This window comes from Vibrio sp. CCUG 15886 (assembly GCF_028570825.1).
GTDB classification, from domain to species: domain Bacteria; phylum Pseudomonadota; class Gammaproteobacteria; order Enterobacterales; family Vibrionaceae; genus Vibrio; species Vibrio vulnificus_B.
On record NZ_JAQQBT010000003.1, the window covers coordinates 230,685 to 346,027 of the forward strand.

Annotated in this window: 99 protein-coding genes and 1 other RNA gene (1 of these 100 only partly in view); 62 read left to right on the forward strand and 38 right to left on the reverse strand. The window is 47.2% G+C overall.

Annotation, left to right across the window (positions count from 1 at the left end; translation table 11 throughout):
• The 10 genes in view from PQQ36_RS09570 to PQQ36_RS09615 are tightly spaced (at most 44 nt apart) and all read left to right on the forward strand, a layout consistent with a single transcriptional unit that may run on beyond the window.
• A protein-coding gene (locus PQQ36_RS09570; RefSeq protein ID WP_045596512.1) for a capsular biosynthesis protein crosses the window boundary here: on the forward strand, positions 1-891 show its 3' portion. 408 nt of this gene lie to the left of the window's left edge; the window shows 891 of its 1,299 coding nt (coding positions 409-1,299); the start codon falls outside the window, past its left edge; the stop codon is at positions 889-891.
• Between the two features lie 14 nt (positions 892-905).
• Positions 906-1,481: a polysaccharide biosynthesis/export family protein gene (locus PQQ36_RS09575; protein ID WP_047109716.1), complete on the forward strand. Its 576-nt coding sequence runs from the start codon at positions 906-908 to the stop codon at positions 1,479-1,481.
• Between the two features lies 1 nt (position 1,482).
• Positions 1,483-3,654, forward strand: coding sequence for a GumC family protein (locus PQQ36_RS09580; protein WP_065090280.1), 2,172 nt, complete (start codon positions 1,483-1,485; stop codon positions 3,652-3,654).
• A gap of 1 nt (position 3,655) precedes the next feature.
• A complete protein-coding gene (locus PQQ36_RS09585) occupies positions 3,656-4,891 on the forward strand; it encodes a lipopolysaccharide biosynthesis protein (protein ID WP_273661009.1) in 1,236 nt (411 codons plus the stop codon).
• The gene (locus PQQ36_RS09590; protein ID WP_273661010.1) at positions 4,878-6,278 is read left to right on the forward strand and encodes a capsular biosynthesis protein; all 1,401 of its coding nucleotides are present in this window, start codon (positions 4,878-4,880) and stop codon (positions 6,276-6,278) included. The genes PQQ36_RS09585 and PQQ36_RS09590 overlap by 14 nt, the downstream gene beginning before the upstream one ends.
• A 44-nt stretch (positions 6,279-6,322) precedes the next feature.
• Positions 6,323-7,321 (forward strand): glycosyltransferase family 2 protein, encoded by a 999-nt coding sequence (locus PQQ36_RS09595; protein ID WP_206625321.1) that lies wholly within the window; start codon positions 6,323-6,325, stop codon positions 7,319-7,321.
• Positions 7,318-8,523 carry a glycosyltransferase family 4 protein gene (locus tag PQQ36_RS09600; protein ID WP_061058707.1) on the forward strand — a complete coding sequence of 402 codons (1,206 nt, stop codon included), beginning with the start codon at positions 7,318-7,320 and terminating at the stop codon, positions 8,521-8,523. Before PQQ36_RS09595 ends, PQQ36_RS09600 begins: the two co-directional genes overlap by 4 nt.
• Positions 8,524-8,528: 5 nt before the next feature.
• Complete coding sequence (locus PQQ36_RS09605) at positions 8,529-9,635, forward strand: glycosyltransferase family 4 protein (protein ID WP_165386823.1); 1,107 nt, start codon at positions 8,529-8,531, stop codon at positions 9,633-9,635.
• A gap of 2 nt (positions 9,636-9,637) precedes the next feature.
• Positions 9,638-10,042, forward strand: a complete 405-nt coding sequence (locus PQQ36_RS09610) for a hypothetical protein (protein ID WP_206625320.1) — start codon at positions 9,638-9,640, stop codon at positions 10,040-10,042.
• Positions 10,043-10,082: 40 nt separating this feature from the next.
• Positions 10,083-11,561, forward strand: coding sequence for a DUF4832 domain-containing protein (locus PQQ36_RS09615; RefSeq protein WP_273661012.1), 1,479 nt, complete (start codon positions 10,083-10,085; stop codon positions 11,559-11,561).
• A gap of 70 nt (positions 11,562-11,631) precedes the next feature.
• Here PQQ36_RS09615 and PQQ36_RS09620 read toward each other — a convergent pair whose 3' ends face one another.
• Positions 11,632-12,123 carry a pilus assembly FimT family protein gene (locus PQQ36_RS09620; protein ID WP_273661013.1) on the reverse strand — a complete coding sequence of 164 codons (492 nt, stop codon included), beginning with the start codon at positions 12,121-12,123 and terminating at the stop codon, positions 11,632-11,634.
• A 294-nt stretch (positions 12,124-12,417) separates the two neighbouring features.
• Here PQQ36_RS09620 and PQQ36_RS09625 point away from each other — a divergent pair, with 294 nt between their 5' ends.
• Genes PQQ36_RS09625 through PQQ36_RS09635 form a run of 3 tightly spaced genes read left to right on the forward strand, consistent with a single transcriptional unit; the run spans position 12,418 to position 15,222 of the window.
• Positions 12,418-13,353: an ABC transporter substrate-binding protein gene (locus PQQ36_RS09625; RefSeq protein WP_072604821.1), complete on the forward strand. Its 936-nt coding sequence runs from the start codon at positions 12,418-12,420 to the stop codon at positions 13,351-13,353.
• A 12-nt stretch (positions 13,354-13,365) separates the two neighbouring features.
• Positions 13,366-14,679: a diguanylate cyclase domain-containing protein gene (locus tag PQQ36_RS09630; RefSeq protein WP_224635066.1), complete on the forward strand. Its 1,314-nt coding sequence runs from the start codon at positions 13,366-13,368 to the stop codon at positions 14,677-14,679.
• 3 nt (positions 14,680-14,682) lie between these two features.
• Positions 14,683-15,222, forward strand: coding sequence for a GNAT family N-acetyltransferase (locus PQQ36_RS09635; RefSeq protein WP_273661015.1), 540 nt, complete (start codon positions 14,683-14,685; stop codon positions 15,220-15,222).
• 1 nt (position 15,223) lies between these two features.
• Here PQQ36_RS09635 and PQQ36_RS09640 read toward each other — a convergent pair whose 3' ends face one another.
• Positions 15,224-15,928 (reverse strand): DNA-3-methyladenine glycosylase I, encoded by a 705-nt coding sequence (locus tag PQQ36_RS09640; protein ID WP_273661017.1) that lies wholly within the window; start codon positions 15,926-15,928, stop codon positions 15,224-15,226.
• A gap of 128 nt (positions 15,929-16,056) precedes the next feature.
• On the opposite strand from PQQ36_RS09640, the gene PQQ36_RS09645 reads away from it, so the two are divergent.
• On the forward strand, positions 16,057-16,230 hold the full coding sequence (locus PQQ36_RS09645; protein ID WP_013571524.1) for a hypothetical protein: 174 nt from the start codon (positions 16,057-16,059) through the stop codon (positions 16,228-16,230).
• Positions 16,231-16,301: 71 nt separating this feature from the next.
• Here the strand turns inward: PQQ36_RS09645 and PQQ36_RS09650 are convergent, their stop codons facing one another.
• The 3 genes from PQQ36_RS09650 to PQQ36_RS09660 are packed head-to-tail and all read right to left on the reverse strand — an operon-like array spanning position 16,302 to position 21,713.
• Complete coding sequence (locus tag PQQ36_RS09650) at positions 16,302-19,109, reverse strand: Hsp70 family protein (RefSeq protein ID WP_206625317.1); 2,808 nt, start codon at positions 19,107-19,109, stop codon at positions 16,302-16,304.
• Positions 19,110-19,167: 58 nt separating this feature from the next.
• A complete protein-coding gene (locus tag PQQ36_RS09655) occupies positions 19,168-21,081 on the reverse strand; it encodes an Hsp70 family protein (protein ID WP_206625316.1) in 1,914 nt (637 codons plus the stop codon).
• Positions 21,081-21,713, reverse strand: coding sequence for a DUF2760 domain-containing protein (locus PQQ36_RS09660; RefSeq protein WP_045621834.1), 633 nt, complete (start codon positions 21,711-21,713; stop codon positions 21,081-21,083). The genes PQQ36_RS09655 and PQQ36_RS09660 overlap by 1 nt, the downstream gene beginning before the upstream one ends.
• Before the next feature lie 292 nt (positions 21,714-22,005).
• Here PQQ36_RS09660 and PQQ36_RS09665 point away from each other — a divergent pair, with 292 nt between their 5' ends.
• Both PQQ36_RS09665 and PQQ36_RS09670 read left to right on the forward strand, forming a co-directional pair.
• Positions 22,006-23,553 carry a sensor domain-containing diguanylate cyclase gene (locus PQQ36_RS09665; RefSeq protein WP_045621832.1) on the forward strand — a complete coding sequence of 516 codons (1,548 nt, stop codon included), beginning with the start codon at positions 22,006-22,008 and terminating at the stop codon, positions 23,551-23,553.
• 89 nt (positions 23,554-23,642) lie between these two features.
• On the forward strand, positions 23,643-24,173 hold the full coding sequence (locus PQQ36_RS09670; RefSeq protein ID WP_011080191.1) for a 3'-5' exonuclease: 531 nt from the start codon (positions 23,643-23,645) through the stop codon (positions 24,171-24,173).
• 278 nt (positions 24,174-24,451) lie between these two features.
• On the opposite strand, the gene PQQ36_RS09675 is transcribed toward PQQ36_RS09670, so the two are convergent.
• Both PQQ36_RS09675 and PQQ36_RS09680 read right to left on the reverse strand, forming a co-directional pair.
• Positions 24,452-24,898: a tellurite resistance TerB family protein gene (locus tag PQQ36_RS09675; RefSeq protein ID WP_206625314.1), complete on the reverse strand. Its 447-nt coding sequence runs from the start codon at positions 24,896-24,898 to the stop codon at positions 24,452-24,454.
• A 71-nt stretch (positions 24,899-24,969) separates the two neighbouring features.
• Positions 24,970-25,329, reverse strand: a complete 360-nt coding sequence (locus tag PQQ36_RS09680) for a hypothetical protein (RefSeq protein WP_011150559.1) — start codon at positions 25,327-25,329, stop codon at positions 24,970-24,972.
• Between the two features lie 117 nt (positions 25,330-25,446).
• Here PQQ36_RS09680 and PQQ36_RS09685 point away from each other — a divergent pair, with 117 nt between their 5' ends.
• Complete coding sequence (locus PQQ36_RS09685; protein ID WP_206625313.1) at positions 25,447-26,751, forward strand: MipA/OmpV family protein; 1,305 nt, start codon at positions 25,447-25,449, stop codon at positions 26,749-26,751.
• A gap of 63 nt (positions 26,752-26,814) precedes the next feature.
• Here PQQ36_RS09685 and PQQ36_RS09690 read toward each other — a convergent pair whose 3' ends face one another.
• Positions 26,815-27,735 (reverse strand): DUF1566 domain-containing protein, encoded by a 921-nt coding sequence (locus tag PQQ36_RS09690; RefSeq protein ID WP_130246939.1) that lies wholly within the window; start codon positions 27,733-27,735, stop codon positions 26,815-26,817.
• Positions 27,736-27,745: 10 nt separating this feature from the next.
• The gene (locus tag PQQ36_RS09695) at positions 27,746-30,649 is read right to left on the reverse strand and encodes a DUF1566 domain-containing protein (RefSeq protein WP_263179864.1); all 2,904 of its coding nucleotides are present in this window, start codon (positions 30,647-30,649) and stop codon (positions 27,746-27,748) included.
• Positions 30,650-30,897: 248 nt separating this feature from the next.
• On the opposite strand from PQQ36_RS09695, the gene PQQ36_RS09700 reads away from it, so the two are divergent.
• Genes PQQ36_RS09700 through PQQ36_RS09760 form a run of 13 tightly spaced genes read left to right on the forward strand, consistent with a single transcriptional unit; the run spans position 30,898 to position 41,625 of the window.
• Positions 30,898-31,074: a Flp family type IVb pilin gene (locus tag PQQ36_RS09700; protein WP_013571533.1), complete on the forward strand. Its 177-nt coding sequence runs from the start codon at positions 30,898-30,900 to the stop codon at positions 31,072-31,074.
• 3 nt (positions 31,075-31,077) lie between these two features.
• Positions 31,078-31,509 carry a prepilin peptidase gene (locus PQQ36_RS09705; protein ID WP_130246937.1) on the forward strand — a complete coding sequence of 144 codons (432 nt, stop codon included), beginning with the start codon at positions 31,078-31,080 and terminating at the stop codon, positions 31,507-31,509.
• 15 nt (positions 31,510-31,524) lie between these two features.
• The gene (gene cpaB, locus PQQ36_RS09710; protein WP_011080199.1) at positions 31,525-32,364 is read left to right on the forward strand and encodes a Flp pilus assembly protein CpaB; all 840 of its coding nucleotides are present in this window, start codon (positions 31,525-31,527) and stop codon (positions 32,362-32,364) included.
• Positions 32,365-32,366: 2 nt separating this feature from the next.
• Positions 32,367-33,755 (forward strand): type II and III secretion system protein family protein, encoded by a 1,389-nt coding sequence (locus PQQ36_RS09715; RefSeq protein ID WP_273661021.1) that lies wholly within the window; start codon positions 32,367-32,369, stop codon positions 33,753-33,755.
• A gap of 16 nt (positions 33,756-33,771) precedes the next feature.
• The gene (locus PQQ36_RS09720) at positions 33,772-34,341 is read left to right on the forward strand and encodes a hypothetical protein (RefSeq protein WP_013571536.1); all 570 of its coding nucleotides are present in this window, start codon (positions 33,772-33,774) and stop codon (positions 34,339-34,341) included.
• Positions 34,331-35,428 (forward strand): AAA family ATPase, encoded by a 1,098-nt coding sequence (locus PQQ36_RS09725; protein ID WP_223370819.1) that lies wholly within the window; start codon positions 34,331-34,333, stop codon positions 35,426-35,428. The genes PQQ36_RS09720 and PQQ36_RS09725 overlap by 11 nt, the downstream gene beginning before the upstream one ends.
• Positions 35,428-36,720: a CpaF family protein gene (locus PQQ36_RS09730; protein ID WP_045618835.1), complete on the forward strand. Its 1,293-nt coding sequence runs from the start codon at positions 35,428-35,430 to the stop codon at positions 36,718-36,720. Before PQQ36_RS09725 ends, PQQ36_RS09730 begins: the two co-directional genes overlap by 1 nt.
• A 9-nt stretch (positions 36,721-36,729) precedes the next feature.
• The gene (locus PQQ36_RS09735) at positions 36,730-37,614 is read left to right on the forward strand and encodes a type II secretion system F family protein (RefSeq protein ID WP_013571538.1); all 885 of its coding nucleotides are present in this window, start codon (positions 36,730-36,732) and stop codon (positions 37,612-37,614) included.
• A 3-nt stretch (positions 37,615-37,617) separates the two neighbouring features.
• A complete protein-coding gene (locus PQQ36_RS09740) occupies positions 37,618-38,499 on the forward strand; it encodes a type II secretion system F family protein (RefSeq protein ID WP_273661022.1) in 882 nt (293 codons plus the stop codon).
• Between the two features lie 47 nt (positions 38,500-38,546).
• Positions 38,547-39,287 carry a tetratricopeptide repeat protein gene (locus PQQ36_RS09745; RefSeq protein WP_013571540.1) on the forward strand — a complete coding sequence of 247 codons (741 nt, stop codon included), beginning with the start codon at positions 38,547-38,549 and terminating at the stop codon, positions 39,285-39,287.
• Positions 39,284-39,751, forward strand: a complete 468-nt coding sequence (locus PQQ36_RS09750) for a TadE/TadG family type IV pilus assembly protein (RefSeq protein ID WP_045596466.1) — start codon at positions 39,284-39,286, stop codon at positions 39,749-39,751. The genes PQQ36_RS09745 and PQQ36_RS09750 overlap by 4 nt, the downstream gene beginning before the upstream one ends.
• On the forward strand, positions 39,738-40,226 hold the full coding sequence (locus tag PQQ36_RS09755) for a TadE/TadG family type IV pilus assembly protein (protein ID WP_045621819.1): 489 nt from the start codon (positions 39,738-39,740) through the stop codon (positions 40,224-40,226). The genes PQQ36_RS09750 and PQQ36_RS09755 overlap by 14 nt, the downstream gene beginning before the upstream one ends.
• Before the next feature lies 1 nt (position 40,227).
• The gene (locus PQQ36_RS09760; RefSeq protein ID WP_017790321.1) at positions 40,228-41,625 is read left to right on the forward strand and encodes a VWA domain-containing protein; all 1,398 of its coding nucleotides are present in this window, start codon (positions 40,228-40,230) and stop codon (positions 41,623-41,625) included.
• 150 nt (positions 41,626-41,775) lie between these two features.
• On the opposite strand, the gene PQQ36_RS09765 is transcribed toward PQQ36_RS09760, so the two are convergent.
• Positions 41,776-42,363, reverse strand: a complete 588-nt coding sequence (locus PQQ36_RS09765; RefSeq protein ID WP_011150540.1) for an FMN-dependent NADH-azoreductase — start codon at positions 42,361-42,363, stop codon at positions 41,776-41,778.
• A gap of 188 nt (positions 42,364-42,551) precedes the next feature.
• Positions 42,552-45,404, reverse strand: coding sequence for an Ig-like domain-containing protein (locus PQQ36_RS09770; RefSeq protein WP_273661025.1), 2,853 nt, complete (start codon positions 45,402-45,404; stop codon positions 42,552-42,554).
• A 338-nt stretch (positions 45,405-45,742) separates the two neighbouring features.
• Here PQQ36_RS09770 and hrpA point away from each other — a divergent pair, with 338 nt between their 5' ends.
• Both hrpA and PQQ36_RS09780 read left to right on the forward strand, forming a co-directional pair.
• A complete protein-coding gene (gene hrpA / locus PQQ36_RS09775) occupies positions 45,743-49,675 on the forward strand; it encodes an ATP-dependent RNA helicase HrpA (RefSeq protein WP_013571545.1) in 3,933 nt (1,310 codons plus the stop codon).
• Positions 49,676-49,795: 120 nt separating this feature from the next.
• Complete coding sequence (locus PQQ36_RS09780) at positions 49,796-50,293, forward strand: outer membrane beta-barrel protein (RefSeq protein ID WP_011080213.1); 498 nt, start codon at positions 49,796-49,798, stop codon at positions 50,291-50,293.
• A 36-nt stretch (positions 50,294-50,329) separates the two neighbouring features.
• Here PQQ36_RS09780 and PQQ36_RS09785 read toward each other — a convergent pair whose 3' ends face one another.
• On the reverse strand, positions 50,330-50,782 hold the full coding sequence (locus PQQ36_RS09785; RefSeq protein ID WP_045596452.1) for a hypothetical protein: 453 nt from the start codon (positions 50,780-50,782) through the stop codon (positions 50,330-50,332).
• 213 nt (positions 50,783-50,995) lie between these two features.
• On the opposite strand from PQQ36_RS09785, the gene PQQ36_RS09790 reads away from it, so the two are divergent.
• The 4 genes from PQQ36_RS09790 to PQQ36_RS09805 all read left to right on the forward strand — a co-directional run bounded on the left by PQQ36_RS09790 (position 50,996) and on the right by PQQ36_RS09805 (position 53,886).
• The gene (locus PQQ36_RS09790; RefSeq protein ID WP_045596451.1) at positions 50,996-51,394 is read left to right on the forward strand and encodes a hypothetical protein; all 399 of its coding nucleotides are present in this window, start codon (positions 50,996-50,998) and stop codon (positions 51,392-51,394) included.
• Between the two features lie 43 nt (positions 51,395-51,437).
• Positions 51,438-51,899 carry an OsmC family protein gene (locus tag PQQ36_RS09795; protein WP_225470673.1) on the forward strand — a complete coding sequence of 154 codons (462 nt, stop codon included), beginning with the start codon at positions 51,438-51,440 and terminating at the stop codon, positions 51,897-51,899.
• Positions 51,900-52,118: 219 nt separating this feature from the next.
• Positions 52,119-53,027, forward strand: a complete 909-nt coding sequence (locus PQQ36_RS09800) for an esterase/lipase family protein (protein ID WP_086016922.1) — start codon at positions 52,119-52,121, stop codon at positions 53,025-53,027.
• A 16-nt stretch (positions 53,028-53,043) separates the two neighbouring features.
• Positions 53,044-53,886: a lipase secretion chaperone gene (locus PQQ36_RS09805; RefSeq protein WP_072604745.1), complete on the forward strand. Its 843-nt coding sequence runs from the start codon at positions 53,044-53,046 to the stop codon at positions 53,884-53,886.
• A 52-nt stretch (positions 53,887-53,938) separates the two neighbouring features.
• Here the strand turns inward: PQQ36_RS09805 and emrD are convergent, their stop codons facing one another.
• The 6 genes from emrD to speA form a co-directional block, all read right to left on the reverse strand.
• Entirely contained in the window at positions 53,939-55,144 is a 1,206-nt protein-coding gene (emrD, locus tag PQQ36_RS09810; RefSeq protein ID WP_045596446.1) for a multidrug efflux MFS transporter EmrD, read from the reverse strand.
• Positions 55,145-55,570: 426 nt separating this feature from the next.
• On the reverse strand, positions 55,571-55,981 hold the full coding sequence (locus PQQ36_RS09815; protein ID WP_072604747.1) for a phosphate ABC transporter substrate-binding protein: 411 nt from the start codon (positions 55,979-55,981) through the stop codon (positions 55,571-55,573).
• 10 nt (positions 55,982-55,991) lie between these two features.
• Positions 55,992-57,155 carry a hypothetical protein gene (locus tag PQQ36_RS09820; protein ID WP_072604749.1) on the reverse strand — a complete coding sequence of 388 codons (1,164 nt, stop codon included), beginning with the start codon at positions 57,153-57,155 and terminating at the stop codon, positions 55,992-55,994.
• Between the two features lie 105 nt (positions 57,156-57,260).
• The gene (locus PQQ36_RS09825) at positions 57,261-58,727 is read right to left on the reverse strand and encodes a methyl-accepting chemotaxis protein (protein WP_207216954.1); all 1,467 of its coding nucleotides are present in this window, start codon (positions 58,725-58,727) and stop codon (positions 57,261-57,263) included.
• A gap of 489 nt (positions 58,728-59,216) precedes the next feature.
• Positions 59,217-60,152, reverse strand: a complete 936-nt coding sequence (gene speB, locus PQQ36_RS09830) for an agmatinase (RefSeq protein WP_011080223.1) — start codon at positions 60,150-60,152, stop codon at positions 59,217-59,219.
• Entirely contained in the window at positions 60,153-62,063 is a 1,911-nt protein-coding gene (gene speA, locus PQQ36_RS09835; RefSeq protein WP_013571559.1) for an arginine decarboxylase, read from the reverse strand. It lies immediately after the preceding gene.
• A gap of 252 nt (positions 62,064-62,315) precedes the next feature.
• On the opposite strand from speA, the gene PQQ36_RS09840 reads away from it, so the two are divergent.
• Positions 62,316-62,753: an HAD family hydrolase gene (locus PQQ36_RS09840; RefSeq protein WP_224655293.1), complete on the forward strand. Its 438-nt coding sequence runs from the start codon at positions 62,316-62,318 to the stop codon at positions 62,751-62,753.
• Positions 62,754-62,869: 116 nt separating this feature from the next.
• Here the strand turns inward: PQQ36_RS09840 and PQQ36_RS09845 are convergent, their stop codons facing one another.
• Positions 62,870-63,700 (reverse strand): HDOD domain-containing protein, encoded by an 831-nt coding sequence (locus tag PQQ36_RS09845; protein WP_013571561.1) that lies wholly within the window; start codon positions 63,698-63,700, stop codon positions 62,870-62,872.
• A 215-nt stretch (positions 63,701-63,915) separates the two neighbouring features.
• Here PQQ36_RS09845 and PQQ36_RS09850 point away from each other — a divergent pair, with 215 nt between their 5' ends.
• The 3 genes from PQQ36_RS09850 to PQQ36_RS09860 all read left to right on the forward strand — a co-directional run bounded on the left by PQQ36_RS09850 (position 63,916) and on the right by PQQ36_RS09860 (position 66,100).
• Entirely contained in the window at positions 63,916-64,488 is a 573-nt protein-coding gene (locus PQQ36_RS09850; RefSeq protein WP_223370816.1) for a DJ-1/PfpI family protein, read from the forward strand.
• Positions 64,488-65,039: a GNAT family N-acetyltransferase gene (locus PQQ36_RS09855; RefSeq protein ID WP_206760889.1), complete on the forward strand. Its 552-nt coding sequence runs from the start codon at positions 64,488-64,490 to the stop codon at positions 65,037-65,039. Before PQQ36_RS09850 ends, PQQ36_RS09855 begins: the two co-directional genes overlap by 1 nt.
• A 251-nt stretch (positions 65,040-65,290) precedes the next feature.
• Entirely contained in the window at positions 65,291-66,100 is an 810-nt protein-coding gene (locus tag PQQ36_RS09860; protein WP_013571564.1) for a helix-turn-helix domain-containing protein, read from the forward strand.
• A 104-nt stretch (positions 66,101-66,204) separates the two neighbouring features.
• Here the strand turns inward: PQQ36_RS09860 and PQQ36_RS09865 are convergent, their stop codons facing one another.
• Positions 66,205-70,089 (reverse strand): zinc-dependent metalloprotease, encoded by a 3,885-nt coding sequence (locus PQQ36_RS09865; RefSeq protein WP_224638849.1) that lies wholly within the window; start codon positions 70,087-70,089, stop codon positions 66,205-66,207.
• 13 nt (positions 70,090-70,102) lie between these two features.
• On the reverse strand, positions 70,103-70,936 hold the full coding sequence (locus PQQ36_RS09870) for a hypothetical protein (protein ID WP_013571566.1): 834 nt from the start codon (positions 70,934-70,936) through the stop codon (positions 70,103-70,105).
• 400 nt (positions 70,937-71,336) lie between these two features.
• On the opposite strand from PQQ36_RS09870, the gene PQQ36_RS09875 reads away from it, so the two are divergent.
• From PQQ36_RS09875 to pheT, 7 genes are all read left to right on the forward strand, one after another.
• Positions 71,337-72,125, forward strand: coding sequence for a TetR/AcrR family transcriptional regulator (locus tag PQQ36_RS09875; protein ID WP_039555204.1), 789 nt, complete (start codon positions 71,337-71,339; stop codon positions 72,123-72,125).
• 171 nt (positions 72,126-72,296) lie between these two features.
• Positions 72,297-74,678, forward strand: a complete 2,382-nt coding sequence (locus PQQ36_RS09880) for an efflux RND transporter permease subunit (protein ID WP_423252196.1) — start codon at positions 72,297-72,299, stop codon at positions 74,676-74,678.
• 46 nt (positions 74,679-74,724) lie between these two features.
• On the forward strand, positions 74,725-75,510 hold the full coding sequence (locus tag PQQ36_RS09885) for an outer membrane lipoprotein-sorting protein (protein ID WP_101957442.1): 786 nt from the start codon (positions 74,725-74,727) through the stop codon (positions 75,508-75,510).
• Positions 75,511-75,522: 12 nt separating this feature from the next.
• Positions 75,523-76,707 (forward strand): hypothetical protein, encoded by a 1,185-nt coding sequence (locus PQQ36_RS09890; RefSeq protein WP_045618812.1) that lies wholly within the window; start codon positions 75,523-75,525, stop codon positions 76,705-76,707.
• 209 nt (positions 76,708-76,916) lie between these two features.
• The gene (locus PQQ36_RS09895; RefSeq protein ID WP_103201185.1) at positions 76,917-78,032 is read left to right on the forward strand and encodes a GGDEF domain-containing protein; all 1,116 of its coding nucleotides are present in this window, start codon (positions 76,917-76,919) and stop codon (positions 78,030-78,032) included.
• 334 nt (positions 78,033-78,366) lie between these two features.
• Entirely contained in the window at positions 78,367-79,350 is a 984-nt protein-coding gene (pheS, locus tag PQQ36_RS09900; protein WP_011080237.1) for a phenylalanine--tRNA ligase subunit alpha, read from the forward strand.
• Positions 79,351-79,368: 18 nt separating this feature from the next.
• A complete protein-coding gene (pheT, locus tag PQQ36_RS09905) occupies positions 79,369-81,756 on the forward strand; it encodes a phenylalanine--tRNA ligase subunit beta (protein ID WP_225470678.1) in 2,388 nt (795 codons plus the stop codon).
• A 102-nt stretch (positions 81,757-81,858) separates the two neighbouring features.
• Here pheT and pncB read toward each other — a convergent pair whose 3' ends face one another.
• A complete protein-coding gene (gene pncB, locus PQQ36_RS09910; protein WP_273661030.1) occupies positions 81,859-83,172 on the reverse strand; it encodes a nicotinate phosphoribosyltransferase in 1,314 nt (437 codons plus the stop codon).
• 278 nt (positions 83,173-83,450) lie between these two features.
• On the opposite strand from pncB, the gene PQQ36_RS09915 reads away from it, so the two are divergent.
• The 3 genes from PQQ36_RS09915 (at position 83,451) to ihfA (ending at position 85,524) form a co-directional block, all read left to right on the forward strand.
• Positions 83,451-84,164: an NUDIX hydrolase gene (locus PQQ36_RS09915; protein WP_111416251.1), complete on the forward strand. Its 714-nt coding sequence runs from the start codon at positions 83,451-83,453 to the stop codon at positions 84,162-84,164.
• A 12-nt stretch (positions 84,165-84,176) separates the two neighbouring features.
• Entirely contained in the window at positions 84,177-84,821 is a 645-nt protein-coding gene (locus tag PQQ36_RS09920) for an isochorismatase family protein (protein ID WP_225470680.1), read from the forward strand.
• Between the two features lie 415 nt (positions 84,822-85,236).
• Positions 85,237-85,524 carry an integration host factor subunit alpha gene (ihfA, locus tag PQQ36_RS09925; RefSeq protein WP_011080242.1) on the forward strand — a complete coding sequence of 96 codons (288 nt, stop codon included), beginning with the start codon at positions 85,237-85,239 and terminating at the stop codon, positions 85,522-85,524.
• A gap of 81 nt (positions 85,525-85,605) precedes the next feature.
• Here ihfA and PQQ36_RS09930 read toward each other — a convergent pair whose 3' ends face one another.
• Positions 85,606-86,382, reverse strand: a complete 777-nt coding sequence (locus PQQ36_RS09930) for a phosphoribosylglycinamide formyltransferase (protein WP_011080243.1) — start codon at positions 86,380-86,382, stop codon at positions 85,606-85,608.
• A gap of 289 nt (positions 86,383-86,671) precedes the next feature.
• Here PQQ36_RS09930 and PQQ36_RS09935 point away from each other — a divergent pair, with 289 nt between their 5' ends.
• On the forward strand, positions 86,672-87,325 hold the full coding sequence (locus PQQ36_RS09935; RefSeq protein WP_225470681.1) for a thiopurine S-methyltransferase: 654 nt from the start codon (positions 86,672-86,674) through the stop codon (positions 87,323-87,325).
• Between the two features lie 52 nt (positions 87,326-87,377).
• Here the strand turns inward: PQQ36_RS09935 and purT are convergent, their stop codons facing one another.
• The 7 genes from purT to PQQ36_RS09970 form a co-directional block, all read right to left on the reverse strand.
• Positions 87,378-88,553 carry a formate-dependent phosphoribosylglycinamide formyltransferase gene (gene purT / locus PQQ36_RS09940; protein WP_039553923.1) on the reverse strand — a complete coding sequence of 392 codons (1,176 nt, stop codon included), beginning with the start codon at positions 88,551-88,553 and terminating at the stop codon, positions 87,378-87,380.
• Positions 88,554-88,684: 131 nt separating this feature from the next.
• Entirely contained in the window at positions 88,685-89,572 is an 888-nt protein-coding gene (gene cdd / locus PQQ36_RS09945; protein ID WP_045596423.1) for a cytidine deaminase, read from the reverse strand.
• A 361-nt stretch (positions 89,573-89,933) separates the two neighbouring features.
• The gene (locus PQQ36_RS09950; protein ID WP_011080247.1) at positions 89,934-90,116 is read right to left on the reverse strand and encodes a hypothetical protein; all 183 of its coding nucleotides are present in this window, start codon (positions 90,114-90,116) and stop codon (positions 89,934-89,936) included.
• A 171-nt stretch (positions 90,117-90,287) separates the two neighbouring features.
• Positions 90,288-91,292, reverse strand: a complete 1,005-nt coding sequence (locus PQQ36_RS09955; RefSeq protein WP_225454218.1) for a J domain-containing protein — start codon at positions 91,290-91,292, stop codon at positions 90,288-90,290.
• Between the two features lie 92 nt (positions 91,293-91,384).
• Positions 91,385-92,056, reverse strand: coding sequence for an OmpA family protein (locus tag PQQ36_RS09960; RefSeq protein ID WP_375295149.1), 672 nt, complete (start codon positions 92,054-92,056; stop codon positions 91,385-91,387).
• 81 nt (positions 92,057-92,137) lie between these two features.
• On the reverse strand, positions 92,138-92,827 hold the full coding sequence (locus tag PQQ36_RS09965) for a DUF2786 domain-containing protein (RefSeq protein WP_011080250.1): 690 nt from the start codon (positions 92,825-92,827) through the stop codon (positions 92,138-92,140).
• A 147-nt stretch (positions 92,828-92,974) separates the two neighbouring features.
• Entirely contained in the window at positions 92,975-93,664 is a 690-nt protein-coding gene (locus tag PQQ36_RS09970) for a DUF3334 family protein (RefSeq protein ID WP_225470682.1), read from the reverse strand.
• Between the two features lie 213 nt (positions 93,665-93,877).
• On the opposite strand from PQQ36_RS09970, the gene ydiJ reads away from it, so the two are divergent.
• The 3 genes from ydiJ to PQQ36_RS09985 all read left to right on the forward strand — a co-directional run bounded on the left by ydiJ (position 93,878) and on the right by PQQ36_RS09985 (position 99,259).
• Positions 93,878-96,922, forward strand: coding sequence for a D-2-hydroxyglutarate dehydrogenase YdiJ (gene ydiJ / locus PQQ36_RS09975; RefSeq protein ID WP_225470683.1), 3,045 nt, complete (start codon positions 93,878-93,880; stop codon positions 96,920-96,922).
• 72 nt (positions 96,923-96,994) lie between these two features.
• On the forward strand, positions 96,995-97,456 hold the full coding sequence (locus PQQ36_RS09980) for a methyltransferase family protein (RefSeq protein WP_225470684.1): 462 nt from the start codon (positions 96,995-96,997) through the stop codon (positions 97,454-97,456).
• 174 nt (positions 97,457-97,630) lie between these two features.
• Complete coding sequence (locus PQQ36_RS09985; RefSeq protein WP_273661033.1) at positions 97,631-99,259, forward strand: S1 family peptidase; 1,629 nt, start codon at positions 97,631-97,633, stop codon at positions 99,257-99,259.
• 106 nt (positions 99,260-99,365) lie between these two features.
• On the opposite strand, the gene PQQ36_RS09990 is transcribed toward PQQ36_RS09985, so the two are convergent.
• The 6 genes from PQQ36_RS09990 to hutC form a co-directional block, all read right to left on the reverse strand.
• Positions 99,366-100,091 carry a DUF3581 domain-containing protein gene (locus PQQ36_RS09990; protein WP_017421064.1) on the reverse strand — a complete coding sequence of 242 codons (726 nt, stop codon included), beginning with the start codon at positions 100,089-100,091 and terminating at the stop codon, positions 99,366-99,368.
• Positions 100,092-100,277: 186 nt separating this feature from the next.
• Positions 100,278-101,819, reverse strand: a complete 1,542-nt coding sequence (gene hutH / locus PQQ36_RS09995) for a histidine ammonia-lyase (RefSeq protein ID WP_011150507.1) — start codon at positions 101,817-101,819, stop codon at positions 100,278-100,280.
• 5 nt (positions 101,820-101,824) lie between these two features.
• Positions 101,825-103,522, reverse strand: a complete 1,698-nt coding sequence (gene hutU / locus PQQ36_RS10000; RefSeq protein ID WP_263217416.1) for a urocanate hydratase — start codon at positions 103,520-103,522, stop codon at positions 101,825-101,827.
• A 62-nt stretch (positions 103,523-103,584) separates the two neighbouring features.
• Positions 103,585-104,595: a formimidoylglutamase gene (gene hutG, locus PQQ36_RS10005; protein WP_273661034.1), complete on the reverse strand. Its 1,011-nt coding sequence runs from the start codon at positions 104,593-104,595 to the stop codon at positions 103,585-103,587.
• Positions 104,588-105,808, reverse strand: coding sequence for an imidazolonepropionase (gene hutI, locus PQQ36_RS10010; RefSeq protein ID WP_263217414.1), 1,221 nt, complete (start codon positions 105,806-105,808; stop codon positions 104,588-104,590). Before hutI ends, hutG begins: the two co-directional genes overlap by 8 nt.
• A gap of 120 nt (positions 105,809-105,928) precedes the next feature.
• Complete coding sequence (gene hutC / locus PQQ36_RS10015; RefSeq protein ID WP_039553899.1) at positions 105,929-106,636, reverse strand: histidine utilization repressor; 708 nt, start codon at positions 106,634-106,636, stop codon at positions 105,929-105,931.
• A gap of 193 nt (positions 106,637-106,829) precedes the next feature.
• On the opposite strand from hutC, the gene PQQ36_RS10020 reads away from it, so the two are divergent.
• Positions 106,830-107,573 carry a sporulation protein gene (locus tag PQQ36_RS10020; protein WP_273661035.1) on the forward strand — a complete coding sequence of 248 codons (744 nt, stop codon included), beginning with the start codon at positions 106,830-106,832 and terminating at the stop codon, positions 107,571-107,573.
• 17 nt (positions 107,574-107,590) lie between these two features.
• On the opposite strand, the gene PQQ36_RS10025 is transcribed toward PQQ36_RS10020, so the two are convergent.
• Positions 107,591-108,574, reverse strand: coding sequence for a DUF3187 family protein (locus PQQ36_RS10025; RefSeq protein ID WP_263179892.1), 984 nt, complete (start codon positions 108,572-108,574; stop codon positions 107,591-107,593).
• Between the two features lie 337 nt (positions 108,575-108,911).
• Here PQQ36_RS10025 and thrS point away from each other — a divergent pair, with 337 nt between their 5' ends.
• From thrS to rplT, 4 genes are all read left to right on the forward strand, one after another.
• Positions 108,912-110,840, forward strand: a complete 1,929-nt coding sequence (gene thrS, locus PQQ36_RS10030; protein WP_011080263.1) for a threonine--tRNA ligase — start codon at positions 108,912-108,914, stop codon at positions 110,838-110,840.
• Positions 110,841-110,843: 3 nt separating this feature from the next.
• Entirely contained in the window at positions 110,844-111,395 is a 552-nt protein-coding gene (gene infC, locus PQQ36_RS10035) for a translation initiation factor IF-3 (RefSeq protein WP_072604784.1), read from the forward strand.
• A 103-nt stretch (positions 111,396-111,498) separates the two neighbouring features.
• Complete coding sequence (gene rpmI, locus PQQ36_RS10040; RefSeq protein WP_011080265.1) at positions 111,499-111,693, forward strand: 50S ribosomal protein L35; 195 nt, start codon at positions 111,499-111,501, stop codon at positions 111,691-111,693.
• A 41-nt stretch (positions 111,694-111,734) separates the two neighbouring features.
• On the forward strand, positions 111,735-112,088 hold the full coding sequence (gene rplT / locus PQQ36_RS10045) for a 50S ribosomal protein L20 (protein WP_004727974.1): 354 nt from the start codon (positions 111,735-111,737) through the stop codon (positions 112,086-112,088).
• A gap of 57 nt (positions 112,089-112,145) precedes the next feature.
• Here the strand turns inward: rplT and PQQ36_RS10050 are convergent, their stop codons facing one another.
• The gene (locus tag PQQ36_RS10050; protein ID WP_225470688.1) at positions 112,146-113,108 is read right to left on the reverse strand and encodes an integron integrase; all 963 of its coding nucleotides are present in this window, start codon (positions 113,106-113,108) and stop codon (positions 112,146-112,148) included.
• Between the two features lie 251 nt (positions 113,109-113,359).
• Between PQQ36_RS10050 and PQQ36_RS10055 the strand changes: the two genes are divergently transcribed.
• The 3 genes from PQQ36_RS10055 (at position 113,360) to PQQ36_RS10065 (ending at position 115,018) form a co-directional block, all read left to right on the forward strand.
• Positions 113,360-114,082 carry a hypothetical protein gene (locus tag PQQ36_RS10055; RefSeq protein ID WP_273661121.1) on the forward strand — a complete coding sequence of 241 codons (723 nt, stop codon included), beginning with the start codon at positions 113,360-113,362 and terminating at the stop codon, positions 114,080-114,082.
• Between the two features lie 128 nt (positions 114,083-114,210).
• Positions 114,211-114,792, forward strand: coding sequence for a hypothetical protein (locus PQQ36_RS10060; RefSeq protein ID WP_273661122.1), 582 nt, complete (start codon positions 114,211-114,213; stop codon positions 114,790-114,792).
• A gap of 165 nt (positions 114,793-114,957) precedes the next feature.
• An RNA gene (locus PQQ36_RS10065) (hammerhead ribozyme type II) lies at positions 114,958-115,018 on the forward strand.
• Positions 115,019-115,343: the final 325 nt, after the last annotated feature.

A 115,343-nucleotide genomic window follows, 5' to 3' on the forward strand; every position in this document is an offset into this window, starting at 1 on the left:
CTCACGCAAGGGTTTAGCGAAAGTCAGTTTGAACAATACGGATTTTCTCAGCATGGCCTGAGAAATAGTATGTTTGATACCAGTTTGCGCTACAGCTACGGCGCATTACAAGGTCGTGGCAAGTTGGAAGTGATGTTGCAAAGCAAGCAGCTCAGCTTTCGTGATACCGACGATATTGCCAAAGCCAATGCGAATTTTCTCCGTTACGTTGAAGAGCAGCAGTGGCGTGAAGACAGCTTAGTGGTGGATTTGTTTGACCAAGTGAGCAGTCATAGCCGCTTTCGTTATAGCTTCATCACCAATCAACGACATTATGAAGAAAACGAGAGAAAAAACAGCAACGAGTACTACTTGCTGTTTGGCGTAAAAACCGAACTGACCGGCAAAACGGCCTTGGAAGCGGAGACAGCATTGCTGCAAAAAAGCTTCCCGAACAACGGCGAAGCTGAGACGTTTCGAGGGGTTAACTGGGATGTGGAAGCCAATTGGCGACCAGTGAAACATTCAATGTTTACTTTGTATACGTGGCAACGCATCAAAGATCCGAGTGAAGAAGGGGGCTACATCCTCAATAGTCACTACGGCGTTGCTTGGCAGCATCAATGGTGGGTGAAACGCCTATCATCGCGAATCGAGTATGGCTATGAAGCGGAAGATTATCGTATGGCCAACAATGACCGCCGAGATGAAACGCAGATCGTCAAAGTGTCGTTGGGTTACGACTTTAGACCGTCGGTTCGTCTCGAGATGAATTATCAGTGGAATGGAATGGACTCGAACGAAGACGTTGACCGTTTCAACATTGGTAGCAACGGATCAAGTGAGTGGGTTGAGCGCCAATTAGGATACGACCAGTCGTTCATCGAATTGCAATTGAAGTTGCAGATATAAAAAGGTTTGGAAAGATGCAAAGAGTACTTCTTTTAATATTCAGTCTGTTATGGCTTGGGCAAGGGATGGCGGAAACGTTAGACGCCCCCTCATCTCCTCAAGTGACTCAGAAAGAACAGCGCGATGCATCGTTGGATGATTACCTCTTAGGCACTGGCGATAAAATCGAGATCATCGTTTATGGTGAAGACGATTTATCGATGAAACTGAAAATTGGTAAAGCTGGCCTAGTGAACTTCCCTTACATTGGTGAAGTGAAGCTAACTGGTAGAACGCCGAGCGAGATTGAAACTGAGATCGAAAACCGTCTACGCGGAGATTACCTTCTTAACCCGATGGTAACGGTCAATCTTGAGTCATTTCGCTTGTTCTATATCTCTGGCGAGGTTGAGCAGCCAAATGGCTATGAATACCAGCCTCGTTTAACCGTTGAACAGGCCATCGCCATGGCGGGTGGCTTTACCGATCGCGCCGACAAAGGCGATATCAATATCCGTTCAGGCTCGACTTTGGAGCTGATTGAAGATGTTGAACTCACGCACCCTGTGAACCCGGGTGACACTGTAATTGTAGAACAGAGCTTTTTCTAATATGGCAGCAGGAATGGTCGCGCGCGGCAAGAAAGTTGAAAACAGTATCGATTTTACGCCGTTTCTTAAAGCGTTGAAAAAGAATGGATTAAAAATAGTGCTTTTTACTGCGCTGGTTACCGGAGCCTGCGTGCCTTTGATCATGTCGATGGGGTCAAAGTACATCTCGACCGCGGCGGTGTTGCTTAAAGCACAAGCTGACAACGCCACGCCGATTGAGCAGGTCGATGGCTACGATTCAACTCGTGCTCAGTATTACGAAACGCAACTGAACCTGATGCAGTCTCGCGTGGTGCTTGAGCGTGTGGTAAAGCAGCTTAAGCTGGACGAAAACAGTCAATACAATCGCGACAAGATAATCTCAGAGTCGCCCTTGACCTGGCAGTTGCCAGAGCAACAGCGTATGGACAACGCGATCAAAACATTGCGTAAAGGGCTCACATTCACGCCGGTGCGTTTGACGCAATTGGTTTATGTCTCTTACGAATCGTCAGACGCCGCAGAAGCAGCGCGCATTGCCAACGCTGTTGCGCAGGGTTTCATTGACTACAGCGTTGAGCAAAAAATGGCAAAAACGCAAACTGCTCAACAGTGGAATGAAAGCCAAATGGCGGAGCTGCGTGAACAAGTCGCAGCCAAAAAGAAAGAGATGGAGCACTTCCTCGACAAAGAGGGCTTGTTAACTTTTCGTGGCATTGATGGCTTTGAAACGGAAGAGTTGGGCATCACCACCAACAAACTGGCTGATGCGAAAGAGCGTCGTTTGGCGGCTCAAGCTCAGTATGAAATTGTGCTCAACAATATCGATGCGCCGTTGGAAGACATTGCCGCGATTCCTGAGATCTCAAGTCACCCACAGTTGCAAGATCTGCGAATTGCCCTGATTCAAGCCAAGCGTAAGCTCTTCGACTTGCAAAACAAATACGGTCCAAAGCATAACAAGGTGCTGGAAGCCAAGGCGCAAATTCAAGCGATCGAAGGCCAAACTAAGAACCTGCTTAATGAGCTAAAAGACGGCTTGTACAAGCAGTATCAAGCGGCACTCACCAAAGAGAATCGCTACAAAGCTCTGCTCAACGAGCAGAAAAAGCAGTTCCGCACCTTGGTGGCCAAACGTGACCAATACGAGAGCATGAAGCTAGATTTGCAAAAGACGGAAGATCTTTATAAGAGCCTGTTTTTACGCAGCAAAGAGCAATCGCTTACTGCGCAGTATCGCGAACCCGATGCACTGATTTATGACCCTGCGGTTGCGGCGGAGCGTCCACAAAAGCCAAACAAAAAACTGTTGTTGGTGATGGTGTTTGTACTCTCACTGATGATCGCCTTGTTGTTTGTGATTGTGCGTACCGCCATGAACCAAACGGTCAGCACATTGGCTCAGTTGCCTAGCAAACTTGGCCTTGCACCATTAGCGGATTTACCTGAGTTTGCTGAGGGCGTTGAACGCGCGGCTTTGGTTAAACTGATTGCCAGCAATCAGCAAGCGATGGAAACCATTCACGGCATTAACAGCGCGGTGTTGCTGAAAGCACCGACGGCTCGAACCTTGGGCGTGGTTGCCAGTTGTGAGGGCGAAGGGGCAAGCTTGGTAGCTCAGTTGATGGCACAAAGCCTTGCGGCAAACCATCGAACCTTGCTGGTGGATCTCGATTATCGCACTCCAGCGGGGCTATCGTTGTCGTTTGAGTCTCAATCAGAACAGGAATCCGTTGTGGCAACAGGTTTTGCGCAATGGTTGGGCGCCGAGCAACAAGCAACAACGCTGACCTTGTCTGATTATGTACAGCCAATGGAGCAGGGCGGCGATTGGTTACCACGAGGAGTGCTAACGCAATCGCCGTTGCTATTGCTGGGTCAAGAAGGAGCCAAGCACGCTTTTGAGCAGCTCGCACTCCATTACGACCGTGTGGTGGTGAACTTACCCAGCCTGCATGAGAACAAAGATGCACAGTTGATCGCTAAATGGCTAGACCAAGTGTTGGTAGTGATTCAAGCCGATACGCGTCAGGCGACGGCAATTCGTCATGATCTTGCCAAGCTTGAGCAAGAGGGAGTTTGCTTGTTAGGTGGGGTGCTTAATCGCGTGAATGCCGATGAACTGATCAGCGAAGAGTCACTTGCTTTTGTTACGCATGGGGCATTGTCGGCACTCGATAACCTAGGTCGATAGCATGAGTTTATTGAAAAGCATCACCACGGTCGCAGGCTCATCCATTATTTCGCAAGTCATTGGTGCGTTTTCCATTTGGTTGATTTCGCACCGCTACGGCATGGCGGAAGTAGGGCTATACGCACTGACCTATAGTATTGTGCTGATTGGCGCGCAGATTGCGACCTTTGCTTCGCAATTGCTGCTGCCAAAGCAGTCATCCGAGCAATTAGGGCAAAATGTGGTGTTTTGCTTTGTGCAGACCAGCGTGTTGGCATTGCCCTATGCGGTGGTTGTGGTCGCGCTTTTCGAGCAATCTTTGCTTTGGGTCTATGGTTTAACCTTGGCCCATGCGTGGATTTTGATTTCTGAAAACCTGCTGATGCGAGATGAGAAGATCACGCTGCTCGCGACACAAAGACTGATGGTTTCGGTATTAGTCGCCTTGTGTGTTTACTTTTCTCGTGAGCCAGCAGAGATCTACTGGGCGTGGACAGCGGCGTTATTGGTGCTGATCGCGCTGTGGCTTCTCTATTCCATTCCATTTAAACGCATCCAACTTCGCCATTTCTCTTGGGTGTCTAATTGGCGCTTTTTACGTGAGCATCGTCAGCATATTGCTGGCATTGGCAGCGCGGAAGTCATGGCGATGGTCAACGGTAATCTGCCCATCGTATTGATTACTTATTGGTTTTCGCCGTTGATCGCGGGCTACTTTGCGGTCGTGAGCCGCTTCTGTTTGTCTCCGGTGGTGATTGTTGGCAACGCTGTGCGCAACTCGATTTTTTCAAAGTGGTCGGTGGATTTTCGCCACCAACGCTTTAATTACCCAGAGTTCCTCAAGGTAAGACAGTTGTTGCTTATGATGGGGATGGCGGCAACCGCTGGGGTTTACCTGTTTTATCCGTTGGTGATGCAGTTTGCCACCGCGCAGCAATGGGTCAGCCAAGAGTGGTTGGACTCCGTTCCTACCTCACAATACATGTTGCCGTATCTGTTCACTGCTCTGGCGATTTGTCCGCTGACCGTGGTGGAGCTGGTGTTTGGCTCTCCGAGGTATTTTTTCCGAATTCAGTGTGAGCAGTTTGCCGTGGTGATGGTGGCGTTCGTCATCATGCCGTATTGGTCGGCCAGCTATGAAGCGTCGATTATCGCGTTTGCCGCTTTATCAGCCTTGCGTTACGGCTTTATTTATCTCACGGTGAACAAACGAGCGCGCAGTATGAGCGATAGCGAGGTGCTGCGTGACACTCAATAATGGCTTTTACTTACAAGGACTCGCTTGGATAACCCTAGTGGTGTGCGGTTTGGTACAGTATTTCACGGGCATCGGTTCGGTGCTGTGGCTACCATTTATTTTGGCCTGTGTGATGGTCATTTTATTGATGATGCAAACACGTTTCAGCCAGTTTTCGCTTGATACACAAGAGCAGCTTATCTTGTTTGGCCTTGTGGCCCTGTTTATCTTGGCCCTGTTATCGACCGTGTTACAAAACGGCGTGACCGTCACCATTGTGGGCTTTAAAAACGAGTTGGCGATGGCGCTGATAACACTGTGCTTATTGCTTGGCTTTTGCCGCGAATCCCAAATCTATCGTGTGACTCAAACGCTGTACTGGATTTTCTACCTGCAATTTCCGGTGATTGCTTATCAAGTTTTGGTCATGGTGCCAAAACGCGTTGCCGCGATGGGGGAATACGAAAAGTGGGACTCTGTGGTGGGCACGTTTGGCGGTGATCCACTAGGAGGCGGAAACACCGCCGCTCTGGGGCTGTTTTGTCTACTCATCATGTTGCTCAAGTTGTCTGAGTACAAACATGGTGTCGCGACAAAGCGCAGCACGCTGTTACACATCATTGCCGCGTTTGCGGTTTGCGTGTTGGGTGAAATTAAGTTTGTCATTCTTATTTCGCCTCTGCTTTTGGCTTTTACGTGGTTTGTTCCCAGCTATTTGAAAGGCATGCGCCGATACGGACTAAAAATGGTGTTGATCATCCTCTGCGGGATGTTGGCTCTGATCACCATCGCGGTATTGGTGTTGGCAGCCTCTTATGCGTCGGCATTTGGTGGTGACCCAAGCAAAGGAGCGTTGATGGTGTTCATCGACTCTCTCTCCTACGCGTTTGATCCTCATTACATCATGCCTTCTGGTGAGTTGGGGCGAATGACCACCTTGTTCTTTTGGCAAGAAAACAGCGATTTGTATGGCTGGCCAAGCCAATGGTTTGGCTATGGCCTTAATGCCACCAACCACGGCAGCTCAGTTGCGCCGGGCTTTTTGAATCAGATGTTCAATGTTCTGCTGGATTCCACCTCGCTAAGCATGATGCTTTGGGAGCTCGGGCTAGCTGGTTTACTGCTGTTTTTTGCGGTCGTGGGCACCATCGTGTGGGTTGCCTTGCCAACACCGCAACTCGATATCGAGTCAATCAACGATGAAGACCGACGATTACTGGCATCACAACCGGCGTTTATCGCCTTCATTATCGCCGTGCTGCTCAGCCTGCCGTATAGCCAAATCTTAATGTTAGTTCCTATGTTGCAGTTTCTATTTTACTTCGCGTTAGGTGCGGTGGTGGTGATTCGCCAATCGGTAAGGCAGCAAGTAACCCATTGTGATTTTGCGATGCGTGATGAAGCGTAATACGCAGCTAGATAACACAGAATGATCAATAAAAAGAGTGAGATATGACCATTAAGCCATTAATCAGTGTCATCATTAAAACCTACAATGAACAGCAAGGCATCGCGAATACGATCGACAGTATTCGCCAAAACCTTGCTGCTTTTCCTCACGAGATTCTGGTGGCGGACAGCCTTTCTACCGATGAAACACCATCTATCGCGCTAGCCAAGGGTGCAACCGTTGTCAGCCTAGTGAATGAAAGTGAGCGTTGTTGTGGAGTGGGCCATCAATTGGGTTATCTCCATGCCAAAGGTGAATTTCTACTCTTGATGGATGGCGATATGGAACTGGCTCCCGGCTTTATTGAAGCGGGTGTCGACTTTTTGCGCTCTCATCCTACTTATGCCGGTGTGGCTGGTATGGTCGAGATGGATGATGCCATTAGCTACGAATTCAAATCACGCAAGCAGCGCCTACACAAAATTTACCCTCTGGGGGATTGCACGCATCTCGGCGGAGGTGGCCTTTACCGCAAAAGTGCCATTGATGGCATTGGATATCTCACGAACCGCAACTTACACGCGTATGAAGAAGCCGAGTTGGGCATGCGTTTGAAGCACGCAGGCTATAAGTTGCATCGCTTAGCGCAGCCTTATTTTCACCACACTTCTTATGATCTCTCCACTTGGCAATTGCTCAAATATCGCTGGCGCAGCCAGTATTTATTTGCGCCGGGCGAGCTGTTGAGAAGCGCTTGGGGGAAACCGCATTTCCGCGATGCTCTGCATACGGTTAAAAACGAAGCGATATTCACTCTCTATCTCGGCGTACTGCTGGCATCACTATGCACGTTGCAGCCTGTGGTGATTGCGCTGGCACTCATGCCTCTTGGCGCTTTTTTTCTGCTTAAAGCGCTCAAAAATCGTTCTGTGCGCGATGCAGCGCAAAGCGTGATAAACCTAACTGTCTTTTCGGCAGGGTTGGTTCGAGGGCTGTTTTCCGCTCATAACGATCCACATCAAGCACCACAAAATACCTTAACGAAAGGAGAGCAAGCATGAAAATATTGTTGGTTAACAAGTTCTTCTTTTTGAAAGGTGGTGCTGAGACGGTGTTTTTTCAAGAGCGTGAGCTGCTTCAGTCGGCGGGTTTCGAGATCATCGATTTCGCGATGAAGCATGAGAAAAACCTCACTTCCTCATACAGCGACTTTTTTGTCGACAACGTCGACTACCACCAAGGGCATGGGATCAGCAGTAGCTTGAAGACCGCTTGGGCGTTTATTCACAACAGTGATGCGTGTGCCAAGCTAAAAGCACTGATTGAGCAAGAACAGCCACAAGTCGTACATTTTCATAATATTTACCATCAGTTGACACCCTCACTGATTAAAGTGGCAAAATCTGCGGGTTGCAAAACGGTACTTACGGCACACGATACGAAAATTGCTTGCCCGAGTTACACCATGTATCGCCAAGGTAAAACTTGCGAAGCCTGCCTAGATGGCAGTGTTTGGAACGCGACACGTTACCGTTGCCAACAAGGATCTCTATTTAAAAGTGTGTTGCTTTCACTCGAAGCAACCTATCAATCTTTAGCGGGAAATTATCGCGCGCTTGACGTGATTATTTCTCCGAGCGAATTTCTTGCGAGCATCTTGCGCCGCAAGTTACCAGAAAACCACATTGAAGTGATTGTCAATGGCATCGACGAAAACGTCGATTGCAGCGACGTCAGTGATGACGGTTATTTTCTCTATCTAGGACGATTAAGTCAGGAAAAAGGCGTAGCGACGCTGGCGGCTGCTTATCAGCAGTCACAACGCTTGTTGCCGCTCAAAGTAGTGGGGGATGGCCCACTGCATGACACGTTAAAACAGCAATACAGCATGATCGAATTTCTGGGCTTTCAATCTGGCGATGCATTACATCAACTGATTAAAAAAGCCAGTGCGATCGTGGTGCCGTCAGAGTGCTATGAGAACTGTTCAATGTCCGTTCTTGAAGCGATGGCGTATGGAAAACCCGTGATTGGAGCCAATATTGGAGGGATACCAGAGCAGGTAAGAGAGGGAACGGAAGGGCATCTATTTGTTGCAGGGAACTCTACTTCTTTGGCTGAGGTAATGGACACTTTTGCCCAACATCCAGAGAAGGCGGCTCAATTAGGCCACAATGCGCGTCAACGATTAGAACAGCGTTACTCGTTGACCCGTCATCAACAAAGCTTAATGAGTCTTTACCGAAATCTAATCAATAAGTGAGAAGCATGACATTAAAAATTACCGTATTGGGCACGCGTGGTATTCCCAATGTTTTAGGTGGTGTCGAAACACATTGTCAGCATTTATATCCTCAAGTTGTCGAACAATCCGATTCTCAAGTCTGCGTACTGGCACGCTCTCCTTATGTCGATTATCGACATTCCCAGTATCAAGGGGTGGAGACGAAATCGGTGTGGGCGCCAAAGAAAAAATCGTTGGAAGCCGTCATCCACTCGACCTTAGCGGCACTTTCGACCTGGGTGGATCGCTCGCAAGTGGTGCATGTTCACGCCATTGGTCCGGGTTTAGTAGTGCCACTGCTGCGTTTACTGGGTAAGAAAGTCGTTTTTACGCACCATGGACCTGACTATGATCGCCAAAAATGGGGTGGTTTTGCTAAGAAAATTCTGATGCTTGGCGAAAAGCTCGCGGTGCGTTGGTCAAACGAAGTGATCGTGATCTCGGATGTGATTAACGATTTAATCCAACAGAAATACCATCGTTACGATGCCCACCTGATTTACAACGGTGTGGAAGCGTCAGGCCAACTTGATGAGCAGCAAGTACAAGACGTGATGACCAAGCATGGCTTGCTGGTGAAAGAGTATTTTGTGGCGGTAGGGCGCTTTGTTGAAGAAAAAGGGTTCCATGATCTGATTGATGCCTATGCACAGTCTGGTTCCACTCTGCCTTTAGTATTGGTGGGCGATACCGATCATGAAACGAAGTATAGCGCCGAACTAAAAGAAAAAGCACGCAACACACCAAACGTCTATATGACCGGTTTTTTAAATGGTGATGAGCTGAAAGCCGTCTTTTCTCAGGCGCGCGCATTTGTAATGCCGTCTTATCATGAAGGGTTGCCGATTGCCTTGCTTGAAGCCATGTCTTATTCGTTGCCAGCCGTTGTGAGTGATATTCCTGCTAATGCAGAAGTTGCGTTGCCGGAAGAAAACTATTTTCCAGTGGGTGATGTGGTGGCGCTGAGCAAAAAATTAAAACAAGCAGAGCAAGCTGAAACCGTGGATTACCATGATTATTTGGCCAAGTACGACTGGCATAAAATCGCGGATCAAACCATTGCGGTTTATCAGAAGGCGTTGGAGAAATAAACGTGGATGTGAAAAAAGCCAACAAGGCAGTGGCACAATTTTACCATGCGCTGGACAAGCAAACGGCAGAGAGCTTAACTGAGCAACAGAAGCGCGACATTGAACAAGCGGTGCAATCCATCGGCCTAGTGGCTCGGCATTCACTCGATGTTCGTAAGAGCTTGCCCTGGTTTGGCAAGCGCTACTATTTGGTTCTCCTTTGCGGTCGTGACCGCCGTGGACAAGTTCGAGCGGAAGAGTCGGCATTGGCTAACTTTTTTACGGTGACGTTTGTTGTCATCACATTGTTGACCTTGTTTGGCTTATCTGCCTTGGCTTTATACCTGCTTAAGTCAGCGTTAGGGATTGATATCTTCAAAGACTACTCGCTAGGAATATGGGACTGGTTTAAAGGTCTGATTCACTAGTGTTGTCAGCGAGTTCATACTCAATACGAAAAGGTACGGAATGAAACTTCGATTTTACCAGCAACTCTTATTGGCTTCGCTTATTAGCATGCCCGTTACCGCTTGCTATGCCAAAAAAGGCCAAGCGGAAAACGGTGCAAACAAACCGGAGAATTCCGTTGTTGAGGGCGCGGATCCCGTTGAAGAGGGGATCGTCACGGTCTATCCAAGGGAATTATCAGGGCCAATCAGCAATCCCGGAATGGGGGTCGAAACGTTTCATAACAATTGGGGCGCGACTCTAAGCACGGCACAATATCCAGAAGCGGGTATTGATTACTATCGTTTTTATTGGAATGAGTTAGAGCCTGTTGAAGGGCAATATGCTTTTGATAAGCTCGATCGAATTTTGGCGGAAAATCGTCAGGAATCACCAGCGAAGATGATTGCGATACGTTTTATGACCGCCGATGAGCCTTATACTGGCAGCAAAATCCCAAGCTGGTTGATCAATAAAGGGATCGCGGGCGACTGGAGTGAAGATGGTTCCACTTTCGTTCCGAGCCTTGAAGACAGCGTGTACATGAGTTACATGGCGAAGCTGTTGAACGCGTTTGGCAAACGTTACGATGGCAATCCTAACCTCAGCCACGTTGATATTGGTATGGTTGGCTCTTGGGGTGAGTGGCACAACAGTAATTTTTCCAACCTAGCACCACTGCATCAGCGTTACAGTGATGCAACACTCAATCACATTGTGGATTTGCACTTTCAAGCGTTTCCCAAAACCCCCAAAGTCATGCTTATCAGCGGTGAGAACAGCCTAAATTATGCGGTGAGTAAAGGGGCTGGGTGGCGCGCCGATTGTTGGGGAGATTGGCATCATTTCTCGACGACATGGAGTCATATGAAAGATGACTATCCATACCGTCTGCAGCAAGCCGAACAAAAAGACAGCCAGTTTAAAGAGGCGTGGCAACACGGGCCTATAAGCTTAGAAACCTGCGGAACCATGCAGGAATGGCGAAGCGTGCAGGACTACACGTTAGAGGAAATCCAAGCAAGCTTAGATTGGGCCATTGCACAGCATGCTTCTTCGCTTAATCTTAAATCGAAACCGATCCCAGAGGAGTATCGCCCGCTGCTGGACAACGCGTTGAGCAAGTTAGGTTACCGATTGAGAATCAAAAGTTTGTCTCACCAGCAGCAGCTCAGTGCGGGCAGCACTTGGGTTATTGAAACCTTGTTCAGTAATGATGGCGTCGCACCGCCCTATATTCACCGTAACTTAGCGTATCGTCTACGTAACAGTGAAGGAGAAACCGTGTTTTCAGCGATATCTAAGTATGACGTGAATGAATGGTTACCCGGAGAGCACGCGACAAGAACCAGCTTAACGTTGCCAGACGCTCTTACGCGTGGAGATTATGCTGTTGAAGTGGCATTGATTGATAGCCATGGTGAGCTACCGTTGAACTTGGCTAATGATGGTAAACAAGCCTCTGGTTGGTATCGACTTTCTCAGTTGAGCATTCAATAACGCCTTTCAGAAAAAAAACACCTCAAACGGCACCGAGCCTTTTGGGGTGTTTTTTTGATTCGCTTTGCGTTTAACAGTGTGCAGTTTGCAGTTGATAGATGACATCACCTCCCGCACTGGCGGGGTAAAACACTTCAACATAGCACAGATGGGTAGGACCGACAGGCTTGTTTGCAAACCCAATTAAAAAATAGGGTTCGGCCGGGTTATCCACACCATACCATTTATTGATGGTGAGTTTAGGGTCGAGCCCTGCAAGATCTTGTGCCGGAATAACGTATTTGATCAGGCCAAAATAGCCAATGAGATCGGGATGACCATCCCCGTCCAGATCGATATTCGGAGCCAACTGCGCATTGACGGACTCTTGGTTTTGCAAAATGGCTTTGGTGTACACTTGGCTGTTTGCCGTTTCTAGTGCCGTTCTCGCGCCTTGGAGCACCGCAATACGAGCATCCGTCTGAATATCCAGAAATCGCGCTGCTGCGGTAACGGCAATAATACCAATGATAACCAGCGTGACCACCAGTTCGATGAGAGTAAAGCCTTTCGCTTTGGCCATAAGTCGTCCTAAAAAAGTATCGAAATATGAGTGTAAGACCAGATTAATCAACATCACGTTTCATATCTGAGAAAAACCACACTTGAATCAACAACATTTTTAGAACGTGAATCAAAGCTTTTCTTTTGCGGTTTTAATTGATGCTTAAGTGATTAAAAAGTGAATTTGGGCACAAAAATAACCATTTAGTATTATGTGAAATTCAGACTATGCTTATATGAGTCCTGTTTCATTTGGTTGGCGAGTATGTTAGTTCGGTTCCGAGCAAGTTTGTTTGTCACACTACTGTTAGTCATGGTAGGGGCTGTTGTTTGGTTGAGCAGTCAAAAGCCTCTTTATGACTCTGATTCGGTGATCACCATCGCGGTGTCTCAAACGCCACTTTCCGCCCCGTTTATTATTGCCAAAGAGCTTGGTTATCTCGACTCTGAAACCCTACGCGTGGATATATTGCCTTGTTATGGTGGGGTGAAATGTGCTCAGCTGATGTTTAATGGTGAGGTTCAATATGCGACAGCGTCGGAATCGGTAGTCATGTTTTCCAGCTTTGAGCGAAATGATTTTGCTGTGTTGGCGAGCTTTGTGGAGTCAGACAATGATTTAAAGTTACTCACTCTCAAAGAAAATGATATCGAACAAATTAGTCAACTCGATGGTAAGAAGGTCGGCGTTATAAAAGCCAGTTCCAGTGAGTATTATCTTGATGCGTTGATCAAATCGAGCGTTACGCCAGATATTTTCATAGAAAAGCATTACCTTCCCCCCAACGAAATGAGTATTGCGTTACTGGATCATCAAGTGGACGCGATCTCTATTTGGGAGCCCTACGGCTACCAGCTACAAAATGAAAAGTCTCATCAGATTCACGATTTGAGTATTCGTGGTATCTACCATCTTTCTTTTAACCTTATGGCATTAAAGTCTACGTTGGAATCCGCATCTCAAGAGAACAAGCAAGTGCTGGTAGCCTTAGACCGAGCGCTAGAGTGGATGCATGAACATCCCATAGAGACGCAGAAGATCGTCGCACGTTATTTGGATATTCCGATTGGGCAGTTGTCTTGGACTTGGGATGACTACGCATTTCGCTTGGTGTTGAGTAATAGCTTGCTTTCAAACTTGCAGATCCAAGCTCGTTGGGCGCTAGAAAATGGATTGGTGGCGGGTGAGATGCCCGATTACCGAAAACTCATCGATCGAACACAGTTATGGCGTGCGATACAGCACTAAAAGGTGGCAAGGATGGGTTCATTAACGCAAAAACTGACGCTGCTCTTTTTCTCCACCTTGCTGGTGGTTGGGGTTGTCGCGCACTCTTTGCTTAACGTCTATGAAGAACAGAATAGCATCAGGCAAGAGATGGCGGTGATCAATCTTACTCAGTCAAACCTCGAACAATTGAGAAATCAGCTCTCTTTGTTTCTTCAGTACCAAGATGAGGAAAGCTACGATCAATTGTTTGTGGCACAACAGAAGTTATCAGAACACATTCAACAAACATCTGGCTTTCACCGCACCATGAGCAACTTGGAACGAATGTGCAAAACCTTTCAAGACTTGCTGATTCACGAGCGCTCACTCGGCAACGCCAATTATGCGGCAAAAGAGCTTTTGCACTCACGATATAACATGATTGTGCTGTCAATGGACGAAGAACTCTCATTTCTACAAAGAAATGTGTTGGAAAAACGACTTGGGCAGTTAACCAATGTCATCGTTAAAAGCGGCATCTCACTGGTGTGTTTTACTCTGCTGGTCAGTGTTGTGACTTTCCTGATCCTGAAACGTTTTAAAAAAGGTTGTTCAGTATTGCAATCGGGATTCAACCAACTAAGTCACGGTGATTTAGAAAGCCGCATCAGTAGCAAAGGGATAGATGAAGAGTTTGTGGTGGTTGCAGATCGCTTCAATTCGATGAAAACCTCACTCAGACAGATCACCGTGACCAGAGAACAACTCGAGTTGGAAGTGCTGCGCCAAACGACCGAGTTAAGAGCACAAAAAGAACAGTTGGTTTATCTTTCTGAGCGTGACCCCTTAACGGGTTTGAAGAACCGACGGGCATTTATGACCGCTTTAGAAGACGCAGCCATCAAAGCCAACCGAAGTGGGCTGAAAATGGCACTGTTGTTTATTGATCTCAATAAGTTTAAGGAAATTAACGACACTTACGGACATGATGCTGGCGATGAAATACTGTGTCGCGTAGCAGAGCGAATGGTTGATTGTTTTAGGCATTCGGACATCTTGGGCCGGCTAGGGGGAGATGAGTTTGTCGTCTGTCTCGATTTGTTGAAGAGCTATGACGGTGTGATAAGTAAAGCGGAGCAGTTTGCTGAACAAATGAGTGCGCCAATTCTCTTTCATGGCCACCACTTGCAAGTAACGCCGAGTATTGGTATCAGTTGTTATCCTGATCAGAGCAGTTCAATATTGGAGCTGGTGAAGCTGGCAGACGAAGACATGTACCAGGCCAAAAACGCTAATGGTGACTTTGTTGTTAGCCGTTTTCTGGCACAAGCGCCTGATATGGCGTTACTTAAGGAGTTTAAATAAACAGTGGAAGTTGAAAGTGAGCGCCTCAGGATCCGTTGGCCTGAGATAAGCGATGCCTGGCCTTTGTATCAAGGTTATTTTTCCGATGTTGCGGCGTCTAAGTTCTTGGGCAGAGCCGCACACCCGAATCCTGAAGTTACCTTACGAAGCATCGAACTTTGGCGATCATTTAGGTATGACGCGCAGGCCGATACACGAGTGCTGAGTGTGGTGTTGAAAGCCAGCCTGCAACCCATCGGTATCATGGTGCTTAAGCGGGAAGGAACGGCAATAGAGATCCATTTTGGCCTCAACCGTACATACAGCGGTCAGGGGTACGCGACAGAAATGTGTCGAGCCATGGCGAACGCATTACAATCAAGCGGATACCACAAGGTTTGGAGCTATGCTCATATTGAGCACACGGCGAGTCTGTGTGTGTTAGAAAAGGCCGGCTTTCAACCTGCAAGGAGACTAAGGTCGTGGATGGTGTTCCCCAACCTTAGTAACGACAAGCAAGATTGCCTTGAAATGATTTATCAGGTTGACGCACCCGCCCAATGATTTACTCTTCAATCGCACTTTGTACGCGGTTATCTCCCGTGCTATAAGCGATAACCTGGCTAATTTCCGTGAGGCTGCGACCACTTTGCTGTTGCCAATGAGTAAAGGCCTGCGTTGCGGCTTCTAACGAACGCTTGGTTTCTTTTCCGCCTTCAATGATTTTATAGCTGCGCAAGTACGCCTCTACATCCCCAGACAAAATAAAGGTATCGACGCCAAGCTGACGCAGGCTGTAAGGGCCGGTGTTACCACCGAGTCGACTGCCGTGCTTTTTCAAAAACGCCCATAGTCCGGTGATCTCTTCTTTCGGCCAGTTCGCCACCATTTGGCCAAATGAGCCGTGTTGCAACCCCACTTCGTGCATCATTTGCGCATTCGCTTGAATGGATTTGACCTTGGCATGATGGCGAATAATGCGCGTATCCGCCGCTTTCAGATCCCACTGTTCATCAGAAAGCATCAACAAAGGCGCTACTTTAAAACCAAAGAAGACTTCTTCGAAATTTGGCCACTTGTTCCGCACGACTTTCCAAGATATGCCACTTTGGAAAATCTTCATACTGAAGGCAGATAACCAACGATCATCCGGAATAGCGGCAATTTGCGCTTGGGTGAGCGGTTTGGACAAAAGGGCTTCAAGCTTTGCTTCGCCACCTTTGCGCTCGGCGGCTCGTTGATAGATGTCGTCAAATTTTTCTAGATTCACAATCTCAATCTCCCTTTCTATGCGCTTTTACCGAGGACTAACAAAGCCAAACGATATGTTGACTAACGAATGACATTTTAAAAGCAAGAGTCAGTAAAGTCTGCGACAAAACATGAGGTTATAAAACTATGAAAAAAACATGGATTGCGCTAGGTCTATGCGCATTTTTATCTGGCTGCCAATTAACTAGCGTTGAAGGGGAGTACAAAGACGTGGAAGTGAAACTGAAGAACAAGAGTTCCAGCCACGAGGAAAGCCAATCATTTTGTCCTCCGGGACAGGCAAAGAAAGGGCGATGCTAATTGGCTGGTGCATGATGAAAAACAATCAGCCAGCATGAGGCTGGCTGATTAGGAGGTTTACGAACGACGGTTTACTGAGTCACCAGACGCAACCCGCTCGGGAGAGCATCACCAAACACGCGTTTAGACTCGCTTTCAGAAAGCTCTTTGATCTCTTCGACCAAGCTTATCCACGCTTCCGGCACTCGGCTCTGTTTCAGTTTGGTGAGCACTTGTTGGCGGAAATCTTCAGAGATATCAAAGAGACGATCACCCGTTTTACGACAAATCATCACCGCAGCAAAGGCGATCATCGGTTCTTTCTGCCAGTTCTGATCCAACAGTTTCGGTAACCATTGTTCCGCTTGCTCACGTGGAATAACACGATGTTGGCTTGCGTAGAGCGGTGTACGAGAGGCCAAACGCCCAATCGCCCACCAGTGTGCTTGCTCAAATTGGTTTTGATTCAGAGCCTTGCTTAAAAACCAACTGGTTAACAAGACTTTATCTTCCACTTCAAGATGCTCTAGAGACGCGGCAAGTCTAACCATGGCTTCGTAGCCCATATCTTGCGCGGCTTTTGCCGTTTGTGGGTTTTTCATCGCGCCAGGGTGTAAATACTTGGCAATGTCGGCAAGCAGTGTTTCTTGTTGCTCTTGGTTCAAGCCTCCAGCTATACGACGCCAGAATACCCACCAATCGGTCCAACCTTGATGATTTTGGAACTGGATACCTTGTTGGTAGAGCCCCCAAACTTGTTCGATACGCCAAGAATCGGTTGCATCGCCAAAGCCCGGGCGAAGAGAAAAACCTGCTAAACGTAGCCAGTTTTTTTCGTGTTGTTCAGAGCGGCGGCGACGTTTTCGACCTTGTGCAAAGGCATCAAACAAATGGCGTAGGGTGGTGAAGTCCCATTCATCTCGCTTGCCAAGTTTGCGTTCAAGCTCTTTGGCTAACAGTTTGATCTCATTGCCTTCGCCACTTTTCTTGTTGCCACTATAGAGGCGGGTAATCAGTTCTTTACACTCATTCAATCGTGGGTGAAGTGTGGCGTTTTCTTGTTCTTCCGCTTTTTTGTTGCGGACTTCAAACTCCAGTGCCCAACGTTTGTCCTCTTCTTCGACACTGACGCACTCCATTTTCAGGGTGCCGACTTCGGTCAATTGACAGGCGAGTTGAACTTCCACACGTTCTTTCTGGTTTGCTTCTAATTCTGCGCCTTCCCCCTGCAATGTAACGATATACGGAGGAAGTGGGGTGAAGATATCAGGGTCGATATCCGCCATGACGCCGTTTTGAATCGCCACATGATGGGACAAGGCATCGTGCGTTGAAGTAAGCAGGTTAAAGCGTACGGGTTCGCCAAGGGTGAGCGAGAAACGTCGTCCAGTGAGACGAATTTCTTGTCCTTCTTCGGTGCCTTTTGCAAGCAAACAGAGCGCTTTGCCCATTTTGTTTTTTTCTTGCAGATGCAAAAAGTAAGACCGAGCAGAACCGCCACCGATTTTGAGTTGTGCCCCACGGCGGGCTTTGGCAAACGCGACAGCGCCTAATGCCACAGACCAATCTGGATGCGGGTTATCAAGGACGGTGACCGGTGCGCCGCGCCAGCGACCGAGCAACTCTGTCATCCGCGCAGTGACGAGGTCACTGTTAAACACGCCGCCGTTCAACAACAGACCTACCGGAATGGCGGGTTGATCACTTTCTGATTGTCCTAACGCAGCGTGAGAGACTTGTTGGTGCTGAGATAAAAACTCGGCCACGTGTTTACTCACCGCGGGGTCGGCGACATAAGGCAAACCAAATTCGACCACGGCGCTGCGGCGTTTATCCGGCGTTTGAGTAAAATCAGAAAGCGGGAAGAAGCCGTCGAGGGCGATTTGATGAACTTCTTGTTTATTCAACGAGATGCTCTTGGTGCCACCAAGCAGTTTGGAACCGCTGCCCAACATGGTGATCTTCACTTCTTCCGGCGCTGTACTTGAGAGGAGTTGCTCTTTGGCTTTGCGTGTTTGCTGAATCAGTTTGGTGAGGCTGGCCGCATTGAGTTTTTTGCTTTGATTAAAGCGCTGCTCCGCTAAATGCGCGAGGGCCAAATCTAGGTTATCACCACCGAGCATGAGGTGTTCACCAACCCCGATGCGATCCAAGGCGAGGGCGTCTTGGTTAAATTTTGCTTCAATCAAGCTTAAGTCAGTGGTACCGCCGCCGACATCACACACCAAAATCAGCGGGATTTCTTTTAATAACTCTGCGGCACTGTGCTGGTGGCGAGCATACCAGTCGTAACAAACCGCTTGAGGCTCTTCGAGCAGAAGCACTTGGCTTAAGCCTGCCAGTTGAGCGGCTTCGAGGGTCAGCTTACGTGCAGTTTCATCAAACGACGCCGGTACGGTGACCACCACCTCTTGATCTTCGAGCAGATTGCCCGGGTGGCGATGATTCCATGCTTGGCGAATGTGATTAAGGTAACTGGCACTGGCAATTACAGGGGAAACCTTCTCAACATCGCTAACCCCAGCCCACGGCAGTATGTCTGAATGGCGATCAACCGCTTGGTGAGACAGCCAGCTCTTAGCGCTTGAAACCTGACGCCCTTCCACCTTTGCGCCCAGTTCACGCGCCCATTCACCAATGATCACATTAGCAATGTCGCCAGCCACAGTTTGGCTTTCCCACGGCAAGGTGAGATCCGCCGGGGCGATTTGCCCGTTGGCAGGGTGGTAGCGGAAAGAGGGCAGTAGCGGTTTACGAACCACTTCACCGGGGCCAATAAGCTGGTCAATATCGAAAAGGGAGACGTTGGATTGTTGTAAGTTCTCGGTCAGTTCACAAAACGCAACCACCGTGTTGGTGGTGCCTAAGTCAATGCCGACAAGATAGCGAGGAGATGCCATGACAAACCCTTGATTGATTTAAAAACGGCACCCTTCGGATGCCGTTTGCTTTGTTCGATTATTCTGCCAGAGAGGCATCGTCACGCACGTCAAATTCCACGTGCCATTTTTGACCGTTATCCGCCGCAATCGCTTCTAAATACAGCGTGCCAAGTTCAGTCACGCGTGAGGCCAATGTCACCGGCACCACTTCGCCTTCACGGCGACCTTCGGAAACCGGTAACGTCACTTGAATTTCTGGTAACTCTTCAAGCTCATCTTGGCCCCAATGGTCCAAATGTGTTCCTGCAAGATCGTCGCGACGAACCGTTGAGCCAAAGAATTGGAAATTCACTGGCTGTCCGATGATCAAACCAAACTGCTGGCTTGGTACATCAACGCTGGTGCCTTCTTCCATGCCAAACGGTGCCACACACAGTGCTTCCATTGGAGGGGCCATACCCGGAATAGCAGGCATTGCGCTCTCGATACCGACGTAATAGCTTGAAGCAATACCACCGCGGATACGTACACCTTGACCACGACGCACTGCGCCATAGTAAGCCGCGCCGCTCGCCACCGCGAGATCCAAATCGACACCAGTGAGTCGTTTTGCCATCTCTGCATCAGCGTCAAGCAACCATTCGTTGATGGTCTCTTCTAAGCGTTCTGCTAAGAGAGCTGATTTCAGCACACCACCATTGAACAAAATCGCAGTCGGTTTGATGAAATCGACAGAAGCTTGTTGAGCGCCAGGCATACCCGGCATTCCACCAACAAACGGATTGTAATCTTGTGCAGGTGCCGCTTCACTGTTGGCATTCGCTTGCTTTGACAAGAAAGCCGCAATGTGGCGAGTGATGCCTGCATCTTGTGCATAAGGCAGGCCCATCTGGGTCAGTGCACCGCGGTTACGTTGAACTGGGTGTTCTGTGATGGCGACTTTAGGGAAAAAGCCATCGACGAGCATTTGCTGCACTTCTTGCTGCGTCAGCTCGGTTTTCAGCGTAGCGCCGAGCAATTTAGAACCTCGGCTTGGCACGACAATCGGTACCGATTGCAGCTCTGCATCATTGAGCAGCGCTTCTTTCGCGTCGCGGCAAGCGTGCGTCATGGCTTGTACTTGCCAAGGTTGCAGCTCTTTGCCTTCCTGAGCCAGCTTCATCTTCAAGCTGTAGGCGAGGGCAAGATCCATGTTGTCACCGCCCAGCAGAATGTGTTCACCGACAGCGATGCGTTTGAGGGTCAGATTGCCTTCTTCTTCGGTCACTTCCACCAGAGAAAGGTCAGTAGTACCACCGCCGATGTCCACCACCAGCACGATGTCACCCACAGTGACTTCATCGCGCCATTTGTCATTGCTGTTGTCGATCCAGTTGTAAAGCGCGGCTTGAGGCTCTTCCAGCAAGGTAAGATGGACAAAACCGACATTGCGCGCCGCTTCTGCCGTCAGATCGCGCGCTGCTGGATCAAACGATGCCGGCACTGTGATGGTCACGTCTTGCTCTGATAGCGGATGGTTTGGCTGTGCGTGATCCCACGCTTGCTTTAGATGCTCTAAATAAAGCTCGGTTGCGCGCAGTGGTGAGACTTTTTCAATCTCTTCTGGGCTGCCAGCTGGTAGAAACGCATCGCGGCGATTCACGCCACCATGGCAAAGCCAAGATTTCGCACTGGCCACCAAACGTAAAGGCGTTTTGCCACCCAGATTACGTGCGATTGCGCCGACAAGAGCAGTTGGCTCTGTCGTCCATGGCAACACGCGTGACGCAGGGTTCATTTCATGTTCATGCGGTTGGTAAAGAAACGAACCAAGTTGGTTACGAGACTCAACGGTGCCAGGCGCCGTCAATTGTGGAATGGCCATCACTTGTACGCGAGCTTGCTCATCCTGGGTATCCATGAATGACATAACACAGTGCGTGGTACCTAAGTCGATACCAACGCTGAATTTTGCCACTTGCTCGGTTGCGGGTGTCATCATCGTTTCCATTACAGCTCAACCTCAGCGGGTGCGATGATCGAAGCGTCGTAGTTTTCCGCTAGTTTCGGTAGCGTCATTGCAGAAGCTTTCCAACCTTTGTGGATTAAGGTGCCGTTAAATGGCGCATGACCAGTTACGTTTCCGACTAAACGAATCGCTTGAGGGTTAAAGCCTTCTTCGACCACAATGCGGCTCTCTTCGTCTTCGTTACGGATCGCTTCAAGCGTTACGTACTCTTTTAGGACTTTTTGGCCACCGCTATGAATAACACGCGCTGCTGCGCCCACTTCTTCATCAGAGAATGAGGTGAGATCTTCTTGTAGGAAGTCAATCAAGCGAGCTTCTTGTTGCATGATAGAAAGCAGTTGCATCGCAGAATCGGTGGATGCGGTGGCAAGCTTAGATTCCACTTCAACCACTTTTTCAATCACTTTCTCAACTTCAACAACTTTCTCTACTTCGACGATTTTTTCGACCGGTTTTTCGACTTCAACGATTTTTTCTACAGGCTTCTCAACCACTTTCTCGATCACTTTGGATTTACGAGAAACCGCCACGAGTAGTAATAAAACGCTCGATGCCGCTAGACCTGCGTGAAGCATATCGAACGTTTGAGGAATAAGGTTTAAATCAATGTTCATGCTAATTTTTCTCTATTCGATTGATTTAAAGGTGCATAGATTGGCTCGCGATAGACGACATAGACGGGCGAATTTGCGATTTGCACCTAGTTTAGACGTAAAAATGGTGACGAATATTAGCATATTCAAGTTGGTAGGCTGTAATAAAAGCGCTTTTAGGGCAGAATTCTGAGTTTGTTTGCTGAAAAAAACGACATAACAGTTTGTCATTCTGTTAAATGGCTTGATGTTTGTGTGGTTATCGTGTTTATTGGCATTGGATTCGGTTTGTTGGATTTAAATGGATTTGTAAGTGGGTCAACCAGTTTCTCTTTTGTCTTATCGATGGTTTAGAAGGCACTCGGCGTCGATTTTTGCCTTTGTCGCAACGTTATTTGCAACCTGTGTATTTTTGCTCATTGCAAGTCATATCCAGCAGCGCTATACCCATACCATGTTTAATAATTTGGCTGAACGACAAGCCGAAGCCCTCAAAGAGTTCGTTAAAAACGATTTGGATTATATCGGCTCTGGAGCCAACTTCTTCTATTCTGTCGCGCCTGAGGATTGGGACCGCTTTGAAGTGTTTGCCCGCCACACCGTTTCATCTTCACAAAGTTTGATTGGTTTGCAGTGGATGCAAAAGGTGGCGCCTGAGCAACTGGAACAGCACATTGCCAATGTGCGTGAAACTTTCCCCGATTTTTCGGTTTTTACCGTCCCTAAAGATCAACCCAAAACTTACGGCTACGTGTTTTCCGATGGCAGGGCCATTTACATTGCGAGCGATATTTACCCTCGAACGCCGAAAAACATTGAGTTGCTGGGTTTCTATTCTTCTCGCCAGCGTTTTGATTTGATTTTGGACGACATCTTTAGCACAGGCCGAGCCAACATTTCCGATAAAGTACGCCTATTGCAAGACGGCTACGACCAATCACTAGATAAGACTGGCTTGTTGGTTTATCACCCCGTTTTTGACCAGCGTAGAGAGTCACTGCTTGGTGTGGTGGTTGGTGTGATTCGCAGTACCGTTTATTTCGAAGAGCTGGTGATGAAAACAGCGACTGAGCTCAACATGGTGGTCAAAGTGACGGACTTAGGCTTTGATGCGGAGGACGATCCCATTTTGTATCAGAGCCCCAATTGGTCAAGCATTGAGGGCGAGATCGTCGTGAAAGCGGTCACCTTACCAAACCGTTCATGGCGCATCGAATTTAAGCTCGAGAAAGGGCTGTCGAAATGGGACCGACTGGTTTTAATCGGCATTGCGGTAATTGGCGTGGTGATCGCCACCTTGGTTGCGCATATTGTCAACTTGCAGACGCGTGAGAAACAACGCTTGAGTTATATGCTCAATGAAAAAACCAAAGAGCTGCAATTTATGGTGGATCACGATCCACTGACGCACACACTTAACCGCCGTGCGTTTCGTCATGATTTGACTCAGATGCTAGAAAAGCAGGCGGCGTTTAGTCTGATTGGCTTTGATATTGACCACTTTAAGCAAATCAATGACCGCTATGGCCATTTAGGTGGCGACCAAGTGTTGATTGATGTTGCCGATGTGATTGGCACTGTGTTGCAAGAGGGGGATCGTTTCTATCGTTTTGGTGGCGATGAATTTGGTATTCTCTCTTCTGTTACAGAGCGTTCTGAATTGGAGTGTTACTTAGAAGCCATCCGTGATCGTATAGAGAAAACGGCCTGTTATTACCAAGATACCGAGATTCATTGCACCCTGAGTATTGGGGCTGCCGTCCACTGCGACGAAGAGTTGGAGGATTTGGTGCAAAAAATGGATGTGCAGCTCTATCGAAGTAAAGATAAGGGACGAAACTGCGTGACAATTGCAGCCTAATTAGCCAAACGAAGCCGCGTAAGTCGAGTTTCTGTTTTGATTAAGGTACACTTCCGCGCTTTAACTGGTTGGGAAACGAAAGGCGATTTATGAACCATAACCGAATTGTTTGCTTTGATTTAGAAATGTGTTGCTGGAACGAAGATGGCGTTGGGCGCACGGGCGAAATCATTGAAATCGGTTTAGCAGAGATTGATTTGCTCAAAGGTGAAATCGTCAAGCGTGCTCAATACTATGTGAAGCCTGAGCATGATGAAGTGTCGCTATTTTGCGCTGAGTTGACAGGTATTACGCCACGTAAGATCGAAAAGCAGGGCAGGCCGTTGGCCGAAGTGATTAAATCGATGATCAAAAATTTCGGTGGCAGCAATAAAATCTACGCTTCTTGGGGGCGTGATGACCGAATCCTTATGCAAGAATGCCAAGAAAAAGGCATAGATGCGCCATTTAATGAGTTCATTAATATTGCGACGTTGTACCGAATTCAACATCGCTTGAAGGACAAGCGTATTGGCCATCGTGCCGCGCAAGAAGCCAAAGGCATTGAGTGGGAAGGGCGCCAGCATTCTGGTTACGTAGATGCTTATAACCTCGCTAAACTGGCATTAACCATGTTCTAACGGGGCTAAACTTACCTTTTTTACCGTCATGTTTGTTTCATCTCGCTGTCGCAATATCGCCATTTTTGCTCTCTACACTTGTCGTCAATAAAACAACAAAGTTGGCTTGGCAGGGTGATCACAATGACAGCGTGGATAGTGTTGTGGGCGATAGTGATAGTAGGTGGGAGTGGCTTGATTTATCGTTGGCATCAATCTCCGGTGTTATAACCAAATCACCAAACAAAAAACGCGCTACGGCGCGTTTTTTGTTGATGTCTAGTGGCCTATTACGTCGGCTATTGATCGAGGACCTGAAGCTTGGCACGAATGAATTCGCTGTGGTCGACATAAAGCAGTTCGGCGGTTTTACGAATCACGGCGTCTTCCAATGGATCAATCTCGCCATCTGCGTGGGCGACTTCCCACATGCCTTTAATCAAATCAAAGCGGACTTCTTGAGACAACTCTCTAAGCTGAGAGGTGAAATCATACAAAGAGGCTGATTCAGCGACACCACTTTGTGCTTGCGTAAGTAACGCTTCTACTTGGGTATCGTCGAGATTGAGTAGGCGTTTGAGTAACTGCCTTTTAACGGCTTGCTCACGGTCATCGATTTGGTAATCGGCACCGGCGACTTCACAAAGTAGGCTCGCAATGGCCAAATTTGGGTTGGTCGCTTTGTGCTTACTGAGGTCAGAACCCTCAATAAGCTCCTTAAATAATGAAGTTAATACATTAAACATAGTGTTCACCAGCAAACGAGGTTAACTACAACATGAAGTCATTTGCGTCATTTTACAAGGTGTGAGGAAGATTAATATCCATCACTGTCGTCGTTCTCTTCGAGAATTTCGATCACTTCAGAGCTTGAGAGCTCATGGCCCATCAGGAAGAGAGCCAACATGGCGTCGGCTTTGGTTTTTGTGTCACTGGCTTCATCGAGAATGTGTTCAAAGCGCTGTCTTATCATGGCAATTTCATGTTCGACAAAGCCACGACCTTCTTCATCGCCTTGGTTTTCTTCTGGAGCATTATCGAATTCAAGAAACAGCAAATTGTCGTCAAGGCGCGTATTTACCAGCCTTTCTGGCAGCCATTCTTCTCCCATCACAACATCAGGATCGTAACCATCTGGCAAGCTAAGGAGAAAAGTTTTCAGTTCTGAGGCTTTCACATTAAATTCAAATAAATGACAATATCTATTATTGTAACGGCTAATTGATAATGAACATAAGAGCTTTTCTTCTGTTTGATGAATTAATCAGCGTAATTAACTGGAATTTAAACAAAAATGAAAAATAAATGGCTGGCTTTAAGCCTACTTGTTGGCTTAGGTGGGACACAAAGCGCTTTGGCTGCACAAGAGGAAAACTGGGGCATCGCCGCAATGTACCGCACAGCGTCGATTCCTTTTGATACGCAAGGAGGCGATCAAACCGTTAGTACCTTTGTACCGATGATGTTTTTTGACAATGAATATGTGTTCATTCGCGGCATCGAAGGGGGCGCGTACTTGTGGCAGTCAGAAGAGCAACAATTGCAATTTAATGCGCTGACGCGTCTACGTTTTATCGATATTCCCAAGATTGCACAAAACTCTATCGAAGGTGACAAAGCGGACTTCGGTGGACAATTGAAATATCAAATTGACGACCAGTGGCGTTTTGAAGTGGAACTGATGTCTGACGACAGTTTCCGTTTTCACACCAACTACCGCTTGGCCGCCAAATATGACTTTGGCGACTGGGAGCTAGAGCCTTCAGTCACGCTGCGCTATAAAGACGCTGATTTCAACAGCACTTACTATGCGTTTTCTGATATCACCAAGCAGAACATTGGCGCGGGTGTGGACACCAATATCGCGTTGAAAGGCCGTTACCACGTTATCTCCAATCTTTATTTGCTCGGCCAAACCAGCATCACACGTTTAGATAACAATGCTTACAACAGTGATGCGGTGGAAGATCGTTATGAGGGTGAGTTTTACGTTGGCTTTGGTTTCTTTAACGATAAAACCAAAGAACGAAAGTCTAACCTGAAAAACAAGCCGTATCTGCGTGTGGCACACGGTTGGGGAACGCCGTCGAACATTGGTGAAATATTCAAATTTGAACGTGAAAAAGATCCTTACAATAACCAATTAACGTCACTGTTCTATGGCCATCCGTTAACGGATGAATTGTTTGGGCTACCTTTAGATCTTTACTTGCATTCGGGCATTGCGCACCACTGGAGCTCAGAGGTGCAAAGCTCAAGCACAGAGACCGTGGTGTCTATCAAAGCGTATTACACCTTTAACTGGCCGACACAATGGCGCTTTGGTGTTGCAGAAGGGATGTCTTATATCGACAACATCACCTATATCGAACAGAGTGAAATGGATCGCAAGGGTTATACCCCAAGCCATCTGCTCAATTACCTCGACTTTTCGTTTGATGTGAATGTGGGTGATTTGGTGGGTAAGAACGATTGGAAGAACGTTTGGTTTGGCTATTCCTTGCATCATCGTTCTGCGATCTTTGAAAAAGCCTCTCAATTTGGGCGCATCAAAGGCGGCAGCAACTACAATACGGTTTACTTGCAGTTTGATTTTTAATTGATCATTTAACCCGTGTTGCAAACAATAGAAAGCAGGGGCTCGAATGCCCCTGCTTTTTGATTAGCGATTGTCCTGTGGTATCGGCCTAACCAAACGCACGTAATACTGTGTCCAGTCCGATAGGCTTCCTAATGTATATAAAGTGTACATGTATGAAACATGTAAGCGATTGTCACTTGTTGTGCCTAGATTCGGCACGTTTTTGAACGAGACGCTGTAGCCTGCTTGAGTGGCAAAAAGTTGGTTCAGTAGGTAGTAGTTGTCGCTATAGTGATTGCTCAGTCTCTCCAGCCCCAACTCTTTATCTCCCCAGTGAAACGCATTTGAAAACTTGTTGCGACTTGTTGTGGCGGCAACCCACTCTGGCGCATTTGCTTTGAGCCAAGGAACCAGTTCTTTATAAACGTAATCTGAGGTTTCTTGTGACCATTCACCATTTAGAAGCTTATGGCTGTTTTCCAACCACTCAACGACCTTTTCGTCTACCTCCGGGTTGGACTGACGTTTTTTCTCCAGTGCAACCAGGTTGTCTTGGTGTCGTTGGTAGAGAATATCGAACTTCTCTTTGTACGGAGCAACCGCTTGATATAACTGCTCCAGTGCTTCGGTCGTTTGTGACAGCTTAAAGAACTCAGGATAAGTCCCATAGCGGCAGCTCTGATCGGTAATGGTAATCAGCTCTTGGGTATGAGGCAGTCGCCATGTGAGTGCAGCGTTACTCTCAGCTTGATTGAAGGTTTCAATGAGTTCGACAAGATTCCCTCGTTTTTCCAAAATAGCGTCACCTACGCACTGTTCACCTTGCTGACCCATTGGACACATCATCCATTGAAGGTTGGTTCTGTTGTCGTTGATCACCCAATAGTTTGTGCCGTGGTAATCGATCGTGGCTTTTTCAAAACGCCCCTCTTCAGGAAGGCATTGCGCATAGAGCGGAGTTGAGAGTACCGCTGCTAATGAGATGAGAAAAGTCGTTTTCATATGTGCTTCCTTATTCCTGATTCACTTTTAAACCATCGCTCACCAGCATCACCTGGTGAGGTACCTCTTTGCCTTCCAATTGCGTTCGCACGTCCCAACTGGTTGGGAAAAGTAGGTTTGCTAGGCTTTTAACATCAGGGTTTTCTTGCTTCATCCACAGCATGTTGCCGTCAATATTTGGGAAGAAATCGTCATCAAAATTCATTTGCGGTTTGCCTTTCAACGTCAGAATGTTGATGGTTTCTTGATAGGTTGGCAGCCTCCAATCGGTGATCCCGCAGAGTTTGGCTTCGTTAGCACGTTGAACAAGCTGGTTCACCGTACAGTGGCGTGCTTTGTCTTGGCGATAAACCTCACCGTTGATGGCGACACAAAAACCGTTGTATTTGTCGTCAGTCACCAGCAAGTTGTCACCATGCAGATATCGGTTATCGATGCTGTACCAGTGACGAATGCGATCACCTTCCACCATCTCGCTATTTGGCACGGCCCACGTTCGGCCAGTTTTGGTTTCAACGGCGCAGCTGTGAGGGGTTGCAACATACGGTAGGTCTTGTCGACTCAAACGTTCACCTTGCGCATCCACTTTTAGGAAAGAAAGCGATTGGTAACCATCGATGTTGGAGTTGCGTGCATAGCCACTCATTGGGTCACAGCTAAAATCCGAATCAAAGAGATGAGGATTGGTTAGGCCAGCATCGCTAACTCGAACATTGAATTGAGCGCTTGGCGTGCCATCGTGCGCGATCTGGAAGTAGTAGCGAGTAAACGGCGTTAAACCATCTAATGTCACTCTGTGCGTTACGCTCTTAGTCTGATTTGTCGCTTCACTAAGTTGACTAAACGGCTTGGTGTCCCAGTAGACGGTATAGCCACTGGTTCCTTGCGGCAGCCATTCTAATGTGAGCCAATCGTCCCCACGTCCACGAAGTGCAATGCCACGAATTTGGTCTTCAGCAAATTCGGTGCTGCAAATAGACTCCAATCCATTCACTGGCTCGGCGGGTAGCCAACTGTTGCCAGCGTTGATTGCCGTGTTTAAGTCGGCAGCGATCTGGTTGTCCGCAGCAAATTGGCTAAGGTGAGTGAAAGCTTGCGCACTCCACGTCAACAGCGTGTTGATGGTGGCCTCGTTATCTTCCATATGATGGGCGACATCGGCGATGTTTTTCAGCAGTTGGATGACTTGAAACGGCTCAGGCAGAATGTTGCTTTTACTGTACATACGGTACTGAGCGTTGTAGTCGAGATCGAGCAACTGAGCAGCGGTGCGGAAAAAGTCTGAGGCATTGTCGATGGCCGGTAGTGCCTGATTTTCTGCTGATGCCATTTGCATCGCCACAATGCTACTCATCAACTGCACCATTTCCGGCGTATGCTTGGCAAACAGTTCATCGATCGCGGTCTGTTTGACGGGTTTGGCATATTGGCCGCCACCGTGATGCATCAAGCCACTGCGTTCAGCCAAAAGGGCGTGTGCGTTGTTTTCAAATGAGACTTTTAAACGCGGAAACTCTTCGGCAGTGACGATACCATCTTGGTTCTTGTCGATATCAGCTCTCGCCAGTTCACAGAAGGCGCCCAAGTAGGAACGCATCTCGACACCGCTGTCTGGATCAAACGCAATCACGGTCAGCAAATCTTGCATATTGTCGGTCGGATGGGCGCTTGGCTTGGTCAGATCGGCGTTTTTATCGTAGTAAACATACACGCCATTCGCCGTGGGCTGACAAGTTTCAAAGCCTTGCGCGGTATCGCGAAGCGTTACGCGGAACTCAAATTGACGATTTGCCCCTTCAATAGCCGTCGACGATTTTTCTTCACCCACAGGGGTAATGGGTACCAGCAATGGGCGTTTGGGTTTGAGTGGGTTGTCGTAATGGCTGTTTGCTAAAGGATCGTTAGGATAAGAACCCATTTGTAGCGAAATCTGCGGGTTCTTCATTCCTGAAACCGTTTCGCCACGGAGTACCAAGGTGCGGGTTGGGTAAGAGTTATCTAATACTTCGCGCAGTACATTGCTTTGCTTGACCGCGTGCATCTCGATCCATTTGTCTTTAATGCGCTTCTGCCAACCGTCGGGTAGTGCCACTTGATGGGTTTGTGCCATCGCTTGGTAAGTGTCGCTCACTCTATCCAACCAAGGCGTCTCTTCCTCGGCTGTGGCAGCGGCCATGTTTTCATTCTTAAGCAGGGCATCAATTAAGGCAGCGGTCGAGAGATTGAGCGAGGTGAGTTCGATTTGTTCTTCACGATCAAAAGGATCGGCGATCGCGTGCAGCAACGCGGTGATGGCCATGATTCTCTCTCGCCCATGTTCGTTCATCAGTTCAAGTGCATTTTGTTCGCCACTTGGATCGAGTGCAACAAACAACGAGTTGGTTTGTGAGAAAGTCAGTGGCAGCCATTCATCATGGGTAATGAATTTATCGTTGTTTTTATCTGCGGCGAGTAGCGGCAACTTGGTACCAATGGCATTGCGATAAAGCAACACTTCGCGAGTTTCTGATGACGCTTGATCTTCCGTTTGTGCTTTTTCAGCAGTGCGCGCGTTGGCCTCTTGTTCACGTGGGGAGATCACGCTGACTGCCTCAATCGTCATCGGGAGCCCCTCGCCGAGAGTGGCTGGATCCACCTCTAAAAGATAGCGAGGTTGACGCTCTCCCGCGTGTATTTTGATCGCTGAACGCGCCACGACCTCTTCAGCCACCAGCAGTCTCACTTCCGTTTTGACGGTTTGATCGACCGTAACTTTCACTGGCTGAGACTCCGTGACAAAGCCGGTTAACGTTACTTTAGTTGGGGTTGAAGGGGTTGTTGGACTGGTCGCGGAACCGCCACCGTCGCCACCACCACACGCGGTCAATAGACCCGCAATGGTTGATGCAACCAAACTCTTGGCAAATAAGCGCATTTTCACTCCTTATTGAAAAATTTGCTCGATAGATGAGAAGGGAAATGACGCCGTGATTTGAATAAATACTCTACATTTCAGATCAATGATCTGATTAATAATAAAAATACGATCAAAAACACTGGCAAAATGTCATTTTGTAAAATATTCATCGCTTTATTTGTTGCGCATAATAATATAAATGTTATCATTTGCAAATGATATTGATTCTCATGTCTATTTACATATTGTTTCAAAAAGGAGTAATGATGCTGAAACAATTCATAAACGATGAAAGCGGCGCGACAGCGATTGAGTATGGAATCCTAGCGGCAGGCTTAGCGGCGGGCGTATTGGCCATTTTCGGTTCTGATGGGGTGTTTATTTCTGCACTCAAAGAGAAGTTTCTCGGCATTGTAAACAGCCTTAATCCGGCTGGTGAATAAACCGTGAAGCCAGACATTGTCGTCCTCGTCGCTTTGCTGCTACTGCTTGCGATGGTGGTGTTAAGTGACGTGCTAAAGCGAAAGATTTACAACGCTAATCTCACCGTATTGGTCTGCGTATCAACGTATTATCGCCATCAACTACCCGATGCAATGTGGTTGGATGCGACATTGTATGCACTGCTGGCGTTGTTGATTGGCATGCTGCTCTGGCAACGCAGGTTGCTTGGGGCAGGGGATGTGAAGCTAGCCGTGATATGTGTCTGGATGGTTTTCCCAAACTGGGGTGAGCTGATTTTACTGAGTGCGCTTGGCGCTGGGGTATTGGCGATATGGCAGTTAGCGCGTCAGCGTTTGGCCATGTCAAACAACCATCAAGGGACGATTCCGCTTGGTGTCTCCATTTCCGCGTCGACCGTTTACCTTCTTTTCTAATTTGGATTTTTCATCATGAGTCGTTGGTACATGGCTGTTTTTGCAGCTTTGTCTATTGCGTTATTTCTCGCAGGGTTTGTTTGGTTAGATACCTCACAGGCTCAACCACCATCACAACCCCTCTCAACGGTGGAGCACAAAGCAAAAGTGCTGACCACCAACCGTGCATTGGCGAAGGGCTCGTTTATTGAGCGTGAGAGCTTGGTATGGAAAGAGGTGTCGTTGGCTGAACGCGAGAGCTTAGGAGAGGTTTTTCTCCAACCTGTATTTGAACTGGATCAGATCGCCGGCAGTGTGGCGGTGCAGTTTATTCCGGCGGACAGCGTACTGTCACCAGAGATGTTGTTAAGGCCAGAGCAGTCGGATTTTCTCTCGGCTTTAGTTAAACCGGGCATGAGAGCGATTTCGATAGAGTTGGATCCGATGGCTGCGGGGCTTGGCTTACTTCGTCCGGGAAATAAAGTCGATGTCTTGCTAACAAGCCAGTCGGAAATTGACCAAGACGCCAATGGCACGCCGATATACAACAACATGGCCGTCGAAACGGTATTACAAAACATTCATTTGCTTGCGATTGGCAATCAATACTCTCCCCATCAAAAGCCGGAGAAAAGTGCTAAAAGTTACGATCCCACTTCAGTCACGTTCGAAGTGTCTCTGCAAGATGCGGAAAAGCTCGTGCTGGCGAGCAAGTTAGGTGAATTGTCGCTCGTTTTGCGAGGTAACAACGATCAAACGGAAGTCGCGAACAAACCACTGAAGTGGGCAAAAGATATCTCTGGGGCGTATGACCTCGAACAGCAACCAACCCAATCGGTCACAGTGATCCGCGGCAACGTGAAGGAAGGACAATAATAATGAAAGTGGCAAAACAGTGGTGGTCTGTTGTGGTGTGTTGCTTGCTGGTGCCTTTGGCGCACGCAGCCAAACAGATCGATTTGGAGGTGGGGCAAAGCCGCCTGATTCCGTTGTCGCAAGAGATGCGCAGTGTTTACATCGTTGATTCGACGGTCGCGGATGTCAAAACCCCTTCTGCGCGTAGCGCATTGGTGTTTGGTGCCAAAGTGGGAAAAACCGATTTGGTGATCGTTGGTAAAGAGGGTGAAGCGATCGCTCATTACCGACTGAATGTGAAAAACAGTGGTTTGAGCCAACTCGAACGCCATTTAGAAACCCTCTATCCGTCACATCGTATTACATTGCAATCGGTGGGCGATTCGATTGCCGTCGCAGGGACGGTGGCCAGCCCAGAAATGGCGGCGGATATTTTGAGTTTGGTGAACAATTTCGCCGTAGGGCAGGTTGCCGACAAAGAGCGTTTAAAAGAGATCAATGCCGATGCCAGCCGTAAGTCGGCAAACCCACCGGAAGGCCCAGGTGGTCAGTCGGTGCTTCCTTTGGTGATCAACCAGTTGAAAATCAACGCTGCGCCGCAGGTCAACATTTCTATTCGTATGGTGGAAATGGCAAAAAGCACCAGCGAAGAGTTGGGGATCCGCTGGCAATCAGTCAATCCGAATTGGATGCTGGGCGTTTCTCCCGGAAACCAATTTGCCACGGGAATTGATCTCACCGACCCCGATAACCTCATCAAAGAATCAGCGTTTATGGGCATTATCGACGCCTTGGCCTCCAAGAGCTTAGTCAATGTGCTGGCAGAACCGAATCTTACGGCAAAATCCGGCGAAAAAGCGGAGTTCTTGGTGGGGGGAGAATTTCCTTTCCCGAGCATTGATGGCGAATCTGTCGGCGTTGAATTTAAGAGTTTCGGTGTCGGTCTTTCGGTTACGCCAACGGTGTTATCTGAAAACCGCATTTCACTCACGGTCACTCCGGTAGTGAGCGCACTCAGCCGTCAAAATTCTATCAAAATCAATGGTGTTGATGTTCCTGGGTTAGATAAGCGAACCGCAACTACCACTATTGAACTGGCCGATGGACAGAGTTTTGCCTTGGCAGGGCTACTGAGAACGTCAGAAGAAAACTCGGTGGATGCCATTCCCTTTTTAGGCGAGTTGCCAGGCGTTGGTGCCCTGTTTCGAACCAATAAGAATCAGCAGATAGAGCGCGAATTGGTGATCATCGCCACGGCCAGTCTGGTGCAGCCAACGGGTGATATAGAGTCGATCCCGACACCACTTGACCATTTCCGTGCACCAACACGCTTAGAACGTTTGCTGTTTGGTGAACTTGAAGGTCACACAGACACGCCGAAACTCATCGGTGACTACGGCTATCGCTACTAACAGGATCATAAACAAAATGATGAACAAACGATCGCATCTTTGGATGCTTGCGACGGCGGTGCTGTTGGCGGCAGGTTGCACGTCAACCTCCGAGTTTACCGAGCAACGCGAAGTGACGCTGCGCTCAAACAAGGCCATTTTACCAACCCTTGAACAATTGCTTCTCCCAACACAGCACAGATTAGAGCAAGGGGAAGTTTCGGTGCTGATTCGCACACAACAACTCTCTCACAACAGCTTGTCGCAGTGGCAACAACAGCTCAGCGACACCCTTTCTTTGCCTGTCGACATTCGTTGGCAGCAAGTGGACCAAGCACAAGTGGAGATGAAAATCGGCGTTTCGTTGCAGCCAAATACTTGTCGGTTTGAACCTCAACTGGAATTAACCGAAGCACAGTGTCGCCATCAACGTCGCCTACAAATAGCGATGGCTAATCAACATCATTATCGACAAGGGGCGCCATTGCTGATTACCGAAAGTAGCTTAGAAGTTGGTGCGGTTGAACGCTTACGCCAAGGCAGCGTGAGAATCGCCGATGACCCTGCAAAAATTACCGATGGTTCGGGAGGTGAAGGTGGAAACTAAACGCCAATCTATGATGGTTTTTGCCAAAAAGGGCGCGCAACTGACGGTGATTGAATCGGCGGTTGATCGCATTCCTCAGCTTGACTGTCAAATTCACGCGCGAAGCATGAGCGCAGCGATCTCCCATTTGGCTGAGCGTCACTGCGGAGAGATCTTGCTGCTGCAAGTTGAGCGAGAGGATTTGGAACAACTGCCTGCCTTGGCGAAGGTCACGCCTCCGGGTTGTCAGGTCATTCTGTTTGGCGATGAAATATCGCTCTCAGAATACCGTCATCTGATGCAGATGGGCATTGCGGATTACTTGGCTCTGCCACTTGACCCGACCGCGTTGCACAAAAGTTTATTGCATCTTTTGGGGATCCACGCGCAAAAGGGATTCCAGCAAGGACAGGTTTACCTTGTCAGTGGCACTAGTGGCGGGGTGGGTACCTCGACCGTTGCGGCCAATTTAGCGGTGGAGCTGGCTAAGCATCGCTCGGTCGCACTGGTGGACTTCAACCTGAATTTCACCCAACACCCTATTTTACTTGGGGTTGACTATCAACCCTCGCTTGATCGTCTGGTTCATGATGTTGAGCGAGTTGACGCCGTTTTGATTAAGCAATTTGGCCAAAATATCGGACATCAGTTGAGTCTGTTTTATGCAGAGGGGCAGGAGGAGTTATCGGTGCAGCAGCGAATCAATGTCGTCACGAAACTGAAGCAACAGTTCGCCTATGTGATTTTGGATGTGCCTCATTACTTGATTGAAAAAGTAGAGCATTTGTTGGTTTCCGCTGACAACCTTTTGCTGGTGCATGACTTCTCATTGCAGGCGGGTCGCCGAGCCGATGGCATTTTGTCAAAGCTGGATGGGTATTTGCACCATGTTCACCTCGTTGGTAATCAGAGCCGATCGAAATCGCACAAACCGTGGAGTGAGAAACAGTTGTTTGAGGCGTGGTCGATCACTCAATTCAGCGAATTGCCGTTCGACAGCAAAGCGGTGCAGGCGGCAGAGCACCATGGCGAGCCATTGGTGATCCGAGGAGGCAAGCTTGCAAAGGCAATTGGCAAACTCAAAACTCGCTTGGCGGGGATGGCGTAATGTTCGGCAATAAAACCCAAATGGTTAATGTTTCACGAGGCAACCCTCTCGTGATGCCGGAGGCGGCGCAAACGGCGTTTGAAAAGCTGATAGAACCTTCCGAAGCGGTCAAATTAACGCGCAAGCAATTGCAACAAGAGATCAAAAAAGCGGTCGCACAATTGTCGGCACAGCAGTTGCTGCCATACAACCAGAGTGAACTGGCGATTCTGGTGGAGCAGTTGTGTGATGACATGCTCGGGGTTGGCCCAATTCAATGCTTGGTGGAAGACCCCAGCGTGAGTGACATTTTGGTTAACGGACCTGAGCAAATTTACATTGAGCGACAAGGCAAGTTGTTGAAAACAGACATCCGTTTTCGCGACAAAAAACACCTGCTTAATGTTGCGCAGAGAATCGTCAACGCCGTTGGTCGCCGCCTCGATGAATCTACTCCGTTGGTGGATGCACGCTTGGAAGATGGCAGCCGAGTCAACATTATTGCACCGCCGTTAGCGCTAAACGGCGTGTGCATTTCTATTCGTAAGTTTCCAGAACGGCAATACGATCTGCCGGGGCTTGTCGCGTTTGGCAGTTTGAGTGAAGAGATGGCGCAATGCCTCGCACTCGCCGCACGTTGCCGTTTGAACATTCTTGTTTCCGGCGGAACTGGCGCAGGTAAAACCACCTTGCTCAACGCCATGAGCACGCCAATCAGCGACGATGAACGCATCATCACCATTGAGGATGCCGCAGAGTTGTCGCTGACCCAGCCACATTGGATTCAGCTCGAAACACGAACCGCCAGTTCAGAAGGAACTGGGGCTGTAACGGTGCGCGATTTGGTTAAGAACGCGCTGCGGATGCGCCCAGATCGCATCATTCTCGGCGAGGTACGTGGTGCCGAAGCGTTTGACATGTTGCAAGCGATGAACACGGGTCATGATGGTTCACTGTGTACATTGCACGCTAACTCGCCAGCGGATGCCATGCTGCGTCTTGAGAATATGTTGATGATGGGGGCAGAACAGATCCCGTCAGCGGTTTTGCGCCAGCAAATCAGCTCAGCGTTGGATCTAGTAGTGCAGCTTGAGCGCTCTCATGATGGCAAACGTCGTGTGACCGCCATTTCCGCGGTTGGCGGGATCGAGCAAGGTCAGATTGTCGTGCACCCGCTGTTTGAGTATCGCTTAGATGACCAGGGGCAGGGGGCGTATCAGCAAGGAACATTGCCGAGAAATTTACTCGAACGTGCGCGCCATTTCGCACTCGACCGCCAATGGCAAGCCTTGTTTTCAAACGAAGAGCGCTAGGAGAGAACCATGCTAGGGCTAATGTTTTTGTTCGTCTGGCTCGCGTTGGGTGCGTGGTTGATACGCACTCGACGTGAGAATGCGAAACGAGAAAAGCAGCGTCACCGCTACCTTAAACCCTTGGTATCGGTGGAAAAAAAGCGTCCGCAATGGCTCGCTTTTTACACGCGCTTGGAAACCTTATTGGGTACATCTCGCTTGCAAAAGTACCGTTTGTACTTGGTCATGCTCACTGTAGGGCTGTTTATCACCTTACTTTCACAAGGAATGGCGCCACTGACCACACTGATTTTGGTGGTGGTCATTTCCGTGATGATGACGGTGTTGGCGTTTCGCCATTTTGAGCAACTGGCTATTAACGAGTTCAACATGCAAATGCCAGACATCATCGACAGTATGGAGCGTGCCGTTAAAGTCGGTGCGCCTTTGCATGACATCTTTTTCGCGCTTTCCGAGCAGTATCAAGGCAGTGCCAAGCGTCTGTTTCTGGCGATGCATGATCGGCTCAAACTGGGTCATAGTGTTGAAAGAGTGATGCAGTTCGCCGCTCAGCAAATGCCCAGCCAAGAGTTTCGCTTCCTAACGACTTTACTGAGCCTACAAAGTGAAACTGGCGGTAAGTTGTCGCACATGCTTAAACAGCTTGGCCAAACTCTGCGTGAGCGCAGTTTAATGGAAAGTCGCGTGCGAACCATCACGTCGGAATCTCGCACCTCAGCCAAAGTACTGGCGATACTGCCACCGGCGTTGATTGGGGTGTTGTACGGCTCGGCCAAAGAGCATTTTGACTACTTGCTACGTGACGCAACCGGGCAGTGGATCTTGCTTTATGTGGTATTGAGCGTCGTCACTGGCTTGTTGTTGATTCGTCAACTGACCAAATTTAAGGGGTAGAAGATGGTCATCGCACAAATTGTAATGCTGGTTAGCGCGCTAATGCTGTTGGTGGTGACAAGCTTGTTGTGGCACAACACGAGTCAACGCAAGCGTCGTGAAGCGCGTCTTTCACACTATGTGAAACGTCAAGCGACGGCTTCGTCCTCCAATTATCCCTTGGTGCATAACTGGATCACGCAAAATGAAAAAGCGCGTTTAAGTCGCTTACTGGCGAACGCGGGTTTTCATAAACCTCAGGCGTTATCGTGGTTATTGTTGGCCAAGTTTGGCAGCGGCATTTTGGTGGCGCTCCTGCTGCTGATGCGCCAATCCATCAATGGCGAAGCGATCGTAAGCATGTGGTCGCTTACCTTGGTGCTGGTAGGGTATGTGTTGGGCGCCAATGGCCCAGAGTGGTGGTTGAACTTAAATGCGGACAGATACCGCAAGAAGCTCAAACAATCCGCCCCCGACGCGATTGATCTGTTGGTGTTGTGTGTGGAATCGGGATTGTCGCTCAACCGCGCCTTTGAACGCGTGGCTCGTTACCTACAAGAGCAACATGCGCCCATGGCGGAGCAGTTTCGCGTGACTTCAGCTGAATTGGATTTGCTGAACGACCGCACTCAAGCGCTCAATAACTTAAGCTGGCGAACTGGTATCCCAGAGTTACATACGTTAGCCACGACACTGACGATGGCGGACAAATATGGCTCGCCACTGGCTGATACCTTACGTCAAATCAGTGAAGATGCGCGTCGACAACGCGCGCTCGATATTGAAGAAAGAGCCGGTAAATTGCCGGGCAAAATCACGTTGATTCAGATGACCATGATCATGTTGCCGATGTTGGTGATGGTGATTTCGCCGATTCTTTCTCAACTTCTCGCCAGTCTGGCCTAGCTTCAATGTTGGACCGCAGTACCTCTGTGCTCCTTTAGGAACAAACCATGAAATTTGCCTCAAAACTTATTCTTTCCGTTGTCAGCATTTTGCTCGTGGGATGCGCTGCGCCAGCATCGCAACCCAGCGCAGAATCACTCAACAGCTTGGCCGATACCGCGTTTGAGTATGCACGTTACGATTCTGCCAAAAGCAAGTATCAACAAGTGCTTGATGTGTATCCTGAACAACCGCATGCACGCTTGATGCTGGCGCGCATCGATCTCTTGCAAGATCGGCCGCATGCGGCGCAAAGTCAATTGCAGCAACTGCTGACAGAAAATGCCGACAATGCGGCGGAAGCGGCGTTCATTCTTGGCCGTTATCAGCTCAATCAGGGGGATGCACTCAGCGCCAGCAATTATCTTCAACAAGGCCTCGTATTGGATGAGCAGCACGCAGGGCTGCACAATTTGCTTGCGATTGCCCTAGATGAGCAACAACGCACGGCGCAGGCCAAACAGCATTTCCTCCGTGCCATGGAACTGGAGCCCGATAGCAAAAGTTTTCGCGTTAACCTCTCGTTTCACTATTTATTGCAAGGGCAGTTCAAGCAAGCACAGTTGTTATTGCAACCGCTGATGAAAGGCAATCAAGTGCCGGACTTCGTCACGCAACATTACGCCTTAGTGTTGTTGGCACAACAACAAGAACAACAAGCGTTTGCGCTGCTCAGTCGCAGTATGTCAGAACAACAAGCGGAGCATGATATCGCTCTGTTGAAGCAGCAGTTGAGTCGTTTGCAATGAGAAGCCGTCAATCTCAAAACGGCAGTGTCAGCGTGGAAGCGGCGCTGATCATGCCGGTGCTGTTAGCGCTGGTTTTGCTCTTTTTCGAAATTGGCCGCGTGCAGTGGCATTTTTCATCCCTCGATCATGCGGTTCAGCAAGCGAGGCGGGCAACCCAGCTCAAGCAAGAGGCTGATCCGAACGCGCTCATTGAACATTTTTCGCAACAGTTGCTGTTACACAGTCCGGAGTTAACCAGTGAAGCCACCATAGAGCCTCAATGGCACCCTTCGATTGCACAATGGCTCGGCGTGGCCGCAATCGAGGAAACGACACAGGTGCGATTGCAACAAGGGGTGATCGTATTGACGGTAACACTCTCATTACCCGCGTTAGCGATTCCTCTGTTGAGTGAACGCGAGATGACGTACACCTACCGAAACCAAGTGGCCTTAATTCCGGAGAAAGCGTTTGAAACTGAATAGACTCTCTCGCCGCTGTGTTCAAACTGGCAGTGTGGCGGTAGAAGCATTGATGTTTATCCCTTTGTTGCTGGTGATGGCGCTGGCGTTTGTCGATCTCACTTCGCTGATTCGCAGTAACGATAAAGTGCAAGATATCAGCCATACCTTGGTTCGAGCGATCTCAATGCAGGATATCCAAGATGGCAATGAACTGCGCGGATGGATGCCCGCCTATCTCCAGCAGGCGGAACAGCTAATGGCCAAGCCCGGCTCTGTGCTCGGAGTCAAAGTCCAGTTTCTCTCTGAGCAAAACAGCTTTGTGCTGGCAGAAGGGGCGTGCCAGCCACCAGAGCTGCAAGCGGAGCTGACCGAGGTGGATCTGTGGATGGTGAGTGTGTGTTACCAACCTGCACCCAAAGACTTATTGTCACGTGTATTGGTGCTGTTGAGTGAACAGCAATCTCTTGTTAGCCATGCGATTTACAAAAGGAGATAACATGCGCAAGCAAACGGGTGGAATTTCGGTGTTCATGTTGGTCTTGTTGATGAGCATGTTGGTGTTTGCCGCGTGGGTGATGGATGTGATGCGTATCTACAGTGTGCATAACCAAATGGCGAACGCGACGGATGCCGCACTCGCGTCGGCGATCATCAGTGAGGTGCCAGAAAGTACGGCGGTGGAACTGCTGCATGCCAACCTTACCTCCGGAGCGGCAAGCCCTTATGTGGAAGAGGTGCGTCTGACTCATCTGCGTGATGAGCAAGAGGAAAGTTTGCAAGTGGTGTTGGATTTTGTGCCCAACTCGCTCAACATCGCGGCGCAAGAGAGTGTGCCGATCCGCACCAACGCCAAAGCGGGCATCAGTAGCAACAAAGCGGAAATCGTCTTTATGCTCGATGTTTCCAACTCGATGTCTGGTGAGCCGATGAACAAAACCAAAGAGGCGTTGCTGGCCTTTGCGGACAAGCTTTACGCTCGTGGTAACCGCAATCAAAATTACGTGGTCAGCATTGTGCCCGCGTCAGGTAACGTCAATACCGGGCCGATGGAAGAAATCTATCTGGGTTCGTTTCGCCGCTACGATCACGCGCAAGTCAAACGTGAAAATCGTTGGAGTGACATGTTCGATAGAGCCAGTGGGCGAACGCCAGCCGTACCGGGAAGACAACGTAACGCGATGTGCCGCGATCTTGATTTTGAGGGAAACAATCCCGCGACGTTAGGCTTACGTTATTTTCGTAACCTCGAGAAAGCGCCTCAGTTTGCCAGCAACAATTCAAAGCGCATTATCCGCCCAATTCACAAGCCAGCGGTACTGCACTTTGATGATGGAACACCGCTGGATCCGCCTGTTTATCCGTCGACCAATCCGAGCAATAACTATCGTCCTTTTCACGAAGACAAAGCCATTTTTGATGACATCGAATGTCACGTAAATCCGATTGTGCCGTTTATCACCGAGCGTCGACACTTTGAATCCACCGTCCAACGTCTCGTGCCCGGCATGAACACCAATAATGCGGAAGGAATGGTGTGGGCGATGCGTTTACTCTCTCCGTATTGGCAGGGGATATGGGATAAAACCCGTCCAGAATTGCCACGCCGATACAGTGATGAAACGAGCAACAAATACTTAGTGATGTTTTCTGATGGCAATCATTTGATTGATCCCGCGTTTCGCGACAAAAAAATGAAGCTAATTTGTACACAGCTCAAGCAGCCAGGCCGTGGTGTTAAGGTCATGACGGTTAACTTTGGTGGAGCGGCAAGTGAACGTTTGATGCAATCTTGTGCGTCTGGTCCGGAGTATTACCACGTGGCGAGTTTGTTTAGCGTTGAAAAGGTGTTTGAGCAGATCGCAGAGCAAGTGATAAGTAGCTCGCTCATTGAGTAGCGTAAGGGAAGCAGAGCGCTAGATAAAAAAGCCCTCACATCATGTGAGGGCGTAAACAAACTGGCACGAAGTGGGCAAGGTGCTATCAATCCGTTGGTGTGCCAGGCAGTGGAATCTATACGGGTGCTGTGACGTAAGCTGTTAGCGTACTTAAGCCGTTAGCGCTGCAAGGTGCTCACTCGCTGAAGCCAGACCTTTATTGGCAAAATCGTCACCCATGTTCAGCGCTTCAGCGTAGACAAATTCAACCTCTGTGATGCCAACAAAACCCAGTACGGTTTTCAAGTACGGTGTAATGATGTCAGAAGCTGCGTCTTTATGAATTCCGCCGCGTGTTGTCACGATCACGGCTTTCTTGCCTTCAATCAGACCTTTCGGGCCTTGCTCGGTGTAAGTGAATGTCACCCCTGCTCGCGCAATCAAATCAATCCAGTTTTTCAATTGAGTCGGGATGGTGAAGTTGTACATAGGTGCCGCAATCACTAGGGTGTCTGCCGCTTTGATTTCGTCAATCAAGGTGTCTGACAGGGTCACAATTGCTTGTTGCTCGGCAGTCAACTCACCCGCAGCGCGCAGAGCGGTTGCCACCTGAAAATCCAAAACCGGCAGTGGTTGCTGCGCCAGATCGCGTACAACGATCTGCTGTTGGTCGAAATGGTTGATGAACTCGTCAACCAGTTTGTTTGATTGTGAGTAATCGCCAAGAATGCTTGATTTTAATACTAGTAAACGAGACATAGTGAATTCCTTAGATGGGTGTTCAAACGATGAAGTCATTCTATCGAGTTCATCTTAGGGATGAAGCGTTGAAATTCGCTCATCTCATTCGAAAAAACTGAATGAGTTATTGCTAATGTAGTCGTGGCGTTAAATACGACAGAGATAAAGAAAAAGAGCCGCAGATGCGGCTCTAGAGAGGCAGACGATTACTGGTTTTGTTCGATCATTTGATTGAAGTAATCCACTTGTTCTGCCATTGAAAGGCTTTCAGTATTGGAACCTAAGGTCCAGATAAAGAAGCCGCCATAGCCATTCTGTTTTTGCCAACGTGCACGCTCAATGTTGTTTGCGCGGGTTTCCACAAAGCGCCCGTTTGGTCCCCATTGGCTGTTGATGGTCGCCCCAAGGATGATTTTCGACGGATCGCCTACGTGCTCAGCATAGTTGGCCATTGCCACGTCATATCGGAAGTTTTCCCCCGCGTCATAGGCCATCACATTGAAGAAATCGATGCTCTGTTTGGTGTTTTGCAACAAAGAGATCACTTCACCGTGATGAATAGAGCGTGCAGGTTCAATAAATGAGCAGTTCTCAAACACCGCTGGGTTTGAACACGCTTCTGGATCCGCACCGACGTGATAGGTGGTCAGTGAGAGCAGCTTGCTGTCGCCCACTTGAGCACGAATACGTTGAATCAGGTCTTCCAAATTGCGATTCGATTGTTCGGTCAAACGCGCGGTCGTCTCGTAGTCGAAGTCGATACCATCAATAGAAACGTAACCTGCCAGCTGATACTTGCTGTAGTCACATTGGCCGCTCCAATCGGTCGCCAAACACTCGCCAACCATCTCTTCCGGTTTCAAATTGCGTTTGTAAACTGGGTAAGGTTGGTTCATCAGTTTCACCAAACTGTTGGCGATATTCTGACGGCCTTGCTCGGTCGCCATGTCGTTCCACATGCTTTCGTAGGTCGCGCCGCCAAAGGCCACCATCATCGCTTTGCGCGGTTGGGCATGTTTGAGTTCCGTCCACGATTGATACGTTGGTGACATCCAATCGGAGTTGTAGCTTGGGGTCAGCATGTCGTCACTGATTTGGATATTGCCGGCGCTGTCCCACTTACCAAAGGAGAGGAAGTAAGCATCACCCTGAGAGCGTTGAAGCTCTTCGATGTTGGTCAAACCCCAAGAGGTAAGATAGGTGATGCTGCGATCTGGGTTGTCACGCAAGCCAGTATCGGGCTTGGCTTCTTTGACTTCGATGTGCGAAACCACCGAAGTTTGCTCGTTGCCTTTGGAATCCGTCGCGATTGCATAAAGCTGATGTTGGCCAAGCTGTGCCCCTAACCACTCATGTTGGTATGGGCTTTGTGTAACCGTCGCAATCAGCAGGTCATCGGCGTAGAAACGCACTTGCGTGACTTCTCCGACAAAACTCGACGCATCGGCGGTCAACGTGATCGCACGGCCTTGAGTAAAGACCGAACCATCGCTTGGTGAGGTGAGCCCTACAACCAGTGTTTTATCCGTGATTGCCAAGGTAATTGGTGACGTTTCGCTGTTCGCGCCTTTGTCGTCATAGGCCATCGCCGTCAATTGGTACATGCCCTCAGCTTGCCCCGCGATTGTGAGGCGATAAGTGTCAACACCTTGTTGCCCGTCAGCGGTTGCCACCACTTTTCCATTAAGTAGCACGTCGACTTTTTCGATATCACCGTCTTGGTCAGTCGCGGTTAACATGACATCGAATGGTTGGTTTGGTGTGAGGCGATCGCCATGCGATGGTGAAAGCAGATCGACTTCTGGCGCGTAATTAGGATCACATTGACCGACTTGATCCCAGGCATCTTTCCAAGCGTCCGGGTAGCTCGGGTGTCCGGTTCCAGGTGCCCATACAGGGTTGCCACACCAGCCAAACACTTTACAAGAGAAAATCTCGCCGACATTGGTAACTTGATCGCCCACTTGGTAATTTACGCCATCTTGATAGCGAGGCACATCGCCACAACTGTTATTGGACTCGGTCACCGAGATGTTAACTTGCGCTACGCTTTGTAGCTTTTGTTCATCAACCGCGGTGGCCGACAGCGTCACGCTACCAGCATGGTCAGGCTGCCATTCACATTCGAAAGGCGTGCTTTCGGCAGGTTCAAATTGGCAAATCTCTACGCCATTGGCATCCAAGGTGACGCTCTTTAAATCGTCATCGGCGTCAAAGGCTTCAACCGCAATGACAATACGTTCTGTTTTCTTAAAGCTTTGACCACTTTGTGGTGTCAGGAAGCGCACTTCTGGCGCACTGTACTGGTGATCCGGAATGACGGAAACAGACACGCTTTGCGATTCCAGCTGTTTACCTGCTTGGTCAAACGCCAGCGCGGTAACAGTCTGCGTACCTGTGATGTTAGGTGTCCAGCTTTGCTGGTATTCCAGCGTGTTTTGGTCCACTTTTTGCTCGCCAAGTCGACGATTTTCGGCCCAAAACTCCACTTTGTCTGCCGGACCAGAAAGAGAAATGGAGATAGAAGTCGGCTCTGATACGGTTAGCGTGGCACCTTCAACAGGTGCAAGAATGGTGAGTTCAACTTCAGGGTCCACCGGAGGAAGAGTGCCCCCGTCGCCATTGAACTTAATGCTCTGTTCAAATTGGGCCAAATCGTTCAGTTGCCCGTTGTAACCTATGGTCAACTGAAACGATTGATTGGCTTGCAAAGTGGTTTTGACCCAATCCCCCTGAGGAAATTGAAACGTCACGATATGCCTTACACCACCTTGGATGGGTTGATGAGTGATGGCGCTGCTTGGGTAAGAAAGGTGCTCTGACGCCCATTGAACATCGTTGACCGCACTTGGCAAAACAAACTCGATGTTCGATTCACGCATGTCAATTTGGCTATCACCGGCGTTGCTCACTTGCACACGATAAGTGCTCCACCATTGGCTTTCTGAAGGCGCTTGCACGCCGATTTGCACCGTTTCTGCCAATGCCGCAGAGATTGGATTCAATGCGAACCCAACCGTGAGCATCAAGCTGGCGAGTGTTGTGGTTTTTCTGTACATGGTTTTTCCCTATTGTTTCACTTTCCAATGAGCTTGGTTTCGAAGGAAATAGTACTTCGAGATAAAACAATTTGATTGAAGGAAAATTCTTACAAATTAGTGGTTTGGCTTGTAAATTGACAACGAATTTGCAAATTCTGGTGGAATGTCACAATTGCATCTTATGCTCAGATAGAGACAAGAAAGGTCCGTTTTCTATTGGTGTTTATCGAAGTTGTTGATGTTATTGATTTGATAAATTAATAAAGCGAAAGGAGGCGAGATGCGCACTTCGCGCGGCCAGCCTCGGTGTGATACAATCCGCGCAGTTTTATCCCATGAAATGAATAGGAAATGCTTTGACTTCGTCACAGCCAAATACAGAATCCCATGCTTCTGAGCAAAAGGCTCAAGCAAACAGCGCCGCGTCATTACGCAAGGCGCTCAGTCAGTGTTTGATCAAAGATCGCTTTCGCCTGAGTAAGCGCATTGCAGGTGCCAGTAAAATTAATAAAGAATCGGCACGCAACGCGGTGTTTGATGAGATCGCACTGGACATCGCCAAATCCATGATGGAAGTGGAACAGCGCAGCCGCTATCAACCGAAAATTGAGTACCCAGAAATCCTGCCTGTTAGTCAGAAGAAAGATGACATTGCAGACGCCATTGCTCATCACCAAGTGGTGATTGTGGCGGGTGAAACGGGCTCAGGTAAAACCACTCAGCTACCAAAAATCTGCGCCGAATTAGGTCGTGGTAAGTTTGGTTTGATTGGCCATACTCAGCCACGCCGCTTAGCGGCACGCTCGGTGGCCAATCGCATTGCCGAAGAGATGGAAACGCAACTGGGGGATTTCGTCGGTTACAAAGTTCGATTTAACGATCAAATCTCTGAAAACACTCAAATTAAATTGATGACAGACGGTATCTTGCTGGCCGAGATCCAACACGACCGTTTCCTCAATCAATATGACACCATCATCATCGATGAAGCGCACGAGCGCAGCCTGAATATCGATTTTATCTTGGGTTATTTGAAAGAGTTGCTGCCACGTCGTCCTGATCTGAAAGTCATCATCACGTCGGCAACCATTGACCCAGAGCGATTCTCCAACCACTTTGGCGGCGCGCCGATCATTGAAGTGTCGGGACGGACTTATCCTGTGGAAACGCGCTACCGTCCGTTAGGTGGCGAAACCGAAGACGATCGTGACCAACTTGAAGGCATCTTTGACGCGGTTGACGAGCTGTGCGACGAAGGCTTGGGCGACATTCTTATCTTCATGAATGGTGAGCGTGAAATTCGCGATACCGCAGATGCGCTGGCCAAACGTAAGCTCAAAGATACTGAGATTGTGCCGCTCTACGCGCGCCTTTCCGCGGGCGAACAAAACAAAATCTTCCAGCCACATACTGGCCGTCGTATTGTCTTGGCGACCAACGTCGCTGAAACCTCGTTAACCGTGCCAGGCATCAAGTACGTGATTGACCCTGGTACCGCGCGTATTAGCCGCTACAGCTACCGTACCAAAGTACAACGTCTGCCCATTGAGCCGGTTTCTCAAGCCAGTGCCAACCAGCGAAAAGGTCGTTGTGGTCGTGTGCAAGAAGGTATCTGTATTCGTCTCTACTCTGAGGACGATTTCAATTCGCGTCCGGAGTTTACCGATCCTGAAATTCTGCGCACCAACTTAGCGTCGGTTATCTTACAGATGACCGCGCTGGGCCTTGGCGATATTGAAGCGTTCCCATTTGTTGAAGCACCGGATAAACGCAATATTCTTGATGGTGTACGCTTGCTTGAAGAGTTGGGCGCCATCAACAGCAACGCCAAAGATCCGAAAAAACGCCTCACCGCGGTGGGCAAGCAGTTGGCTCGTTTGCCAATTGACCCTCGCTTAGCGCGCATGGTGTTGGAAGCGCCAAGATTTGGTTGTTTGAAAGAAGTCATGATCATTGCAGCGGCCTTGTCGATTCAAGATCCGCGTGAGCGACCTTCAGACAAACAGCAATCGGCAGATGATAAGCATCGTCGCTTCTACCATGAAGATTCTGATTTCCTCACCTTTGTGAATGTGTGGAATCACATTCAGAAGCAACAAAAAGCCTTGTCGGGCAACCAGTTCCGTCGTCAGTGCAAAGACGATTACCTCAACTACTTGCGTGTGCGTGAGTGGCAAGATGTTTACTTCCAAATCCATCAATCGATGCGTGAGATGGAGTTCAAGCTCAATAGTGAACCAGGTTCTTACGATGCGGTGCACAGCGCGATTTTGACTGGCCTGTTATCGCATATTGGGATGAAAGATCAGGAGAAAAATGAGTATCACGGCGCACGCAATGCCCGTTTCCATATTTTCCCTGGCTCTGGTCTGTTTAAGAAACAGCCAAAGTGGGTGATGTCGGCAGAGCTGGTCGAAACCTCGAAACTGTGGGGCCGAATTATTGCCAAGATTCAACCGGAATGGATTGAACCACTGGCGAAGCATTTGATTAAGCGTAGCCACAGCGAACCCCATTGGTCGAAGAAGCAAGCGGCCGTGATGGCGTACGAAAAAGTGATGCTCTATGGCATTCCGATTGTGCCTAAGCGCTTGGTGAATTATGGCAATATCGATGCGTCAGTGAGCCGTGAGATCTTCATTCGCAGTGCGCTGGTGGAAGGGGATTGGGAAACCAAACACGCTTTCTTCAAACAAAACCGTAAATTGCTGCTCGAAGTGGAAGAGCTGGAGCACAAATCTCGTCGTCGCGATATTTTGGTTGACGATGAAGAGCTGTTCCAATTTTACGATCAACGCGTCGGTACGGAAGTGGTCTCTGGACGCCATTTCGACACCTGGTGGAAGCAAGCATCGAAGAAAGAGCCTGAGCTGCTGAACTTTGAAAAAGAGATGCTGTTCAAAGGCGATGCAAGCCACGTGACGGATTTGGATTACCCGAATTTCTGGCATCAGAATGGCTTGAAACTCAAGTTGAGCTACCAGTTTGAGCCGGGGGATGACAGCGACGGCGTCACGGTGCACATTCCATTGCCGATTTTGAACCAAATCGATCCGGCGGGCTTCGATTGGCAAATCCCGGGCTTGCGTCATGAATTGGTGGTGAGCTTGATTAAGTCGCTACCGAAGACGCTGCGCAAAAACTTTGTGCCTGCACCAAATTATGCCGATGCATTCCTATCTCGCGTTACTGCAATGGAAATGCCGTTGCTCGATGCTTTAGAGAAAGAGCTACGCCGCATGACCGGGGCGACGGTGCTGCGTGAAGATTGGAAACTGGATCAAGTTCCTGACCATCTGAAAGTGACTTTCCGTGCGGTTGATGAAAGAAATCGTAAACTGAAAGAGCACAAAGATCTTCATGAGTTAAAAGAAAGCCTAAAAGAGAAGGTGCAAGAAACCTTATCGAAAGTGGCGGATGACGACATCGAGCAACAAGGCTTACATACATGGAGCTTTGGCGAGTTGCCACAGGTATATCAGCAGAAACGTGGCGGTTATCAGGTTAAGGCGTTCCCTGCGCTGGTCGACAACAAAGACAGCGTAGAAATCAAGCTCTACGAAACCGAGCAAGAGCAAATCAGTGCAATGAAAGCCGGCCAACGCCGTTTGATCTTGTTGAATGTGCCATCGCCGATTAAGTATCTGCATGCGAACTTGCCGAACAAATCGAAGCTGGGCCTGTACTTTAACCCGTATGGCAAAGTGCTTGATTTGATCGACGACTGCATTGCTTGTGGCGTTGACAAGCTGATTGAAGAGCAGGGCGGCTTAGTTTGGGAGCCAGAAAAATTTGAAGCGTTGAAGGAACACGTGCGCGCAGAATTGGGCGACACGGTGGTGGATATCGCCAAGCAAGTGGAAACGATTTTGACCACGGCCTTCAACATCAACAAAAAGCTCAAAGGTAAGATTGATTTCACCATGGCATTTGCTCTGTCGGACATCAAAGCGCAAATCGAAGGTCTGATCTTCAAAGGCTTTGCCACGGAATGTGGTTGGAAACGACTGCCAGACATCTTGCGTTACATGAAAGCGATTGAGCGTCGAATGGAAAAACTGCCTATCGACCCGAACAAAGATCGCTTACATATGTTGAAGATTGAGTCGGTAGTCAAAGACTACAAAGAGCTATTGAACAAGATTCCGAAAGGATTAGCGGTACCGGAAAATGTGAAAGAGATTCGTTGGATGATCGAGGAGCTGCGAGTCAGTTTCTTCGCTCAGCAGCTCGGAACACCTTATCCGGTCTCCGATAAACGAGTAAAAAACGCTATAGAAGCTTGCTAATACGTTGTTTACTGTAGGCATATAATTTGCAGACGCTATAATAACGGATATTGATATGTCGGTCAGGTGGCAAAACCATGCCACCTGAATGACTGACTAGTAAACAAGAGAAGGTTAACAATGAAAAAGACTCTTTTAGCACTAGCGCTTATCGGCGCGTCATCAACTGCGATGGCAGATTCATGGATTTACGGCGGTGCGAGTGTAGGTCAGTCTGACTACAAAGGCGAAAGCGACACGTCTTACTCACTGCATGTAGGTACAGGTATTCTACCTATCATCGGTATTGAAGGTGGTATCACTCAACACGGTACATTTGGTATTGATTACTCAGGCACTAAGCGTGACACCAAGTTGAGCTCTTACTATGCGGCGCTAAAACCAAGCATCGATTTTGGCCCACTGCACATTTGGGCAAAAGGTGGTCTGCACTCATGGGACAAAGAAGTGACTGGTCTTTCTTCTTCCAATGATGACGGCGTAGATATCATGTACGGTGTGGGCGCTGAATACTTTATCTTTGGTCCACTTTCTGTCGGCGCAAGCTACATGAACTACACCATGGACAAAGATGATGTGGGTACTTTCTCACTGAACGCGACGCTACACTTCCTATAAGCTGACGCGAAATTGTTCCTATAAACCGCTACCTTGTTAGCGGTTTATTTTTATCCTCACTTTCTCAAAACGTGCTTCCACCGACGGTTGTTCATCCTGATACCATTCCTTTGGCATGGCGTTTTCTAACCCCGCTTCTTTCAGACTTGCTTGTTCATCTTTGGTGATCACAGCGTAGTGCAGCCATTGCTCAAACAGCGATGTCAGTGATAGCAAAGAGATCTGCTCATGGTCTTTCCAGTAGGCTTTCAGCAAACCGACGATGCTCTGCTCAGGCACGAGTGGCTCAATGACACATTGCTTGGTGGTGATAACCGAAGACGAACGAGGCAACTTTTCTCTTGCTAAGAGCCAATCAGGCTTGCCTTGACGCGTGAGCAACTGGTGCTGATAGCAATAATAAGGGAAAAGGAAGCGCTCGATGGCGTGCCAACGTTCAGCTTTCACTTCTAACAAGATGTGCTGCAGTTCTAGATGGGTGTCGTACATAAATGCGATGTGGCTTTACAGTAAACTCGAATCGGATGGGCTTATTGTAACGCAGTTCTGCGTGAAAGCGTGGTTTGGCGGAGTAAGCAAGTGAATCAATTCGCGTTATTCTGGTTGGCTTATGAGGCCATAAAATATCAGAATCGGGATTGTCTTGATATCAAAAGGGTTTTCTATAATCATCTTTTTATAAAGCTAACTAGATGAAAAACAATGAAAATCACACATACCATTTACATCCATTCTGCATTTCTAACCTTTATTGTAGTGGTTATGCTTTTTTCTTCGGTGGTTTGGGCAAACGACACTTGGTCTGATCCTATGGAAGAGAGCATGCTCAATAAGTACATCATGGGGCGTGTCTTTGTAGAGCAATATCCGCAGCAAGAGACAATCCGTTGTCATTCTTGCCTAGAACAAAGTGTGATTGAGTTTGATACCCAAACCCGCACGGCACTTTACTCCCATCCCGGTGGGGAAGAAGGCTACACCAGCATCTATAAATACGAAGATCACACTATTCGTCTCAACGGCTTATTGCTGCACATCAAGCTACAAGAAGACAGAGTTGCATTAGAGACCGAGAGTGGCGTAGTGTTTCTCTCCAATTAGAACTTTGGTGTCAAAAGCCGGTTTTGCCATTCATGGAGGGAAGATGGCGGAGTACAAAGCGAAAATAGTGTGGCAGCGTCAGGCGAGCGAAGTGTTCTCAGACAATCAATACAGCCGAGGTCACATGTGGGAATTTGATGGTGGTGTGCAGGTACCTGCGTCGGCATCGCCACATGTGGTGCCACTGCCGCTTTCTGTGGCGGAAAATGTGGATCCTGAAGAAGCGTTTGTTGCTGCTCTTTCAAGCTGCCACATGCTAACGTTCCTCGGTATCGCAGCGAAACAGCGCTACGTGATTGACGAATACATCGACGACGCTGTTGGAATCATGGAAGAGAATGAGCAGGGCAGAATGTGGGTGGCCAAAGTGGTTTTGCGACCGACCATCCGTTTTTCCGGTGACAAGCAGCCTGATCGACACGCTTTGGAAAAACTGCATCATTTAGCACACCAGTACTGCTTTATTGCGAACTCCGTGAAGAGTGAAGTGGTTACCGAAATTTAGTAAAAGCTAATAAAAACAAAACCTTACTTTATGCGGTATCGTGTAATGTTCACCATTCTTGTTGAACTGCAAGACACGCTCACGAATGTTAAATTAATGTTACTCATTAATGCCGCTTTCGCTGAATTTCCCTTCTACCTTTAATTGGCTCCTCAGAGGTCCGATTAGTAGAAGGAAAATAACTTGAAACGGAAAATATTGTTCGCTGCTCTCTGGTGTATGAGTGCCGCTGCCCTCGCAGGGACCAGCACCTCATCTCTCAATCAAACGGGGTATACGCAAACGCGTTACCCTATCGTGTTAGTCCATGGTCTGTTTGGCTTTGATAAGTTAGCTGGCGTGGATTATTTCTATGGTATTCCTGAATCCTTAACCAAAGATGGTGCCAAGGTGTATGTCGCGCAAGTCTCTGCTACCAACAGCAGTGAAGTGCGTGGTGAGCAGCTCCTATCACAAGTAGAAATGCTGTTGGCAGCCACTGGCGCAGCAAAGGTCAATTTGATTGGTCACAGCCATGGTGGGCCGACTGCTCGTTATGTTGCGTCTGTTCGGCCTGATCTCGTGGCGTCGGTTACCAGCATTGGTGGGGTCAACAAGGGCTCTAAAGTGGCAGACTTAGTCCGAGGTCATGTTTCTGAAGGCTCGCTTACCGAAGCACTGGCAGTGAAGCTCGCGGAGGGGCTTAGCGGTCTAATTGGTCTACTATCCGGTGGCAGTGGCTTGGATCAAGATCCGCTAGCGTCACTGGATGCACTTACAACGCAAGGGTCATTGCGCTTTAACCAATTCTACCCAGAGGGACTGCCTCAAACCGAGTGCGGCGAGGGTGAGATGTTGGCTGGCAATGGCGTCTATTACTATTCGTGGACGGGTTCTAGTACCTATACCAACGTTTTGGATCCCGCCGACGCACCAATGGCCATTCTTGGTTTAGCGTTTGCCGGTGAAGCGAATGATGGCCTTGTTGGTGCGTGTAGTACCCATTTGGGTAAAGTGATTCGTGACGACTATAAAATGAATCACTTAGATGAGATCAATGGTCTGTTGGGTATTCATCATTTGTTTGAAACGGATCCCGTCACCCTTTATCGCCAGCACGCCAATCGTCTGAAACTACAAGGGCTGTAGCCTCAAAGGGAACGTTATGAAAAAGACCGCACTGACCATTATCACGATCGCCTTGGGGAGCCTCGGTGCGGTCTATTTTTTACCTTCGGAGCCCGCTGCGCAAAAAGACATTCGCGCCACCTCTCAGCACGATACCTCGATTGATAACACATCGCCCAAGGCCTTTTTGGACTACTCACTCTCCACGCTAGGTGAAAAACCTTTGCAGACAATAACGCAAGATGTGGTTAGCGAAGAGAGGGCGTTAGGCGAATTGCAGTTGGATGAGCAGCTATTCGCACTTTACCTTCGCTACAAGCAAGCTCTTGCTGATTTAGATATTGAAATAACGGGGTCAGACATCACCTCATTAGAAACCTTGCATCAAGCGATACTCGATTTACAGCGAGAGTACTTTTCAGCGCAACAAATCGACCTGATTTTTGGCGAGGAGAACCAATTAAGGGCGCTTGCTCTGGAAAAAGCGCGCTTGAGTGAACAGGGCTACTCAGCAGAAGAGCAGAAACAGCTCTGGCGTGATCATTTGGCGCTGCAACCGGAATACGTTCAAGAAAGTGACGCCAACCGCCGATTGATGAGTGAATTAGCGCAAGGAGAAGATGCACAAACCACTTATCTCAAGCGAGTGGAACTCGTAGGTGAGGCTGGAGCACAGCGACTGGAAGTGTTGGACCAAAATCGCGCCGAGTTTGATCGCGTTTTTCAACATTACTTAGTGCAACGCAGTGCGATTCTTGATGACCTCGGCTTGAGCGATGAGCAAAAGCGCCAACAAATCACAATGTTGAGAGAAACCAGCTTCGACGCAAAACAATGGCGCAGAATTGAAGCACTTGAACGCATTGCAGATGGTGGATAATCGCTATCGCAGCAAATGAAAAAAGAGGCGATGAAATCGCCTCTTAGAAAGATCAGATTGCCAGCGGCATTTCATTGGAAGAATCAGGTTTACGATAAACCAAACGCAGTCCTAACATTGCAAGGATGGACATTGCGAGCATGAGGCAGCCAAGAGGCAGTTGATCTTGGGCTGGGAACAAGGAGGCGATTAATGTCGCGATACCTGCTCCTAGATTTTGCATACCGCCCAAAATAGCGCCACCAGTTCCCGCGTGATAAGGGAAAGGAGCCAGTGCTCCCGTGGTCGCCGCTGGGAACAAAATGCCTGCGCCAAGGAAGTAAATCGTTGCACCACCGACCAACGTCAGTGCCGTTGTTTGACCAAACAGACCTGGAATCAGCACCACGGCTGCGCCGATCAGTATTGCGACCAAGCCAACGTTCAGAGCACGCTTTTGTGAGCGACGCTGCGCAATGTAGCTGGATAAGCCCGCACCAATCAGATAGCCCGGGATCGGCAATACAAATAGAATGCTGACGACAGTCGCAGGCAGCCCTAACACACCGCCTAATAGCACGCCCGCCGCTGCCTCAAAAACCGCCACACCGGCAAAGGTCGCAACTAGGCAAAGTAAATAACCTTGGAAACGTTTGTTGGATAAAACGTAGTGGTAGCTGCGAGCAACAGGCTCGTGTTTACGTTTTTCTTTTGGCAACGTTTCCATCATGCTGGTCATCATGGTAATAATGACCGCAATAGCAAATAGCGCCAAAAACAAATAGCTTGAACGCCAGCCAAAGGTTTCCGTTAGCACGCCGCCCAATACAGGAGCCATCAGCGGTGAAAAGATCACGCACATGCTGATCAAACTGTTGGCGCGATGTAATTCAGCGCCTTCAAAACAGTCACGAGTCAAGGTGCGAGACATTGCACCACCACAACCGATCCCCAAGCCTTGAACGAAACTACCGACAAGGAACCAAGTGTACTCGTGAGCAAACAGTGACAGCATAGTGCCGGCAATGTAAATCAATAGACCGGCGATGATGATCGGCTTGCGGCCAAGGCGATCCGACAGTGGACCATAGACAAATTGCGATAATCCGTAAGGGATCAAATAGCACGCCATGACGGCCTGCAGTGCAGCAGGCGATACCAAAAACTCACTGGCCATGTGACCGATTGACGGCACGTACATGGTTTGAGTCATTTGACCCACAGCGGTCAAAATAGCGATCAAAAAGGTAAGCTTGGCTAATGGAAATGACGCGGACATCTGCGCAAATTCTCCGGCTAAATTAAAAACGAAAAAGACCATGACAGATCGGTAAGGACTGCCAGATGATAAGTTTTATAGGGATTTACGGCGCGAGATATTAGTCGTTGATGGCGTTGTGATCAATCCGGAAATGTGATCTTAAGCAAGATAAAAATCTATCATTTACATTAGAAAAACTAATGACTGTTTGGTTGTGGCAAGAGCCTGATTGGTGTTTAGACTTAGCCCCGATGAAAACGCTGCAGTAATTAGATACCGAAAGAGCATTTAGGGCCGTTAAATAGCAAGGAGTGCAAATGAAAAAATGATAAGTAGTGTTTATTGGTTCTTGGTTAATGAAAAGGGCGCGAAATGTCGCGCCCTTTGCTCGTCTTCAGCTGTGACCCAAGAGGTGCTTGAAACGGATTGTCTGTGGCTGGCCTGCTAAAGTTTGAGTAGGACTTTAACATCAGCCGTTAATGCTGACTCGTCAACGTACCCAATCGCGTTTGTGTTGCTGGTCACTTCCGCAATCACACCTGCATAGTCGGCCACTTGGATGGGTGCTTCTGCTTTGCCAGTAAAGACCAATCGTGACCATGCGGATTGCAGCTGAGACTCACTGCGCCCTGTGGCTAGGTTGTGAAAAGCAATACGTCCTTCTGAGCCATCGCTAAGTTCAACAATGCGTGCTTTTGCACCGTTGGTGAGCAGATTTTTTTGCCCCAAAAAGAGCTTTTTGACTTCATTTTGGGAAAGAGAGTTGACGCCCGCTGCATTACCAATGACAACCATGCCTGCCATCGCATTGAAAGAGAGTAGGGATGCTGCAAAAAATGGAATCAGTTTGTTCATGAGAGGCTCCTTAGAAAACGAAATCTAGACGGGCAGAGTAAACCACGCTGTCTTTTTCATTAAACGCTCCAGTGTTATCAATGTTGCTCTTAAAGCCGCCACTGGTGTTTTGATAATCGGCGTACGTGATATCGAATTTCAGTGCCATGTTGGTGGCGAAATCCCAACGGCTACCAATGGAGTAGGATAAGCGCTCATAGTTCATCAAGCGATTCAACCCGAGCGCTTGTTTATACGCAGGAAGGTTTGTTGCGGCAAGGGCAGGAGTTGGTGCTGGTCGCTCATCGTTATCGGTGGTTTGCATCCAGCTTACCGCTAAATATGGCGTAAAGGCGGCCACTCGGTAACCCAGCAAGCCCGAAGCAGAGCGGGTATCACTGAACTTGCCATCGAGCTTCACGTCCGTCGCTTCGATGTTCGCGAGCAGGCTGCCATTATCATATTGCGCGCCAAGTGAAATGAACTGGCCATCTTGCTTGTGAACGCCTAACAACGCAGCACGTTGGCAAGGGGCCGAGTTGGTATCTCCTTTGTCGCATTTAGGATTGGCTTCGGCGATAAAGTAAGAGCCGCGCAGCGAGAAGTCGCCGTAGTTCCAGTTAGCAGAAAGGCCGAGCATTTTGTCCAGTTTGACTTCGCCAATGCTTGAATCATCCTCATCGATGGTGGCAATGCCGACAACGGGCTGTAGCAGTAGGCTTGAGTGCTCAAATTCAACCGGGATAAGAAGATCTGCACCGGTGTAGCTCTTAAGTACGATGTGCTCGTAAGTCTCTTGAGACGGATGAATCATCGGGTAGGCGTAGCCTAAATCAATGTAGTCAGAATAGAAGAACAAAGGCAAACGCAGTTTACCCGCGCGAGCAGTGAAGGCTTCAAATTCGTAAGAGGCGTAGGCCATTTCAATTTTAGGTGCATAATCATAGCGGCTGTTTGCCACCAATTGGGTGACAAACTTCGCCTTGTCGTTGATTTGAAAATCAAACTGAAGACCCGCCAAGGTTTCTTGTTCCCAATCGATTTTTTCCGCTGTGTATCGCGCGTAACCAATATCGTTGTTTGATTTGCCCATACCGACGGAGCCAAATCCACTGATGGACAGATCCTCAAGATTGGCAGCATTGGTGCTAAAAGTGGTAGCAACGATGAGGCTTGCTAACATGGTTTTTTTCATTCTGAACTCCACTACTGTGTTCGTTATTTTTGCTTTTTATGAAATTTAAGGTGCAGCAATCCACACCTGGTCAACACGACCAAGTGCCAAGGCAAGTGCGAAGGATTACTTCACCTTAAAGTGTCCGGTTAAACCGGATAAGTTTGCCGTAATTGCGTTGATGTTTTGTGCTACTGCGTCAAGTTCGCCGACGCTGTCAGCGGTGCCCTGTGCCATACTGCGAATGTTGTCGACAATGGCTTCAATGTCACTGGAGGCACGTTCCTGCTCTTCGGTTGAAAATGCAATCAGGCCATTTTTACTGCTGATGTCGGAAACGTCTCTGGTGATGCGCTGTAAGGATTGCTCTGCGACCAACGATTTCTGCACGCACTCTTCTGCGCGGCAAGCGCTCTCAGAAATGATGTTTGCGGCCGTTTTGGTTTGTTCTTGCAACTCATGCAAAACGGATTGGATCTCTTGGGTGGAAGATTGAGTACGAGAGGCCAGTGTTCTGACTTCGTCAGCAACGACGGCAAACCCACGCCCCTGTTCTCCTGCTCGGGCGGCTTCAATCGCTGCGTTCAAGGCGAGCAGGTTGGTTTGTTCGGCGATGGCACTGATGGCATCGAGTATCGAGCCTGCGTTTTGCGTATTTTGATCCAATTGCTGAACCACGAGTGAGGCATTTCTCACTTCGGCCGTCAGTTCTCGAACGGCAACAATCGTGCTTTGGACCTGCGCTTCGCCGTTGGCAGCTTCTTCACTCGCGCTATTGGCGGATGTGGAGGCTTCACTGGCGTGCGAGGCGATGTGTTTCGCTGCGTCGAACAACTGGCCAAGTGAATGGGACACATCTTCAATCGCTTTATATTGGCGTTCAGACAAGTCTGCCGTAGTGTGGCTGGAAGCAACCAAAGTGCTGGATATTTGGTCCAGTTTGCTCACGTTCTCAATGGTTTGCGTGACGTTGTGCTGAAGTTTGGTGACAAAAGCGTTGAATGAATCGACAACGGGTTTCAGTTCATCATTTTTCTCGTGACGGATGCGAACAGTAAGGTCGCCATCGCCGTCGGCAATATCACGCATCTTTTCTGCGAATGAGCCTAAATCTAGTCTAATGCCGCGAGTGACAAACCAACCCATCAAAATGGTGAGCAACAATGCAGTGGCGCCCAACACACGCATGAGTTGAGTCGCCGCGACATTGTTCTGTTCAAGCTCCGTCACGGAGCGTTCAAAATCCGCGACTCGAGCATGTGAAAATTGCTGCATCTGATTTTTTAGTGCGTCAAGCGTCTTTCGATTGGCGTCTGCTTTTTGCGCAGCGGCGGAGAGATCAAGGTTGCCATCAATCATGCCGAGAGCCACATCATAAGTTGATTGAAAGTAAGTATTTAAAAGCCGACGCAACGTGGTGGTTTGTTCACGTAACACGGGTTGCAATGTCGCCTGTAACGCAAGGTTCTCAACGATTTCTTCAAGCGTGGTGCGGTTCAAATCCAGCAGCTCTTCATCGCCTAGGGTAACCGCAAGGTTAAAGCGCTCTGTAAGTTGGGAGAGCAGCACTAAGTTGAGCGCTGCGGAGTTCATGACGGGATAGTACAGTTTGTCGATATGACGAACCTGTTCAGTGTTATTGGTCAGGGTGGAACCACTAATGGACAACATGCTAGCAAATCCGAATAACGATAGAAGGCATAGTGCAAGCACCTTCCCTCGAATAGACAGTGACATCATGCAGACATCCTTCTAAAAGAAAAAATAAATATAAAAATTATAAGCTTGGGTATTAATAAACCGCGTCCATGTTACCGCTAATGACATTCATGACATTAGAGTATTTATGTAAGTGAGCGTAAGCTGGTGACGTAGGGTGAGCGAGAGGGTCTTGTTTTAAAGGTGGTAAAGTCGGCATGCCATCGGTGCAAAATCACTTCGCTGCGTGGTGCTCTTTGGATTAGAGGGGCGATCTCTTTCGTGGGAAAAGTGATAAAAGGTGGGGAAAACGATAGGCTAGAAAGACAAAAATCCGATAAACCCTGTTTATCGGATTTCGTTATTTTGCTTTAGAGTATTCGCTTAGAACTCTGATTCAAACTCTTTATTCGCTGCCCAAGCGTACATCAACTCCAGCGCAATGGTTGCGCCAGCCAGTGCCGTCAAATCGCTTTGATCGTATGGAGGAGAGACTTCTACCACATCCATACCAACGATGTTGACGTCTTTTAGGCCGCGGATGATTTTCAAAATCTTGTCCGAGTTCAAGCCACCGCAGACAGGTGTACCAGTTCCTGGTGCAAAAGCCGGATCGAGACAGTCGATATCAAATGTCACATACACCGGCTTATCTGCCACGATGCGGCGGATATCTGCAAGGATCTCTTCTACGCTCATGTCGTTGGCTTGCATCGCATTGATGACGTTAAAGCCGTGACCTTCTTGCTTGTACTCAGTACGGATACCGACTTGTACTGAATGCTTAGGAGAGATAAGCCCTTCTTTTGGCGCATGGTAGAACATGGTGCCGTGGTCATAGCTGCTGCCGTTTGCGTACGTGTCTGTGTGCGCATCGAAGTGGATCAGTGCCATTTCACCGTAGTGTTTTGCGTAAGCGCGCAGAATAGGCAGCGTGATGAAGTGATCACCACCAAGGCCAAGCATTGTTTTGCCACTTTTTAGGATCGCTGAGGTCGCTGCTTCCATACGGTAAGTGAAGTCTTCTGCATCACCACAATCGAAGACAAGATCGCCACCGTCAATCACTTTCACTTTTTTGAATAGGTTGAAATCCCAAGGGAATTTCTTACCTTCCCATGCAAGATTCACCGATGCACGACGGATCGCATCTGGGCCCATACGCGCGCCAGGACGACCAGAGGTTGCCATGTCTAGCGGTGCGCCAAAAACAACGAGGTCAGCGTCTGCTGCGACAGGATCTTTGACATACGGACGACGCACAAAACTCATCGAGTTTGAGTAGAGTGAATAATCAGTTTTAGTAAACAAATCATTCATTTAGAAATCCTCTAAATAGGTGTAACCAGAGAGACCTTGTTCGAGCTCTGCTAGAATCTGTTGCTGTTCCTCTTGGTCAACACGCTGCGATACCAAAGAGTGATAATTTTTGCGAATTTGGTCTACATCGATGTGTACGTAACGCATCATGTCTTCGACGGTGTCGCCTTCGTTGATGAAATCGATGTTGATCTCACCTTGGTCGCCCACGTTCACCACAACACTGTGGGTGTCACCAAATAGGTTGTGCATGTCACCAAGAATTTCTTGGTATGCGCCCACGAGGAAGAAGCCCATCAAGTATGGCTCATCTTCGTTCCATGCAGGTACTGGCAGTGTGCTTTCGATGCCTTGACCATCTACATAGGCGTCAATCGCGCCATCTGAGTCACAGGTGATGTCGAGCATCACTGCACGGCGATCAGCGGCGTTTTGTAAGCCAGACAGTGGCAGAACAGGGAAGACCTGATCAATACCCCATGAATCTGGCAATGATTGGAACAGTGAGAAGTTGACAAAGAACTTATCCGCTAAACGCTCTGACAATTCGTCAAGAATTGGGCGATGGAAGCGGTTCTTCGTGCTCATCAAACGGTTCAATTCATAGTAGATACGCAGCGATGTTTGTTCTGCCCACGCGCGATGCTCAAGGGTTAATACCCCGGTCGCAAACTGTGAGTGCACTTCCGCCAAGTCGCTTTGCGTATCGTTGTAAATTTCGATCAGTGCACGAGCATCGGTACCATTGTGCAAGTTCAACCAGCTACGCCACATGTTGTTCAGTAGAAGAGGGAAGTCTTCTTCTGGCTCTGTCACGGTTTCTGGTTTGTAAGTTTCAGTACCAATTACGTTCGAGATCAACACTGCGTGGTGTGCTGTCAATGAACGACCAGACTCAGAAATGATCACTGGCATTGGTTGCTTGTAATCTTTACACACGTCACCCACGGTATTGACGATATTGCGTGCGTACTCCACCAAGCCGTAGTTCATCGAGTTGGAAGACTGGCTGCGAGTGCCATCATAGTCAATCGCTAAGCCGCCACCCACGTCGAAGTACGTGATGTTGGCACCCAATGTACGCAGTTCACAGTAGAAACGTGCTGATTCATTCACACCATTACGCACATCGCGAATATTCGCCATTTGCGAACCTAGGTGGAAGTGAACGAGCTGCAAGGTATCGAGTTGGTTTTCTTTCTTCAAACGGCTGATCACATTCAGCACTTGTGATGCAGAGAGACCAAATTTCGATTTCTCGCCACCGCTGGCTTGCCATTTACCTGCACCTTGAGAAGCAAGGCGAATACGGATGCCAAGACGGGGTGTCACACCAAGACTTTTTGCTTCTCTTAACACAAGGTCTAGCTCGGACATTTTCTCAAGTACGATGAAGACTTTGTGACCAAGTTTTTCACCAATCAGTGCCAAACGGATGTACTCACGGTCTTTATAACCGTTACAAACGATAACAGAGCTTGCGTGCTGAGCCATGGCTAGAACGGCGAGAAGCTCAGGCTTACTGCCTGCCTCTAGGCCTAGCTGTTTGGTTTCCAGTTGTGCCTGGCTGGCAAGAATCTCGTCTACCACTTCACGCTGTTGGTTTACCTTGATTGGGTACACTAACAGGTATTTATTCGGGTATTGATATTCTTCAATTGCCTGGTTAAACGCGTCACAGATTGAATGCACACGTTGATGCAGGATTTGCGGAAATCGAACCAGCACAGGTACATTGAGCTGACGCTCTTCTAGCTGCTTAACGATTTTGCTTAGCTGAATCTGGTGGGCATTATCACTACGTGGGGAAACGTACATTTCGCCTTGGTCGTCAATACCGTAAAAACCTTGACTCCAGTAGTGCACGTTGTAGTCGGCGCGAACGCGGTCTAATTTGGATGTTTGTTCCACATCTAATCTCACAGAGTATATCCGAAATACAGCAACGGATATTAAGAACAAAACATGAGTGGAAAGTCCCTCTCATGGCCTGGCACGCAACGCGTGTTGCGCGAATTAACGGACAATTTATCACTTGAGTCTAATGAATAAAATTGATTATTACGACAAGAGTTTATTATTGAGAGGTTGGTAAAAAGGCCAGCGAATTTTCATGGAGGAACAATGCATAAAGCGATCTTGTTTGATTGGGGAGATACTCTCATGATTGATGATAAAACTCAGCAAGGAAAGATGAGGTATTGGGATAAAATTCAATTGGTTAATGGTGCTTCTGAGACCTTAAGAAAACTGAGCTCTGTCTATCCACTTTACATTGCAACCGGTGCTGGCGATTCAACAATTAAAGATATTCATGCAGCATTTGCACGTGCTGAAATCGATGTTTTCATTAAAGGCTATTTTAATCGGCAAAACATTCCGTTTCTCAAAGGCTCAAGTGACTTTTATCTCGCCATTTCCTCTGCGTTGGGGGTAAAGCCCCAAGAGCTTTGTATGATTGGAGACAGTCTAGAGAAGGACATCATTCCGGCCAAGCAGGCAGGGCTTTCCGCCATTTGGTTGAATCATCACCGGCATACACCGCCACCTCAGGTCGTGGCCATTACCCAGTTGCAGGCGCTTGAAAGTTTGTTGTTATAAAAGAGGGCTGCAACGAAAAGCGGTAGGTCAAATGAAAACAACCGAGTGAAGACGCTGTCATGGCTGTTCACCCGATTGTTTGATTGTAAGACTAAATCAAGTTAGCTCAGCCACGGCTAAGCGGCCACCATTTGCATTGCCAAATCACGCCCGTTTCCTCTCACTTTATCAATCTTGTCGACAAAAGCGGCGGAGATACACAGCAGCCGTGAATCGGGATGATTGGCTAGGAAATGTGCTTTTTCACTGGGATCTTTAAAATCATCCCAACTTTTGTTTATTGCACGAGCGAAATGGATAATGGTCGCGAGCTTTGGTGATACATCGGCCTCTCTGGGTTCATGGAAATGTTCAATTGCATCCGCCATCTCTTCAGGAAACTTCCAACTTCGTGCCAATTTGGCCCCTAATGTTGGTGATGAAACATTCAGTAGCTCTTCTTGTACTGCAATGGCGTCTGCCCCTTTATTAACGCGTTGGTTAATCTCTACGGCTTGTTCGGGTACTAACGTGTGGATCATCAACTCGCCAATGTTGTGCAAGACTCCAGTGGTAAAGGTTTCATTGACGTCCATTCCCGCTTCTGCCGCCAATTTGGACGAGATGACCGAAACCTCGAAGGTGTCGGTCCAGTATTTTTCCATATCTAAGGTTTTGACCCGTGGGAAAGCGCTGGAAAGTACCGAGGCGACCACTAACGTTCTCACTGGGCCCGTGCCGACACGAATTAAAGCATCATTGATGGTGGCGATGGATTTCGTACCACCAAAGTGGGCGGAATTGGCCATACGTAGCAATCGGGCGCTGAGCACTTGATCCATTGATATCTTTTTCGCTAAAGCGCCAAAGTTAACCTCTTCTTGGTTAACCATCTCCAGTAATTCTTGCAGCAGACTTTGAATACGTGGTAATTCATTTAATCGAGTTATTAACGCAGCCTGACTCATGATCATTCTCCTCAATGCTCAACATAATGAGCGTTAGCCATTTGAATATAGGTCAGGTCATTTGATATTTACAAAAAAGTAAATAATAACGATGGTGGCCCTTGATGCCCGTATGGGATAGGTAAATCAGAGCAGTGACTTCGCAGCGTTAACCGTGCTGAGAAAAGCGCTTAAACCACTTGGAAGTGAAACAATGGATAATCAGTGAGGCAAGGATGAACATTGGAATTTATATTTATGATGAGGCGGAAGTCCTCGATTTTGCAGGGCCATTTGAAGTGTTTTCAACCGCCAACCGTTTTGGTGAAAACCATTGGCAAGTCGCATTGATTGGCGAAACAGGCAAGCCGGTGAAAGGGCGAGGTGGCTTCTATGTTCAGCCTCACTATTCCATCGACAATCACCCTCACTTAGATTTGCTTTTGGTTGTCGGGGGCGATCATCGTGATGAAGTCAAGAAACGCAATGTTGTCAACTGGATCGGTACAACGGCAATGCAGGCGAGTTTAGTCGCCTCCGTGTGTACCGGAAGCTTTCTGCTGGCGGAAGCTGGCTTGCTTGATGGTTTGCAAGTCACGACGCATTGGGAAGACATCGAAGACTTAAAACAATGTTATCCCCAGCTGACGGTTTTGTCGCAACGGCGTTGGGTGGATAGCGGAAAGTACACCACCAGTGGTGGCATTTCTGCTGGTATAGATATGAGCCTCTATTTGGTCGCCAAGCTGAAAGGCGAGGGTTTGGCTCGTCAGACGGCCAAGCAAATGGAGTATCAGTGGAATCAATAATGAGGTCATCAGTGACAAATGTGGAGCAAGGGCGTTTTCATTTGAGAATGCTAAGTGGTAGCGATGACGCATCGCTGCTGGTATTTGAATACGAAAATCGGCATTGGTTTGAGCGTTTCATCACACCGCGAGACGCGTCGATGTTTTCTGAGCAGGGGATCCGAAAACACATCGATTATTGTTTATCAGAATACCAACACAAGCGAATGCTACCGATGATTGTTGAATCGGATGAGGGTGCCATTGTGGGGCGCGTGAATTTTCACGACATCAAGTTTAACCGTGGCGTTGCGACGCTCGGTTATCGATTTTCTGAAGAGAGTGCAGGAAAAGGCATTGCTACACAAATGGTGACGAAATCGATGGTGGTATTGGAAAACTTAGGCTTTAGAAGCGTGCTTGCCGTGGTTGCCTCTGATAATTTTGCATCGCAAAGAGTGCTCGAAAAGTGTGGTTTTAGGCAGATGAACCTGATCGCAAATTATGTGATCTTGCATGGTCAATCGGTCGATTGTTTTCGATATCTGTACCAATTTAAGGTTAAAAAGTAGCCATGCTTAACAGAAATTAGAAAAAATACTCTAAATGATGAAATTAGAGGATGATGTTCTCTTTGTTATTGTTTTTAATGAATAAACGAGATAACTACTTAAAATGTGTGTGTTTAGTGATATTTGTTCCATAAATGGTAAAACACGTTTTTGAGCACATTATTTATAACTAAATCAACATAAATAGTTGCGAAAGATTTGGAACTGGTTACAAATGTAGCCCGGAAATACTAATAATAGGGAAAGAAGATATGCAAGATACCACTCCCGAGTATCTGTTGGCTGCTTTAAGACAGGCGATCAAAAGCAAGGGGCTGACATATCGAGAGTTGTCTGACAGGTTAGGAATACCTCTTTCTACGTTTAAAAGACACCTTTATAGCTCGAACATTTCGCTCGATAAGCTGCTGGAATATTGCCGTGAGACAGATACTTCGCTAGAAGAGCTGCAAAAATTGGCGGTTCAGTTACAAACTAACGATGAAAATTACTTCAGTCACACTCAAGACGAAGTGTTTTTCAATTTTCCGGAACTTTACGACTTTTACCGAGAAATTCGTCATTTGCGCGATAAAGACGGATTTCGTTGGATGAAAGAAAAACATGGGCTTGATGAATCAACCACTTACTCCTATTTCCGTGCTTTGGAAATGTTAGGTTTGATCAAGTTAAGTGAAGATCACAAGTTCAGTTTGATAGGCCCAATGTACTATCGTTTTGCGGACAACTCTAAGCTCAACAAAAAGTACACACAAACACTGAAAGAGCAGACTACGGCGTACAAAGATTGCGTCAAAATTGGTTTTTCACGTATGAATTTGACCGATGACCAACTTAAAGCGATTGGTAAAGTGATTGCCAAAGAAGTGCTGAAGTATCATAGCGAAAACATGGCGGAAGGTAATTTTGAAGTGTCTGATTTCAAAAACGTGCTCTTGATCGCGAGCCCGCATGAACCGTTGATGTTCTCTGATGGCATTGGAAAACTGCCAAATGATTTCTTAAACCAAATCAAAGATGCGATTGACAAATCTGGCGATAAGCCGAGTCTTGCTCTCTAGAGTGGGATAAACGAAATCTTTGGCTATCTTGAATGAAAACTAAAAAAAGAGCCGTCACATGAAGCGTGGCGGCTCTTTGTTTTACTGACGTTGTTACTTTGTACTTAATCCATTACGGGCAACTGCTCAATGGAGCGACGGTAGCGACGGTACTCGCCAGAGTTCCACAGCCAAATACTTTCCACTGGAATAGCGTAATATTGTGCGTAGTCTGGATTCTTCTTAATCTGTTCCTCGATATCTTTTTCAGCTTGTGCGGAAAAGGCAAGTAGATTTTCAAGGTATTCAGGAGCACTTTCTTTATTGGCATCAATAGCTTGCCAAGCGACCAAAAGGTCGTTTTGCTTGTGGCAGCCATTGGCAGCATCTTGCCCTTTAGGGTAGTAGCAGTTGTTTGTCTTATCATGGACAAATTTGGGGCTAAAGGGGTTAAATAAGCTGTTAAATGAGCTAGCACCATTCAGTACTTCAACGGTGTTACTGTCTCGCAACAAATACAATGTAGCGTCCTTTTGTGAACGGATACCTAACTTAGCAAAGTTAAGGTATGTATTTACTGGATTAGGCAAATTATTCAAAAGCTCAAGGTGTAGTTCTCTTCCATCAATAAACATGGCTTTTTTAGCAATCTCTTTTGCCAGACCATTGCGACGTGTCACCATGTACTTACGTGCTTTCCAAGTAAATTCGTAACCGCCTTTCAAGTCGACAGATAAGCTTGGTTTCGTCAGAGTAATATCGTCGATCAAATGTTGCGAGCTATCAGAAAGCCCATACTCTTCAGCTTGGCCGAATGCCACTAAGTTGGTCAGCAACGCATTAAAATATGGTGTTACGGTGCTCTGTGACAACTGGAAGTAGCTTTTAATACCATAGAGATATGGCGGCACCTCAATAGAGCTACGCAGATCTGGTACGTAACGTGACTTGGTTTCAACATACTCACCAGTTTTATCAACGAAGACAGGAGAACGGAACTTGTCATCGGCGAAACCCAAGTAGCTAAGGTACTCTTTCATTTTTCTTGGTGTGCCTTTAGTGCCACTGCGAACATCGGAAACATCCATTAGTGCCATATTGGATTTAGCTCTCACACTGTTCCAATCATTTCGTTTGACCAGCATCTGTGCGGCGAGCAGCTTATCAGGCCAAATTCCCATTAAATCAATGGCGGAGGATGAGGACTGATGCGGGTTGTTGGCTTTCATATCGGCATACGGGCGGCCATCACGCGTCTCAGCGAGTACTTTGATTGGCTGTGACCCTTTTGCTAACTCAGCGACCAAATCTTGGTCGAAACATGACTCTGGAAGCGTGGTTTTATAGTCGATACGAGGGCCATACTGTGTCCACAGATCATTCAACGAGACAAAACGATATAGCGGTTGATCGTCGTTTGCGACTTCAATTTCACAAACATGATTAGGTTGTGCCATCACTTTGACAAAGAAATCTGCCGCTAATAAGGCTGCATCAAAGGTGTCACAAATCATCTGTGCCCCTTGTGGTAGTTGACTTCTACGGAACTTATATTGGCAGTTGTCTGTGTAGAAATTTGCTACGTTTTGCCCGTAACTCTCTTCCTCTTCCCCTTTAAGTTGCGCGAAGTAGTAGTCAATTTCACCTAAATCTTCAATAACTTTGCGAATTTCATTGAACTGATTGAGGCGCGCGACGGTGTAGTTATGCACCTGATATTCGTAAAACTGGTTACGTCCATTCCGCTTATTAAGGAACTCATAGCTATCCCAGTATTGCTGAATACGGAATTCGGTCAGTTCAAGGATATTGGTGCCTTCATCAAAACGATTACAGGTGGTTGTGCTGCTAGTGTTTTCATCCGAGCAGTAGTAGTAATTTTTAACGCTTTGAGTCGGTTGGCTATCATCTTGTTTTTTCAGCTGTTCTTTAAGTACTTCCAAAGTACCAAGTGGATAAGCACGGTAGTTTTGACGCACTTTTTCGTCGATTTCACTTAAGCTAACGTAAGCCACTGTCGTTTCGCCTTTATCATCAAGCGTTTGAACTTCCGCTTGACGTTGGTAGCCAAAACGCAATGCGGCAATATCGTACTTACCGTAAGTTGGCAGCTCGTCAAAAATGGACGCACCGTAGTCCATAATAGAACTGTAAGCGGGGACTTTGTCGTAGCCAAGTGCAGTGATTTCTTGCTCGTTATAGAAGTTACTTTTATCCATTGAGCCCATAAAGTTGTGTCGCAAACCGAGGTTGTGGCCAAGCTCGTGGACTAACGTTGACGTATAAATGTGCTGCGAAATCTGTTTGGTTACTTGCGCTTGCTGATCGGCGTTGAGATCTTCCCACGCTTTGAGCTTGGTGTTGACCTTGTCGGCGTAATCTGGCGCAGAAGGGTCTAAATGAGCATTGTCAAAATAGCCGCCCGCTTTGTAATCAATACCTTTGATCAACCCTTTTGATTGAGTGCTTACCCACAGGAACTGATCAGAATACATGTTTTGCTCAGCGTAGGCTTGGCGCTGTTTTGCGTAGGATAAAGCTTGTTTGTTGAAGCTGTATTCGCTCTGCATATCTGGGCGAAGCCAAGTCACTACGCCGTCATTGAAATCTGGCTCGCTAGCGGCCACCAAGGGTAGGGACGTTTGAATATTGGTGATATTTTTATCTACGATGAAGTCAGAGACCCTTTCGGCACCAAAGGTCATGGAGGTGGTGCCTGCATCAGAGTCATCGGTTCCATTGTTGACCGCTGGGTCTGTCTCATCCAATTTGAACTCTGCTGGGCGGGCAATCTCTTGGCGATTGTAGTGAACCGCTAGTCTGCGCCACATTTCACGAGCCGAAGCGCGGATCACACCTGCATATTGGTTCACATGCGCATGGACAATTTCACCTGTGAGCGGGTTGGTTGCTGATGGGCCGTAGCCTAGCAATCCGTTATCAACCGGATCGGTGATCAGGTTAAACATGTTGATACGCAAATCACCGGGATGTTTGCCTGCAGGTTTGTCTTTATTGACGATGTTGATTTTTGGCACACCAGTACCAGCAAGAATCTGGTTAATGTGTTCGATCGTATCGAGAGTGGTTTGCAGAAACTCCTTCCCCTCAGGTGAAAAATAACTGTCGCTTAAGTAGTAATCGATAGACTCTTTTTTCGGGTTGAAGCGGTTAATGAGTCGGAACTTCTCACCTTGTAGATTGGCCTCGCCATTGACTGAAAGCGGTGTTTTTTCATCATTAAAAAAACCATAACGCTGTGAGTCTTTGCCTGGGTAGTGGACCACTTCGTAATCTGGGCTAGCAAGCTTGTCGAGCTTCACCAGCGAGTAGAAAAAACGCGTTTTGAAAGAAAGATCTTCCAGTTGAGAACCAAATTGATACATATCATCAGCACTGGCGGTGAATGTGCGTTCAACTTCAACGTTAATGACACCGGCAGTCGCGTCGTATTCCCAATGCACTAAACGAGGCTCGGCGGTTTCTGTGACATTGTCAGCAGTCCACCATGCGTCAACGGTATCAACGGCCAATGACTTGATGCCCGCGTAATCGGGAGTGAAGTGAGTGGTATCTTGCCAGTTTAGACTGGCGTCTGTGTTGAGCTCTTCTTTGTTGGTGCACTCATCAAACTGATCTTCAGCACAGCGATATTGCTGGAATTCACCAGGGATCTTAAGAACCGGAGCAAGGTTGATGCTGCTCTCGTATCGGCTTGGCTTGCCATTAATAATGGTATCGCGGTCTACTTCTTCTGCGATGATGCCATTGGCTTTATCAAAACGCAGCGTGACTAATTTGGGTGTCCCCTGAAAAAAGCCTCGTTGGGTTGCCGCGTAGCGTGGCGCCGCGCCTGTCGATGGCATATAAAGCCAAAGCGCTTCAGTATCTAAAGAGCTTTTAGTTATTTGCTCTTCAGCTCTCGGTTGATATTCGTATGCGCGTTCCTCTGCGCCACAGCCATACAATGCCACAGACACCATAGTGGCGAGTAATAACTTTCTATACATGTTGTGCACCAGTTTAATAGTTATATGTGAGTGTTAAGTAGTAAGTTGGCTTGTCCAAGTCGAATAAGGTGTCGATTGGGTTTGGTCCTCGGTCGGTATCGAAATACCGGGCGCTGTTGGTTAAACCAGCAGCGACAGAAAAGCTTTCAGTTACGTTGTAACCAATCTCTTCGGCGTGTGAGAATTCAGGAGAATATTCTGAACCTCGGTAGGTCCACGATTTTGAACTGTCAATGGTGGTGGAGATCCACCAGTCACCATATTCGTAGCTCAAACCAAAACTGTTACTCAGGCGATACTCTTCGAGCTGGAGATTGCCTGCCGTGGTGTAACGATGGAAATTTTTTCTTAGACGAACGGAATCTGTTAGTTGTAGCCCTTCAAGCAAAAAGCCAAGGTCATAGCTGAGATTGAGATCCGCACGAAAAGCAGTAGAAAGGTCGGTGGTTTTTGCGATGTCAGAGATAGGAATTAACCCCCGAATACTCGCAGAAAAATTGAGATTTTCTGTTGGTTGGTAGAGATCTCGGTAAACCGCTCGTAACCATACATCTCGCCAATACTGTCCCTCATGCCCGTCGAATTGATGAACGCCACTGAAATTGGCGCTAAAGAGCCAGTTGGTTTCCGTTTCATATTTCACGGCGAGACTGGCGTCGAGAGAACGTGATGCAAGATAGCTGTTGTCGGGGTAGGCGTTTCGGCTGTATGAAGTCGAAAACGTCAAATTCCACGGACTGTTTTGAGTCGGTGGCGCCACCATAGATTCGGCGACATCTTCTGCATGAACTGTAAACGGCAAGCAAGATGCAGTTAGCGCACACAGTGCAATATGACACTGTTTCACTCTACTTTCCTTGTAATTTGTGATTAATGTAGTGTTTTTTATGATTGACGGATACTAGAGGAATCATTGGAAGAAGAACATCTATTCATGGAAAGTATCAATATCTTGTGTCACCAGTACTAATTTGTGAGCCTGCTCGAATGTTAATCGTTTTGTTTTGATCTCCAATCGCCTCTTTTAATTGCTGAACCCTTGCTGCATATGGAGTGAGTTGCACTTCTGCTTGGCTGACACATAACCTTCATCAATTTTTCTCATAAAAATGACTTGATTAGATCAATAAATGTACTATTATGACGAAGTGTCATTTATGACGATTCGTCAAAAATGAGTGAGATTCCTTTAATAGGGATTCGTGTTACAATCGCAGCGGGAGTACGTCGATACGGAAGAGTGAATGATGTTTAACTTTGGTTGTAAGAAAAGTGATGAGCAAAAAGGGTGTGGATTTTCGGCTGGAAAGACGAAAAAACAGCAAGCTATCGCTGATCGAGAAGTTGAATTAATTCTGTTAGCAAAAGCCATTGTACAGAAGGAAGGATTTGCCAACCTTACGATGGACAAACTAACAGCGGCCAGTCCGTACTCAAAAGGGACGATTTACAATCATTTTTGCAGCAAAGAGGATGTGATTTTAGCGCTGTGTATTCATTCGCTAAAAAATGAAGCGCTTCTCTTTAATCGTACCGCAGCGTTTGAAGGTACGACGCGAGAAAAAATGATCGCGATGCATGTAGGTTACCGTATCTACTCGCGTCTAGAGCCTGTGCTATCGACCTGCGCCATCATGGCCAAAACACCATGGGTGCTAGAGAAAGCGTCGCCTGCGAGGGTGAATGAGTTAAATGAGCTTGAAGAGAAAGTGATTTCAGGTGCGGATGCTCTCGTGAGCTACGCGGCCGAAGTCGGCGATGTGAAGTTTTCACCCGCAGTGGGTTCTGATGCCATTGTATTTGCTAACTGGTCAATTGCATTTGGTTCGAATGCCTTGACGCAAAACGCATCAAACAGTCACTGTATCAGCCGCCTTCAAGATCCATTTACAGTGCTACATAACGCGAATTTGCTACTTGATGGACTCGGATGGAAGCCGCTTTCGAGCGAATGGGATTATCGCAAAACCTGGCGACGGGTAGAGCAAGAACTGTTTGCTGAAGAGATCGCTTATCTCGAATCTGTTGGTCGTTAAGGGAACAAAGCCAATCTTAGGATTGGCTTTTAAATCACACTTAGTGACGAATCGTCAAAAAATGAACTTGGAAAAACAAAAATAGGTTGTTCTTTGTTGATTCCAAAATTCTTCCTCTCTTAACCAGCATTTGCTGGTTTTTAAAGAGAGATTATTGACGAAACGTCACAAATGGAGAGTGTGATGAACCATCTTCAGCAGTCAACCAATGAACGCACTTCACTGCTCGCGTTCTCAACGCGGTTCAGTTTTTGGACCCTTATCATCAGCCTGATTGCCATTGTCGCGACTGCGATGGGGGCAAAAAATCTCTATTTTCGTGGGGATTACAATATCTTTTTTGATGGCAGTAATGCTCAACTACAAGCCTTTGATGAGATTCAAACCACCTTCGCGAAAACCGACAACATCGCGTTAGTCTTAGCGCCTAAAAGTGGCGATGTGTTTGACCAGCGCACACTGACTCAAATCCAAGAAATGACGGAACAAGCGTGGCAAGTGCCTTATTCAAGCCGTGTCGATTCGCTTGCTAACTACCAACATACCGAAGCGGTAGACGATGATCTGCTGGTGGAAGATCTTCTTTATCAATCGTACCCACTTACCGCAGAACGCATCGCCAAGGTTCGTGTGGTTGCGATGTCAGAGCCGCTACTGGTTAACGCTTTGGTCTCCGAGAAAGGCGATGTTGCGGTTATCAATATCACCATGCAAATGCCAGGGGTGGATGAAACAGCTGAAGTGGATGAAGTGGTCGCATACGTCGAACAAATGCTCAGTCATTATCGCGCACAGTATCCTGATGTCACCATCTACAAGGCGGGTATCATCGCGATGAACCATTCGTTTGCGATGGCGGCGCAAAACGACAGTGCGACGTTAGTGCCAACAATGCTGTTGGTGATTTTGGTTTTTCTCACCATCATGCTGCGTTCATTTCTCAGTGTTTTAGCGACGTTAGTGGTGATTATAGGCGCCATTGTTGCGACGTTGGGCATTGTAGGCTGGGCTGGAATGTTTTTGCATGTGGCCTCTGTGAATGTGCCGACACTGATCATGACATTAGCGGTGGCAGACTGTGTTCATGTCATTGCCAGCATGCGCCATTTTATGCGCCAGGGTATGCCGAAATCACAAGCGATTCACCGTAGTGTGACGCTCAATTTTGTGCCTATCATCATCACTTCAGTAACCACCGCTATTGGCTTCTTGATGATGAACATGTCTGATTCTCCCGTGCTACGAGACTTTGGTAATTTGTCTGCGCTAGGGGTGATGATCGCATGTGTGTTGTCCGTGAGTTTACTGCCCGCCTTGCTTAACCTGCTGCCAGTGCGTTTTAGTGCCAAACAAGCGGCGAAATCGTCGGATATTATGGATAAGTTAGCGGATCTTGTGGTGCACAGACGCAACGTTTTATTGCCACTTTCCATCGTGGTGATTGCAGGCAGTGCCGCTTTGATTCCTTACAACAAAGTTAACGACGAATCGGTCAAGTATTTCGATACCAGTAGTGAATTTCGACAAGCGGCCGATTTTATGGAGCAACGAATTAGTGGCATGACCACGATGAGCATTGCCATTAAAACGCATCAATCACAAGGGATTGCCAGTCCGGAATTCTTAGCGGTTTTGGGGGAGTTCACCCACTGGCTACGCGAGCAGCCTGAAACGGACCACGTAGCATCGTTGTCGGACATCTATAAGCGCTTAAACAAAAACATGCACGGTGATGATAATGCTTATTACGCATTGCCAGCAGAGCGTGAGTTGGCCGCGCAGTACTTGCTTCTCTACGAAATGTCATTGCCATTTGGCCTAGATCTGAATAACCAAGTCAATGTCGACAAGTCTTCCGTCAAACTGCAATTGACTGTGAAAAACTTAGGCAGCGTCGAGTTGGTGGCCTTGGAAGAGCGCATCTATCAATGGTTTGCCAGCCATGCGCCGCAATATCAAGTAGTGGCATCAAGCCCATCGCTGATGTTTGCTCATATCGGTGAAACGAACATGGCCAGCATGCTTTCTACCTTGCCGATTACCTTAATCCTCATCTCTGCATTGATGATTTTTGCTCTGCGCTCTTGGCGACTTGGCATGATCAGCTTGGTTCCGAATATTGCCCCAGCGGTGATTGGTTTTGGTCTTTGGGCGTTGATCTCCGGTGAAATCAACTTAGGTCTGTCGGTTGTGGTGACTCTGACGCTTGGCATTGTCGTCGATGATGCAGTCCACTTCCTTGCCAAGTATCAGCATGCTCGCAAAGCAGGGCAAAACGCAGAGCAGGCAGTGCGATATGCCTTTCATACCGTCGGACGTGCTTTGTGGATCACCACCGTCGTGTTAGTGGCTGGGTTTTCGGTGTTGGCGTTGTCGCAGTTCCGCCTCAACTCAGACATGGGGCAGTTAAGCGCCATCGTGATCTTCGTCGCCTTGGTGATCGACTTCGTTCTATTGCCATCGTTACTGATGCGATTTGATACAACGGAATACGCCCAACTGGACACCACTCAAGAGCCTAACACAACACCCATTCAACCGAATCAAGCGTAATAAGGACATCAAGATGAAAAGACTCAGCATACAAAAACTCAATACGATGGCGGTGGTGGCGGCTTTGTTTACCGCACTATCTGCTGCACTGGGAGTCACGCCAGCAATGGCCAATGATCAAGCCAAAGGACTAGAAATCGCCAAGGAGCGCAAGCAGCGTGACCTTGGTTGGGGGGACTCGGTCGCGACCATGGAAATGCTTCTCAAAAATGCACAAGGCGAAAGTAGCCTTCGTTTGATGCGTTTGAAGTCTCTGGAGGTCGAAGCCGATGGTGACAAAGGGCTCACCATCTTCGATGAGCCAAGAGACGTTCAAGGTACGGCGTTTCTCAACCATTCGCACATCAGCGATGCGGACGATCAGTGGCTTTATTTACCTGCGCTTAAACGGGTGAAACGCATTTCGTCACGCAATAAATCCGGCCCTTTTATGGGCAGTGAGTTTGCCTATGAAGATCTCAGCTCGTTCGAGCTGGAAAAATACCGTTTTGCCTATTTGGGTGATGAATCGATAGATGGAGAAAACGCATTTGTCATCGAACAAGTGCCAACGGATGAAAACTCGGGCTATACGCGCCAACTGGTTTGGCTGGATCAGCAACATTATCGTCCTTTGAAGATGGAGTTTTATGATCGCAAAAATGCGTTACTCAAAACCCTCGTATTTAATGAGTACCAGCAATACCTCAATCAATACTGGCGAGCCCATAAGATGACGATGGTGAATCATCAAACGGGCAAGAGTACAGAACTGACAACCAATGCAATGGCGTTTCGAACGGGCTTAACGGAAAGCGATTTCGAGCAAAACGTGCTGAAACGCATCAAGTAATGGGATCGATACATGAAGAAAACCATCGTTAAAGGAGGCCAGTTGCTGGCCTCAACGCTGCTTGTCACCGCAGCGTTACCATGTTTTGGCATTGAGCTCTCGGGCAGCGCGAGCCTTGAACATAGGCAGTTCTATTCATCAGGGTTACAAGGCCAAGACAAAGGCCAAAGTTCCTTGGTATTCGAACCTGAATTTTATTGGCAGCAAAGTGAGGGTAATGGCCGTTTTACTTTTATCCCGTTTTATCGTTGGGATGCGGTGGATGAAGAGCGCTCTCATGGCGATATACGCGAAGCACTCTACCTCAATTATTGGGGAGATTATGAGTTGCGAGCGGGCGTCGGCAAAGTGTTTTGGGGGGTAACGGAATCGGCGCATTTAGTGGATGTGATTAACCAGACCGATGCGGTTGAATCGGTAGATGGCGAAGCCAAATTAGGACAGCCGATGGTGCATGTGACGGTCGTAAAAGAGTGGGGAACAACAGATTGGTTTGTGCTGCCGTATTTTCGTGAGCGAACGTTTTCAGGCGAAGAGGGCAGGTTAAGGCCTAATCCGCCCATTTCTCAAGATGCGTTATATCAATCTTCGCAAGCGGAGAAACACACCGATTTTGCGTTTCGATATAGCAAAATGCTTGGAGATTGGGATGTCGGAGTCAGCTATTTTAAAGGCACCAATCGTGATCCCTACTATCGTTTGGATGGGGGAGAGATAAAACCGTACTACGCACAAATGTCTCAAGTTGGCATTGATATCCAAGGTATTGTCGGCGATTGGCTGTGGAAGCTTGAGAGCATTTACCGAGACAGTGACGATCACCACACCGGTGTTGTGACCGGTTTTGAATACACATGGGTAGGCGTGTTGGACTCCGTCGTTGATATCGGCTTTATCGCGGAATACTTGTATGACAGCCGAGGAAACAATGCTCAGACGATAGGACAAAATGACGCTTTTGCAGGGCTACGTTTTGCCTTTAATGATGAGGATGGCACCGAACTCTTAATGGGTATAACTCAAGATCTTGATAATAGTGACGTATACAACGCCAAGCTCGAAGCGAGTAGCCGAGTTAACAATCAGCTCAAGTGGCGTATCGATGCATGGCTGTTTGAAAATGAAACCCCGAATGACCTGCTATACTTTGGTCGTAAAGATGACTTTATTGAACTTGGCCTAGATTATTATTTCTAAAGATAACTATCTGATTTTATTAATTAGATTTCCCTTATCTATTGAGGTGGGCTATTGATTTGAGTTTTGTGATATCGGTTCAAATTAGATCTACCTCATTTTTTCAACATTTCTATAAAGCTCTTTCGCTGTATTCACTATAAAATCCCTTAAAAATGAGTGGATTTAGAGTGTTCGGTTAGAACGGACACATTTTAAAGGGCTGTCAATTGAACTCATTCAAATGGGATAAAAACTTTGAAACGGGCATCGCAGATGTTGATGAGCAACATCAGTATCTGGTGGGTTTTATCAACCGTTACGGTGAGCTGATTTCAGAAAATACGATATCAATACAAGACATTCAAATGGCATTGTTTGAGCTGTCGCGTTACGCCGAGTTTCACTTCAAAGAAGAAGAAAACTTGATGCGTAACGCGGGTGTCTATCACGAGCATTTGCAATACCATATCAAAATTCATCGTGCTTTCATGTCTGACATCATGGGCATGCAGAGCTTTATCTCGGAAGAAAACAAAAAATCGGCAGAACAATTACTGCATTTCCTGATTCATTGGTTGGCTTATCATATTTTGGGTATTGACCAAAATATGGCAAGACAAGTGGAAGCGATCAAATCAGGGCTTACTCCGCAACAAGCCTATGAACAAGAAGAGCGAAAAAGTGATTCTTCGACCCAGCCACTGCTTGATGCGTTGAACGCGTTATTTAATCAAGTCTCGGAGCGTAACCGAGAGTTGTTGTCGCTCAACCAGCACCTTGAGGAAAAAGTGGAGGAGCGCACACGGCAACTGGTCGAAGCCAATAAACAACTGGAAGTGCTTTCCTATACCGATTCTTTGACCAGGTTACCCAATCGTCGCTGTGCCATCCAAACGCTTAAAGAACTGTGGAATGACGCTTCTTTGGCTGACGCGCCGTTGGTGTGCATCATGATTGATGCGGATTACTTTAAACAAGTGAACGACAGCTGCGGCCATGAAGCCGGGGATGTGGTGTTGAAAGAGTTAGCGCACACGCTGAAACACAGTTTCCGCAGTGACGATATTGTTTGTCGTTTGGGTGGAGATGAGTTTTTGGTGATTTGTCCAAATACCGATTTAGCGGGCGGTTTGCATGTCGCTGAGCTTGTGCGTCAACAAGTGAACAATCTGCTTATCCCCACAGGCTTGGAACCATGGCGCGGCAGCATCAGTGTTGGAGTGGCAGAAAGAACGCCTGCGATGAGCACCTACACAGAGTTAATTCAATTCGCGGATGATTCTGTGTATCGCTCCAAGCACCACGGTAAAAATTGCGTTAACGCGACTCAACTCAACGCTTAGTCCGTAGCACGCTCAACTCGCGTCTGGGCCATCTTGGTTCAGGCGCAAATGGCTCTGATGCTAATTGTTTAGATGCTAACTGTTTAGATGCGAATGGTTCAGACACGAACTTGCGCTTATCTTCTCGTTCATTTCGCCTCTTTTTCAGCCAAATGCCATGAATCGGATCTCCGGGATTTTGTCCTCTTTTAATATTTGGCGTCTTTTTACTCAATAACCTCTTCTTTTAATAATTCAATTTGGCATTAGAGGCGGGTTTAGCTACTATGTACAGCTATCAAAAAAGTACCAATTACTCCCTTATGGACACTACCAGAAGGTAGATGAGGAAACGATGCAACATCTACAAGAGATCATTGCTAATGCGAATGCTGCGATTGATGCCGCACAGTCGCTTGTCGCACTCGATGAAGTGCGAGTTCAGTATCTAGGTAAGAAAGGTGAGCTAACGGCTCAACTACAAAGCCTAGGTAAACTTCCACCAGAAGAGCGCCGCGAAGCTGGTCAAGAGATCAACAAGGCCAAAGAGGTTGTTCAACACGCTTTAGCAGCTCGTAAAGACGCACTGCAAAGAGCGGAATTGGAAGCAAAACTGGCTTCAGAAACCATCGATGTGACCCTACCTGGTCGTCGTATCGAAAATGGTGGTCTTCACCCAGTTACGCGTACAGTTGAGCGTATTGAACAGTTTTTTGGTGAACTAGGCTTTAACGTTGAGTCTGGCCCAGAAATCGAAGATGCATTCCACAACTTCGACGCGCTAAACATCGCTGCGGATCACCCTGCACGTACAGACCACGATACCTTCTTCTTCAATCCAGATTTGATGTTGCGTACTCATACGTCTGGCGTACAGATCCGTACGATGGAAAATGGTAAACCACCATTCCGCTTCATCGCACCAGGCCGTGTATACCGTAACGATTACGACCAAACGCACACGCCAATGTTCCACCAAGTGGAAGGCATGTTGGTGGATGAAAACGTGAACTTTGCACAGCTAAAAGGCATCTTGCACGATTTCCTATGTAACTTCTTCGAAGAGGAAGTTGAAGTTCGTTTCCGTCCGTCTTACTTCCCATTCACTGAGCCTTCAGCAGAAGTGGATGTAAAAGGTAAAAACGGTAAATGGTTAGAAGTACTAGGCTGCGGTATGGTTCACCCGAACGTACTTCGTAGCGTTGGCATCGATCCTGAAAAATACTCTGGTTTCGCATTCGGTATGGGTGTTGAGCGTCTAACCATGCTTCGTTATGGCGTGAACGACCTACGAGCGTTCTTCGAGAACGATCTTCGTTTCCTAAAACAGTTCAAGTAATCCAGAGGTTTAAGCACAATGAAATTCAGCGAATCTTGGCTTCGTGAGTGGGTAAACCCTGCGGTTACTACTGACGAGCTTACTCACCAAATCACTATGGCTGGTCTAGAGGTAGACGATGTTCTTCCTGTAGCAGGTACTTTTAACGGTGTTAAAGTTGGTCACGTTGTGGAATGTGGTCAACATCCAGATGCAGACAAACTGCGTGTCACCAAAGTCGACGTTGGTGAAGAAGCGCTTTTGGACATCGTTTGTGGTGCAGCGAACTGTCGTCAAGGCCTGAAAGTGGCTGTGGCAACCGTGGGTGCTGTGCTACCAGGTGATTTCAAAATTAAGAAAGCGAAACTACGTGGTCAGCCTTCACACGGCATGCTTTGTTCATTCACAGAGCTAGGCATCGATGTGGAATCGGATGGCATCATGGAACTGGCTATCGACGCACCAATCGGTATGGACTTCCGTGATTTCCTAGCACTGAATGATGTGACCGTAGACGTTGATTTGACGTCTAACCGTGCTGACTGTTTCAGCATTCGCGGTATGGCGCGTGAAGTGGGTGTACTAAACCGTGCTGACGTCACTGAGCCTTCTGTTGCTCCTGTTGCGCCTTCTATTGATGACACCGTTGCGATTGAAGTGAAAGCGCCAGCCGCGTGTCCACGTTACCTTGGTCGCGTGGTGAAGAACGTTAACGTTCAAGCGAAAACACCGCTATGGATGCAAGAAAAACTGCGTCGCTGTGGCATTCGTTCAATCGATCCAGTGGTTGATATCACAAACTTTGTTCTTCTAGAACAAGGCCAGCCAATGCACGCCTTTGATCTAGCGAAGATCGACGGTGGTATCGTGGTTCGTTTGGCAGAGCAGGGCGAGAAAATCACCCTTCTTGATGGCAGCGAAGCAGAATTGAATGCCGATACTTTGGTGGTTGCAGACCACAACAAAGCACTGGCGATCGCGGGTATCTTTGGTGGTGAAGAGTCTGGTGTAACCTCTGAAACCAAAGATGTGCTACTTGAGTGTGCTTTCTTTGCACCTGACCACATCCGTGGCCGCGCTCGTAGCTACGGTCTACACACGGATTCTTCAATGCGTTTCGAGCGTGGTGTGGATTACGCACTGCAAGTGAACGCAATGGAGCGTGCAACCGCACTGCTTGTTGAAATCTGTGGTGGTGAAGTTGCGCCTGTTGTGGCGGTAGAATCTGAAGCGGAATTACCTAAGCCAAACAAAGTCGCACTGCGCCGCACTAAACTGGATAACCTCCTAGGCCATCACATTGCAGACAGCGACGTGGTTGAGATCCTAGAACGTCTGGGTATGACGGTAGAAACGACCGCAGAAGGTTGGGTTGCTGTGGCACCAACATGGCGTTTCGATATCGCGATTGAGCAGGATTTGGTGGAAGAAGTTGGCCGTATTTACGGTTACGACAACATTCCAAACCAAAACCCAGCAGCCGCACTGAAAATGCACGATCACCAAGAGGCGAACATCCCTCTTAAACGTGTTCGCGATCTGCTTGTTGACCGTGGTTACCACGAAGCGATCACTTATAGCTTTGTTGAACCTGAACAACAGAAATTGGTTGTTCCAGGTGTTGATGCGCTGATCCTGCCAAACCCAATTTCTGCAGAAATGTCAGCAATGCGTCTTGGCTTGATTCAAGGTTTGCTAAACACTGTGGTTCATAACCAGAAGCGTCAGCAACCACGTGTTCGTCTATTCGAATACGGCCTGCGTTTCATCCCATGTGACACGGCTGAAAACGGCATGCGCCAAGAGCCAATGCTGGCTGGTGTTATCGCAGGTACTCGCAGTGAAGAACATTGGAACATCGATACCAACACGGTTGACTTCTTTGATCTTAAAGGTGATGTGGAAGCGATTCTTGAGCTTTCTGCAAACGACAAAGCATACAGCTTCGTTGCAGCAAAACATCCAGCACTTCACCCAGGTCAGTCAGCGGCTATTGTTGTTGATGGTAAAGAAATCGGTGTGATTGGTACGGTTCACCCTGAGCTAGAACGCAAGTTTGGTCTAAATGGTCGCACTATTGTGTTTGAGATCGAATGGTCTGCAATCAATCGCAAAGTGATCCCTGAAGCGGTGGCATTGTCTAAGTTCCCTGCAAACCGTCGTGATATCGCGGTTGTTGTTGATGAAGCGGTTGCTTCTGGTGACATCGTTAACGCATGTCTAGAAGTGGGCGGCGAGTTCCTTAAAGCGGCAAAACTGTTTGACGTTTACGTAGGTAAAGGCGTTGAGGAAGGCAAGAAGAGCCTTGCAATCGCTTTGACTCTACAGTCTAACGAGCGCACGTTGGAAGATGCCGATATCGCAGGCGCGGTAGATGCCATCGTTGCACATGTGTCTGAGAAGTTTGGCGCGTCACTGCGCGACTAATCTTAAACATAGAAGACAAAAAACCTGCCAGTTGGCAGGTTTTTTTACGTCTGTCGTTAATCGCCACGAAAGGCGCCATGAGAGGACAGGGGCAAATTTGTTTTAAGCGACGCTTTGAATGCGCTTTTTCTGCTGACGTTTCATCTGCTTTAGCGTTTCGGTCGCTTTATCAAGGTCCACTTCTAAGCCAAAGCGTTGCTTGAGGTTCATCAAGAAAAAGATGTCTTCACACATGGCTTTCTCCGGCTCGTCGCTGATTTTTGCCACTGGGGAGCCATTACATTCCGCCATCTTGACCACCATTGATATCGGTTGATAACGGGTGCCTTTGTCATTGGTCCAATTCCCCATATCATTGGCGAGGAAAGTGCCAATGCCAAAACTTATCTGTGCGCGTCCGGCGAAATACTCGCAAATATCAAGCGCACGCGCAAAATCCAGTCCATCGGTAAAAATCAAGGCTTTAGTGGTTGGATCGATGCCAAGACTTTCGTAATGGGCAATGATTTTATCTCCCCAAACAAATGGACTGCCGGAATCGTGTCTCACGCCTGCATAGGCAGTGGCTTTGTCTAGGTCAAAATCGCTAAGAAACGCATCAATACCGATGGTGTCGGTTAAAGCGATACCAAGGCTGCCATTAAACGCCTCAAGCCATTTGTCTAATGCGACACACTGAGAGTGTTGAACAGCGACAAGCGCTTGATGTGCCATGGTCCATTCATGTGCGACCGTGCCAATTGGCGTTAAATTGAACTCTTGAGCAAGGTGATAATTACTGGTGCCTAAGAGCAGTTCTGGCACTCGTGCACGCAATACGTCAAGCATCGTTTTTTGCGCAGCAAAGCTAAATCGGCGTCGTGTCCCCATCTCAGAGAAGCGGAAATTAGTAATATTACGGCGTTTAAGTTCCGAATCTAAAAAGTCCAGTTTGTCCTCTAATACCTTGTGCAGTTGAGATTGGGGTATTTGTGCCCAATAACGACGATTGCGCAGCTCTGAGATAATACTCATCACTAAGGTTTCGTAGAGAATGGTTTCGTGCCAAATGCCATTTATGGTGACTCTGAGCTGGCATTCGCCCTGTGCGTTGCGGAAAATACCGACAGAGACTTGTTGCTGAGGGTGGAAGCGGAAGGTTTCTAAATAGGAGAGAAACTCTGCCGTAAAATAGGGCGCTTTCTCTGCCAAGTAAGCCAGCTGGGCAGTATCAAAGCGAAGCTCTGCGAGGCGGTTGATTTCCTCACGAACCTCTTCCACTAAATCAGACAAGTTATCATCAGAGCGAACGATCAGTTCGTAGCGCACTTGTGTTTGAGGATAAAATCGATACGCGGCTTGCATCATATTGATTTTATACACATCTAAATCAAGAACACTTTGAATAATGGCTGGTTGAAAAAGTGGCGCGCACATGTGTCTGTTTTCACCCTGTTTAGGTTAAGAACATTTTGTTCGTTAATGTGCTGAACTCTAAATGAGAGAGTATGGTTTGTCAATTTTTGTTACTAACATCACATGGTCTGGCGAGGGATGTGCCGGGCTAATTTGATTCTTATGTTTGACGGATGAAGCATGCCTGGAATTGAATGATTAGGTATAAATCAAAGTTAGGAACAAAAGTGTACTTTCCTATTGACCCTATAGGATCGTCTCAGTATTGTAGTGCCAGTTTGATATTTAAGAGTTGCCGTATGATTGTTACGATTGACATGATTTGCCTGAAGCTAGGTGAGAAAGGGCTGGAAGTTCTGCTGATTAAGCGCACCAATCCTGAGAGACCACAGCATGGCATGTGGTCTATTCCGGGAGGATTTGTGTTTGAACACGATTTATCCCAAGAGGGAGGACAACTCGCTGACGCTGATTTTGATTCTGCGCGACGTCGTATCTGTCGGCAGAAAATTCATACCTATCCTCACTACATCAGTGAGCCGATGGTAGATGGTAACCCAAAACGCGATCCTCATGGTTGGAGCGTGACCATCGCCCACTATGCACTGCTTAATCAAACCAATATCGAACAAATTCAAAACTGTGGTTTGTGTGATCAGCAATTGGCTTGGTTCGCGCTTGAGTCGGTGCTGCAAGGGGAAGTGGCGCTGGCCTTTGACCATGCCGATTTAATTCGCCTCGCATGGACCAAGTTGCGTGCCGCGATCGAGTACACATCGGTGGTCTTGTTTGCACTCGAAAAAGAGTTTCTCGTTTCTGACATCATTCATGCCTACGCCAAGTTTGGTGTGGATGTGAACCGCATGACGATCAAGCGACGTTTGATCGACACTGGTGTGATCGTGAGCGCGAATAAAATTGCCTCGACCAACAAAGGGAAGGGAGGCAAACCCGCTCAGGTCTATAGCTTAGCGGATAAACACGTAACCTATTTTCAAACTTGCTTGCGTTAAAGGGAGTTAAACATGGTAGATATCTTTAAAAATCGCACAGCGTCGTTAGACGTGGATCCGCAACAAGGGTTTAGTGAGTTATGCCCCAATGAACTTCCTGTCTCCGGTGCGTTAGAGATTGTTGAAGCGTTAAAGCAGAATCATACAAAAGCAAAGCTGAAGTTAGTGTCGCGCGATATGCATCCTCCGGGAGCTGCGTGGGAAGCTGAAACGCCTGCAAACATGTTAGAGCCGATTGGCCTTCCGGAAGTGGATATTAAATGGAATCCACATTGTATTGTCGGTACGCAAGGTGTCGAATTGCTTCCGGGCTTACCCGCTATTCGAGAGTACGATTTCCAAATGAACAAAGGTATTGATCCCGATGCCCACCCATACGGGGCGTTTTATCATGACCAAGCCGATACGCTATCGACAGGGGGAATTGAGTTCCTTCGTGCCCACGGAATAGAGACTGTGCTTGTGGGTGGATTGGCGTTGGACTTTTGCGTGAAAAAATCCATTGAACAGCTTGTCGCCGCAGACTTTAAGGTGATTCTAAATTTGGCGTCAACTCGCGCAGTGTTTCCAGAAAATAACCCTCAGGTGCTAAGTTACTTGACGGCGCTTGGCGTCATCTGCATCGACGATGTGAATCAACTACAACTGCACGAGTGAAGCAGGACTATTTTTGAAACAAATCGCTAGGGTGTTATCCTAATTATGTGCATGTTATTGCGGTTGCAACTTACTGATAAAACGGAAAGTTTTGTCAGGGTGGTGAAAAAACATGCGATAGCTAACGAAAATATCAAATAGATAAAAATTTCGTAATTTTGCTTTGATTTGGTTTTTTAATCTTTATAAGTGTTTGCTTTATTACATTTTTTGTTGAATTGCTTCAAAAATTGACACTCTAGCGCTGCCTTTTTGAATTCAATGCGCGATTTAGATCAAATAAAAAGTTGGCGTAAATCAGAAGCTTGGCATACACTTTCCGTTGTAAGCCCGATATGTTGTTGATTGGTAGGGCAAATTGCTTTGGCGCTACCCATTGTGTAGCAAGGTATAACTTAGCTTTGAGGAAAGTTTTATGGCGCTCACAAAAGCCGATTTGGCAGAGAACCTGTTTGAAAAACTAGGATTTAGTAAACGGGACGCCAAGGACACGGTTGAAGTGTTTTTTGAAGAAATTCGCAAGGCACTAGAAAATGGCGAGCAGGTAAAGCTATCAGGTTTTGGTAACTTTGATCTACGAGATAAGAACGAGAGACCTGGTCGTAACCCTAAAACCGGTGAAGACATTCCAATTACTGCACGACGCGTTGTCACATTCAGACCAGGCCAGAAGCTAAAAGCTCGTGTCGAAAATCTGAAATAGTAATGGAACTATGAATACAGAAAGACCACGCATTGCGTGGTCTTCGTTTTTCAGCGGTATCTAACTTATTTGCTTAAGCGCTTAAGCCGCTTCCAAGTGTGTGGTTAAATAAGGTTGCCACGCTTGTTGGTAAAGATCTTTTGAGTGGCTTCTTAGTCGTTTAATGGTCGCCAACTCGACATCATTCAGTGAACGCGTTTCACTTGCTGCTTGTCTCTCCATCATTTGAATTTGCTGATATAAATCGTGTTCAGGGCCACTTTTCACATCTGCAATGGCTTTTAGGTGCAGTTGGACTTCTGCAACTAAGTTAGTCTTTGGTAGTTGCACCAACAGGTTGAGGTCGCGATATCCAGACTCACCAGGGCTCTTAAAGCGGTTTTTCACTTTTACGATGCGTGTTTCTCGCTCTAAAGCCTCGTAGGCACTAACAAGGCTTGCTACGTCATCGGCTACAATGGTTGCTCTAGCGAGGTCAGTAATGCGTTCTGGTTGATTATTAAGTTCCAAAGCAATTTTCTGTTTCGCACGTTGTTGTGATTTCACGCCTGCAAAATAGGGCTGAGTATCCGTCAACAGTGCGGTGCTCTTTACGATGGTTTCGAGCTCAAATTGCGCTTGGTGCGCTTTACTATAAAGCACGTCAAAATCAGTGTAGGGTTGAAGTGGTTGCGTATCAGTGGATTGAATGCCGTATAAACCACTCAAGCTGTGTTTAAACAGTTTTGAGCACACTTCATTTTGGCTTGTTTCGCGCTGTTTTTCTTGGTTCGATGGCGCGGTGGGAATGGCTGCAAACGCAGGTGCACGGCTTAGTACCAAAAGCATCAATGCGGTAGTACGAAGAAATAAGCTCATTCACTCTCCTTAACTTGCGTTGTTTTAGTAAACGGGGAGTCAAAAGGTCTAAAACTCAGTCAAGTTACTTAAGTTATGGGGGCGCACTGTCAGGAAACAATCAAGATAAGTGTATATGTTTCTCTTATGTGCACAGTGTCACACACTGCATAATCCCCAGATTTCAGTCATACACTCTACATTCCAAGGATTAACTTAATATGAACGAAAACCACTTTTCACTGTTTTCAATGTTAATTATTGGTTAGGCTATGGCGCAGGTCAGTTCAAAAGAAAGATACAGATAACGATGAGAGATGCAGAATTTTGGCACAACAAATGGGCCAGCAACCAAATTGGCTTTCATTTGGAAGACGTTAATCCATTATTGACCCGTTTTTGGTCTGCGTTGGCACCGAAGCGAGAAGAAACGGTTTTGGTTCCACTTTGTGGTAAAACAGAAGATCTTGCGTGGTTGGCAACGAAGCATGATCACGTTGAAGGTGCTGAACTCAGTTTGATTGCCGTGCGATCTTTTTTTGCTGAGCACTTTTACACTCCGACGGTGATACCGATTTCCGGCCAACATGAGCTATATCAGTTTGATGAGTTGTCTATTTACGCGGGGGATTTTTTCACCGCTCCGATCAGTAAAGCAGATTTGATATACGACCGTGCAGCTCTGATTGCGTTGCCTGAAGAGATGCGAGTGGAGTATGTACAACGCATTCGTGGTCTATTAAATCCTGGCGGGCGTATTTTACTGGTGAGTTTAGATTACCCTCAGCAAGAGATGGCCGGCCCTCCGTTTTCGGTCACTCAAGAAGAGATAGAACACTTATTTGCAGGCATGCATGTGACACGTTTGTATCAAGACATCGCGGATGAACATCATCCCAAAATTGCAAAACAAGGCTTAAGCCGCTTTAGCGAAGAAGTCTACGTTATTGAAAACGATAAATAACAAAGGGTAGCGTGAGCTACCCTTTTTAATCGGCTGAATCGAAAAACGATGTTCAGTAAATGACTTTGATTTTCTTAGCACTTTCTATTGCTGCATCCACCGCTTTCTCAGTGCTAGAACGACGTGTCAACACAACACCTAAACGACGACGGCCATTAATATCGGGTTTGCCAAACAGACGCAACTGGGTTTGCGGTTGTTCAAGCGCGTCAGACATTCCGTCAAAGCGAAGGTTTTCTGATTGACCATTGCCCAAAATCACCGCTGAAGCGGAAGGGCCGTATTGAACAATCTTGTTCACTGGCATGCCAGTAAATGCACGTACGTGGAGAGCAAATTCAGACATTTCTTGTGAAATCAGTGTTACTAGCCCGGTATCGTGTGGGCGAGGGGAGACTTCATTGAAGATCACCTTGTCACCTTTTACGAAAAGTTCTACACCGAAAATACCGTAGCCACCTAACGCATTGACTACCTGTTCTGCTGTGTATTCGGCAGCTTTGATGGCATTTTCAGACATCTGCTGTGGTTGCCAAGATTCACGATAATCCCCATCTTCTTGTCGATGGCCAATAGGAGCACAGAAATGCACGCCATCAACTGCGCGAACGGTGAGTAGAGTGATCTCATAATCGAAGTCGATAAAGCCTTCGACAATCACTCGTCCAGCGCCAGTGCGACCACCTTCTTGAGCATATTGCCATGCTTTCTCAATATCGGCTGGAGATTTAATGACACTTTGTCCTTTGCCAGAAGAGCTCATCACGGGTTTTACGACGCAAGGAATCGACACCGCTTCAACGGCTTCGACAAATTGCTGATAGTTGTCTGCAAAGCGGTATGGTGAGGTAGTGAGGCCAAGCTCTTCTGCCGCTAGACGACGAATCCCTTCACGGTTCATTGTGAGTTTGGTTGCTTTTGCACTAGGCACCACGTTTAAGCCTTGTTCCTCGAGTTCTACCAACTTGTCCGTTGCGATAGCCTCAATCTCTGGAACTACAAACGCAGGTTGTTCTGCGGCGATAACTTTTTCTAGCTCGCTTGCATCTAACATGTCGAAAACATAACTGCGGTGTGCTACTTGCATCGCGGGTGCATCAGGGTAGCGATCACAGGCAATCACTTCCAGACCAAGACGTTGGCATTCGATCGCCACCTCTTTACCGAGTTCACCAGAGCCCAAAAGTAATACGCGTGTGGCGCTTTCGCGAGTCGCGGTACCGAACATAGTGCTTCCTTTAAAAAGTAATCAGAGAGAATAAAATTGCCGCCGATCATACTCAATTTAACCCGCAAAGCAAACGTTTGCTTTGTGATTTTAAAGAAAGCCCTACGTAAAGTAGGGCTGACGACATATCGCTATAAGCTGAGATAACTCACTGGAATATCGGGGTTTAAGGCTTCCAGTGTGGACTGGGTACATGCTAAGTGGCTAATTTTGCCTTTATGGCTTTCAACAAGCGCCGCAGACTGAATATTGTCAAATCTCTCACCCGCGAGAAGCAACTGGATCAATGCCACTTGCAGTGGTGGAAGGCTTGGGTTGAAAGCAGCATTTTCGGCGTATGCACCCAGATAAACGCGTCCACTTTCAGTCTGCAATGCCACACCGCTCAAGTTGTGCGTATAAGGTGCATGACTGCGGTTCATGGCTTCAACCGCACGTTGCATTAAGGCATCATCATCTTCAGTGGCGAAACCATGATGGACTTGGCTCATTAATGCCGATTCGATGCCCAAATCTGATGGGCCAAATGAATCTGGCAGATAGTCGTGTAGTTTCTTTTCTTCGCGCTCTGGCAATTGAATCTTAAGCTCTTTGGCACTGGATAATTCATTCATGAACTGACGGCAGTGACCACAAGGGCTGAAATTAATGGTGATGTCTGAAAGACCTTGCTCGCCCTTCATCCATGCGTGACTAATAGCCGATTGTTCAGCATGAACCGTTTGTCCAAGCTGGACCCCATCAAACTCCATATTCGCGCCAAAATAAAGAGTACCAGATAGGCCACGAACAATCGCACCAACATAAAACTCAGAGATGGGCGCGTAAGAGTAAGCGGCAGCAAAGGGAAGCAACGCAACACGTAGTTGGTTATCGGTCATCCCTGTTTGCTTGAGTAACTCATCAAACTGAACTGTTGAAAGGGAAGCATCAAAGTCAGCAGCCAAAATGATAGGCGCTAGATGGCGTGAAAGTGATTCTGGTGCGCTTGCCAGCGCGTTCTCAAAGCGACTCTTCATGGTGAATCCTTGTAATTGCATGGAAGGTTATTCTATGCAAGAACGAAAACTCTTCAGTGATCCCTGTCACTATAAGTAATGTAACGGTTGTTTATGTTGCATTATTAGAGTGAAGTCACAAATGTATTCGATTGCACAATGCTTCAGAAAGATAGTTGAATATTTCTCGTTATGCGAACGGCTGTCTGTTTGTAGATAATAATGGTTAGAAGACGCGATAGGGAAGCTGGAACTGACGACAAAAAAATACCCTCTGCAAAGAGAGGGTATCGAAATCATCCATTGATGCTTGATTCATTCCTAGTGTGGTTATCCAAGCTTATTGATTTGTCTATTTACGATAAAATATGGCTGTTTAACACTATGAACTTAACATTTGACGATCGCGCATCTGTTGTTCGCCAATGTTAAACAAGCGTACGTCAATTTTTGCAATGTCATTGCATTCTTCACATGCGTGATGGCATTTGCCATCAAGATAGTCATGTCTAGTCAGCATTCTTGGCTTTTTGCACCAATCACAGGTGCCTTCAATTGTAAACATCTCGTTCTCCCCACCTAGAGTCTTGGTTAGGTGTTATTTTGCGGCGCTATTATGCCATAACTTTTCTATGGGTGTTAAATGTCTGTAAATAAAATTTGAGAGCGTGATCGATTGCGAGAGTAGATTATATGGGTGTTTCGCGTTTTGATTGATATATCAACAATTGCAGTGTTACTTATTTGTAACATTTTGTAATAGTACTTTTAATGCCCCGTTTAGGCGCTTCATTTCCTCTTCACTACCCCTGGCATCTGGGTGGTAGAGTTTCGATAGTTGGCGGAAGCGAATTTTGATCGACTTTTCATCAGGGATGTTACTTGGCAGGTAACCAAACATCGCGCAAGCCAGCGCTACCTTATGATTTTTTTGTTGATTCTGCAGTTTTTTGTACTCGTTAAAGACTTTTTCTAACTGGCGTTTTAACTGCTTGTTACTGAACTGCTGACTTTTCAGTTCCTTTTCTAGTGTTAAGTCGCGGTCTATTTGCTGAGTGAGTCGACGTTTTCGTATTGTGCGCGCCAAAGAAACGCCTGCAAGAATAACACTGAGCAATAGAGCAATAGGGATCCAATCACTGACTACAGAAGCACTGTTTTTTTGCGAGAAATTGGTTTGGTTTGATGTGAGCGAATGCTCGTCAACGGGTTCCGCCAAAGCACTATCGAGCTGCGATATCGCAGAGACTTGCTTGGCACGCAACTGGTTGAACTTAAGTTCAAGTATGCGATTGTATTCTTGATCAGCTTGCTGATTAGTTTGGGCTGCAATACCAAACCACTGTTGAGCAAGGTCAAGATTGTTAAATTCATTGCCGTGTTGTTCATACAGATTGCCCAAACGCAGCAGGGCAACTTGATTACCTTGGAGTGCCGAGTGGAGGTACCAATTTGCGGCGCTTTTAATATTGACTTGCGTCCCTATGCCACTTTCTAAAGCTTGTGCGAGTTTAAACTGCGCAGGCTCATAACCTAACTCAGCGGATTGTTGGTACCAATAGAAAGCATCGACAGAAGCCGTGTCATCTTGGTGCTGTTCGAGTTGAACAGCGAGCTGATATTGTGCCTTGGGATCTTGCTGATTGGCTTTTGCTGTTAACTCCTGTGTGCTTTCTGCATGAGAGCGAAAAGAAAGCATCAGGAACATGAGCGAAGTAACAAGCAAAATGAGTTTGCGCAAAATGGGATCTCTAGAGGTTAGGTTCAGCCCAAATTATAGACTGAACCTAATGTGAAATCAGCAGCTAAGCCAAAATTGCCAACTTTGCGTTATTACTTAAGTGGCAGGATTTGTATCTCGACACGGCGGTTACAAGCTCGGCCTTCTGCAGTGCTGTTGGTGCAAAGAGGGTAACGTTCACCGTTGCCTCGTGCGACGGCTCGGCCTGCAGCAACGTTTTGAGAAATCAGGAAGCTACGGACGGATTCCGCACGACGCTCGGAGAGAATTTGGTTAGAGGCATCATTGCCTGTGCTGTCAGTAAAGCCATCAATCACTAAGCTGGTATCTGGGTACTCAACTAAGATTTGCGCTACACCTTTAAGGGTATTGTGAATGCCGCTATCCAGAGCATAAGAGCTTGAGCTAAAACCGATGCCATTTTCAAGACGTAACAGCAATTGATTTTCGCCAACACGTTCGACCTGAACGCCAGAATTAAGCAGTGCTTCACGCAGTGCTTTCTCTTGTTGGTCAAAGTAATACCCAACACCACCACCAATAGCGGCTCCGCCTGCTGCGCCGATCAGGGCACGTTTACCACGATCTTTTTTGTCGCCCGTTGCCGCGCCAGCGACTGCGCCTGCAATCGCGCCAATCAGTGCGCCTTTAGTGGCTGAGTTGGTTTCAGATTCGCCAGTGGTTGCATTCTGACGTTGAGTTGCCTGACATCCGCTTAGAGTCAGAAGAATCGCTAAAGCAATAGAAACTTTTTTCAAAGTCATCTCTCCATGTACATTCAGAGGCTAACTGCTGCCTCCGTGCGGATTATTCAGCAAGTCAATGAGAGAAATGTCAGTGTAAGGTTATCTTTTTTCGATTTGTTTCATCGCTTGAGCACCACCAACCGGGCGGTTAACCGACACTTTGCGCCCTTTTTTCAGGCCCACTTCGTAATCGGCAGTGAGATTTTTCATCGCCTCACGCAACTGCTGCTTAAAGGTTTCACGATCGATGTTTTGGAACTCTTTATCGATGTAATTATTGATTTTGTTGGCCGATTCTTCATCAGGCGTGATCACTGGCAGTTTTTCCAATGCGCCCTCTACCCAGCCGGAGACAAACGAGTTGACTCGGCGTGTCACCTCAAGTGAAGAGGTGCCAGAGCCTGCAAAGCTATTGCGGAATTGGCCCGTGCTTTCGTTCATTTCACGATAAATAATGTCAAAGGCGAAAGCGGCGAAAATAGCGCGGTCAGCTTCACCAATGAACTCTAAGCGTTTGAGTCCCTTATGGTTAAGCAACACTGCTTCTACACCAAATTTGGTATTGATGCCACGAATAACACGCAGTAAGACGGAACTGATACTCGCAGGCAGAAGATGGGTTGATTGAGTTTTTCCCATCTTAATGAACTCGATATCGTCTTTGTCGAGGCCATACTTGAGCATCAAACGATGCGCCATCTTAATCGCGTTGGCCGCTTCGTTGACATTGGCGGAGTTGCCTAGCTCTAGGCATTTGGCAATTTTCTTCAGCGCTTTTTGTTTATCCATAGACAATGGCAAAAACCTAACTCAATCAGCAAAGTCGGACATCATACCTTTTTTTCGACAAAATTTGAATCCTTGCGAGAGGCGCGGTGACAAAAAAGCCGTGTCACAGTGGACACGGCTTTCGCTGGCTAGATATTGCGAAAAGGCTTAGATACCCAGTTCATCAAGCAAATCTGAGGTAATGTCTAATTCTTCTTCTAATGAGTTGCTCTCTGCTTTCTTGCCGCGCATGTTTGCTTGCGCCGCTTCTAAAATATCATCCGGATTCTCATCTTCAGCGACTTCGAAATCTTCAAGCTGAATAAATTCAGTTTTATCCATTGCAAGTTCTAAGTAGAAGATGTTGTTATTTGCCGTTGAGAAGGTCACACGACGCGCTTGTGGGCGGTCTAGGTTGGTATCCACCGAAAGAATAACCTGTTTGTTCAGAGACAACATTTTGGGTTGATTTTGGGTGATGTTGGTTTGCAGTTCTTTGCGAATTTTATTGGTGAAATCACCGACTAATTGGTTCATCAACTCACCCAGCACATCACCCACTTCATCGGAGGTGTGCAACACAGCCAGTTCTTCTTCTGGCATGCCCATATTGCGCATGTAATTGGTGTAAATCTCTAATGCTGCTTTTGCGGTAAAGTTGATGACGACAAGGCCAGTAAAACCACCATCAAAAAGAACAAAACAGCCGAAATCAGGCTTTAGACTGGTTTTGTTGATTTTCTGCACCATTGCAGAATAGTGAATTTGAGAAGAGGTGGCAGAAGTGAGCACTCCAGATACGGACTGACACAGTTTTAACAAGATATCTTCGGTCGTAACGACTCTGTTTTTTTTCATTATCAATGCTCTGTTTAAGTTCTTTACATATGGTCTTTCAATGACTTTAGGTGGGTATCACCGGAAAAGAAAGTACAACTTTCATTTTTGCATTCAGATTCTGTTTTGATCACCTTTTTAAATGTTGTAAAGTGACGAAATTCAAAGATTAATTTCTAACTCTAATCATAAACCCGTAGCTGATAGGATCAGTGTTGTAGGGGCAGGAAGCAAATGTTACCAAGACTTAATACTCAATCGGATGTTGATCCCGTTGTCCTGAGTTTTCTCAAAGAACTTGAGCAAGCTGGTTTCAACGGTGATATTGAATCCCACTACGCGAGCCGCTTGGCGGTGGCAACCGACAACAGTGTATACCAACAACTCCCTCAAGCGGTGCTTTTACCCAAAACAACGGAAGATGTGGCGCTTATTGCCAAGCTTAGCCTAAATCCGCTCTTTGAGCGCGTGACATTTTCGCCCAGAGGCGGTGGTACGGGGACAAATGGGCAGTCGTTGACTAAAGGTGTTGTGGTTGATCTCTCTCGCCATATGAACAAAGTCTTGGAGATAAATGAACAAGAAGGCTGGGTTCGTGTGCAGGCTGGGGTAGTGAAAGATCAACTCAACGATGCAGTCAAACCATTTGGTTACTTTTTTTCACCGGATCTTTCTACCAGTAACCGTGCAACCTTGGGAGGTATGATTAACACCGATGCCTCAGGACAAGGTTCACTGAAGTATGGCAAAACCTCTGATCATGTTTTGTCACTGCAAGCGGTTTTTGCCGATGGTTCGGTCCTCGAATCGGACCTCTCAAAAGGCTTGCCTGAGGAAGGTCAGTACGCATACCACGCTTTACAAACGACGGAAGCCGTTTGTCGAGAAAAGCGTCAGCAGATTTTAGCGAAATTCCCGCCATTGAACCGCTTTCTAACCGGTTATGATTTAAAAAATGCAATTGAAGAGCAAACCGGCGAGTTTAACTTTACTCGGGTACTCTGTGGCGCCGAGGGTTCACTGGCGTTCATCACTGAAGCCAAACTCAACCTTACGCCAATTCCGAAAGCGCGCACGCTCGTAAATGTAAAATACAACAGTTTCGATGCTGCGCTACGTAATGCGCCCTTTATGGTTGAGGCAAAAGCGCTGTCTGTTGAAACCGTCGATTCCAAAGTCCTGAATCTCGCTAAGCAAGACATTGTTTGGCACAGCGTGAGTGATTTGATTACCGATGTACCCGGGCTGGAGATGCTCGGTTTAAACATGGTGGAATACGCAGGTGAAAATGAGCTAGAAGTCGCTGAGCAAGTAGCCGCGCTGACCAGCAAACTCGATAGCATGCTAGAACACGGTGAAGCTGGCATTATTGGCTATCAAGTGTGTAACGACGTGGCTAGCTTGGGGCGTATCTACAACATGCGTAAGAAAGCGGTTGGCTTGCTTGGTGCTGCGAAAGGACGAGCCAAACCGGTCGCGTTTGCGGAAGATACCTGCGTGCCACCAGAAAATTTGGCCGATTTTATCGCTGAGTTTCGTCAACTGTTGGACAGTAAAAATCTCGAGTACGGTATGTTTGGCCATGTGGACGCCGGGGTTTTGCATGTTCGTCCTGCACTTGATCTATGCGACCCGACACAAGAACTACTCATGCATGAGGTGTCCGATGACGTTGTCAAACTGGTTGCGAAATATGGCGGTTTGATGTGGGGTGAGCATGGTAAGGGTTTTCGCTCAGAATACGGCCCTGACTTTTTTGGTCAAGAGCTGTTTACCGAGCTAAGACGCATTAAAGCGGCGTTCGATCCTCACAATAAAATGAACCCAGGTAAGATTTGTACACCACTTGATAGCGATGCTGAACTTGTCAAAGTCTCTGATACCAAAAGGGGGTTTTACGATCGCCAAATCGACGTAAAAGTGCGCGACAGCTTCAAACAGGCGATGGAATGTAATGGCAATGGCTTGTGTTTTAACTACGATACAAGCTCGCCAATGTGTCCCTCTATGAAAGTGACGGCAGACAGACGCCATTCACCAAAAGGTCGTGCAGGTTTGGTTCGTGAATGGTTGCGCCAGTTGACTGAGCAGGGCATTGATATTTTGGATTTGGAAGCTCAAACCCTACAGGGTTCTCCGACCATTAAGAACATGCTTGATCGAGTCCGTAATCGAATTAATCAGCGTCATGAGTACGACTTCTCTCATGAAGTGTATGAGGCTATGAATGGTTGTTTGGCGTGTAAAGCGTGTGCCAGCCAATGCCCGATTAAAGTCGATGTGCCGAGCTTCCGTTCGCGCTTTCTCAACATCTACCACAGCCGTTATCAACGCCCGGCGAAGGATTATCTGGTTGCGAACATCGAAACCTTGTTACCTATCATGTCTAAAGCGCCACGCTTGATTAATGGTGTGATTCGCCAATCGTGGATGCAAAGCTTAACGGAGAAAACGGTCGGTTACGTGGACACGCCTTTATTGTCGGTCCCAACCTTGAAGCAGCGACTGGCAACACTTAAAGAGTTTGATTTACAACAGTTAAATGCGCTTTCAAGTGATGAAAAACGCGATCACGTTTTGATTGTGCAAGATCCCTTTACCAGCTATTACGATGCACAGGTTGTTGAAGATTTTGCTGCGTTAGTCACAAGCTTAGGTAAGACGCCAATATTGTTGCCGTTCAAACCCAATGGTAAAGCGCAACACATCAAAGGCTTTTTAAAGCGTTTTGCGGCAACTGCGAGTGATACTGCGAAGTTCCTAGAGCTGGTGGCAGATTTAGCGATTCCTATGGTTGGTGTCGATCCTGCATTGGTGCTTTGCTATCGTGATGAATACCAAGAGATCTTAGGAGACAAACGAGGCGATTTTCAAGTGCTCACTGCGCACGAGTGGTTACTGCCTCGTCTAGCGGAGTTTGATGTAACCAAAGGCAGCGCGGAGCCGCCTTGGTATTTGCTGGCGCATTGTACAGAAAAGACGAAATTACCGAACGCGGAAAAAGAGTGGGGCACTATTTTTGCTCATTTTGGCGCTCAGCTTAATACCGTCCCAGTTGGTTGCTGTGGTATGGCTGGCACGTTTGGCCACGAAAGTGACAAGCTACAAATGTCGAAAGATATCTACGCTTTGAGCTGGCAGCCAAGTTTGGAGACATTGCCAAAAGAGCGTTGCTTGATCACTGGCTACTCATGCCGCTCTCAAGTGAAGCGCTTTGAAGGCGTTCAACCTCTCCATCCGGTGCAAGCACTGCTTTCCATCTGTCGCCAGAATGGATGACCGTGAGCCCAGCGTTATGCTGGGCTTTTTTGTGAAAAGAACCTGCGACCGTAAAGGTCTCCGGAGTTGAGCATGGACAAACTCGAGTTAAAAATCCCCCCTGTTGCCGTATTTCTTATCTTCATATTTTTTATGTATTTGACGAGTGAGTTTTTCATCTCATGGTCATTTTCACTTAGTCGTCGATTATGGTTCGCTGGTGTGTTGTTTGGCTTGTCTGGTGTCATTGGTATTGCCGGCGTATTGGCGTTTCGTCAAGCGCAAACAACGGTGAATCCGGTCAAACCAGAAAGTGCTTCGACAGTGGTATCTAATGGCATTTTTGCTTATACCCGCAACCCCATGTACCTCGCTTTATTGCTACTGTTACTCGCTTATGCGATTTGGTTAGAGAATATGTTGGCCTTTGCTGGTTGCCCTTTATTTGTTGCCTATATGAACCGCTTTCAAATTTATCCCGAAGAAAGAGCGTTAGAAGGATTGTTCGGTGAGCGTTATTTAGTTTACAAACAAAAAGTTAGACGCTGGATTTGATACAAAAGAAAGGTGTTTCTAATGTAGTGATTGTGAATGTTGAGAAGCGTGATATTGATCTGTGAAATGAATTCCATCTTGATGGTGTTTGCTCTTTATGAATGGTGCGTTTGATATATGATTTATTGATTTTTAAGAACAATAATCATTAACGTCATGTTGTAAGGAAATATCATGTATCGTCGGAAAATACTTTCTATCGCTATCATATCTACATTGGCTTTCGCGAATAGTCAGGCTTTAGCACTCGATTCATTGAATAGCTCGGAAAGTTCTGTGGAACGCTCTAATCGAATTATTGGGGGATCTACGGCACCTGCCGAAAAGTGGCCATTTATGGCGGCGGTTGTGAGTAAGGGCTACAACGGAGGCAAAGGCCAATTTTGTGGCGCCAGTTTCATTGGCTCTAGATATGTCCTGACGGCTGCGCACTGTTTGGATGCAACCTTGGGTGAAGACATTGAAGTGATCATCGGCCAGCAGAATCTGTCTGCAGCGACGAGTGAACAACGTCTTTCAGTGCGTAAAGTGTATATTCATGAAGAGTATGCTGACGCTGCTCTGGGAAATGACATCGCCATCTTAGAGTTGAGTGAAGAGTTTGAAGGCGCTCCCGTTGCCTTAGTAGAAGCCAGTTTTAGGAATTCATTGGCTGCTGGGACTAACTTAACAGTGATGGGATGGGGAGATCAAGACCCAACAGATAACTTTCGTGGTGCAACTCAGTTACAGCAAGTTGACGTCAATCTGATTGCTCAGCAAACATGCCGCAATGTCGGAGGAGATTACGCTAAGATTTCCGATACGGCATTTTGTGCGGGACTGGTTCAAGGCGGCAAAGACTCATGTCAAGGTGACAGTGGTGGCCCGATTGTTGTCAGTGATAATGGCCAATACAAACAGTTGGGTATTGTCAGTTGGGGTGATGGTTGCGCGGAGAAAGGCAAGTACGGCGTGTATGCCAATGTCAGTTATTACGCTGATTGGATTGCCAATAAAACAAAAGGCCTGAGTTACGATCAGCATGTTTATGAGGGCATCGTCTCACCAGGTATTCAGAGTGCGACGTTAACTTACCGAAATAATACCGAGAGTGAGTTATTGCTATCCAACTTCTCCACGACGTCAAGTGCTCAAATTGTTCATAATACTTGCGAACAGCCTCTTGCAATCGGAGAAGATTGTCAAGTTACTACAAGCTACAGTCTTCTTGGCTCTGGTGATTTTTCTTATGATGTGACAATGGATAGCAACCAAGGTATAGGCCAAGTGAAATCGACGGTGCATTATCAATCTTACCAATTGGCCGACCCGTTCATATCAGATTGGATCATGGGACAAATTCCTAACCAACAACTGTCCGTATTTAGTCAAGGTATCGAGTGGGATTTTTCTGCGATAGGGATTATGTCCGGTACTTTAGAAAAGGATCAATCCTCAGGTATTGCGATATCAGGGATAGCAAAAGGACAAGTGGCCTTGGACATGTCTGTCTCTTCGGAAGAAAAATTTGATGAATTAAAGATTTTCGTCAATGGCAGACTAGAGTTGTCGGTAAGTGGAGAGCAAAAAGGGACGGTCTCATTCGTGTTACCCCGCGAGAAAAACGTAATTGAATTGGTATATGTGAAAGATGAGTTAGGAAGTGAAGGGGCAGATCGCGGTTTCTTAAATGCCATTCGCTACAGTTCATCACTCATCTTACCATCGGCAGAAAGTTCAAGTTCGGGTTCAAGCAGTGGTGGTAGCTTAGGTTGGTTATCGTTATTGGCTCTGTTGGGTTTCTTAAGACGAAAATACTAACAGAATAGTAATGTGTACGTTTTGACTATCTCGTATCAAAGAGAAAGGGAGCTTTAAATAAGCTCCCTTTTGTTCTTAGTATTGTTTGTTTACTTGGCTAAGTCACTTATGCTGCTTGCGCAAACTGCTGCAAGAAGGCTTCTTTACGTTCGTTAAAGCGGTTAACCAAGTCATCAACAGCATCTTGGTCATAAGGCTTTAGGCCGCTGGCGACCATGCGTTTAATGCCACGTCCAACCACTTCGCCATCTTCTTTAAACGCGAAGTTAAGAGTGACGACACCACGTTTGCCATCAACATCAAAGGTAGCGCCGGTAAATGCCACCTCTGGATGAGAAAGATCCAGACGCTCAAATTCGACTTCCATGCTTTCGTAAATCACCAGAGGACGCTGGCAATTGATCATCATCTGTTGCTCTTCCATTAGAGGCACCATGATGTGTGGGAAGTTCATGCCTGAGAACTGAACATAGTTGGTCACCACGTGCTCAATGAAAGCCGCATCGCGATTCACGTCGCCTTCGCGACTCATGTGCAGGTACTCTTTACCTACAGCATCCACAACGGCACTCTCTTTAGTACACTTATTTTCAATGTGAAGAGCCACACCATCGTTGACCATGCCAGAAAAGTCGAAACGCATTTTTTGGCTGACGCCTTCTTTGCTGAGCAGTACGGCAAACAAAAGATCGCCAGGCACGCAGAAGCGTTTGCTGTCTTCATCATGGATTGGGTTATAGTCTCCCGCGACCTTTTTCGCAAAGTGGCTTGCTTGCTCGCGAGTGAACTGAAATTGATGGTTATTGCTTGAAAAATAAGGTGTTAGAAACATATGTCGTATGATATAGCCAAAACTGTGGCTGATTATACGCTATGAGAATAGATTCAATGGTCCATCCAGTGTGAAAGTTCAATATTTGCTCACAGATTTGTGTGCAAAGTGAACGGTTTACATCTAGAAATAAGAAGCAAGAGGGCAAGTTATGCCCTCTTGTGGTTATGGTTTGCTTATCCGTGATTAGAGAACACTCGGTAACAGCGCTTCTGGCATCAGCACGTTGTGCACGGCCAGCTTCAGCAGTGAGTTGGCTTTTTCAATATCCGGAGCAAAGTAACGGTCTTTATCGTAGAAACTGACTTTCTCTCGTAGCATCTGCTTTGCTTGTTCTATGCGAGGCGAGGATTTATGCGGTGCACGGAAATCCAGTCCTTGCGCCGCTGAGAGATACTCGACGGCTAAAATGCCACGTGTGTTTTCACCCATTTCACGTAAACGACGGGCGGCAAAGGTAGCCATGGAGACATGATCTTCTTGGTTCGCTGACGTTGGTAAGCTATCCACGGATGCCGGGTGTGCAAGAGTTTTGTTTTCACTTGCCAACGCCGCCGAGGTCACTTGCGCAATCATAAAACCAGAGTTGACTCCGCCGTTATCGACCAAAAATGGTGGCAGCTTAGAGAGTGCGCTATCAATCAGCAATGCCATGCGGCGCTCCGAGAGGCTGCCGATTTCTGCAATTGCGAGAGCAAGGTTGTCTGCTGCCATAGCAACAGGTTCTGCGTGGAAGTTGCCTCCAGAAATGATGTCGTCATCTTCAGCAAATACGAGGGGATTGTCGGAAACCGAGTTCGACTCAACCAACAAGATCTCAGCTGAGTTACGGATCTGCTGCAGACATGCGCCCATCACTTGCGGCTGGCAACGCAACGAATAAGGGTCTTGCACCTTTTCACAGTTGCTGTGTGACTGGCCAATTTCACTACTGGTGTCCAGTAGATGACGATAGGCCATCGCAGAATCCATTTGGCTGCGGTGCCCACGCACGCGGTGAATACGCGGGTCAAAAGGACGGCGACTCCCTAGCGCAGCTTCAACTGACATTGCGCCGCAGACGGTTGCGGATGCGAAGAGGTCTTCAGCGATAAACAGTCCTTCCAACGCGAAAGCCGTCGACGCCTGTGTACCATTCAGTAGTGCAAGACCTTCTTTTGGCGCAAGCGTGATCGGTTCAAGGCCGGCTATTTTGAGTGCTTCTAGGCCTGAGATAATTTTGCCGTTGTGACGCGCTTGCCCTTCACCTAGTAACACTGTGCTCATATGAGCCAGTGGGGCCAAGTCGCCCGATGCCCCAACCGAGCCTTTTTGTGGTACACAAGGGTAAACTTGCGCGTTGACCAAATCGATCAACATTTGAATGACGTTGAGACGAATACCGGAATATCCACGGGATAGGCTATTGATTTTGAGCACCATCATCAGACGGACCGTTTCATCTGCCATGAACTCGCCGATACCCGCAGCGTGAGAAAGGACGATACTGCGTTGCAGCGTTTCAAGATCTTCTGGGGCAATGCGTGTATTGGCCAATAAGCCAAATCCAGTATTAATGCCGTAAACGGTGCGATCCTCGGCGATGACTCGTTCAACCACTTGCGTGCTATCTTCAATAGCTGGAATCGCTGACGCATCAAGAGAAAGGTTGATGGGTGAACGACTGACTTGACGCAGTTGATTTAAGCTAAGACAACCGGGCTTTAGCGTGAGATTTAACATATCCATATTCCTTACTTCAACTTGCTCAATTCTTTGTTCAGCATCGGCAGGTCAAGACCTTGCTGCGCTGCGCACTGTTTGGCGATGTCGTAACCCGCATCGGCGTGGCGCATTACCCCCGTCGCGGGATCGTTATGCAGCACTCGGGCAATACGCGCGGACGCATCTTCTGTTCCGTCACAGCAAATCACCATTCCAGAGTGTTGCGAGAAACCCATGCCTACACCACCACCATGATGGAGTGATACCCAAGTCGCACCACCGGCGGTATTGAGGAGGGCATTGAGCAGTGGCCAGTCAGAAACCGCGTCTGAACCGTCCAGCATGCCTTCCGTTTCACGGTTTGGGCTGGCGACGGAACCCGAATCTAGATGATCACGGCCAATCACGATCGGCGCTTTTAATTCGCCATTTTTCACCATTTCATTAAATGCCTGACCTAGGCGCTCGCGATCTTTCAGACCCACCCAGCAAATGCGCGCAGGTAAACCTTGGAACTGAATACGCTCGCGTGCCATGTCTAACCAATTGTGCAAATGAGGATTGTCAGGAATCAGCTCTTTCACTTTTTGGTCTGTTTTGTAAATGTCCTCAGGATCGCCCGACAGCGCCGCCCAGCGGAAAGGGCCAATGCCTTCGCAGAACAAAGGTCGAATATACGCTGGCACAAAGCCCGGGAAATCAAATGCATTCTCGACCCCTTCTTCTAGCGCCATTTGACGAATGTTGTTGCCGTAATCGAGCGTGGCGGCTCCACGACTTTGCAGTTCAAGCATGGCTTTGACTTGAACCGCCATGGACTGTTTTGCGGCTTTGACGACAGCGCTCTCGTCTTGCTGACGCATTTCCGCTGCGTAGGCCATACTCCAGCCTTGCGGTAAGTAGCCATTCAACGGGTCATGTGCCGAGGTTTGATCGGTGACGACATCGGGCGTGATGTTGCGCTCCACCAATTCTGCGAACACATCGGCGGCGTTACCCAGTAAGCCAACAGAGACAGGCGTGTCGGATTCTTTGACGATGGCCAACGCTTCCTCTAGGGTGGTCGCTTTCTTATCGACATAACCCGTACGTAGGCGATAATCGATACGCGATTCGTCACATTCAACGGCAATCATCGCGAAGCCCGCCATGGTTGCAGCAAGTGGCTGCGCGCCGCCCATGCCACCAAGACCACCAGTGAGTACCCAGCGACCTTTTGCTTCACCAGCGAAGTGTTTTTTTGCAACAGCGACGAAGGTTTCGTAGGTACCCTGTACGATGCCTTGAGAGCCGATGTAGATCCAGCTGCCCGCGGTCATTTGGCCATACATCATCAAGCCTTGTTTATCGAGCTCATTGAAGTGTTCCCAGTTTGCCCAGTGTGGAACCAGGTTAGAGTTGGCGATCAGCACGCGTGGTGCATTTTTATGCGTAGGGAAGACACCAACAGGTTTACCTGATTGAACCAACAAAGTTTGGTCGTCTTCCAGACGCTCAAGCACTTCAACAATCTTGTCAAAGCATGCCCAATTGCGTGCAGCACGCCCAATGCCGCCATACACCACTAAGGCGTGCGGATGCTCAGCCACATCAGGATCCAAATTATTCATCAGCATGCGCAATGGCGCTTCGGTCAACCATGACTTGGCTCTTAGCGTGGTGCCATGAGGGGCGCGAATGGTTCGGCTGGTGTCTAGGCGAGGATCTTGTCCTTGGCTCTGTGTCATTGTAAGACTCCTTTAATTTCACGTAGCGGTGAACTCATCGGTTCACCTGATTGTTGTTCTGTTTATTGATGTTCGAGTTTGTCGTTCATGGCGTTGGCAATGTCCCAGCACAATCTGGCCGCTAGCCGCGCTGTTTGGCTGTCGACGTCATAAGTCGGGTTGTATTCGGCAATGTCGGCCAACATTAATTTGTCTCGGTGCGCGAGGATACGATCAAGAAAGGGCGCTAAGTTGTCGTAACTGACCCCTCTTGCCGCAGGGGCGCTTACGCCTGGCGCGGTGGCCGCAGGGAAAACGTCCAAGTCAATGGTCAAATAGAGGTAGTCGCAGTCGTCGATAAAATGCTGCAATTGGGTAAGATGGTAGTCGTGGTTGACCGAGCCAAGATCTTTGTCTTCAACAAACCACACGTTGAGTTGCTCGGCGCGCTCAAACAAGGCGCGTGTGTTGCTTGCCTTACTCACACCTAGGCAAGCGTAATGAAAATCCCAACCTTGTTGCTGGCAATAGTGCTGTATTTGATTGAAAGGCGTGCCCGAGCTTGGCTTGACATCGGCTTGTGAACTTGAAAAAGCGCGCAAGTCGAAATGCGCGTCGAAATTGAGGATGCCAATTTTAGGGGCTTTTTCAGGATGATGTTGTTCAAAATAACGCGCCAAACCAGAAAAGGACGCCCATGCCACTTCGTGGCCACCACCTAGGGTAATGACAGGGACACACGGAAGAACTTCTGCAATGATTTTGGCGCAGTGCTGCTGGCTTGATTCCAGCAGGTCGTCATCGCACACAACGGTGCCCAAGTCGTAGAGCGGATGTGGTGAATGCCACGCTAAGTTAGCTAAAGCTCGGCGGATCAAGTCCGGTGATTTCTTTGCGCCAATGCGGCCTTTATTGCGCGCCACGCCCGCATCGCAGGCGAAGCCAAGCAGGGCGACACCATAAGGATTTTCACCAATATGGGTATAATCGATCGGCTGCACCACATGATGAACACGCAAACCCGCGGCACCGTCTTCCGCATCGTGGCGACCTTGCCAATGAAATTCATTATGAAGAAAAAAATGTTTACTCATCACAACACTCCTTGTGTTGCTCGAATTGACCATCAACGACTCTTGCAAAGAGACGCTGAGTTCCGACTTGATAACTGAGATCGGCGGGATGCTCGATCTGCCAGATGGCGAGATCCGCGTCATAACCTGTTTTGATTTGCCCTCGACTCTCCGCATAGCCCAATGCTTGCGCCGCATGTTGAGTGACGCCACGTAAAGCTTCTTCTGGCGTTAAACGAAAGAGGGTGCAAGCCATGTTCATCATTAAGGTTAAATCACAAAATGGTGAGGTGCCGGGGTTAACATCGCTGGCAATGGCCATGGGCACACCAAACTGACGCAATAGATCAATCGGTGGCAATTGAGTTTCACGCAGAAAATAGAACGCCCCAGGCAATAGAGTCGCGACGGTCGATGAACGGGCAAGTGCTTCGACGCCTGCTCGATCAAGAAATTCAATATGGTCAGCAGAAAGCCCCTGATAACGAGCAGTTAAAGCGGTTCCGCCCAAATTTGACAGTTGCTCTGTGTGCCCTTTGACACGCAGCCCGTGCTCGACAGCACAAGCATAGACTCTTTCTGTTTGTGCCAAATCAAACCCAATTGACTCACAAAATACGTCGACGCTGGTGGCTAACTGTTCTTCGGCCACCAGTGGGATGATCTCTTGGCAAATAAACTCGATGTAGTCGTTCGCACGGCCAGTAAATTCAGGGGGGAGGGCATGGGCGGCTAACAGTGTTGGTGTGATCTTCACCAATCGATGCTGTGATAAGGACTTTGCCACTCGCAGCATTTTGATTTCATCAACCAGTGTTAATCCATAACCCGATTTGACTTCAACCGACGTGACGCCACTGGCAAGCAAGCCATCAAGACGTGGTAGCGTTTGTTTGAGTAACTGCGCTTCGCTGGCTTGGCGTGTCGCGTAAACGGTAGAAAGAATGCCGCCTCCTTGGCGGGCGATTTCTTGATAGGGAACTCCCTGCAATCGCATTTCAAATTCGTTGGACCGATTACCCGCGTAAACAAGATGTGTGTGGCAGTCGATAAGGCCGGGAGTAACCAGCTTACCTTTTAGATCAATTTGCTTAGTAGCAGCCAGTGCCGTGTCATTGCCTAGATAATGGATTTTCCCCGCCTTAATGCCAATCGACATCGGCGTGCTGGGTTGATAACCCATTTCCCCTGATTGCAAAGTGACAAGGCGTGCGTTGGTAAGCAACAGATCCATGATTAAGGTTCCAATGATTTGTATTGACTAAATGTATATACAAATAAATAGGAGAAAATAATCGTTGTGACAAGGTGAATGTTGTTGAAATGTGATCAAATCGAAGTGTGATACTCTAAATTACAACAAAATCTTAGAGCTCAGCTTGTAGCGATTACCCGGATGATACAGCAGTGCGGTGCTGACGAGTTTGTCTTCACTCCAAGTACGACGGTTGAGCAGCAGACAAGGTTCATTGACTTTCATGTTGAGCTCTTGGCGAATACGGGTATCGGGCATGATGGCTTCAACCGTATGTTCCATCGCACTCAAAGGGCAGTTCTCAGAAAGATACTGATTGGGGGTCATTTGGGTGAAATCTTGTTGCAAATAGCGGGGTGCATAGAGGCTGTTAACCCAGCGCAACTCGAGCTGGATAGGCTCCTTATCCTCGTAGTGAATAATTTCACTGTAGAACACTTTCGTTCCTAGCATTACACCGAGTTTGGTTGCAATCGTATCATCCGCTTTGAGGACCAACTGTTGAATGACTTTGCTGTGATGCGTCTTGCCGCGATTGACCACTTCTTCGGCAATGTTACGGACATCGAGCAGTGGAGATTCTGCCTTGTCTGGTTTATCACAGACAAACGTGCCTAAACGTGGTCGCCTTTGCAATTTCCCCTCATTGACCAAATCGCGAATGGCTTTATTGACGGTCATGCGGCTGACGCCAAATTGCTCGGTCAGCTCTAGCTCAGTTGCGATCTTAAAGCCGATGTGCCACTCGCCACTGTCGATTTTTGTTTCAATGAACTGTTTGATCTGAATATACAGCGGTGATGGCATAATCTTTCCTCTAATTGACTATACAAATAGTGCGTAATTAACGTTGAAAAAGCAACTTCGTCGCCGCATTTTGTGGTGAAACACATTGTTACGAGCGAGGTGAGCTAATTTGCTTGCAGGTTTGAGTGGGGTTGTGTAAACAGAATCAGATAACAAAAACGACTGAAATAGTACAAAGATAGAAAGGAAAGGTATGTTTAAGAAGTTAAAAGCGTCTTTGGGTATTGGGGCGGCGAAGGTCGATACAATTCTTGATGAAATGAGTGTGCAGCAAAGACAAACTCTAAAAGGTCAGGTGCATATTCAAGGCGGTGATGTTGAGCAGAAAATCGACGCGATTACGGTCAAGCTCAACACGGAGGTCAAAGTCGAATCGGATAGCGGTGTGAGCTACCAGACCTTCACCATCGACAAAATTCAAGCCGTAGAACCGTTTGTCATTCAAGCGGGCGAGCAAAAAAGCGTGGCGTTTGAGTTAAAACTTCACGATGAAACGCCAGTCACTGCGGTGAACGCATTGAAAAACCAATGTCATGTTTGGCTGGAAACTTCATTAGATATTGAGTTTGCAATAGACCCGAGAGACCGAGACTTTATTGATGTTAAACCTTTGCCAGTGGTACAAAAAGTGATTGCCGCAATCACTAGCGCCGGTTTTAACATGGTGAAAGCGGATGTAGAGAAAGGTTTTCTTCGAGGGCAAAATTTTGCGTCGCGCTCTGGTTGTTATCAAGAGCTCGAGTTTCGTAGCAATGGCTTCCTAGGCAGCAAAGAGATTGAGTTATCTTTTATTCTGGAGGGTGGTGTGGTGCATTGCTTAGCGGAAATTGATCGTTCTCTCAGTTTAGCTGGGGATCAGTACCGCTCATTCACTCTGCCATTAAATGCAACGGACTCACAAGTCGCGCAAGCCATCGCGCCAGTATTAAGTGCCTAACCGTTCGTGATATGTACTTAATCAGCGCGCGATTTGAAGAGATAGCGATATCCAAATGTAAACGCGATATCGGTACTGTTGTCCATATTTCTGGCGTTTTCTATCATCAAAACTTCGAGCGCTGAACTGTCCATCACATAACGATAGCCCAACACAAACTCATTTGAAGGGTCTGAAAAATCATCAGGCCCTTCAGTCGCCCCCTGATAGATATGGTATTCCGCGAGAATGTGATGCTGGCGAGTAAAGGCATAACGGTATCCGGTCGCAAAAGCGAGTGTGTCTTTACGGTAGGGGATGTCTGCAATTGAGACTTCTTTGTTGCGATGGGTCATACCAAACATTGCGTAAATTGCGTGTTGCTCCTTTTGGTAACCGTAATTGAGTTGTAAACCTTGTTCAAAACTACTGCCTTCGAAAGGCCCACTGTTTACATCGTTGTAATAGAGGCTCCCTCCCACAGATAAGGCGTGGTGTTGATCTTGATAGAGTTGATATTGCACATAAGTGGATATGGCGCTGCTGAGCGTTTCCCCTTCAAATCCCTCTTCATGAACACCGTATTCCGGCATGGAGATATAAAAGCGGTGTTTATCGACCGTGTCTCTGCCATTTTGTCCGATACCAAAAAAGTCATGGAACGCAATCGTAAGGTTATCTAAATGGTTGTCCGCAGCAAACGTCCAGCGATAGTTCAACTCCCATTGCCACTGTTCGTTAACTTGCCATCTCGCGCCGACTTCCAATTGATTGTGATAGTAATCCAGCATGTAATCATTGGTTTCCGCCCAAACGCTTGCTGCAGTGAGAGAGGTGTAAGCTTCTATCGAGTCATCAGGCAATGAACGTGCGTTTCTCAAAACATTGCTTAACGCGTTTGACTGCATCGGCGATTGCGCGTAACTCCGCGTTGGTCCATATAAGTCATCGGCGTAGATATCACCGCTAATGGTAAGTGATATAACTCCGCTCAATGATAAAGAAAGAATAGTCTTATTCATATCTATATGATCTTGCTGAAATAATCTCATTGCTTTTTATTAGATTACTGCGCGAATTGAGTTGTGCAAGAGGCAAGGGGGCTTCCTCCTTGGGAGGAAAAAACAATTCTGCTTACAAATCGTGTAGTTGCTGATAAGAAAAATTTTTTAATCATTGTGATTTAGGTCTAATCGTTTACAATGGGTCGCTTCAGAGGCTGGTACATCCGTATTTGTACCAAAATCTGTACCAAATTATCCAAATTCACTTATGTTTGATTATTAATACATTGATTTTCAAAGCATAATTACTGAACACGTGTTGCTTGGTGTGCAACACCACTGTAAAGGAATCAAAATGCCTATTATTACTCTTCCTGACGGCAGTCAACGTCAATTTGATAACCCTGTATCAACGATGGATGTCGCGCTATCTATTGGCCCAGGTCTTGCGAAAGCAACCATTGCTGGTCGTGTGAATGGCCAACGTGTTGATGCATGCGATTTAATCGAAGAAGATGCAAGTTTAGAGATCATCACTACGAAAGATGAAGTTGATGGTCTAGAAATTGTTCGCCACTCTTGTGCTCACCTACTTGGTCACGCACTGAAGCAACTTTATCCAAATGCCAAAATGGCTATCGGCCCAACCATTGATAATGGTTTTTACTACGATATCGATTTGGAAGAGTCATTGACGCAAGAAGATCTGGAAAAGATTGAAGCGCGCATGAAAGCTCTGGCGAAAACCAAATATCAGGTTATCAAGAAAAAAGTAAGCTGGCAGGAAGCGCGTGACGCATTTGAAGCTCGTGGTGAAACATACAAGATGGAAATCTTGGATGAAAACGTATCACGTGACGATCGACCAGGTCTTTACCATCACGAAGAATACATTGACATGTGTCGTGGCCCACACGTGCCTAACATGAGCTTCTGTCAGCACTTTACTTTGTTGAACGTGGCTGGCGCGTACTGGCGTGGTAATAGCGACAACAAGATGCTTCAACGTATCTATGGTACCGCTTTCCACGATAAGAAAGCGCTGAAAGATCATCTGACTCGTCTAGAAGAAGCAGCAAAACGTGACCATCGTAAGATCGGTAAACAGCTCGATTTGTTCCATATGCAGCAAGAAGCACCGGGTATGGTGTTCTGGCATCACAATGGTTGGTCTGTATTCCGCGATCTTGAAGTCTTTATTCGTGAGAAGCTCACGGAATATGGCTATCAAGAAGTAAAAGGCCCATTAATGATGGACCGTGTACTTTGGGAACGCTCTGGCCACTGGGATAAATACGCAGATGCGATGTTCACCACTTCTTCAGAGAACCGTGAATACGCTATCAAGCCAATGAACTGTCCTGGTCACGTGCAGATCTTTAACCAAGGTCTAAAATCGTACCGCGATCTACCGCTACGTATGGCGGAGTTTGGCTCTTGTCACCGTAACGAGCCATCTGGTGCGCTACACGGTATCATGCGTGTTCGCGGCTTTACTCAGGATGATGCACACATCTTCTGTACAGAAAGCCAAATCCAAGATGAAGTGACCAACTGTATCAAGATGGTTTACGACACGTACCAAACATTTGGTTTTGATAACATCGCGGTGAAACTGTCTACACGTCCTGAACAGCGTGTAGGTAGCGATGAAATTTGGGATCAATCTGAGGAAGCGCTAAAGCAGGCCTTAGAATCTATGGATATCGCATACGAGATCCAAGAGGGCGAGGGCGCATTCTACGGTCCTAAGATTGAATTTACACTATTCGACTGCCTAGGTCGTGCGTGGCAGTGTGGTACCGTTCAGCTCGACTTCAACCTACCAAATCGCTTAGGTGCGACTTATGTTGGTGAAAACAATGAGCGTTTAGTGCCAGTGATGATTCACCGTGCCATTTTGGGTTCTCTTGAGCGTTTCATCGGTATTCTAATTGAAGAATATGCTGGTTTCTTCCCAACTTGGTTGGCACCAGAGCAGGCTGTTATCATGAACATCACTGACAAACAGGCTGATTATGTTCAGGAAATCGCCCAGAAACTACAAAAATGTGGAATTAGAGCGAAAGCGGACTTGAGAAATGAGAAGATTGGCTTTAAAATCCGCGAACACACTTTGAAGCGTGTGCCGTTTATGTTGGTTTGTGGCGACCAAGAGATGGAAGCCGGAGAAATCGCAGTACGTACACGTAAAGGTAACGATTTGGGTAAATTTAAAGTGGATGACTTTGTTTCTTACATCCAAGATCAAATCGCTAGCCGTAAGCTCAATCTGGAGGAATAAACTATTAAAGGCGGAAGACGTGGCCAAGTTCCGGTCAAACAAAACCAGCACCGTTTAAACGGTGAAATTCGTGGCGTTCGTGAAGTTCGTTTAACAGGCGCTGACGGTGAATCTGTAGGTATCGTTTCGATCCAAGAAGCACTTGCTGCAGCAGAAGAAGCTGGTATGGATCTCGTAGAGATCAGCCCTAACGCCGAGCCACCAGTTTGTCGTGTGATGGACTATGGCAAGTTCCTCTTCGAGAAGAGCAAAGCTACGAAAGAGCAGAAGAAAAAGCAAAAACAGATTCAGATCAAGGAACTAAAATTCCGACCTGGAACTGATATCGGAGACTATCAGGTAAAACTACGCAACCTGATCCGTTTCCTTGAAGAAGGCAACAAAGTGAAGGTAACAATTCGCTTCCGTGGCCGTGAGATGGCTCACCAAGAGATCGGTGTCGACGTTCTTGAACGTTTGAAAGTGGATACAGTGGAACATGCCGTTGTTGAATCTTTCCCAACGAAGATTGAAGGTCGTCAGATGATCATGGTGTTGGCCCCTAAAAAGAAGTAATTAACGGCTTACAAGTAATTAAACCCAGCCGTTGAAAGGCGGCTGGGTTTTATTCGCCCTAATTACGTTGTTATTAAACTACTACAATGCGGAGTTATTCATCATGCCTAAGATGAAAAACAACAAAGGTGCTGCTAAGCGTTTCAAGAAAACTGCTGGTGGTATTAAGTACAAGCACGCTACTAAACGTCACATTCTGACTAAGCGTACTACTAAGAACAAGCGTCAGCTACGTCCAAACTCTCTACTTCCAAGATGTGAAGTAGCAGCAGTTGCTCGTATGCTTCCATACGCTTAATTCTTTTTAGTTTCATAATCGTTTAGTTTAGGAGAGACATAATGCCTCGCGTAAAACGTGGTGTACAAGCTCGTGCACGTCATAAGAAAGTTTTAAAACAAGCTAAAGGTTACTACGGTGCACGTTCACGTGTTTACCGCGTAGCTTTCCAAGCAGTTACTAAAGCTGGTCAATACGCTTACCGTGACCGTCGCGCTAAGAAACGTCAATTCCGTCAACTGTGGATTGCACGTATCAACGCGGCATCTCGTCAAAATGGTCTATCTTACAGCCGTTTCATCAACGGTCTTAAGAAAGCATCTATCGAGATCGATCGTAAGATCCTTGCGGATATCGCTGTATTCGACAAAGCTGCATTTGCAGTTTTAGTTGAAAAAGCGAAAGCAGCTCTTTAATTAGAGTTTAGGTTAAGAGAAAGGAGAGCTTAGGCTCTCCTTTTTTGTATTCTGAAACTAAAGCTTAGATAGAGGGCTTAGGACTCCGCCCGCACCTCTTTCTAATACATGAGTGTATATCTGGGTGGTTTTAACGTCAGAATGGCCTAGCTGTTCTTGTACGGTTCGAATATCGGCGCCGGACTCAAGTAAGTGTGTTGCAAAGCTATGTCTCAGCGTGTGGCAACTTATGGACTTGGTAATTCCAGCATCTTTTGCTGCTCTCTTTACGGCCCTTTGAAGAGCTTGCTCGTTGATGTGGTGTCTTCTGAGTAAATCGGACTCTGGATCTCTTGATAACCTATCGGATGGGAATAAATAGTGCCAGTTGAAATCCATTTCGGCTCCTTGGTATTTTCTTTGCAGAGAAGACGATAACCAAACGCCGGCGTAACCCGCAGTAATTCTGTCTTTTTTATAATAACGTAGTGCTAATGCCTCTTGCTCTTTCAAGAGGGGATATAACTCCTTAGCGAGTGTAACAGTGCGGTTTTTCCCTCCCTTGCCTTGCCAAACTCTTAGTGCTCCATAATGGTAATCAATATCCTGGATTCTAAGACGAACGCACTCCATAACTCTTAATCCAGAGCCATATAACAGCATAATATGAAGTTTATATCTTGGGTCTATATGTTGAATAAATGCACGAAGCTCTGGCTTGGTCAACACAACTGGCAATTTTCTATCGAGTAGAGACTTCTGAAACTTGATTTCATTATTAAGCGGTGTTCTGAAATATTCCCGATAGAGAAATAGAACGGAGTTTAATGCAAGTGCTTGTGTCTTTGCGGCAACTTTTTGTTCAACAGCGAGGTGGGTTAAAAATTCTTCAACATGTTTCTCATTCAATGTAGACGGATGTGCCATCCTATGGAAATAGATGTACTGTTTAATCCAACTGATGTAAGCCTGAATCGTTTTTGTGGCATAGTGTCGAGTTCGCATATGATCTTGAACACTTAAAATAAACTGATTTTTCATTCCTAACCTTTGTGTTTTTATGTGTATATATATACAGCCTTTTAAAGTTAGGCTAGTTGTAAAATTAAGCTACATCTAAATGCCTAATTGAGACTATTAGCACGCACTTTCATTCAAAATTGATATTTGTTTCATATGGTTGTGTGATAGCATTCTTGAAGTCTTTGACATAAAGATTGGTGGTAGCGTGCACGATTAGTACAACATGTTGGTGTATAGAGAGCGTTAGGCGACAAGTAAAATGAGATATCATGTTCGATAAAAATAAAATAAAGCTAATTGTGCAAAGAGCCAGCCAGTTGGTCGGTGGTTTTTTGTCAGTTTTGGGGCTTATAAACGTACTCGATGATTTGAATTCGTGGAAACAATTTGGTGTTTATTTAGTCGAAAAAGCTAGTGTCATTGGCTTAGACCATGTACTTTCTTACATATTGTTGTTTGTTCATACTATATCAACGTACTGGCACTTATGGTTACATCCTGTGTTTGACTTCTTCACATCATGGCTCCCATTTGAAGTTCCATTTTTGGTTAAAGATATCGTCATAATAGGGCTCTTCGTATTATTGGGTAAAAGAAGAGCCTTTCGTGTTTTCACAAAGAGTTTAAGAAAAGAAAAGCAAGCTATATCTAAGATTGTACACAAGTACTTAAAAGATTCTAATGAACGCTTTTTAAGCTTTTCAATGCGCGATGCTAAGTCATACATACTTATGAAAAATGCTGATAAAGGTATCCTTGAGTCATATGAGATAAAAATGGTAGAAAAGTTCGACCGTTGTTTTGGTGAAAATGCAGAAGAGTTTTCCTATGACGTCTTAACAAGTCCAGAATTGTTACAACTTCGAGAGGAACATATGTCCGCACTAAAGCTCTCAGACCGACTGGAAATGCTAGTGTACGGCTTAGCTCTAACTGTTCTGGGCTTTTTATTTTTTGATTACATTTATTTATTAAAGTTGAGCTTACAGTGAAATCGCCTAACAAAGCATTTAAGAGTGATTCGCAACGCTTGGCAGTTTCGCTTCGCTCAAGTATAGCCAAGTGCCGCTCACACCTTAATGCGGCGTTATGCCTCCGGGGTCATCAGGAAGAATAGATAATGGAATTAAGACCAAACCGTGCCGAAGAGCAATTTCTTAGCTTAGGATACAACCGATTTTATGATCTTTTTGATGAGGTCATGACTGATGACTTCTGGGATAAAGACTCTCGCTATAGGTTTAGCAGAGTATCGAGTGTTTTTGCTGTTTACGCTGAAATCTTGTCATACGAACCATTCCAATATGTCCTTAAAGATTTGAAAGTTACACGTCCTCCAATGGAGTCGGAGATTGGTGGTCCTATGTTTAAGTTTGTTCGCAATGTATTGGCTCACTTTCCCTTTTTCGATACATGGGATGATGTTTGGGTTAGTAAAGACTTAGTAAATTGGCAACGAGAGGGGTTAACGATCGACAAGTTCCTCAAAAAATACGTTGGCTCCAAAGAGGTTAAATATCGGTTTTGGGAGTCTGAGAAAAAGCGAATGACATACATGAGCATAAACTTCCCGTTAGAGTATGGTGAAAATAGAATCTACTTAAAGGATATGCTTTCAGAAAAAGACGGAGTGAAGTTCTGTCTAATAATGATGCGTCAAATTTTAAGTACGCAGGTGGAGTCCGTGGGTGAAAAGGCATAACAAAGCGTTTAAGACAGATTCCCAACGCTTGGCATTTTCGGTTTGCTTTAAATTTAGTGTTTACGGCACAATGGTTTAGGGTAGGTGGTAGCGTTGCTCACTACTTAACGCGGCGTTATATTTCTTTTTAGTTCAGTACGTTATAATGTTAAAAATCAAGTCGAAAGCCGAAACGTGAATACGTCTCTCAGTGGTGGTCTCCTGAGACTGATGATGGCAGCCTCGATTTACTTTGCGTCAAATCCACCTGTTTTTGTGGTGCAGTTTCTCTTAGCGGAAATTGTGGGGTTTTTAACTAGTCAGACTAAGGAGGGAGAGCTTATGGGTATGAAAATTATCAACAAAATTAGTAGTAAATTTAAGCAACTTTCAAAATGTGTTGCCATGTTTTGGGAGAACCACCGCTCTTTTAAGTTTAACTTACTGATGATCTGGTGAAACTCCAGTGAAAAGAGCAAATTAGTAGGTGCGCATAGCCCAAATCACCTATAGCGCACTGAAATATAACAAACAATTTAAGAGTGATTCAGCACGCTTGGCATTTTTGGTTT

Excerpts from the sequence above, each read along its gene's own strand:
- PQQ36_RS09575 (WP_047109716.1), top strand. The coding sequence starts at position 906 with ATGCAAAGAGTACTTCTTTTAATATTCAGTCTGTTATGGCTTGGGCAA.
- PQQ36_RS09580 (WP_065090280.1), top strand. The coding sequence starts at position 1,483 with ATGGCAGCAGGAATGGTCGCGCGCGGCAAGAAAGTTGAAAACAGTATC.
- PQQ36_RS09585 (WP_273661009.1), top strand. The coding sequence starts at position 3,656 with ATGAGTTTATTGAAAAGCATCACCACGGTCGCAGGCTCATCCATTATT.
- PQQ36_RS09595 (WP_206625321.1), top strand. The coding sequence starts at position 6,323 with ATGACCATTAAGCCATTAATCAGTGTCATCATTAAAACCTACAATGAA.
- PQQ36_RS09600 (WP_061058707.1), top strand. The coding sequence starts at position 7,318 with ATGAAAATATTGTTGGTTAACAAGTTCTTCTTTTTGAAAGGTGGTGCT.
- PQQ36_RS09605 (WP_165386823.1), top strand. The coding sequence starts at position 8,529 with ATGACATTAAAAATTACCGTATTGGGCACGCGTGGTATTCCCAATGTT.
- PQQ36_RS09615 (WP_273661012.1), top strand. The coding sequence starts at position 10,083 with ATGAAACTTCGATTTTACCAGCAACTCTTATTGGCTTCGCTTATTAGC.
- PQQ36_RS09620 (WP_273661013.1), bottom strand. The coding sequence starts at position 12,123 with ATGGCCAAAGCGAAAGGCTTTACTCTCATCGAACTGGTGGTCACGCTG.
- PQQ36_RS09625 (WP_072604821.1), top strand. The coding sequence starts at position 12,418 with ATGGTAGGGGCTGTTGTTTGGTTGAGCAGTCAAAAGCCTCTTTATGAC.
- PQQ36_RS09630 (WP_224635066.1), top strand. The coding sequence starts at position 13,366 with ATGGGTTCATTAACGCAAAAACTGACGCTGCTCTTTTTCTCCACCTTG.
- PQQ36_RS09645 (WP_013571524.1), top strand. The coding sequence starts at position 16,057 with ATGAAAAAAACATGGATTGCGCTAGGTCTATGCGCATTTTTATCTGGC.
- PQQ36_RS09650 (WP_206625317.1), bottom strand. The coding sequence starts at position 19,109 with ATGGCATCTCCTCGCTATCTTGTCGGCATTGACTTAGGCACCACCAAC.
- PQQ36_RS09655 (WP_206625316.1), bottom strand. The coding sequence starts at position 21,081 with ATGGAAACGATGATGACACCCGCAACCGAGCAAGTGGCAAAATTCAGC.
- PQQ36_RS09660 (WP_045621834.1), bottom strand. The coding sequence starts at position 21,713 with ATGAACATTGATTTAAACCTTATTCCTCAAACGTTCGATATGCTTCAC.
- PQQ36_RS09670 (WP_011080191.1), top strand. The coding sequence starts at position 23,643 with ATGAACCATAACCGAATTGTTTGCTTTGATTTAGAAATGTGTTGCTGG.
- PQQ36_RS09675 (WP_206625314.1), bottom strand. The coding sequence starts at position 24,898 with ATGTTTAATGTATTAACTTCATTATTTAAGGAGCTTATTGAGGGTTCT.
- PQQ36_RS09685 (WP_206625313.1), top strand. The coding sequence starts at position 25,447 with ATGAAAAATAAATGGCTGGCTTTAAGCCTACTTGTTGGCTTAGGTGGG.
- PQQ36_RS09690 (WP_130246939.1), bottom strand. The coding sequence starts at position 27,735 with ATGAAAACGACTTTTCTCATCTCATTAGCAGCGGTACTCTCAACTCCG.
- PQQ36_RS09695 (WP_263179864.1), bottom strand. The coding sequence starts at position 30,649 with ATGCGCTTATTTGCCAAGAGTTTGGTTGCATCAACCATTGCGGGTCTA.
- PQQ36_RS09700 (WP_013571533.1), top strand. The coding sequence starts at position 30,898 with ATGCTGAAACAATTCATAAACGATGAAAGCGGCGCGACAGCGATTGAG.
- cpaB (WP_011080199.1), top strand. The coding sequence starts at position 31,525 with ATGAGTCGTTGGTACATGGCTGTTTTTGCAGCTTTGTCTATTGCGTTA.
- PQQ36_RS09715 (WP_273661021.1), top strand. The coding sequence starts at position 32,367 with ATGAAAGTGGCAAAACAGTGGTGGTCTGTTGTGGTGTGTTGCTTGCTG.
- PQQ36_RS09720 (WP_013571536.1), top strand. The coding sequence starts at position 33,772 with ATGATGAACAAACGATCGCATCTTTGGATGCTTGCGACGGCGGTGCTG.
- PQQ36_RS09730 (WP_045618835.1), top strand. The coding sequence starts at position 35,428 with ATGTTCGGCAATAAAACCCAAATGGTTAATGTTTCACGAGGCAACCCT.
- PQQ36_RS09735 (WP_013571538.1), top strand. The coding sequence starts at position 36,730 with ATGCTAGGGCTAATGTTTTTGTTCGTCTGGCTCGCGTTGGGTGCGTGG.
- PQQ36_RS09740 (WP_273661022.1), top strand. The coding sequence starts at position 37,618 with ATGGTCATCGCACAAATTGTAATGCTGGTTAGCGCGCTAATGCTGTTG.
- PQQ36_RS09745 (WP_013571540.1), top strand. The coding sequence starts at position 38,547 with ATGAAATTTGCCTCAAAACTTATTCTTTCCGTTGTCAGCATTTTGCTC.
- PQQ36_RS09750 (WP_045596466.1), top strand. The coding sequence starts at position 39,284 with ATGAGAAGCCGTCAATCTCAAAACGGCAGTGTCAGCGTGGAAGCGGCG.
- PQQ36_RS09760 (WP_017790321.1), top strand. The coding sequence starts at position 40,228 with ATGCGCAAGCAAACGGGTGGAATTTCGGTGTTCATGTTGGTCTTGTTG.
- PQQ36_RS09765 (WP_011150540.1), bottom strand. The coding sequence starts at position 42,363 with ATGTCTCGTTTACTAGTATTAAAATCAAGCATTCTTGGCGATTACTCA.
- PQQ36_RS09770 (WP_273661025.1), bottom strand. The coding sequence starts at position 45,404 with ATGTACAGAAAAACCACAACACTCGCCAGCTTGATGCTCACGGTTGGG.
- PQQ36_RS09780 (WP_011080213.1), top strand. The coding sequence starts at position 49,796 with ATGAAAAAGACTCTTTTAGCACTAGCGCTTATCGGCGCGTCATCAACT.
- PQQ36_RS09785 (WP_045596452.1), bottom strand. The coding sequence starts at position 50,782 with ATGTACGACACCCATCTAGAACTGCAGCACATCTTGTTAGAAGTGAAA.
- PQQ36_RS09790 (WP_045596451.1), top strand. The coding sequence starts at position 50,996 with ATGAAAATCACACATACCATTTACATCCATTCTGCATTTCTAACCTTT.
- PQQ36_RS09795 (WP_225470673.1), top strand. The coding sequence starts at position 51,438 with ATGGCGGAGTACAAAGCGAAAATAGTGTGGCAGCGTCAGGCGAGCGAA.
- PQQ36_RS09800 (WP_086016922.1), top strand. The coding sequence starts at position 52,119 with ATGAGTGCCGCTGCCCTCGCAGGGACCAGCACCTCATCTCTCAATCAA.
- PQQ36_RS09805 (WP_072604745.1), top strand. The coding sequence starts at position 53,044 with ATGAAAAAGACCGCACTGACCATTATCACGATCGCCTTGGGGAGCCTC.
- emrD (WP_045596446.1), bottom strand. The coding sequence starts at position 55,144 with ATGTCCGCGTCATTTCCATTAGCCAAGCTTACCTTTTTGATCGCTATT.
- PQQ36_RS09815 (WP_072604747.1), bottom strand. The coding sequence starts at position 55,981 with ATGAACAAACTGATTCCATTTTTTGCAGCATCCCTACTCTCTTTCAAT.
- PQQ36_RS09820 (WP_072604749.1), bottom strand. The coding sequence starts at position 57,155 with ATGAAAAAAACCATGTTAGCAAGCCTCATCGTTGCTACCACTTTTAGC.
- PQQ36_RS09825 (WP_207216954.1), bottom strand. The coding sequence starts at position 58,727 with ATGAACTCCGCAGCGCTCAACTTAGTGCTGCTCTCCCAACTTACAGAG.
- speB (WP_011080223.1), bottom strand. The coding sequence starts at position 60,152 with ATGAATGATTTGTTTACTAAAACTGATTATTCACTCTACTCAAACTCG.
- PQQ36_RS09840 (WP_224655293.1), top strand. The coding sequence starts at position 62,316 with ATGATTGATGATAAAACTCAGCAAGGAAAGATGAGGTATTGGGATAAA.
- PQQ36_RS09845 (WP_013571561.1), bottom strand. The coding sequence starts at position 63,700 with ATGAGTCAGGCTGCGTTAATAACTCGATTAAATGAATTACCACGTATT.
- PQQ36_RS09850 (WP_223370816.1), top strand. The coding sequence starts at position 63,916 with ATGAACATTGGAATTTATATTTATGATGAGGCGGAAGTCCTCGATTTT.
- PQQ36_RS09855 (WP_206760889.1), top strand. The coding sequence starts at position 64,488 with ATGAGGTCATCAGTGACAAATGTGGAGCAAGGGCGTTTTCATTTGAGA.
- PQQ36_RS09860 (WP_013571564.1), top strand. The coding sequence starts at position 65,291 with ATGCAAGATACCACTCCCGAGTATCTGTTGGCTGCTTTAAGACAGGCG.
- PQQ36_RS09865 (WP_224638849.1), bottom strand. The coding sequence starts at position 70,089 with ATGTATAGAAAGTTATTACTCGCCACTATGGTGTCTGTGGCATTGTAT.
- PQQ36_RS09875 (WP_039555204.1), top strand. The coding sequence starts at position 71,337 with ATGTTTAACTTTGGTTGTAAGAAAAGTGATGAGCAAAAAGGGTGTGGA.
- PQQ36_RS09880 (WP_423252196.1), top strand. The coding sequence starts at position 72,297 with ATGGAGAGTGTGATGAACCATCTTCAGCAGTCAACCAATGAACGCACT.
- PQQ36_RS09885 (WP_101957442.1), top strand. The coding sequence starts at position 74,725 with ATGGCGGTGGTGGCGGCTTTGTTTACCGCACTATCTGCTGCACTGGGA.
- PQQ36_RS09890 (WP_045618812.1), top strand. The coding sequence starts at position 75,523 with ATGAAGAAAACCATCGTTAAAGGAGGCCAGTTGCTGGCCTCAACGCTG.
- pheS (WP_011080237.1), top strand. The coding sequence starts at position 78,367 with ATGCAACATCTACAAGAGATCATTGCTAATGCGAATGCTGCGATTGAT.
- pheT (WP_225470678.1), top strand. The coding sequence starts at position 79,369 with ATGAAATTCAGCGAATCTTGGCTTCGTGAGTGGGTAAACCCTGCGGTT.
- pncB (WP_273661030.1), bottom strand. The coding sequence starts at position 83,172 with ATGTGCGCGCCACTTTTTCAACCAGCCATTATTCAAAGTGTTCTTGAT.
- PQQ36_RS09915 (WP_111416251.1), top strand. The coding sequence starts at position 83,451 with ATGATTGTTACGATTGACATGATTTGCCTGAAGCTAGGTGAGAAAGGG.
- PQQ36_RS09920 (WP_225470680.1), top strand. The coding sequence starts at position 84,177 with ATGGTAGATATCTTTAAAAATCGCACAGCGTCGTTAGACGTGGATCCG.
- ihfA (WP_011080242.1), top strand. The coding sequence starts at position 85,237 with ATGGCGCTCACAAAAGCCGATTTGGCAGAGAACCTGTTTGAAAAACTA.
- PQQ36_RS09930 (WP_011080243.1), bottom strand. The coding sequence starts at position 86,382 with ATGAGCTTATTTCTTCGTACTACCGCATTGATGCTTTTGGTACTAAGC.
- PQQ36_RS09935 (WP_225470681.1), top strand. The coding sequence starts at position 86,672 with ATGAGAGATGCAGAATTTTGGCACAACAAATGGGCCAGCAACCAAATT.
- purT (WP_039553923.1), bottom strand. The coding sequence starts at position 88,553 with ATGTTCGGTACCGCGACTCGCGAAAGCGCCACACGCGTATTACTTTTG.
- cdd (WP_045596423.1), bottom strand. The coding sequence starts at position 89,572 with ATGAAGAGTCGCTTTGAGAACGCGCTGGCAAGCGCACCAGAATCACTT.
- PQQ36_RS09950 (WP_011080247.1), bottom strand. The coding sequence starts at position 90,116 with ATGTTTACAATTGAAGGCACCTGTGATTGGTGCAAAAAGCCAAGAATG.
- PQQ36_RS09960 (WP_375295149.1), bottom strand. The coding sequence starts at position 92,056 with ATGACTTTGAAAAAAGTTTCTATTGCTTTAGCGATTCTTCTGACTCTA.
- PQQ36_RS09965 (WP_011080250.1), bottom strand. The coding sequence starts at position 92,827 with ATGGATAAACAAAAAGCGCTGAAGAAAATTGCCAAATGCCTAGAGCTA.
- PQQ36_RS09970 (WP_225470682.1), bottom strand. The coding sequence starts at position 93,664 with ATGAAAAAAAACAGAGTCGTTACGACCGAAGATATCTTGTTAAAACTG.
- ydiJ (WP_225470683.1), top strand. The coding sequence starts at position 93,878 with ATGTTACCAAGACTTAATACTCAATCGGATGTTGATCCCGTTGTCCTG.
- PQQ36_RS09980 (WP_225470684.1), top strand. The coding sequence starts at position 96,995 with ATGGACAAACTCGAGTTAAAAATCCCCCCTGTTGCCGTATTTCTTATC.
- PQQ36_RS09985 (WP_273661033.1), top strand. The coding sequence starts at position 97,631 with ATGTATCGTCGGAAAATACTTTCTATCGCTATCATATCTACATTGGCT.
- PQQ36_RS09990 (WP_017421064.1), bottom strand. The coding sequence starts at position 100,091 with ATGTTTCTAACACCTTATTTTTCAAGCAATAACCATCAATTTCAGTTC.
- hutH (WP_011150507.1), bottom strand. The coding sequence starts at position 101,819 with ATGGATATGTTAAATCTCACGCTAAAGCCCGGTTGTCTTAGCTTAAAT.
- hutU (WP_263217416.1), bottom strand. The coding sequence starts at position 103,522 with ATGACACAGAGCCAAGGACAAGATCCTCGCCTAGACACCAGCCGAACC.
- hutG (WP_273661034.1), bottom strand. The coding sequence starts at position 104,595 with ATGAGTAAACATTTTTTTCTTCATAATGAATTTCATTGGCAAGGTCGC.
- hutI (WP_263217414.1), bottom strand. The coding sequence starts at position 105,808 with ATGGATCTGTTGCTTACCAACGCACGCCTTGTCACTTTGCAATCAGGG.
- hutC (WP_039553899.1), bottom strand. The coding sequence starts at position 106,636 with ATGCCATCACCGCTGTATATTCAGATCAAACAGTTCATTGAAACAAAA.
- PQQ36_RS10020 (WP_273661035.1), top strand. The coding sequence starts at position 106,830 with ATGTTTAAGAAGTTAAAAGCGTCTTTGGGTATTGGGGCGGCGAAGGTC.
- PQQ36_RS10025 (WP_263179892.1), bottom strand. The coding sequence starts at position 108,574 with ATGAATAAGACTATTCTTTCTTTATCATTGAGCGGAGTTATATCACTT.
- thrS (WP_011080263.1), top strand. The coding sequence starts at position 108,912 with ATGCCTATTATTACTCTTCCTGACGGCAGTCAACGTCAATTTGATAAC.
- rpmI (WP_011080265.1), top strand. The coding sequence starts at position 111,499 with ATGCCTAAGATGAAAAACAACAAAGGTGCTGCTAAGCGTTTCAAGAAA.
- rplT (WP_004727974.1), top strand. The coding sequence starts at position 111,735 with ATGCCTCGCGTAAAACGTGGTGTACAAGCTCGTGCACGTCATAAGAAA.
- PQQ36_RS10050 (WP_225470688.1), bottom strand. The coding sequence starts at position 113,108 with ATGAAAAATCAGTTTATTTTAAGTGTTCAAGATCATATGCGAACTCGA.
- PQQ36_RS10055 (WP_273661121.1), top strand. The coding sequence starts at position 113,360 with ATGTTCGATAAAAATAAAATAAAGCTAATTGTGCAAAGAGCCAGCCAG.
- PQQ36_RS10060 (WP_273661122.1), top strand. The coding sequence starts at position 114,211 with ATGGAATTAAGACCAAACCGTGCCGAAGAGCAATTTCTTAGCTTAGGA.